Annotated in this window: 108 protein-coding genes, 11 tRNA genes, 1 other RNA gene and 1 pseudogene (1 of these 121 running past the window's edge); 73 read left to right on the top strand and 48 right to left on the bottom strand. The window is 64.3% G+C overall.

The features are described from left to right. The 6 genes from L284_RS40190 to mmsB form a co-directional block, all read left to right on the top strand. Positions 1-371: the 3' portion of a CoA-acylating methylmalonate-semialdehyde dehydrogenase gene (locus tag L284_RS40190; protein WP_021235038.1), read on the top strand. 1123 nt of this gene lie to the left of the window's left edge; the window shows 371 of its 1494 coding nt (coding positions 1124-1494); its start codon lies beyond the left edge, outside the window; it ends in the stop codon at positions 369-371. Between the two features lie 98 nt (positions 372-469). Continuing rightward, a complete protein-coding gene (locus L284_RS40185) occupies positions 470-949 on the top strand; it encodes a hypothetical protein (protein ID WP_021235037.1) in 480 nt (159 codons plus the stop codon). A gap of 30 nt (positions 950-979) precedes the next feature. Then, complete coding sequence (locus L284_RS40180) at positions 980-2137, top strand: acyl-CoA dehydrogenase family protein (protein WP_021235036.1); 1158 nt, start codon at positions 980-982, stop codon at positions 2135-2137. Positions 2138-2178: 41 nt separating this feature from the next. After that, positions 2179-3243: an enoyl-CoA hydratase/isomerase family protein gene (locus L284_RS40175; RefSeq protein ID WP_031342694.1), complete on the top strand. Its 1065-nt coding sequence runs from the start codon at positions 2179-2181 to the stop codon at positions 3241-3243. Next, positions 3240-4022: an enoyl-CoA hydratase-related protein gene (locus tag L284_RS40170; RefSeq protein WP_031342693.1), complete on the top strand. Its 783-nt coding sequence runs from the start codon at positions 3240-3242 to the stop codon at positions 4020-4022. The genes L284_RS40175 and L284_RS40170 overlap by 4 nt, the downstream gene beginning before the upstream one ends. 117 nt (positions 4023-4139) lie before the next feature. Continuing rightward, positions 4140-5009 carry a 3-hydroxyisobutyrate dehydrogenase gene (mmsB, locus tag L284_RS40165; protein ID WP_021235033.1) on the top strand — a complete coding sequence of 290 codons (870 nt, stop codon included), beginning with the start codon at positions 4140-4142 and terminating at the stop codon, positions 5007-5009. A gap of 153 nt (positions 5010-5162) precedes the next feature. On the opposite strand, the gene L284_RS40160 is transcribed toward mmsB, so the two are convergent. From L284_RS40160 to L284_RS40140, 5 genes are read right to left on the bottom strand one after another with little or no spacing between them, the layout of a single operon-like run. Further along, on the bottom strand, positions 5163-5384 hold the full coding sequence (locus L284_RS40160) for a hypothetical protein (protein ID WP_021235032.1): 222 nt from the start codon (positions 5382-5384) through the stop codon (positions 5163-5165). 1 nt (position 5385) lies between these two features. Then, positions 5386-5940, bottom strand: coding sequence for an NUDIX hydrolase (locus tag L284_RS40155; protein WP_021235031.1), 555 nt, complete (start codon positions 5938-5940; stop codon positions 5386-5388). Next, a complete protein-coding gene (locus L284_RS40150) occupies positions 5937-6620 on the bottom strand; it encodes a TPM domain-containing protein (RefSeq protein WP_021235030.1) in 684 nt (227 codons plus the stop codon). Before L284_RS40150 ends, L284_RS40155 begins: the two co-directional genes overlap by 4 nt. Before the next feature lie 11 nt (positions 6621-6631). After that, positions 6632-7447 (bottom strand): TPM domain-containing protein, encoded by an 816-nt coding sequence (locus L284_RS40145; RefSeq protein ID WP_021235029.1) that lies wholly within the window; start codon positions 7445-7447, stop codon positions 6632-6634. A gap of 4 nt (positions 7448-7451) precedes the next feature. After that, positions 7452-8057, bottom strand: a complete 606-nt coding sequence (locus tag L284_RS40140; protein ID WP_021235028.1) for a LemA family protein — start codon at positions 8055-8057, stop codon at positions 7452-7454. Positions 8058-8243: 186 nt separating this feature from the next. Between L284_RS40140 and mscL the strand changes: the two genes are divergently transcribed. Next, complete coding sequence (gene mscL / locus L284_RS40135; RefSeq protein ID WP_021235027.1) at positions 8244-8669, top strand: large conductance mechanosensitive channel protein MscL; 426 nt, start codon at positions 8244-8246, stop codon at positions 8667-8669. A gap of 57 nt (positions 8670-8726) precedes the next feature. After that, positions 8727-9094, top strand: a transfer-messenger RNA (tmRNA) gene (ssrA, locus tag L284_RS47545). A gap of 126 nt (positions 9095-9220) precedes the next feature. Here ssrA and L284_RS40130 read toward each other — a convergent pair. Beyond that, positions 9221-9514 (bottom strand): hypothetical protein, encoded by a 294-nt coding sequence (locus L284_RS40130; RefSeq protein WP_040713755.1) that lies wholly within the window; start codon positions 9512-9514, stop codon positions 9221-9223. Between the two features lie 365 nt (positions 9515-9879). Between L284_RS40130 and L284_RS40125 the strand changes: the two genes are divergently transcribed. Together L284_RS40125 and L284_RS40120 are read left to right on the top strand one after the other, a co-directional pair. Then, on the top strand, positions 9880-12009 hold the full coding sequence (locus L284_RS40125; RefSeq protein ID WP_031342689.1) for a malate synthase G: 2130 nt from the start codon (positions 9880-9882) through the stop codon (positions 12007-12009). A 136-nt stretch (positions 12010-12145) separates the two neighbouring features. Then, complete coding sequence (locus L284_RS40120) at positions 12146-12493, top strand: hypothetical protein (protein ID WP_152524704.1); 348 nt, start codon at positions 12146-12148, stop codon at positions 12491-12493. Position 12494: 1 nt separating this feature from the next. On the opposite strand, the gene rsmA is transcribed toward L284_RS40120, so the two are convergent. The 4 genes from rsmA to L284_RS40100 form a co-directional block, all read right to left on the bottom strand. Further along, positions 12495-13334 carry a 16S rRNA (adenine(1518)-N(6)/adenine(1519)-N(6))-dimethyltransferase RsmA gene (gene rsmA / locus L284_RS40115; protein ID WP_031342688.1) on the bottom strand — a complete coding sequence of 280 codons (840 nt, stop codon included), beginning with the start codon at positions 13332-13334 and terminating at the stop codon, positions 12495-12497. Beyond that, on the bottom strand, positions 13331-14377 hold the full coding sequence (gene pdxA / locus L284_RS40110; RefSeq protein WP_021235022.1) for a 4-hydroxythreonine-4-phosphate dehydrogenase PdxA: 1047 nt from the start codon (positions 14375-14377) through the stop codon (positions 13331-13333). Before pdxA ends, rsmA begins: the two co-directional genes overlap by 4 nt. A gap of 20 nt (positions 14378-14397) precedes the next feature. Beyond that, positions 14398-15765 (bottom strand): peptidylprolyl isomerase, encoded by a 1368-nt coding sequence (locus L284_RS40105; protein ID WP_021235021.1) that lies wholly within the window; start codon positions 15763-15765, stop codon positions 14398-14400. A 192-nt stretch (positions 15766-15957) separates the two neighbouring features. Continuing rightward, on the bottom strand, positions 15958-18261 hold the full coding sequence (locus L284_RS40100; RefSeq protein WP_021235020.1) for an LPS-assembly protein LptD: 2304 nt from the start codon (positions 18259-18261) through the stop codon (positions 15958-15960). Between the two features lie 94 nt (positions 18262-18355). Here L284_RS40100 and L284_RS40095 point away from each other — a divergent pair, with 94 nt between their 5' ends. From L284_RS40095 to L284_RS40075, 5 genes are all read left to right on the top strand, one after another. After that, positions 18356-19819 carry a leucyl aminopeptidase gene (locus L284_RS40095; protein ID WP_021235019.1) on the top strand — a complete coding sequence of 488 codons (1464 nt, stop codon included), beginning with the start codon at positions 18356-18358 and terminating at the stop codon, positions 19817-19819. Positions 19820-19840: 21 nt separating this feature from the next. Then, positions 19841-20278, top strand: coding sequence for a DNA polymerase III subunit chi (locus L284_RS40090; protein WP_021235018.1), 438 nt, complete (start codon positions 19841-19843; stop codon positions 20276-20278). A 136-nt stretch (positions 20279-20414) separates the two neighbouring features. Next, on the top strand, positions 20415-20837 hold the full coding sequence (ndk, locus tag L284_RS40085; protein ID WP_021235017.1) for a nucleoside-diphosphate kinase: 423 nt from the start codon (positions 20415-20417) through the stop codon (positions 20835-20837). A 105-nt stretch (positions 20838-20942) separates the two neighbouring features. Continuing rightward, entirely contained in the window at positions 20943-21188 is a 246-nt protein-coding gene (locus tag L284_RS40080) for a hypothetical protein (RefSeq protein WP_021235016.1), read from the top strand. A gap of 87 nt (positions 21189-21275) precedes the next feature. Continuing rightward, on the top strand, positions 21276-21530 hold the full coding sequence (locus L284_RS40075; RefSeq protein WP_021235015.1) for a YdcH family protein: 255 nt from the start codon (positions 21276-21278) through the stop codon (positions 21528-21530). A 60-nt stretch (positions 21531-21590) separates the two neighbouring features. Here the strand turns inward: L284_RS40075 and purN are convergent, their stop codons facing one another. Together purN and purM are read right to left on the bottom strand one after the other, a co-directional pair. Next, positions 21591-22556: a phosphoribosylglycinamide formyltransferase gene (gene purN / locus L284_RS40070; protein ID WP_031342686.1), complete on the bottom strand. Its 966-nt coding sequence runs from the start codon at positions 22554-22556 to the stop codon at positions 21591-21593. Continuing rightward, the gene (gene purM / locus L284_RS40065) at positions 22549-23652 is read right to left on the bottom strand and encodes a phosphoribosylformylglycinamidine cyclo-ligase (RefSeq protein ID WP_021235013.1); all 1104 of its coding nucleotides are present in this window, start codon (positions 23650-23652) and stop codon (positions 22549-22551) included. The genes purN and purM overlap by 8 nt, the downstream gene beginning before the upstream one ends. 220 nt (positions 23653-23872) lie before the next feature. On the opposite strand from purM, the gene L284_RS40060 reads away from it, so the two are divergent. From L284_RS40060 to L284_RS40045, 4 genes are read left to right on the top strand one after another with little or no spacing between them, the layout of a single operon-like run. Next, the gene (locus tag L284_RS40060; RefSeq protein ID WP_031342685.1) at positions 23873-25162 is read left to right on the top strand and encodes a hypothetical protein; all 1290 of its coding nucleotides are present in this window, start codon (positions 23873-23875) and stop codon (positions 25160-25162) included. Positions 25163-25174: 12 nt separating this feature from the next. Continuing rightward, on the top strand, positions 25175-25855 hold the full coding sequence (locus tag L284_RS40055; protein WP_021235011.1) for an HdaA/DnaA family protein: 681 nt from the start codon (positions 25175-25177) through the stop codon (positions 25853-25855). Positions 25856-25899: 44 nt separating this feature from the next. Continuing rightward, complete coding sequence (gene epsC, locus L284_RS40050; RefSeq protein WP_021235010.1) at positions 25900-26601, top strand: serine O-acetyltransferase EpsC; 702 nt, start codon at positions 25900-25902, stop codon at positions 26599-26601. 7 nt (positions 26602-26608) lie between these two features. Next, positions 26609-26971, top strand: coding sequence for a DUF2794 domain-containing protein (locus L284_RS40045; protein WP_031342683.1), 363 nt, complete (start codon positions 26609-26611; stop codon positions 26969-26971). 25 nt (positions 26972-26996) lie between these two features. On the opposite strand, the gene L284_RS40040 is transcribed toward L284_RS40045, so the two are convergent. Continuing rightward, positions 26997-27908, bottom strand: a complete 912-nt coding sequence (locus tag L284_RS40040) for an SDR family NAD(P)-dependent oxidoreductase (protein ID WP_021235008.1) — start codon at positions 27906-27908, stop codon at positions 26997-26999. A gap of 257 nt (positions 27909-28165) precedes the next feature. On the opposite strand from L284_RS40040, the gene purS reads away from it, so the two are divergent. Further along, on the top strand, positions 28166-28399 hold the full coding sequence (gene purS / locus L284_RS40035; protein ID WP_021235007.1) for a phosphoribosylformylglycinamidine synthase subunit PurS: 234 nt from the start codon (positions 28166-28168) through the stop codon (positions 28397-28399). Then, positions 28399-29076: a phosphoribosylformylglycinamidine synthase subunit PurQ gene (gene purQ, locus L284_RS40030; RefSeq protein ID WP_021235006.1), complete on the top strand. Its 678-nt coding sequence runs from the start codon at positions 28399-28401 to the stop codon at positions 29074-29076. The genes purS and purQ overlap by 1 nt, the downstream gene beginning before the upstream one ends. 95 nt (positions 29077-29171) lie before the next feature. Here the strand turns inward: purQ and L284_RS40025 are convergent, their stop codons facing one another. Together L284_RS40025 and L284_RS40020 are read right to left on the bottom strand one after the other, a co-directional pair. Further along, entirely contained in the window at positions 29172-30116 is a 945-nt protein-coding gene (locus tag L284_RS40025; protein ID WP_021235005.1) for a cation diffusion facilitator family transporter, read from the bottom strand. Between the two features lie 221 nt (positions 30117-30337). After that, a complete protein-coding gene (locus tag L284_RS40020) occupies positions 30338-30781 on the bottom strand; it encodes a hypothetical protein (RefSeq protein ID WP_021235004.1) in 444 nt (147 codons plus the stop codon). Between the two features lie 106 nt (positions 30782-30887). Here L284_RS40020 and efp point away from each other — a divergent pair, with 106 nt between their 5' ends. The 8 genes from efp to prsR all read left to right on the top strand — a co-directional run bounded on the left by efp (position 30888) and on the right by prsR (position 39813). Then, the gene (gene efp / locus L284_RS40015; RefSeq protein WP_021235003.1) at positions 30888-31451 is read left to right on the top strand and encodes an elongation factor P; all 564 of its coding nucleotides are present in this window, start codon (positions 30888-30890) and stop codon (positions 31449-31451) included. Next, the gene (locus tag L284_RS40010; protein WP_021235002.1) at positions 31451-31912 is read left to right on the top strand and encodes a hypothetical protein; all 462 of its coding nucleotides are present in this window, start codon (positions 31451-31453) and stop codon (positions 31910-31912) included. The genes efp and L284_RS40010 overlap by 1 nt, the downstream gene beginning before the upstream one ends. A 43-nt stretch (positions 31913-31955) precedes the next feature. Beyond that, positions 31956-32771: an inositol monophosphatase family protein gene (locus L284_RS40005; protein ID WP_021235001.1), complete on the top strand. Its 816-nt coding sequence runs from the start codon at positions 31956-31958 to the stop codon at positions 32769-32771. 73 nt (positions 32772-32844) lie between these two features. Next, positions 32845-32928, top strand: a tRNA-Leu gene (locus L284_RS40000). Positions 32929-33400: 472 nt separating this feature from the next. Beyond that, positions 33401-34735, top strand: coding sequence for an amidohydrolase (locus tag L284_RS39995; protein ID WP_021235000.1), 1335 nt, complete (start codon positions 33401-33403; stop codon positions 34733-34735). A gap of 202 nt (positions 34736-34937) precedes the next feature. Next, the gene (locus L284_RS39990; protein WP_021234999.1) at positions 34938-36323 is read left to right on the top strand and encodes a TIGR03013 family XrtA/PEP-CTERM system glycosyltransferase; all 1386 of its coding nucleotides are present in this window, start codon (positions 34938-34940) and stop codon (positions 36321-36323) included. Further along, positions 36320-38446, top strand: coding sequence for an XrtA/PEP-CTERM system histidine kinase PrsK (gene prsK / locus L284_RS39985; RefSeq protein WP_021234998.1), 2127 nt, complete (start codon positions 36320-36322; stop codon positions 38444-38446). Before L284_RS39990 ends, prsK begins: the two co-directional genes overlap by 4 nt. Before the next feature lie 2 nt (positions 38447-38448). Next, a complete protein-coding gene (gene prsR, locus L284_RS39980) occupies positions 38449-39813 on the top strand; it encodes a PEP-CTERM-box response regulator transcription factor (protein WP_021234997.1) in 1365 nt (454 codons plus the stop codon). A 36-nt stretch (positions 39814-39849) separates the two neighbouring features. Here the strand turns inward: prsR and panB are convergent, their stop codons facing one another. After that, positions 39850-40719, bottom strand: a complete 870-nt coding sequence (panB, locus tag L284_RS39975) for a 3-methyl-2-oxobutanoate hydroxymethyltransferase (protein WP_021234996.1) — start codon at positions 40717-40719, stop codon at positions 39850-39852. Positions 40720-40883: 164 nt separating this feature from the next. On the opposite strand from panB, the gene L284_RS39970 reads away from it, so the two are divergent. The 3 genes from L284_RS39970 (at position 40884) to L284_RS39960 (ending at position 43581) form a co-directional block, all read left to right on the top strand. Beyond that, positions 40884-42401 carry an amino acid permease gene (locus L284_RS39970; protein WP_021234995.1) on the top strand — a complete coding sequence of 506 codons (1518 nt, stop codon included), beginning with the start codon at positions 40884-40886 and terminating at the stop codon, positions 42399-42401. 222 nt (positions 42402-42623) lie between these two features. After that, the gene (locus L284_RS39965; RefSeq protein WP_021234994.1) at positions 42624-42821 is read left to right on the top strand and encodes a hypothetical protein; all 198 of its coding nucleotides are present in this window, start codon (positions 42624-42626) and stop codon (positions 42819-42821) included. 40 nt (positions 42822-42861) lie between these two features. Continuing rightward, positions 42862-43581 carry an extensin-like domain-containing protein gene (locus tag L284_RS39960; protein ID WP_021234993.1) on the top strand — a complete coding sequence of 240 codons (720 nt, stop codon included), beginning with the start codon at positions 42862-42864 and terminating at the stop codon, positions 43579-43581. Positions 43582-43621: 40 nt separating this feature from the next. Here the strand turns inward: L284_RS39960 and L284_RS39955 are convergent. From L284_RS39955 to recJ, 7 genes are all read right to left on the bottom strand, one after another. Beyond that, positions 43622-43696 (bottom strand) — tRNA-Glu (locus tag L284_RS39955). 37 nt (positions 43697-43733) lie between these two features. Then, positions 43734-43808 (bottom strand) — tRNA-Glu (locus L284_RS39950). A gap of 50 nt (positions 43809-43858) precedes the next feature. Next, positions 43859-43933: transfer RNA gene (locus tag L284_RS39945), tRNA-Glu, on the bottom strand. Between the two features lie 50 nt (positions 43934-43983). Continuing rightward, positions 43984-44058: transfer RNA gene (locus L284_RS39940), tRNA-Glu, on the bottom strand. Between the two features lie 50 nt (positions 44059-44108). Then, positions 44109-44183, bottom strand: a tRNA-Glu gene (locus L284_RS39935). Positions 44184-44233: 50 nt separating this feature from the next. Beyond that, positions 44234-44308 (bottom strand) — tRNA-Glu (locus L284_RS39930). A gap of 138 nt (positions 44309-44446) precedes the next feature. Then, a complete protein-coding gene (gene recJ, locus L284_RS39925) occupies positions 44447-46249 on the bottom strand; it encodes a single-stranded-DNA-specific exonuclease RecJ (RefSeq protein ID WP_021234992.1) in 1803 nt (600 codons plus the stop codon). Between the two features lie 69 nt (positions 46250-46318). On the opposite strand from recJ, the gene L284_RS39920 reads away from it, so the two are divergent. The 3 genes and pseudogenes from L284_RS39920 to L284_RS48820 all read left to right on the top strand — a co-directional run. Continuing rightward, the gene (locus L284_RS39920) at positions 46319-46792 is read left to right on the top strand and encodes a flavodoxin family protein (protein WP_031342679.1); all 474 of its coding nucleotides are present in this window, start codon (positions 46319-46321) and stop codon (positions 46790-46792) included. A 175-nt stretch (positions 46793-46967) separates the two neighbouring features. Then, the gene (locus L284_RS39915; RefSeq protein WP_031342677.1) at positions 46968-47699 is read left to right on the top strand and encodes a hypothetical protein; all 732 of its coding nucleotides are present in this window, start codon (positions 46968-46970) and stop codon (positions 47697-47699) included. Between the two features lie 12 nt (positions 47700-47711). After that, positions 47712-48023: pseudogene (locus L284_RS48820) on the top strand (AHH domain-containing protein); the annotation flags it as partial. 254 nt (positions 48024-48277) lie between these two features. Here the strand turns inward: L284_RS48820 and L284_RS48510 are convergent. Then, positions 48278-49228: an NAD(P)H-dependent flavin oxidoreductase gene (locus tag L284_RS48510; protein ID WP_021234988.1), complete on the bottom strand. Its 951-nt coding sequence runs from the start codon at positions 49226-49228 to the stop codon at positions 48278-48280. A 401-nt stretch (positions 49229-49629) separates the two neighbouring features. On the opposite strand from L284_RS48510, the gene L284_RS39905 reads away from it, so the two are divergent. After that, the gene (locus tag L284_RS39905) at positions 49630-50127 is read left to right on the top strand and encodes an SH3 domain-containing protein (RefSeq protein ID WP_031342675.1); all 498 of its coding nucleotides are present in this window, start codon (positions 49630-49632) and stop codon (positions 50125-50127) included. An 80-nt stretch (positions 50128-50207) separates the two neighbouring features. On the opposite strand, the gene L284_RS39900 is transcribed toward L284_RS39905, so the two are convergent. Continuing rightward, positions 50208-51401, bottom strand: a complete 1194-nt coding sequence (locus tag L284_RS39900) for an acetyl-CoA C-acyltransferase (RefSeq protein ID WP_021234986.1) — start codon at positions 51399-51401, stop codon at positions 50208-50210. A gap of 446 nt (positions 51402-51847) precedes the next feature. Here L284_RS39900 and L284_RS39895 point away from each other — a divergent pair, with 446 nt between their 5' ends. Genes L284_RS39895 through L284_RS39800 form a run of 20 tightly spaced genes read left to right on the top strand, consistent with a single transcriptional unit; the run spans position 51848 to position 70465 of the window. Continuing rightward, positions 51848-52222: an NADH-quinone oxidoreductase subunit A gene (locus L284_RS39895; protein ID WP_021234985.1), complete on the top strand. Its 375-nt coding sequence runs from the start codon at positions 51848-51850 to the stop codon at positions 52220-52222. Beyond that, positions 52219-52797 (top strand): NuoB/complex I 20 kDa subunit family protein, encoded by a 579-nt coding sequence (locus L284_RS39890; protein ID WP_021234984.1) that lies wholly within the window; start codon positions 52219-52221, stop codon positions 52795-52797. Before L284_RS39895 ends, L284_RS39890 begins: the two co-directional genes overlap by 4 nt. A 7-nt stretch (positions 52798-52804) precedes the next feature. After that, the gene (locus L284_RS39885; RefSeq protein WP_021234983.1) at positions 52805-53698 is read left to right on the top strand and encodes an NADH-quinone oxidoreductase subunit C; all 894 of its coding nucleotides are present in this window, start codon (positions 52805-52807) and stop codon (positions 53696-53698) included. 2 nt (positions 53699-53700) lie between these two features. Then, positions 53701-54912: an NADH-quinone oxidoreductase subunit D gene (locus tag L284_RS39880; RefSeq protein WP_021234982.1), complete on the top strand. Its 1212-nt coding sequence runs from the start codon at positions 53701-53703 to the stop codon at positions 54910-54912. Continuing rightward, a complete protein-coding gene (locus tag L284_RS39875; RefSeq protein ID WP_021234981.1) occupies positions 54909-55259 on the top strand; it encodes a nuclear transport factor 2 family protein in 351 nt (116 codons plus the stop codon). Before L284_RS39880 ends, L284_RS39875 begins: the two co-directional genes overlap by 4 nt. A gap of 11 nt (positions 55260-55270) precedes the next feature. Continuing rightward, positions 55271-55471: a hypothetical protein gene (locus tag L284_RS39870; RefSeq protein WP_021234980.1), complete on the top strand. Its 201-nt coding sequence runs from the start codon at positions 55271-55273 to the stop codon at positions 55469-55471. Next, on the top strand, positions 55464-56132 hold the full coding sequence (locus L284_RS39865) for a complex I 24 kDa subunit family protein (RefSeq protein WP_021234979.1): 669 nt from the start codon (positions 55464-55466) through the stop codon (positions 56130-56132). Before L284_RS39870 ends, L284_RS39865 begins: the two co-directional genes overlap by 8 nt. After that, a complete protein-coding gene (gene nuoF, locus L284_RS39860; RefSeq protein WP_021234978.1) occupies positions 56132-57433 on the top strand; it encodes an NADH-quinone oxidoreductase subunit NuoF in 1302 nt (433 codons plus the stop codon). The genes L284_RS39865 and nuoF overlap by 1 nt, the downstream gene beginning before the upstream one ends. Beyond that, a complete protein-coding gene (gene nuoG / locus L284_RS39855) occupies positions 57433-59451 on the top strand; it encodes an NADH-quinone oxidoreductase subunit NuoG (RefSeq protein WP_021234977.1) in 2019 nt (672 codons plus the stop codon). The genes nuoF and nuoG overlap by 1 nt, the downstream gene beginning before the upstream one ends. Next, positions 59448-60494, top strand: a complete 1047-nt coding sequence (gene nuoH, locus L284_RS39850) for an NADH-quinone oxidoreductase subunit NuoH (RefSeq protein WP_021234976.1) — start codon at positions 59448-59450, stop codon at positions 60492-60494. Before nuoG ends, nuoH begins: the two co-directional genes overlap by 4 nt. Beyond that, complete coding sequence (gene nuoI / locus L284_RS39845; protein ID WP_021234975.1) at positions 60491-60976, top strand: NADH-quinone oxidoreductase subunit NuoI; 486 nt, start codon at positions 60491-60493, stop codon at positions 60974-60976. The genes nuoH and nuoI overlap by 4 nt, the downstream gene beginning before the upstream one ends. 12 nt (positions 60977-60988) lie before the next feature. Beyond that, complete coding sequence (locus L284_RS39840) at positions 60989-61606, top strand: NADH-quinone oxidoreductase subunit J (RefSeq protein WP_021234974.1); 618 nt, start codon at positions 60989-60991, stop codon at positions 61604-61606. Beyond that, positions 61603-61908 carry an NADH-quinone oxidoreductase subunit NuoK gene (nuoK, locus tag L284_RS39835; protein WP_021234973.1) on the top strand — a complete coding sequence of 102 codons (306 nt, stop codon included), beginning with the start codon at positions 61603-61605 and terminating at the stop codon, positions 61906-61908. Before L284_RS39840 ends, nuoK begins: the two co-directional genes overlap by 4 nt. Positions 61909-61912: 4 nt before the next feature. Beyond that, the gene (nuoL, locus tag L284_RS39830; RefSeq protein WP_021234972.1) at positions 61913-64039 is read left to right on the top strand and encodes an NADH-quinone oxidoreductase subunit L; all 2127 of its coding nucleotides are present in this window, start codon (positions 61913-61915) and stop codon (positions 64037-64039) included. A 4-nt stretch (positions 64040-64043) separates the two neighbouring features. Further along, positions 64044-65576 (top strand): NADH-quinone oxidoreductase subunit M, encoded by a 1533-nt coding sequence (locus L284_RS39825; RefSeq protein WP_031342669.1) that lies wholly within the window; start codon positions 64044-64046, stop codon positions 65574-65576. Then, positions 65576-67039 carry an NADH-quinone oxidoreductase subunit NuoN gene (nuoN, locus tag L284_RS39820; protein WP_021234970.1) on the top strand — a complete coding sequence of 488 codons (1464 nt, stop codon included), beginning with the start codon at positions 65576-65578 and terminating at the stop codon, positions 67037-67039. Before L284_RS39825 ends, nuoN begins: the two co-directional genes overlap by 1 nt. Further along, a complete protein-coding gene (locus L284_RS39815; RefSeq protein ID WP_021234969.1) occupies positions 67036-67752 on the top strand; it encodes a biotin--[acetyl-CoA-carboxylase] ligase in 717 nt (238 codons plus the stop codon). The genes nuoN and L284_RS39815 overlap by 4 nt, the downstream gene beginning before the upstream one ends. A 10-nt stretch (positions 67753-67762) precedes the next feature. Then, positions 67763-68542, top strand: coding sequence for a type III pantothenate kinase (locus tag L284_RS39810; protein ID WP_021234968.1), 780 nt, complete (start codon positions 67763-67765; stop codon positions 68540-68542). Beyond that, positions 68539-70164 carry a ribonuclease J gene (locus tag L284_RS39805; RefSeq protein ID WP_031342668.1) on the top strand — a complete coding sequence of 542 codons (1626 nt, stop codon included), beginning with the start codon at positions 68539-68541 and terminating at the stop codon, positions 70162-70164. Before L284_RS39810 ends, L284_RS39805 begins: the two co-directional genes overlap by 4 nt. A 10-nt stretch (positions 70165-70174) precedes the next feature. Continuing rightward, positions 70175-70465, top strand: coding sequence for a DUF1467 family protein (locus L284_RS39800; RefSeq protein WP_031342666.1), 291 nt, complete (start codon positions 70175-70177; stop codon positions 70463-70465). A 62-nt stretch (positions 70466-70527) separates the two neighbouring features. Here L284_RS39800 and L284_RS39795 read toward each other — a convergent pair whose 3' ends face one another. Beyond that, positions 70528-73149, bottom strand: coding sequence for a coiled-coil domain-containing protein (locus L284_RS39795; protein ID WP_235054443.1), 2622 nt, complete (start codon positions 73147-73149; stop codon positions 70528-70530). Between the two features lie 159 nt (positions 73150-73308). Between L284_RS39795 and L284_RS39790 the strand changes: the two genes are divergently transcribed. The 4 genes from L284_RS39790 (at position 73309) to L284_RS39775 (ending at position 77279) form a co-directional block, all read left to right on the top strand. Continuing rightward, on the top strand, positions 73309-73614 hold the full coding sequence (locus tag L284_RS39790; RefSeq protein WP_021234964.1) for a hypothetical protein: 306 nt from the start codon (positions 73309-73311) through the stop codon (positions 73612-73614). Positions 73615-73732: 118 nt separating this feature from the next. Next, a complete protein-coding gene (locus L284_RS39785; protein WP_021234963.1) occupies positions 73733-74914 on the top strand; it encodes a hypothetical protein in 1182 nt (393 codons plus the stop codon). Positions 74915-74949: 35 nt separating this feature from the next. Next, positions 74950-75903, top strand: coding sequence for a hypothetical protein (locus tag L284_RS39780; protein ID WP_021234962.1), 954 nt, complete (start codon positions 74950-74952; stop codon positions 75901-75903). Next, a complete protein-coding gene (locus L284_RS39775) occupies positions 75903-77279 on the top strand; it encodes a sensor histidine kinase (protein WP_021234961.1) in 1377 nt (458 codons plus the stop codon). The genes L284_RS39780 and L284_RS39775 overlap by 1 nt, the downstream gene beginning before the upstream one ends. Before the next feature lie 27 nt (positions 77280-77306). Here the strand turns inward: L284_RS39775 and L284_RS39770 are convergent, their stop codons facing one another. The 3 genes from L284_RS39770 to gltX form a co-directional block, all read right to left on the bottom strand. Beyond that, positions 77307-77525 carry a hypothetical protein gene (locus tag L284_RS39770; protein WP_021234960.1) on the bottom strand — a complete coding sequence of 73 codons (219 nt, stop codon included), beginning with the start codon at positions 77523-77525 and terminating at the stop codon, positions 77307-77309. Positions 77526-77742: 217 nt separating this feature from the next. Beyond that, positions 77743-79026, bottom strand: coding sequence for a citrate synthase (locus L284_RS39765; RefSeq protein ID WP_021234959.1), 1284 nt, complete (start codon positions 79024-79026; stop codon positions 77743-77745). Positions 79027-79039: 13 nt separating this feature from the next. Further along, the gene (gene gltX / locus L284_RS39760) at positions 79040-80494 is read right to left on the bottom strand and encodes a glutamate--tRNA ligase (protein WP_021234958.1); all 1455 of its coding nucleotides are present in this window, start codon (positions 80492-80494) and stop codon (positions 79040-79042) included. A gap of 29 nt (positions 80495-80523) precedes the next feature. Between gltX and L284_RS39755 the strand changes: the two genes are divergently transcribed. Next, positions 80524-82707 carry a ComEC/Rec2 family competence protein gene (locus L284_RS39755; protein ID WP_031342663.1) on the top strand — a complete coding sequence of 728 codons (2184 nt, stop codon included), beginning with the start codon at positions 80524-80526 and terminating at the stop codon, positions 82705-82707. A 76-nt stretch (positions 82708-82783) separates the two neighbouring features. Here L284_RS39755 and lexA read toward each other — a convergent pair whose 3' ends face one another. The 9 genes from lexA to L284_RS39710 form a co-directional block, all read right to left on the bottom strand. Next, entirely contained in the window at positions 82784-83476 is a 693-nt protein-coding gene (gene lexA, locus L284_RS39750; protein ID WP_021234956.1) for a transcriptional repressor LexA, read from the bottom strand. 131 nt (positions 83477-83607) lie between these two features. After that, positions 83608-84822 carry a molybdopterin molybdotransferase MoeA gene (locus L284_RS39745; RefSeq protein WP_021234955.1) on the bottom strand — a complete coding sequence of 405 codons (1215 nt, stop codon included), beginning with the start codon at positions 84820-84822 and terminating at the stop codon, positions 83608-83610. Next, positions 84819-85304, bottom strand: a complete 486-nt coding sequence (gene moaC, locus L284_RS39740; RefSeq protein WP_021234954.1) for a cyclic pyranopterin monophosphate synthase MoaC — start codon at positions 85302-85304, stop codon at positions 84819-84821. Before moaC ends, L284_RS39745 begins: the two co-directional genes overlap by 4 nt. A gap of 13 nt (positions 85305-85317) precedes the next feature. Beyond that, positions 85318-86109 (bottom strand): indole-3-glycerol phosphate synthase TrpC, encoded by a 792-nt coding sequence (gene trpC / locus L284_RS39735; RefSeq protein ID WP_021234953.1) that lies wholly within the window; start codon positions 86107-86109, stop codon positions 85318-85320. Between the two features lie 25 nt (positions 86110-86134). Then, entirely contained in the window at positions 86135-87139 is a 1005-nt protein-coding gene (gene trpD / locus L284_RS39730; protein WP_021234952.1) for an anthranilate phosphoribosyltransferase, read from the bottom strand. Further along, positions 87136-87732, bottom strand: a complete 597-nt coding sequence (locus L284_RS39725) for an anthranilate synthase component II (RefSeq protein ID WP_021234951.1) — start codon at positions 87730-87732, stop codon at positions 87136-87138. The genes trpD and L284_RS39725 overlap by 4 nt, the downstream gene beginning before the upstream one ends. Further along, positions 87729-88517: a phosphodiester glycosidase family protein gene (locus L284_RS39720; protein WP_040713744.1), complete on the bottom strand. Its 789-nt coding sequence runs from the start codon at positions 88515-88517 to the stop codon at positions 87729-87731. Before L284_RS39720 ends, L284_RS39725 begins: the two co-directional genes overlap by 4 nt. 55 nt (positions 88518-88572) lie before the next feature. Then, positions 88573-90084 carry an anthranilate synthase component I family protein gene (locus tag L284_RS39715; protein WP_021234949.1) on the bottom strand — a complete coding sequence of 504 codons (1512 nt, stop codon included), beginning with the start codon at positions 90082-90084 and terminating at the stop codon, positions 88573-88575. A gap of 25 nt (positions 90085-90109) precedes the next feature. Next, a complete protein-coding gene (locus L284_RS39710) occupies positions 90110-92080 on the bottom strand; it encodes a SurA N-terminal domain-containing protein (protein WP_021234948.1) in 1971 nt (656 codons plus the stop codon). Positions 92081-92382: 302 nt separating this feature from the next. Between L284_RS39710 and tpiA the strand changes: the two genes are divergently transcribed. The 3 genes from tpiA to L284_RS39695 all read left to right on the top strand — a co-directional run bounded on the left by tpiA (position 92383) and on the right by L284_RS39695 (position 95485). Further along, entirely contained in the window at positions 92383-93141 is a 759-nt protein-coding gene (gene tpiA, locus L284_RS39705) for a triose-phosphate isomerase (RefSeq protein WP_031342660.1), read from the top strand. Positions 93142-93293: 152 nt separating this feature from the next. Beyond that, positions 93294-93704 (top strand): preprotein translocase subunit SecG, encoded by a 411-nt coding sequence (secG, locus tag L284_RS39700; protein ID WP_021234946.1) that lies wholly within the window; start codon positions 93294-93296, stop codon positions 93702-93704. Positions 93705-93856: 152 nt separating this feature from the next. Further along, positions 93857-95485 (top strand): CTP synthase, encoded by a 1629-nt coding sequence (locus tag L284_RS39695; RefSeq protein WP_021234945.1) that lies wholly within the window; start codon positions 93857-93859, stop codon positions 95483-95485. 52 nt (positions 95486-95537) lie between these two features. On the opposite strand, the gene L284_RS39690 is transcribed toward L284_RS39695, so the two are convergent. Beyond that, entirely contained in the window at positions 95538-96479 is a 942-nt protein-coding gene (locus L284_RS39690) for an AEC family transporter (protein ID WP_021234944.1), read from the bottom strand. A gap of 180 nt (positions 96480-96659) precedes the next feature. Next, positions 96660-97130 carry an Hsp20 family protein gene (locus L284_RS39685; RefSeq protein ID WP_021234943.1) on the bottom strand — a complete coding sequence of 157 codons (471 nt, stop codon included), beginning with the start codon at positions 97128-97130 and terminating at the stop codon, positions 96660-96662. Positions 97131-97338: 208 nt separating this feature from the next. On the opposite strand from L284_RS39685, the gene grxC reads away from it, so the two are divergent. The 4 genes from grxC to L284_RS39670 all read left to right on the top strand — a co-directional run bounded on the left by grxC (position 97339) and on the right by L284_RS39670 (position 99113). Beyond that, positions 97339-97602 (top strand): glutaredoxin 3, encoded by a 264-nt coding sequence (grxC, locus tag L284_RS0124490; protein ID WP_031342657.1) that lies wholly within the window; start codon positions 97339-97341, stop codon positions 97600-97602. 5 nt (positions 97603-97607) lie between these two features. Further along, complete coding sequence (locus L284_RS39680) at positions 97608-98450, top strand: carbon-nitrogen hydrolase family protein (protein WP_021234941.1); 843 nt, start codon at positions 97608-97610, stop codon at positions 98448-98450. A gap of 6 nt (positions 98451-98456) precedes the next feature. Beyond that, entirely contained in the window at positions 98457-98978 is a 522-nt protein-coding gene (locus tag L284_RS39675; protein ID WP_021234940.1) for a DUF1178 family protein, read from the top strand. A 58-nt stretch (positions 98979-99036) separates the two neighbouring features. Continuing rightward, positions 99037-99113: transfer RNA gene (locus L284_RS39670), tRNA-Arg, on the top strand. Positions 99114-99211: 98 nt separating this feature from the next. Here L284_RS39670 and ribH read toward each other — a convergent pair. The 3 genes from ribH to L284_RS39655 are packed head-to-tail and all read right to left on the bottom strand — an operon-like array spanning position 99212 to position 101802. Then, the gene (gene ribH, locus L284_RS39665) at positions 99212-99631 is read right to left on the bottom strand and encodes a 6,7-dimethyl-8-ribityllumazine synthase (protein ID WP_021234939.1); all 420 of its coding nucleotides are present in this window, start codon (positions 99629-99631) and stop codon (positions 99212-99214) included. Positions 99632-99635: 4 nt separating this feature from the next. After that, positions 99636-100940 (bottom strand): 3,4-dihydroxy-2-butanone-4-phosphate synthase, encoded by a 1305-nt coding sequence (gene ribB, locus L284_RS39660; protein ID WP_021234938.1) that lies wholly within the window; start codon positions 100938-100940, stop codon positions 99636-99638. A 58-nt stretch (positions 100941-100998) separates the two neighbouring features. Then, positions 100999-101802, bottom strand: coding sequence for a crotonase/enoyl-CoA hydratase family protein (locus L284_RS39655; protein ID WP_021234937.1), 804 nt, complete (start codon positions 101800-101802; stop codon positions 100999-101001). Between the two features lie 137 nt (positions 101803-101939). Between L284_RS39655 and L284_RS39650 the strand changes: the two genes are divergently transcribed. Beyond that, positions 101940-102791, top strand: a complete 852-nt coding sequence (locus tag L284_RS39650) for a zeta toxin family protein (RefSeq protein ID WP_021234936.1) — start codon at positions 101940-101942, stop codon at positions 102789-102791. Here the strand turns inward: L284_RS39650 and L284_RS39645 are convergent. Further along, complete coding sequence (locus tag L284_RS39645) at positions 102782-103867, bottom strand: YihY/virulence factor BrkB family protein (protein ID WP_021234935.1); 1086 nt, start codon at positions 103865-103867, stop codon at positions 102782-102784. The two genes, L284_RS39650 and L284_RS39645, sit on opposite strands and share 10 nt — an antisense overlap. A gap of 106 nt (positions 103868-103973) precedes the next feature. Between L284_RS39645 and L284_RS39640 the strand changes: the two genes are divergently transcribed. From L284_RS39640 to L284_RS39625, 4 genes are all read left to right on the top strand, one after another. After that, positions 103974-106316, top strand: a complete 2343-nt coding sequence (locus L284_RS39640; RefSeq protein ID WP_021234934.1) for an autotransporter assembly complex protein TamA — start codon at positions 103974-103976, stop codon at positions 106314-106316. Next, positions 106316-110599 (top strand): translocation/assembly module TamB domain-containing protein, encoded by a 4284-nt coding sequence (locus L284_RS39635; protein ID WP_021234933.1) that lies wholly within the window; start codon positions 106316-106318, stop codon positions 110597-110599. Before L284_RS39640 ends, L284_RS39635 begins: the two co-directional genes overlap by 1 nt. Beyond that, positions 110599-110805, top strand: coding sequence for a hypothetical protein (locus tag L284_RS39630; protein ID WP_040713722.1), 207 nt, complete (start codon positions 110599-110601; stop codon positions 110803-110805). Before L284_RS39635 ends, L284_RS39630 begins: the two co-directional genes overlap by 1 nt. Positions 110806-110915: 110 nt before the next feature. After that, positions 110916-111236, top strand: coding sequence for a PilZ domain-containing protein (locus tag L284_RS39625; protein ID WP_152524703.1), 321 nt, complete (start codon positions 110916-110918; stop codon positions 111234-111236). A 59-nt stretch (positions 111237-111295) separates the two neighbouring features. Here L284_RS39625 and L284_RS39620 read toward each other — a convergent pair. From L284_RS39620 to rodA, 4 genes are all read right to left on the bottom strand, one after another. After that, positions 111296-111371: transfer RNA gene (locus L284_RS39620), tRNA-Lys, on the bottom strand. A gap of 28 nt (positions 111372-111399) precedes the next feature. Then, a tRNA-Lys gene (locus L284_RS39615) sits at positions 111400-111475 on the bottom strand. 25 nt (positions 111476-111500) lie between these two features. Next, positions 111501-111576, bottom strand: a tRNA-Lys gene (locus L284_RS39610). A gap of 112 nt (positions 111577-111688) precedes the next feature. Further along, positions 111689-112801, bottom strand: a complete 1113-nt coding sequence (rodA, locus tag L284_RS39605; RefSeq protein ID WP_031342650.1) for a rod shape-determining protein RodA — start codon at positions 112799-112801, stop codon at positions 111689-111691. Between the last annotated feature and the right edge of the window lie 73 nt (positions 112802-112874).

Here is a 112874-nt window from a genome sequence, read left to right as displayed (position 1 = left end):
AGATGCGCGCCTACAAGGAGGAGATCTTCGGCCCCGTGCTCCAGATCGTCCGCGCAAAGACCTTCGAGGAGGCGGTGGAGCTTCCCTCCCGGCACCAGTATGGCAACGGCGTCGCCATCTTCACCCGCAATGGCCATGCCGCGCGCGAATTCGTGCAGCGCGTGCAGGTGGGCATGGTCGGCGTGAACGTGCCGATTCCGGTGCCGGTCGCCTACCATAGCTTCGGCGGCTGGAAGCGCTCGGCCTTCAGCGATCACAACCAGTACGGCATGGAAGGCGTGCGCTTCTGGACCAAGGTGAAGACGGTCACCCAGCGCTGGCCGGACGGCGGCGCGGGAGACAGCGCCTTCATCATTCCGACCATGGGGTAACGTGAGGGGAGGAACGCGAAGGGCATTCGCAATGCGGGCGGAACAGGGTACGGATCGCGGGTGTTTGTTTCGAACGCTCGCAGAAAGGACGTCTTACGATGATGAAGATCGGGAAGGCCCTCGGATCCACCGTCGTTGTTTCGATATTCGCCCTTGCCCTGGCGGCCTGCTCGAAGGAGCCGGCCGGCCCCACCGCGCAGCCAACCGAGGAGGCTCTGCCCGAACCTGCAGCGTCGGTCGCCATCGAGCCAGCGGCCGTGCCAACGGCTATTCCGGCCGTTCTGCAGGGGCGCTGGGGGATCGTCGATGCCGATTGCACCAGCACGAGGGGGGACGCCAAGGGTCTGCTGACGATCGATGCCGATACGCTGAAATTCTACGAATCGGCTGCCACGCTCGGTGCGATCCAATCTGGATCCGCCAGCGCGCTCAAGGCGAGCTTCGCTTTCACGGGTGAAGGGCAAAGCTGGAATCTGGACGTCGCGCTGTCCTCTCCCGATGGCGGCAAGACATTGATCCGCAAGGATACCGGCCCGGATGCAGCGCCCGGGACGCTGACTTACAAGAAATGCCCCTGAGGCATCCCATCGTACCTGACAGGGACAGAGATGAGCCAAGAGTTACAAGCCGGGCAATTTGGCCTGACCGAGGACCAACTCGCGATCCAGGAGACCGCGCGCAAGTTCACCGCCGACCGCATAACGCCCTACGCCGCCGAGTGGGACGAGAAGCACCACTATCCCGTCGATGTCTGGAAGGCCGCCGGGGAACTCGGCTTCGGGGCGATCTACGTGTCCGAGGAAAACGGCGGCATCGGCCTCGGCCGTCTCGACGCGGCGCTGATCATGGAGGCCATGTCCTACGGCTGCCCGGCGACCAGCGCCTATATCTCGATCCACAACATGGTCGCCTGGATGATCGACCGGTTCGGTGACCAGCAGCTCAAGGATCGCTATCTTCCCGACCTCTGCTCGATGGAGAAGATCGGCTCCTACTGCCTGACGGAGCCGGGTTCCGGCTCGGACGCGGCGGCGCTCAAGACCTCGGCCCGGCTGGACGGCGACCATTACGTGCTGAACGGCACCAAGCAGTTCATCTCCGGCGGCGGCTACAACGACGTCTATGTCGTCATGGCCCGTACCGGCGAGCACAAGTCGCGCGGAATATCCTGCTTCGTGGTGGACAAGGACACGCCCGGCGTTTCCTTCGGTGCGCCCGAGAAGAAGCTCGGCTGGAACGCTTCGCCGACCGCGCAGGTGATCTTCGAGGGTGCCCGCATCCCGGCGGAGAACCGGGTCGGGGCCGAGGGAGACGGCTTCAAGTTCGCCATGGCCGGGCTGGACGGCGGACGCCTCAATATCGGCGCCTGCTCGCTGGGCGGCGCCCAGCGCTGCCTGGACGAGGCGATCCAGTACGTGAAGGATCGCAAGCAGTTCGACCAGCCGCTTGCCGATTTCCAGAACACGCAGTTCCGGCTCGCGGAAATGGCTGCAGAATTGGAGGCGGCCCGCGCTCTGCTCTATCTCGCCGCGGCCAAGGTCACTGCCGGTTCTTCCGACAAGACCCGCTTCGCTGCCATGGCCAAGATGATGGCCAGCGACACGGGCTCTTCCGTCGTCGACCGCGCGCTGCAACTTTTCGGCGGATACGGCTATCTTCGCGACTATCCCATCGAGCGCTTCTGGCGCGACTTGCGCGTCCATCGTATCCTCGAAGGCACCAACGAGGTCATGCGGATGATCATCGGCCGTGACCTCCTGAAGTAAACCGGCCTGAACTGAAAACCGCGCCGAGGCAAAGGCAGGACATGACCATGGATACCGACATTCTCGCCGCCGAAATTCTCACCCGCCGCGAGGGCGGGGCGGGCGTGATTTCGCTCAATCGTCCCAAGGCCATCCATGCCCTGACGCTGGGCATGTGCGAATCGATGAGCCTTTCTCTCGCCGGCTGGGCAGCCGACAGCGAAGTGAAGGCGGTGATCATCGAGCACAGCGAGGGGCGCGGCTTCTGTTCGGGCGGAGACATAAACCTGCTGCGCCGGTCCGCACTGGAAGATCAAGGCGCGGAAGGTCGCCGCTTTTTCCTGGCCGAGTATCAGCTCAACCATCAGCTTTTCACCTACCCCAAGCCCGTGGTCGCGTTCATGGACGGCGTCACCATGGGCGGGGGCGTCGGCATTTCACAGCCTGCGCAGTTCCGAGTGGCGACCGAGCATACGCGTTTCGCCATGCCCGAAACCGGGATCGGCCTGTTTCCTGACGTGGGCGGCGGCTGGTATCTTTCGCGCCTTGAGGGACGTCTCGGTCAGTTCCTCGCGCTCACCGGTGCGCGGCTGGACGGTAGCGAATGCCTTTGGGCGGGCCTTGCCACGCATTATCTGCCAAGCGAGGCTCTGGCGGAAGCCAAGCGCCGTATCGCTGCCGGGCATGAGATCGGCGGCGTGCTGGGGGCGCTGTCCGTCAAGCCGCCCGAGCCCAAGATCGCGGCTCACGAGGCCCAGATCCGCAAGCACTTCGCGGGCGACACGCTGGAGCAGGTGCTATCGTCCCTGGAAGCTGACGACAGCGAATGGGCGGTGCGTGAACTCGCTACCTTGCGCACCAAGAGTCCGCAGGCCTGCAAGGTCGCGCTGCGACAGCTTGCCACGTCGTCGAGGCTGGTCAGTTTCGAGCAGAACATGGCCATGGAATATCGCATCGCCAGCCGCGTGCTGGTGCTGCCGGACTTTGCCGAGGGCGTGCGCGCGGTAATCGTCGACAAGGACCAGGCGCCGCAGTGGAATCCGCCGACGCCGGAAGGCGTCACCGACGCGATGCTGGACGCGATCTTCGCGCCGCTCGCCCCAGAAGAGGAATGGAAGCCCCGATGAGCTACGAGACGATACTGGTCGAGAAAAAAGGCAATGTCACTCTTATCACGCTCAACCGGCCGCAGGCGCTCAATGCGCTGAACTCTAGGGTCCTCGAAGATCTGATCCAGGCGTTCGCAGCGTTCGAGGCAGACCGCACGCAGGGCTGCGCCGTGTTGACCGGCCTGGGAGAGAAGGCCTTCGCCGCTGGGGCCGACATCAAGGAGATGGTCGATAAAGCCGGTGCGGAATTTTACGCGCAGGACTTCTTCGCGGGTTGGACAAGCCAGATCGTCAAGACCACGCGCAAGCCGTGGATTGCCGCAGTAAACGGCTTTGCGCTCGGCGGCGGTTGCGAACTGGCGATGATGGCGGACTTCATCATCGCCTCCGAGAATGCCCGGTTCGGCCAGCCCGAGATCAAGCTGGGCGTCGCTCCCGGCATGGGCGGTTCGCAGCGCCTGGCGCGTGCGGTAGGCAAGGCCAAGGCCATGGACATGTGCCTCACCGGCCGAATGATGGATGCGGCCGAGGCCGAGCGCACCGGGCTCGTCAGCCGCGTTGTACCGCTGGATCAGCTTCTCGCCGAAGCGCTGGCGGCTGCCGAAGCGATCGCCGCAATGCCGCCCCTCGCCGCGATGATGAACAAGGAAATGGTCAACATGGCCTTCGAAACAACGCTCGACACCGGCCTGATCCTGGAACGCCGCATGTTCCAGGTGCTCGCGTCGACCGAGGACAAGGCTGAAGGCATGGCCGCGTTCGTCGAAAAGCGCCCCGGCACGTGGAAGGGCCAGTAAGCCGGCGCGAGACCTTGGCGGGCCAGGCGGTCATACGAGCAGCTTGATGTTGGGAAGTTCAGTCCCGGCTCAAGCCGGGGCAGCGGGCGTGTGCCCGGTAGATTGGGAGAGAACGTCATGAAAATCGCTTTCATCGGTCTTGGCAACATGGGTGGCGGCATGGCCGCGAACTTGGTCAAGGCGGGCCACGCGGTGAATGCTTTCGACCTCTCTGCCGAGGCCTCGGCCAAAGCCGCCGAACACGGCTGCGCCCCTTTCGGCACGGTGTCCGAAGCGGTCGAGGGCGTGGACGCGGTGGTGACGATGTTGCCCAACGGTGCGATCGTGCGCGCGGTCTATACAGGGGAGGTTTTCGCCAGGGCCCCCAAGGGTGCGCTCCTTCTCGACTGCTCGACCATCGACCTCGCCACTGCGCGCGAAGTGGTGGAACTGGCTCATGAGGCGGGGTACGAGATGGTCGACGCACCGGTGTCCGGAGGCATCGCGGCGGCCAATGGCGGAACGCTGACGTTCATGGTCGGTGGTAGCGAAGCGGCGTTCGAGCAGGCCAGGACTGTACTCGAACCGATGGCCAAGGCGGTGATCCACGCCGGGGAGACCGGTGCGGGGCAGGTCGCCAAGATGTGCAACAACATGCTCCTGGCGATCCACATGATCGGCACTTGCGAGGCCCTGGCCCTGGCCGAGAAGGCGGGCCTCGATCCGCAGACCTTCTACGACATCAGTTCCAAGGCCACCGGCTACTGCTGGTCCCTCAACGACTATACCCCGATGCCGGGCGTCGGCGCGAACAGCCCGGCAGACAACGGCTATGCCGGCGGCTTCGCCTCTGCGCTGATGCTGAAGGATTTGCGGTTGGCCATGGCGGGAGCCGAGGCATCCGGCGCCAAAGTGCCGATGGGCGAACACGCCACCCGGATCTACGAAGCCTTCGTGGAAGAGGGCAATGGCGGAAAGGATTTCGGAGCGATCTTCACGACGCTTTGAGGCAAGGCGGGCGCACCGAATGGTGCAGGGCGCAGCATCGACAGTATTGGCGAGGACAGGGGGCTAGAGCGGTTTCCGATCCGACTGCTTCGGATCAGCCACTCTGACTTTCTGGTTTGACGCATTTTTCGAGTTATCAGGTGGTCCATCCGATTAGAAAATCCTCTCAGCGCGCCTGTTTTCCTCTTCCATCACTCTTTCCAGAACGAACCGCGGGACCCGCATCCCCTTGGTCCGGCTCGTCAGGTGATATTGTCGACACAGTCCGCAGCGATAGGGCCGCAGCACGATTGTCGCTTTCGCCACCACCTCCAGCGCGTCCGCCTCGCTCACATAGCGCCGCTTGCGCCGGCAGACGCCGAAGCGGGTGCGCATGTCAGCCCAGCAACCGTGCGCCAAGGAGTATCAGCAGCTTGACGTCCATCGCATAGCCCTCCGCACGCCAGTGCGCGATGGACCGTTCGATGTCGGCAAGCGGTACGCGGCGGACGACGATGTCCTCGCTATCCACGCCGCCGCCTTCGCCCACCTTTACAAGATCATGGGCGCGAAACAGGGTGAAGCTTTCGCTGACCATGCCAGGCGAAGAATGAAATTCGCCGAGGTTTTCCATGCGACCGGCGTGATAGCCGGTTTCCTCTTCCAGCTCACGGGCGGCAGCGACGCTGGCGTCCTCGTCGGCAATGTCGTCATTGTCGCCGACGAGGCCCGCCGGAAGCTCGATGCAGCGCTTGCCGAGCGGCACCCGGTACTGGTCCACAAGAATGACGTGATCTTCTGCATCCACGGCGAGGATCACGGCGGCGCGAATGCCGCGCGCGCGGCCGACGTATTCCCAGCGTCCGCGTTTGCGGGCTGTGATGAACCTGCCCTGCCACATGACTTCTTCAGGCGCGTCGGCATCGGCGGGAAGGATATTGGTATCGCTCATATTTCGATCAGCCGGTCTGGAAGTTCGTTGACGTCGTCATGAGCGCGGGGGAAGTGTTCTGCAAGGATCGCCCCGACTTTGCCGACGGCGACGACCATGCCGTCGGCTATGCGCGCCTGCCCGACATGGGCGAGCATGGCCGACATCGCCTGGCCCCAGACGTCCGGGTCCACCTTCGCCGCTATGGCGCGGTCGGCGACGATCTCGGCGCGGTGTTCGCGCATGGAGAGGTAAATGAGGACGCCGGTGCGGCCGGTGGTGCGCTGCTCGGCGCCGATGCGAAAGGCCCTGACCGCATGGGCGTGAACGCGCATGGTCTTGATCCGAGGCGGGATCAGCCAGAACTTGAGCGGCTGCCACATCTGGAGCAGCAGCATCGCGCCGAACTTGACGGCGGCCACGCCTGCGGCAAGCCCGACGATCATGCGTGGGCTCCATTCGTGGCCCCAGTCCGCAAGCAGGCGCTCGTAGAGGTCCATGTAGAAGCCGGGCGCCATGACGAGCGCGGCGAGGGCAAGGAACGCCACGATAGCGGACCAGGCCAGCGCCACGTCGGTATATCCGTCCGAGCGGTCGGCCAGCACGGTGACGATTTCACCCGCGCTGTGCATTTCCGCTTCGCCCACGGCGGCGCTGATCCGTGCGTGATCCTCTTCCGAGAGGTAGACCGGTGATGGCATCGTCTGTTCCCCTACCAGCTGCCGCTCGCGCCGCCGCCGCCGAAGCTGCCGCCGCCGCCCGAGAAACCGCCGCCGCCTCCGAAGCCGCCGCCACCGCCCCAGCCACCACTGCCCCAGTGGTCGTCGTCGTCGTTCCCGAAGCCGCCCGGCATCCAGATGATCGGTCCACCGAAGCCGCCCCGGCGACGCCCGCCGCCGCGCGCCTCGTTGATCATCGGTAGCACGACGAAGAAAACGATGATGACAATGAAGACGATCGTGCCGATCGGGAAGCCCCCGCCGTTCCGCTTGCGCGAGGCATCGGCGTCCGCCGCGACCTTGCGGGCTTGATCCGGGGGCAGGGTAAGCTGTTTGACCAGCGCGTCTGTGCCGGCTGCGATGCCGCCGGGATAATCGTTGGCCTTGAAGCGGGGCAGGATATCGTTGTTGATGATGAGGAACGAGAGACCGTCGGTCACGATCGGTTCGAGGCCGTAGCCGACCTCGATCCGCACCTTGCGCTCGTTCGGCGCCACGATCAGTAGCGCGCCGGTGTTCTTGTCTTTCTCACCGATGCCCCAGGCGCGGCCAAGCTGGTATCCGTAATCCGAAATCTCGTAGCCTTGCAGGCTTGGAAGGGTGACGACCACCAGCTGCCGGCCCGAGTTCTTTTCCAGGGCGTCCAGCTTCTGGGTAAGCTGGGCAGCCTGTTCGGGTTTGAGCAGCCCGGCCTCGTCGACGACGCGGCCGGTGAGTTTCGGAAAAGTAGGCTCGGCAGCTGCCTGCTGGGCAAACAGCGCGCCGAGGGCCAGCAGGATGACCGCCAGGACGGCCTGGAGACGGATCACGTTATCAGATCTTGCCTTCGAGGTTCGGCGCGACGTCAGCACCCGGCGTGGCGGCCTGATAAGGAACCAGCGGGTCCGCACCGCGCAGCTTGGCGCCGATCATCGTCGGGAAAGTCCGGACTTCGGTGTTGTAGTCCTGCACGGAAGCATTGTAGTCGCGCACGGCGACGCGAATGCGGTTTTCCTGCCCTTCGATCTGGGTCTGCAGCATCTGGTAGTTCACGATCGACTTGAGGTCCGGATAGCGCTCGACGCTGACCAAGAGGCGCGAGAGGCTTTCACCGAACTGCGATTGCGCGGCCTGGAACTGCTGCATCTTGGCGGGATCGTTCAGGTCCTGAGCATTCACCTGGACGCTGGTCGCCTTGGCGCGCGCTTCGACGACGCCGGTGAGGATTTCCTTCTCCTGCGTCGCGGCCCCCTTCGCCACGGCGGCGAGGTTCGGCACGAGATTTGCGCGCTCCTGGAAGGCCGCCTGCACGTCAGCCCACTTGGCCTTGGCGGCTTCCTGCTTGGTCGGAACCGAGTTGAAGCCGCAGGCCGCCAGCGACAGCGCGGCCGCCAGGGCCAGCACGGCGCGGCTCTTGCGGGCCAGGTTGGAAAGGGACATGCGTGATCCTCCTGATCGGCAAGACCGTCAGGGTCCTGCCTCTTGCCAGATAGATAGCAGCCGTCCGGCCTGGTTCAAGAACCGTCTTACTGTGCACGTTCCACCGCTATCGATTGTTAGCTGACGTGCGATGTGGCAGTTTCCGCCGCCGGCCATGAACCGTCCAGGATCTAGGGGAAACCAGCCATGCTTCAGGAATTCAAGACTTTCATCGCGCGCGGGAATGTGCTCGACCTTGCCGTCGGCGTCATTATCGGCGCCGCGTTCGGCAAGATCGTCTCGTCGCTGACCGAAGACGTCATCATGCCGTTCATCGGTCTGATTACCGGCGGCATCGATTTCAGCAACATGTATATCGTGCTGGGCTCGATCCCGGCCGGCTATTCGGGACCGATGACGTACCTGGACCTGAAGAAGGCGGGCGTCGCGCTGTTCGGCTACGGTGCTTTCATCACCGCCGTGATCAATTTCCTGATCCTCGCCTTCGTGATCTTCCTGATCGTGCGTCAGGCCAATCGCCTGCTGCCGAAGAAGGAAGAGGCTGCAGCCCCGACCGGACCCACCGAGGTCGAACTGCTCGCCGAAATCCGCGACGCGCTGAAAAAGACCTGAGCCCACAGGCTTTGTTCCACAGGGACATTCCCTATCGAAGGGGCGGGCTGCATCCCGCCCCTTTTCATTTCCGCGCGGCGCCTTATATGAGGTCTCGCCGGTTTCGATCGGCTATGATGATAAACTGCGCCGTACAATAGGCACAGCGGACCCGGGGGCGGTACCCGGCGGCTCCACCATCACCCGTCCTGCCTTCGGGCCGGGCAACCCTGTTGTCGCAGGGGTGATGACGGGGCCGAACTAGGATCGACGTGTGTTGAAAAGCGGTGTTTTCATTCGGGCTGAGTAACCCGTTCAAGGCTCAAAACTCACAAGTGCCAACGACAACGAAGCACTCGCTCTCGCCGCGTAATTCTAGGGCCTAACGGCCTGACGTTACAAAGCTAAAGCGCGGTTGGACCCACCGGGCAACAGAAGGGATTCCAGGGGCCCGGGGTGAGCCTTGCAACAGAATCACCCCACCTTCCTTCAGCGTCGAACAATAAAGCGGCCTGCAATTTGGCGTCCAGGCGTCTTCCCGGACATCTGTTCCGCTGAGTGAAGCCGCCGAGTTAGGCGAGGTCGGGCTTTGTGCCGCTCGACCGATCGATTTCGGATCCATTTTCGTCGGCAAGTCGCGCTGAAGCCTGTTGCGCCTGCTCGAACTTGAGGCAGTCCAGGATCTTCGCACCCGCCATGAAGACAGCGCCGGTGCAGGCGAGGAACAGCAGCTTCCCGCCCCATCCAGGAAAGCGCGTGAGATAGGCGCTGCCACGCTCCACCGCCCCGAGGGCGAGAGCATAGATGATCATGAAGGCCTCCCAGCGCGTCTTGATCACGAACAGGCGGCTGATCTTTTGGAGCATTCCCATCCTTTCGGCCGTCTCAAGCCTGGTTTCCGGAGCCTTGAGCCTGAACCAAGCGGCACGGTTGCCGACCGCGGGTTCCTTGCTGGAACCGCCCGGCAGGTCGCCAGTTCCGCTTGTCAAGCGACCGGCGCAATCTTCTATGTAAGTGCTTCCGGCGCAAGAGTAAGCTGATCCGACACGGTACCACTTTGGGACTAAGCCGCTTCGGCTGCCGTACAGGTGTCGGCTGAGCCGTCGTTCGCATTTGCCATGTCCCTAAGGATGAGGCATATCGTGGCGATCCTCCCCAGGACAGTCTTGAACAGATGTCACGTCGCCGCGGGCCTATATGGCCGATGCGCGCGCATGGAATGCGAGGAAAGATGACGGAAAGAGTTGAACGATCGGGCCTGCGTGTCGACGCTGCACTTGCGCGATTCGTCGAGGATCAGGCCTTGCCGCCGATCGGGCGGGAGGCGGATCGGTTCTGGGCCGACTTCGCCTCGCTGGTGGCGGACCTGGCGCCGCGCAACCGGGCGCTGCTCGAACGGCGTGACGCCTTGCAGGTCGATATCGATGCGTGGCACCTGGAACGGGCGGGGAAACCGATAGACTCATCCGAATATCAGGCGTTCCTGCGAGAGATCGGCTATCTGGTGCCGGAACCGGACGATTTCACGATCGGCACGCAAGGGGTAGATCCGGAGATCGCGACCATGGCCGGTCCGCAACTCGTCGTCCCTGCGCTCAACGCCCGTTTTCTGCTTAATGCTGCCAATGCCCGCTGGGGCAGCCTCTACGATGCGCTCTATGGCACCGATGCGCTCGATGCCGCGCCGGCCAGCCGTGGCGGATATGATGCCGCCAGGGGCGCAGCCGTCGTCGCCGAGGGGCGACGCTTTCTCGACAAGGCTTTGCCGCTTGCTTCGGGAAACTGGGCGGATCTGGAAACCATCGACGCGATCCTGGCCCAGCCGAACCAGTATGTCGGCCGGACGCGACGTGGGCGGCTCTACCGGTCTAATGGCCTGGGAATCGAGATCGTGCTGGATCCCGCCAGCGAAGTTGGCCGATCCGACCGCCTCGGCATTGCCGACATCGTCCTCGAAGCCGCGCTCACCACGATCGTCGATCTCGAGGATTCGGTCGCGGCAGTCGATGCGCGGGACAAGCTCTCCGCTTACGCAAACTGGCTGGGCGTCATTCGCGGGGATCTGTCCGAGACTTTCGAGAAAGACGGGAAATCGCAGACACGTGCCTTGGCGAGCGACCGGGAAATCACCACGCCATCAGGAGAGCTGCTTCAACTTCCGGGACGCAGCCTGCTGTTCGTCCGCAATGTCGGTCATCTGATGACCAATCCCGCGATCCTGCTGCCGGGCGGGTCCGAAATACCCGAAGGCATCCTGGACGCAGTCGTCACCAGCGCGATCTCCGCACGGGATGTCCTCGGCCTGACCCGCTTCGGCAACAGCCGCACGAAGTCGATCTACATCGTCAAGCCGAAGATGCACGGGCCCGAGGAATGCGCCTTCACCAACGACCTGTTCGACCGGACGGAGGATCTGCTGGGATTGCCGCGCCATACCATCAAGGTTGGGGTGATGGATGAGGAGCGGCGCACTTCGGCCAACCTCTCGGCCTGCATCCATGCCGTGAAGGACCGCATCGTCTTCATCAATACCGGTTTCCTCGATCGCACCGGGGATGAGATCCATACCTCGATGCGGGCGGGGCCGATGATGCGCAAGAATGCGATCAAGGGCTCGGGCTGGATTGCCGCTTATGAAAAGCGCAATGTCGCGATCGGCCTCAAGCACGGGCTTTCGGGCGTTGCGCAGATCGGCAAGGGCATGTGGGCGGCACCCGACCGAATGCGCGAGATGCTGGAGCAGAAGATCGCGCATCCGCGGACCGGGGCGAACACCGCCTGGGTACCGTCTCCTACGGCTGCGACCCTTCACGCCATGCATTATCATGAGGTCGACGTGTTCGCCCTGCGCGAAGCGATGACGGACACCGACATTCCCGGACTCGATAGGCTTCTGGAGGCGCCCCTCGCCACGGGGGCGAACTGGTCCGAAGAGGAAGTTCGCGACGAACTCGACAACAATGCGCAGGGCCTGCTGGGCTACGTCGTGCGCTGGATTGACCAGGGCGTGGGCTGTTCGAAGGTTCACGACATCGAGGATGTCGGCCTGATGGAGGATCGCGCTACTCTACGCATTTCCAGCCAGCACATGGCGAACTGGCTGCTGCACGGCGTCTGTACGAAGGAGCAGGTGCTGGACTCGTTGCAGCGCATGGCGGCGAAGGTAGACGTGCAGAATGCCGGAGATCCGCTTTACCAGCCGATGGCCCGGCATTGGGAAAGCTCGTTTGCATTCCGAGCCGCCTGTGATCTCGTCTTCAACGGCGTCGAGCAGCCAAACGGCTATACCGAACCGCTGCTGCATGCCTGGCGTCGCAGGAAGAAGGATGCCGCGCAGCGGAGCCTTTTCGTAGAAGTCTGACTCTGCGATTAACTTTAATTTGATCTATCGCGCGTTAAGCACTATCCGGAGGATTGTTCGCTAGGGGGGCCCGGCGTTGAAGAGAAATCGAATCGAACGTGCCGCTGGGCACGCCATACCCGGCAACTCCAATAGCGTGCCGGACCAAGAATTTTCCGAAGCAGGTGACCACGCGAAAGTAGTGCGCCTGGAAGAGGCTCGCGCGGCGCGCGATGCTTCCGGTTCGGACAAGGGGGCGGATGACGGGGTCTTGCCGGTCGGGCTGGCGATCGAAGCGATGCGCTTTCGGCGGGAGCCCGGTTTCGCCGGTCTGCTGGCGTCCGACGGCCCTTGGGCGGGCCGCCTCGTTCAGTTCGCGATCATGGCGATCGGCGTCGCCGTCGCCATCTGGGCCGTATCGCAGATGGCCGAGCCTGGTCTGGGGGCCGGCGAGAAACTGGAACAGTCTCAGTCGATATCGGCCGGTAGCGTGCCCGGCCAATAACTCACTTCCGCGTCAGCGCCCGGCCCACGCTGACGAATTCTTCCACGGAGAGAGTTTCCGCACGGCGCTGCGGATCGATGCCCAGGCCCTCGAGCGCGTCGAGCGCGCCGGGCACACCTTTGAGGCTCTGCCGCAGCATCTTCCTCCGCTGACCGAACGCGGCTTCCGTGACACGCTCCAGCACACGCATGGATACGCCTTCCGGCGCTTCGCCGGGCTCGACGTGAACGATGGCGGACATGACTTTCGGCGGCGGCGTGAACGCGCTGCGGTGAACCTTCATCGCCAGCTTCGCCTTCGAGCGCCACTGCGCCAGCACCGCAAGCCTGCCGTAAGCCGAAGTATCGGGATCCGCGATGATGCGGCGAGCCACTTCCTCCTGGAACATCAGGGTCAGCGATGACCACTGCGGCGGCCAGGCTTCGCCCGAGAGCCAGCCGGTGAAGAGCGCCGTCCCCACATTGTAAGGCAGATTCGCGACGATGGCATAAGGGCCGTCGAACAAGTCGGCAGGCGAGATCTTCATGGCATCGCCCTCGATGACCTTGAGCTTGCCGGGGAAGGCGGCTTCCACTTCCGCCAGAGCGGGCAGGCAGCGGCGATCCATCTCGATGGCGGTCACCCGCGCTCCGGCGCGCAGCAGTGCGCGCGTAAGGCCGCCGGGGCCGGGGCCGACTTCGAGAACCTGCTTGCCCTCCAGGCTCCCGGGTATGGCGGCGATCCGGTCGAGCAACTGCTCGTCGAACAGGAAGTTCTGGCCCAGCGCCTTGGACGCCGAGAGGCCGTGCCTGGCAATGACCTCCCGCAGCGGCGGCAATTGGGACGACAAGGGGGATGTCATGCGGAAATCTCCGGCAGTAGCCTGCGCGCGGCGCATTCTCCGGCCATGCGGATGGCGGCGATGGTGGCGCCGGCGCTCGCGACGCCTTGTCCGGCGATGCTGAAGGCGGTGCCGTGATCCGGCGACGTTCGTATAATCGGCAGACCGAGGGTGACGTTCACGCCGGCATCGAAATCCAGCGTCTTGATCGGCACCAGGGCCTGATCGTGATACATGCAGAGGGCGACGTCGAAGCCGTCGCGCTCATGCGCCGCGAACAGCGCGTCGGCGGGGTGAGGGCCGGTAACCGCAAGCCCTTCCGCAGCGAGCGCGGCGATGGCGGGTGCGATCGTCTCGATCTCCTCGCGGCCCATGCGTCCATCTTCACCGGCATGCGGATTGAGGCCGGTGATGGCGATACGGGCCGGGGAAAGGGCAAAGTCGCGGCGAAGCGCCTGCGCGACGATACGGGCCTTTCGCTCGATCAATGCGCGGGTGATCAGTGCCGGAACCTGGGCCAAGGCGACGTGGACGGTCAGCGGCACGGTCCGCAAGTTGGGACCGGCGAGCATCATCACGGCATCGCCATGGGCGATGCCGCAGGCATCAGCCAGAAACTCGGTCTGGCCGGGCTGGGAGAAGCCGATCTCCGCCAGTTTCGACTTGGCGACAGGCCCGGTGACGATGGCGCCCGCCTTGCCCGAGAGCACGACCTCAACGGCGCGCGTCAGCGAGTGGAGTGCCAGCGCGGCCCCGGCAGGTTCCGGCCTGCCGAACGTCACGGCGGCATCTTCATCGCCGAGCACGGGAAAAGCCCGGGCGAACACCGCTTCCGCTTCTTCCGGTAAGGATATGCGAGCGACCGGCAGATCGATGCCGCGCGTGCGCGCGGCTGCCTTGAGGACTTCGGCGCCGCCTACCGCGAAGAACGGCGGCAGCCCGGCCTCATGCCGGCCTACCCAGGCCTGGGCGAACAACTCGGGGCCGACGCCTGCCGGATCGCCCAGGGAAATCGCCAGAGGCGGAACCGCGAGGGGCGGCGCGCCTTCCGTAGTGGCCGCCATCGTGCCGCCCCCCTCTATCGTCAGTTGTATTCGATGACCGCGTCGCGACGAAGGTCGCGCAAGTACATCTGCGCGCGCTTGTTGACGCGATCGTCTTCCAGCTGGGCCATGACCTGATCGAAGTTCGGACCGGAATCGACCTGCGGATCGTCGCGGCCGCAAAGCATCAGGATCCGCACGCCTTCCGTCAGCGAACCGAAGGGGGGCAAGGTCTCGCCCGGCGAGAGGTTGAGGATGGAAGCCTGGATCGGGCCGGGCAGGTCCCGCGCCTTGACCTGGTCGTTGGCGACCACTTGCGCGCCGATGGTGGCGGCGACCTTCTCGACATCGCCGCAGCCCTTGGCCGTCTTCATGGTCTTGGCGAAGTTTTCCGCGCGCGCGTTGGCCTGCGCCTCGCTAATTCCCTTCGGGAAGTCGAGCGAGATCTGCTTCAGCGCCAGCACGGCATCGCGCGGATCGGCGGTGAGGACCTGCCGCTTGTCGATCAGGTAGACGATGTCGAAACCGCCAGGGATCTCGATCGGTCCGGCAAGCTGGCCGGGCTGCATGTCGCGCACGGCAGCCGAAACTTCTCCGGGCAGCTGGCCGAGCCGGACCCAGCCGAGATCGCCACCGACCGACGCGGTGGAGGCCTGGGAATACTGGCGCGCATAGGCCACGAAGCTGCCGCCCTGACGAAGCTGTTGCATGATCTGGTTGGCGTTGGCGGCCACCTGCTGCTGCGATTCCGGGGTCGAGGCGAGATAGATCTCGCCCAGACGATATTCCTCGGTACCCTTCGACGCCTTGAGACGATCGATCACTTCGTTCACTTCATCGTCCGAGACGTTGATGAACGGCTGCACGTTCCGCTGCAGCAAGCGCTGCCAGGACAGTTCGCCGCGGATCTGGCGCTTCAACGAATCCGGCGAGGAGCCGACGCGCTTGAGATAGGCGTCCATCGCCTGCGTGTTCTGGTTGAAGTTCTGCGAGGCGACGCGGGCGTAGGACTGGTCCACTTCGGCATCGGCCACGGACACTTCCACGGCCTTGGCTTCTTGGATCTGCAGGGTTTCGTCGATCAGGTTGCGCAAGACCTGAAGGCGCAGGCGCTTCTGTTCTTCTTCGCTGATCTTGCCCTGGTTGGCGGCGAGGATCAGGGCCAGGCGCTGGTCGACATCGGTGCCGGTGATGACCGAGCCGTTCACCACGGCCGTGGCGCGGCGCATGTTGGGATTGTCGTCGCCGAAGATCTTCACGTCGTCGGGGATGACGATCTCGCCTTGCGGCGCGGACTGGGCGAAAGCGGCATTGGCCGCAAGCGTCGCCGCCCCGGTGCCGCAGGCGGCCAGGACGCCGCAGGCAAGAGCGGCGCGCTTGATGAACGTGTTGCGTTGGATTGCTTTCACCTTGACCTATATCCCGTATTCGACCCACTCGGCCGATGCCGCTGCGATGGAGAACTTCGCCGAGGGACGCATCCCGCCCCTATTGTCGGCTCGCGGCTTAACCGAAACTGAGCACGTCCGATAGCCGCTTTGGTGCGGTGTGCCAACGACGGCGGCTCCGCCCGTCGTCGCGGCCTTGCATCACGGAGAGCCTCACCACGCGCCGATGTTCTTGAGCGCGAAGCCGAGCTGGAACGAGTTGCCCTTGCGGGCGTCGCCGAAGGTCACGTAATCGCGGCGCCAGGTGAACGAGATCTGGAGGCAGTCGTCCTCGTAGGCCATGCCCAGGCGAGAGCGCAGGGGCTGGAACCCGTCCGAGCCATAAGTGGGATCTTCGGCGCGGTCGGTCAGGTTGACCACGGCGGAGCCGAACAAAGACCAGTAGTTCGCGAAAGCGACGCGGCCGGCGGCGCGAACTTCCTCGCGATCGCGCAAGTCCTCGATCCCCATGGCGATATCGCGATTGAGCTTGGTGTAGCCGAATTCCAGATAGGTCTGGTTGTTGCCGAGCGAGATGTCGAACTCGTTGCGGCGAACCGCCAGCGTGTCCTTGTCGACGCGGTATCGGTGGATGATGTTGAAGAAGTTGCGGTAGCGGACTTCCGTGCGGCCGACGATGTCCGACGTCTTGCTGGCAAGACCAGTGCCGTCGGGCAGTATCGACGGCTTGTTGCTGAGCCGGATCGACTGCCCGATGGTGGATTTGATGCGCCAGCGCGGCCGCTCGAACATCCAGTCGACGCCGTAGGTGAAGCGCACGCCGTCTTCGAAGCGGTCATAGCCGGGGAAGCGGTTGAGTGCGAAGAGGTTGGAGTCCTCAAGCTCGATCGCCCGCGAATCCTCGTTCGGGATCGCAAGGTTCTTGATCTTCGGCGCGGCGACCAGCTGGACGCGGGGCGTCAGCACCTGGCTGCCGCCGAAGACCTGTCCGACCAGAGGCCATTTCACGTCCACCGCGGCCAGCGCTATGCCGCGTCCTTCCCAGCCGGCCTGTCCGCGGTAGAGCGCGGTCGGCGTCAGGTCGTTCTCATCCGAATGGTAGACGTCGCCGCGCACCAGCCCGGTCAGGGTTACCTCCTGGCCCATGCCTGTGAGCTTGCGAAGAGACCACTGCGTCGCGGCGAACGCGCGCTGGGTGTCCTGCCCGTCAACGCGGGTGAGAGCCATCGTATTGACCTGAGTCTCGATCCTGCCGCCCAGCAGCGGCTCGTCGAACCGGTGACGATAGTCCAGCACCGGCAGCGCCACCGGGATCTGGCCCTGGTTGCGGCTCGATTGCAGGGTCTGCGTGGCATAGCCGGCGAAGGAGAAGTAGCTGTCCTGGCCGATCCGCTCCAGTTCCACCGACGAGCGCAGGCGATCGTCACGCGAGATGTCGTAGCGGCGCACGAAAGTGCGGTCGGTGGCGCGGCGGATCGAGGCGGTGACGCTCCAGTTCTCGTCGAGCTGGAACTTGCCGTTGGCGAAGACATAGCCGCGGAAGGCGCGTTCGCGGTTCGGGTCCGGGTTGTTGCTGTTGATCGGGATGCGGTTGCTCGAGGTCGCGTAACCGGTGATCTGATAGGCGCCGATATCGGTAAGCGCGCGGTACTGGAACGAGGCCATCGGCGCCGCCTTGGTATAGGCGTGAAGCGAGCCGGTGAGATCGCGGTTGTCAGCGATGCGCCAATAGTAGGACTGCGCTACTTCGATGCCGTTCGACGGGCTGGACCGCAAGTCCGGCACCAGGAAACCGGAAACCGCGCCGCCATTGGTGCTGACGGAGAGGCCGAACAAGGGAAGTTGCACCGCGCCGAACAGCTCCAGCCGGGCATCGCTGAAGCGGACGCGGTTCTGCGTCTCGCTGTAGACGACCGTCTTCGCCACCACCCGCCAGGTCGGCTTCTTCGGGCAACCCTCGTCATTTTCCACAGCGCAGCCGGTATAGGCGGCACGCTGGAGGACGACGTCGCCATTGGCGATCCGTTCGCCCTTGTTCGCGGCCAGGCGGCCGCCCTGGCGCATCACGAGAAGCAGGTTCTCCATCATGCCGGTCTTGAGTTCGTCGGTCAGCTCGACGCTTTCGGTATAGAGCTGGTTGCCGTCCTGATCGACCATGCGGACATTGCCGCTGCCCAGGATCTGCCCCGTTTTGCGGTTCCAGGTCACCTTGTCGGCGCGAACGGATTGTCGGTCCTTGCGCAGCACGACATTGCCCGTGGCAGTTACGAACTCGTCGTTCTGGTCATATTCGACGGTGTCCGCCTCGAAGGCGATCGGCACTTGCGTATCGGTCGAAGGGGGCGGGGCGGCAGGCGCGCCTTCGATCGGGCCGGTGTCCACGGGACGCGAAAGGTCCTGCGCGACCGCCGGCGAAGGCAGGCCGAACGCGGCGATTCCAAGGGCGATCGCGCTCAGCGATACGGGTCGCAAGCGGCGGATAGGGGCTTGCAGCAAGGTCGGCGCGGCAGGGAGCATCCCTTGCCTATCGCACCGCCTGTGCCTAACTGCAATCCGCTGTTGCGGCGAAGCGCACAACATCGGCGCTCGCCCACGTGATTCAGGAGATCTCATGAATATCCAGTTCCTTGACGCTGCTGCCGCCGCCTCGGCGCGTCTCGTTGCCCGCTTCGTGAACCAGGATTCGATTCCCGCCGATATCGAGCCGGTTCTCGTGGAAGGCGCCAAGGTCTCGCGCTTCACCGGCAAGGCCGGACAGATCTTCGAAGGCTTCGTCGAGCGTGACGGCAAGACCGTGCGCGTGGCGCTGGCCGGCATCGGCGCGGCCGACGCGGCGGATCGCAAGAGCGCGATCGAGCGCGCCGGCGCGGCCGTTGTCGGCAAGTACCTGACTTCGGGCGAGACGGCCGTCACGCTGGACCTGACCGGCGCAGGCCTCTCGGCTGACGAAGCGGCAGCTGCGCTGCTCGGCGCGGTGCTGCGCGCATGGCGCCTCGACACCTACCGCACGAAGCTGGCCGACGACGCGAAGCCCAGCCTTGGGGACATCGCCGTAGTCGGCGCGCCGGAAGGCACCGAGGCGGTCTGGGCGGTCGAGCAGGCGATCGTGGCCGGCGTCTCGTTCACCCGCGAACTCGTGACCGAGCCGGCCAACGTGATCTATCCCGAATCCTTCGTGGCCCGTGTCGAGGCGAAAGTGGCGGGCAGCGGCCTCAAGGTGCGCGTGCTCGACGACAAGGAAATGGCCGAACTCGGCATGGGCTCGCTGCTCGGCGTGGCGCAGGGATCGGTGCGTCCTGCCCGTCTGCTGGTCATGGAATGGCTCGGCGGCACGGCGGGCGAGGCCCCGGTCGCCTTCGTCGGCAAGGGCGTGACTTTCGACACCGGCGGCATCTCGATCAAGCCGGCGGCCGGCATGGAAGACATGAAGTGGGACATGGGCGGCGCCGGTGCGGTGGCTGGCACCATGCTCGCTCTGGCGCTGCGAAAGGCTAAGGCCAATGTGATCGGCGTCTGCGGACTTGTGGAAAACATGCCCGACGGCAATGCCCAGCGCCCCGGTGACGTCGTCACCTCGCTGTCCGGCCAGACCATCGAAGTGATCAACACCGATGCCGAAGGCCGTCTGGTGCTCTGCGACGCGCTGACTTGGGTGCAGCGCGAGTACAAGCCCGCCAAGGTCATCGACCTTGCGACGCTGACCGGCGCCATCCTCATTACCCTTGCGCACGAATACGCGGGCCTGTTCTCGAACAACGACGAGCTTGCCGCGCAGCTCACCGCCGCCGGCGACGCTTCGGGCGACCGCCTGTGGCGCATGCCCATGGGGCCGAACTACGACAAGATGATCGACAGCCCGATCGCCGACATCAAGAACGTCGGCCCGCGCTTCGGCGGCTCGATCACGGCAGCGCAGTTCCTGCTGCGCTTCATCGAGAACGACACCCCCTGGGCGCACCTCGACATTGCCGGAACCGTGTGGACCGACAAGCCGGGGGCGACCTGGGACAAGGGCGCTTCCGGCTTCGGCGTGCGCCTGCTCGATCGCTTCGTCCGCGACACTCTCGAAGCGTAAGCCGAACGGCAGGGCCGCGACATGCGCGTCGATTTCTATCAGCTCAGTCGCGACCCTGCCGAAAGCGCCCTGGCGCTGATCGCCGGAAAGGTTGCGGGGAATGGCGGGCGCCTGCTCGTCGTCTCCGCCGATCTCGGCCAGCGCCAGCGCATCTGCCAGGCCCTGTGGTCCGTGGGCCCGGAGAGCTTCCTGGCCAACGGCTTCGCAGGCGACGGCAACGAGGATCGCCAGCCGATCCTGCTGTCTGAAACGCCTGAACCCGCCAATGGCGCGAAGTTCCTGGCGATCGCCGACGGCCAGTGGCGGGAAGGCGAGACGCCGTTCGAGCGCACTTTCTTCCTGTTCGACGAAACCACGCTGCAGCACGCGCGAGACACCTGGCGCATGCTGCGCACCCGCGAAGGCGTGGAGCATCACTATTGGAAACAGGACGGCGGGCGCTGGGTCCAGGCTGCCTGATCCCGTCGGCCCGGATCGAGTCCGGGACGACGATGAAGCATCACGACCGCAAGTTAATCTCGCCCGCCTTGCGATCCGGCCCGTTCCCGGCTACTGGCGCGCGCAAGATTCCAACCCTTTTTTCAAGGAACCTACCATGGCGGTCACCCGCACCTTTTCGATCATCAAGCCCGACGCGACCCGCCGCAACCTGACCGGCGGCGTTACCAAGCTGCTTGAGGAAGCCGGCCTGCGCGTCGTCGCTTCGAAGCGCATCCAGCTCTCGCAGGAGCAGGCCGAGGGCTTCTACGCGGTCCACAAGGAGCGTCCTTTCTTCAACGACCTGGTTTCCTTCATGATCTCCGGCCCGGTAGTCGTGCAGGTTCTCGAAGGCGAAGATGCCGTGAAGCGCAACCGCGACGTAATGGGCGCCACGAACCCGGCCGACGCTGCCGAAGGTACCATCCGCAAGACCTTCGCCGAATCGATCGAAGCCAATTCGGTCCACGGTTCGGACTCGGACGAGAACGCGGCGATCGAGATCGCCTACTTCTTCAAGCCGGAAGAAATCGTCGGCTGAAGCTAAGGCGTCATTCGATCAGAAAAGGCCGTCCTCCGGGGCGGCCTTTTTGTTTTTGGCGAACACGCCTTTTGCGTTAGGCTTTGGAAAAACCGGAGAGCGACGATGCAGGGCCTGGGTACGTCTGACGAAGTCTGTCCGTTCGCCTTCAACTTTGACGAGAAGACCTTCAAAGTGGGAGACATGGTGAGTTACCGCGTGAACGGCGGTCTGGAAGGCCTGCCGTTCGTGGGAACGCTGGTCGAGGTGCACGACGATCATGTGGTGATCACCGCGGATCCGTCGGAACCTGAAAAGCGTTATCGCGGTACGCGAGAAAGCCGACCGCAAGTCGATTATTCCGAGATCTGAGGATTGATCCCGCGCAAGGCAGCGTCGGCAAGGGCAGACTATCCTGCGATCACGCCGTTGATGCGATTGGAGCGAAGAGGAGACCCGATGTCCCACAAAGCCCACGAACTCGCCGCCGAGTTTCCGGACGATCTCGAAGTCCTGAAGCACCTCAAGGCCACGCGCGGCCACTTCGCGGTGCTGGCCGACCGTTATGACGAGGTGAACGGCGCGATCTACCGGATCGAAACGGAACTGGATGCTGCGTCCGATACCAGGCTGGAGGATCTCAAGAAGGAACGGCTTTGCCTGCTCGACCAGCTCGGGCGGATGATCCGGGATGCAGGGGCAGTGGGGGCCTGATTGCGCATACCCGCCCCCTGCCTCAATCGGAACGACGATGGACGCGGCTAAAGCGCGTGCTCAGAACTGGTCGGCGGCATCCATGAGTGAAGTCAGCTTCTTCGGCGCGATCGCGCGCCAAGATCGAGTGAGCCATGCTCCGATCGCGTCCCAATCGTTCTCGCCAAGATCCAGACGGATCCCAATCCAGCCGTCTCCGAAGTAGGCGGGGCGGAAGTAACGACCTGCGTCCTGCTCGATCAGCATCGCCTGCTCGTCGGCTCCGCTGATCTTTACGAGCAGGGCGGTGCGGCCGTCGGCATGATGGTTCGAAGTGAAATAGGCGAACTTCTTCCCCTTGATCACGCCGAAGCAGGGCATGCCGTGGCTCTCGACCTCGTCGGCTTCCGGCAGTGCCATGGCGCGTTCGCGCACACGATCCAGCAGCCATTCCGGGCTCGATTCGCGCACGACCAGTTCCGCCAGGCACCGCGAGTAGAGTTGGTGCTCGGCCATCAGCACGCGCGCGGCGAGTGCCTCGGCCGTGTCTCCGGGAACGATGGCGACGGGGATCTGGCCGAGGATGGGGCCTTCATCCAGCTCGGGAATGACAAGGTGGACGCTGACGCCGCCATGGCTGTCGCCTGCGTCGATCGCGCGCTGGTGAGTGTGGAGGCCGGTATACTTCGGCAGGAGCGAAGGGTGGATGTTGACCATCCGGCCTTCCCAACCTCGCACGAAGCCTTCGGTCAGAATGCGCATATAGCCCGCGAGCGCGATCCACTGTGCACCGGATTCGCGGATCGCCGCGTCCATGGCCGCATCGTGCTCTTCGCGGGAAAAGCCCTTGTGGCTCAGCGCGAAAGTCGCCACGCCCTCGGCGGCGGCAAGGGCGAGGCCGCCCGCGTCCGGCCGGTTGCTGGCGACGAGGACGATCTCATAGGGACAATCCTCGAAGCGGCTGGCGTAGAGCAGGGCGGCCATGTTGGTGCCGCTGCCTGAGATCAGGACAGCGACTTTAGCCTTCCCTGAGGCCCTCTCATCCAAGGTGCACGGCTTCCCAGTCCTCGCGAGCGGACCAGACTTCGGCGCTGCCCTGCACGGTGCAGCCCTTTTGGCCTTCTTCGACGATGCCGATCACGAAGACGGTCTCTCCGGCCGCTTCCAGTTCGGACTTGAGCGCGGCCACGCCATCCGCCGGAACCGCAAGCACCATGCCGATGCCGCAATTGAAGGTGCGGGCCATCTCGCCGGGCTCGATGTTGCCCTGGGCCTGGAGGAAGGCCATCAGGCGCGGCTGCTCCCAGGCACCGGCGTCGATCCGGGCGTGGAGGCCCTTGGGCAGGACGCGGGGGATGTTCTCCAGCAGGCCGCCGCCGGTGATGTGGGCAAGGGCATTGATTCGGCCGGAGCGGATGAACGGCAGCAGGCTCTTCACGTAGATGCGCGTCGGCGCGATCAGCGCGTCGATCAGCAGCGTGTCCGAATCGAACAGGGCAGGGCGGTCCAGCTTCCAACCCTTGTCCTCGGCGAGGCGGCGAACCAGCGAATAGCCGTTCGAGTGGACGCCCGAGGAGGCGAGACCCAGCAGCACGTCGCCATCGGCAACCTTGTCGCCGGTCAGCTGCTCGCCGCGTTCCACGGCGCCGACGCAGAAGCCCGCGAGGTCGTAGTCGCCGACGGCATACATGCCCGGCATCTCGGCGGTCTCGCCGCCGATCAGGGCGCAGCCGGAAATGCGGCAGCCTTCGGCGATACCTGCGACGACACGCTCGGCGACGCCGTTCTCCAGCTTTCCGGTGGCGAAGTAGTCGAGGAAGAAGAGCGGCTCCGCGCCCTGGACGATAAGGTCGTTCACGCACATGGCGACGAGGTCGATGCCGATATGATCGTGGCGGTCATGGTCGATCGCCAACTTGACCTTGGTGCCGACGCCGTCGTTGGCGGCCACCAGCAGCGGGTCCTTGTAACCTGCCGCGCGCGGGTCGAAGAAACCGCCGAAGCCCCCCAGTTCCGCATCGGCGCCGGGGCGCGCGGTGGATTTCGCGAGCGGGGCGATGGCCTTCACCAGCGCGTTGCCGGCAGCGATGGAGACGCCGGCCTGCTCGTAGGAATAGCTCTTCGGGGTGTTATCGTCGGACATTGCGCGCGCATAGTGCGCAAACGCGGCGCTGTCACGCCCGAGCTTGGGTTTCGGCAGGGATATTTCCGGCAATCGGGGCGGAAAAATTTATCGCGGATCGGTCTCGCGCGGGCTGTTCCGCCGATTTCGGCTGTGCATGCTTCCCCTGTCGCTGCGGGAGGCGGCGTATTACGGCTTGGTTTTCCGAAAGGGTTTGGGCAAAAGGCCCCACGGTTTGATGATGGCGATGACATTTTCCCCCAAATTCCGGCGCGTGTCCGGGGCAGCCTCCGGCGAAAGCACGGTGCGCCGCATGGCGCTCGTAGCCGGCGGCGCGGCGATTCTCGCGCTCGGCGCCGTGGGCGGCTATCGCCTTGTGGCCCAAGTGGAGGGCGATCGCGGCATAGCTCCGCTCGCCAATTCCGAAGATATCCAGGTCAACGGCATCAAGGTCGACGTGACTGCCAAGACCGGCGCCGAAGCGCGCCTCGAAGGTTGGAAGCTGGCCCAGAAGGAAGCCTGGAAGAAGCTGGGCGGCCCCGATATGCCGGTGGAGGCGATCGACGCGATGGTCTCCTCCGTGGTGATCGGCCAGGAACAGGTCGGCCCGCGCCGCTACATCGCCACGCTGGGCGTCATCTTCAACAAGGCGCGCGCCGGGCAATATGTCGGCGCCGGCGGCGCAACGATCCGCTCGGCACCGATGCTGGTCCTGCCCGTGCTCTATTCGGGCGGCGTGCAGCAGGTCTTCGAAGTGCGCGGACCCTGGCAGCGCGCCTGGGCGGAGTTCCAGGCTTCGCAAAGTCCGATCGACTATGTGCGTCCCGTGGGCGCAGGCGGCGAATCGCTGATCCTGACGGCAGGCCAGGCCTCGCGCCGCAGCCGCCTGTGGTGGCGCAACGTGCTCAACCAGTTCGACGCCGCCTCCGTGCTGATTCCTTATGCCCGCCTGGAGCGGCAGTGGCCCGGCGGCCCGATCCACGGCACCTTCACAGCCCGCTACGGTCCGGACAACACGTTCCTCGGCACCTTCGAGATGGACGCGGGCAGCGAGCAGGAGCTCGCGGGCATGCTCGACAAGGCGGTGCAGCGCATGGACGGGCTCTATCGCGATGCGCTTGCCGCCGGCGAGTTGCGGCCCGACCCGACGCTGACCACCAGCGGCCAGGTGCTCGACCGCGCCTTCGCCGAACTGCGCACCAAGCTCATGCCCAAGGGCGGTGCGCCGATCGAAGCGCTGCCGCAGGAAATCGTCTTGCCCAGTTCGACGCCGTCGCCGGTGTCCACGGCCCCGGCCGAGACGGTCTCGGTCCAGTTCGCCTCGCCCGATGCGGCGGCCGTCGATGCGGCGCTCGCCGCCGTGCGCGGCGTACCGGGCGTGCGCGGCGCCGCCACCATGAGCCTTGCGGTCGGCGGGACATCGGTGATGCGCGTGACCGTCGAAGGCGGCAGCGAACGGCTTGCCTCGGCTCTGCGCGGACAGGGCTGGAAAGTGACGAGCGGCGGCGGTGCCCTGAGGATCACCCGCTAGGTCTTCCCGGTGATGAAGCAGATCCCACTCCCGCTGTCGGCCGCGAGCGACAGCCCGCCGCGCATTGTCGTGGGCAATGCCAATGCCCATGCGGTGGACGGGCTGCTGGAATCGCGTTCCTGGCCGTTCCACAGCGCGATCCTTTCCGGGCCGCCGCGCTCGGGCAAGTCGCTGCTGGCGCGCTGGTTCGTCGAATCGGGGCATGGCGACGCACTCGACGATGCCGATCGGATGGACGAGGATGCCGTATTCCATAGCTGGAACCGGGCGCAGGAAAGCCGCCGTCCGTTGCTGATCGTGTCGAGCTGCCGCCGCGCGGGGAACACGGAGGATGCCGAGGGGCTCTGGCAGGTCTCTCTCCCTGATCTGGGGTCGCGCCTGGGTGCCGCGCTCGAACTGGAAATCGGCGACCCTGACGAAGAGATGCTCGGCGAGCTTATCGACATTCACGCGCAGATGCGCGGCCTCTCGCTCGACCCTTCTGCAAGGGAATACCTTGTGCCGCGCTGCGAGCGTAGCCATCTGGGCGTCGAGAAGCTGCTCGCGGCGATCGATCGCCTCAGCCTGGAGCGCAAGCAGCCGCCGACCTTGGCGATCTGGCGCGAGGCGCTGGTGGAACTTTACGGTTCAGAGGGGCATTCCGCCGATGCAGCAGGCGATCAGGACGGCGATGGCGATCTTGGGGCCTCTTGACCTCATGGCTTGCCACGCAGGCCAATTGATGGGAGATTCGCGGGATGTTGGGTAATCTGGTTCGTTATCTGGATTCCGTCGTCGCGCGCGATCCGGCGCCGCGCTCGCGTTGGGAAGTTCTGCTCTATCCCGGCGTCTGGGCGCTGTTCTTCCACAAGATCGCGCATCGGCTGTTCCGGGCCGACCTGTTCTTCCTGGCCCGCGTGGTGAACCACGTCTCCCGTTTCCTGACCGCGATCGACATCCATCCCGGCGCGACGATCGGCCGCAACTTCTTCATCGACCACGGCTTCACCGTCATCGGAGAGACCGCGCATATCGGCGATAACGTCACGATCTACCAGTGCGTCACGCTCGGCGGGTCGAACCCGACCAACGGCAAGGGCGGCAAGCGCCATCCGACGCTGCTGGACAATGTGATCGTCGGTTCCGGCGCGCAGATCATCGGCCCGGTCACCGTGGGTAAACGCGCCCGCGTCGGCGCCAGTGCAGTGGTGACAGAGGACGTGCCAGAAGGCGCGACGATGATCGGCGTCAAGGCCCGCTCCACGCTGGTCAAGGCAGAGACCTACGCCAAGGAATTCATGCCTTACGGCACGCCCTGCAAGGAACCCTGCGAACCGGTCGGCAGCCAGCGTGTGGACGAACTGGAAGAACAGGTGGCGGCCCTGCGCGCCCAGGTCGATTCGCTGATGCGCAAACTTGAGGAAGAAAAGCGGGCCGAGCCGGTCGTAAAGGGCGTCTGACCGGCGGATGTCCGCAGGCAACACGCCTCTTTCCGGCACCGTCGTCGCCTTTCCGGGGCGAATGCCGCTTCAGGTCGGCTTCGATCGTCTGGAACTCCAGCGCATTCTCGACCTCTATGGCCGAATGGTCGCCGCCGGGATCTGGCGCGACTATGCGATGGACTTCGGCAAGGAGGCGGCCAACTTCTCCGCCTTTCGCCGTGCCGCCGAGCGTCCCCAGGCCCGCGTGGAAAAGCGCCCCTCGCTGCGCGCCAAACAGGGCATGTGGACCCTGTTCGGAGAATCCGGGCAAGTCCTCAAGCGCGGTCACGAACTGGCCGGTGTGCTGAGCCCGCTGGAGCGCAAATTGCTGAAAGTGGTTGAGGACTGATCGGCGGCGGCGCTGCTTCCGGTGTTCAGTCTGGCCCCTTCAAGACCTTGGACAGGGCATGGTGTGCCTGTTCCATGCCGGTTTCCAGCACGAAGTCTCCCGCCCGGTCGCGGATATGGGGCCAGGCTGCGGCGAAGCCCTCGACGGTCAGAGTCTCGCCAGTGAGCAGCACGCCGTCGTTCATCGTGATGAAGGCGCTTTGGCACACGCCGCCCCCGGCACCGACGACGGCGTCATTCGGGGCGTCTTTCGAGACGAGGAACAGGGCGGCGGGAACCACGGCCTCGGGACGGAAGGCATTGTAGGCTTCGTCCGGGAAGATATCGGCGGTCATGCGGGTGCCCGCCGTGGGCGCGAGCGAATTAACCCGGATCCCGTACTTGGCGCCTTCCATGCGCAAGGTGCGGGCAAGGCCGAGCACGCCGAGTTTCGCCGCGCCGTAGTTGGCCTGGCCGAAGTTGCCGCCGAGACCGCTGGAACTGGTGGTCATCAGCACGCGCCCGTAGGTCTGCTCGCGCATGGTCTCCCACACGGCCTTCGTCGCATAGGCGCTGCCCAGCAGGTTGACGCGCACGACGCGTTCGAAATCGGCCATGTCCATTTTTGCGAAAGTGCGGTCGCGCAGGATCCCGGCATTGTTGATAAGGACATGGATGCCGCCCCAGGCTTCACGGGTGCGCGCGGCCATCGCTTCCATCTGCGCGAAGTCGGAAACGTCGCCGCCGTCCGCCATGGCCTCGCCGCCGGCGGCGCGAATTTCCTCCACGACCGCGAGCGCGGCCTCGGAGTGACCGGATCCATCGCGAGCGGCGCCGATATCGTTGACCACGACTTTCGCGCCGCGAAGACCGAGTTCCAGCGCATAAGCGCGGCCGAGGCCCTGGCCGGCACCCGTGACCACGGCGACTTGTCCGGCGAACGAGATTTCAGTGTGCATGGGGAGGGAAATGGCAGGTTGCCTCGCGCGCTTCAATCGGGAGTTGCTCGGCCGGTTTGCGCCTCCATTGAGGGACGAGCACTCTCAAACCTTGCCCCCGCGCTTGTCCGAGGCCATAGGCGCTGAAACGAATCTGCCCCGTCAGAGCATTTTCACGTCAGGTGGATCACCTGACGACTTGGAAAATGCGGCTAACAAACGAAAACAGCGCATGACCCGCTCAGCGAGCGGATCGTGCTCGAGCGAAAGGCCCTGTGATGAAAGTCCGCGTCCACGTCAGCCTCAAGCCTGGTGTCCTCGACCCGCAGGGCCGGGCGATCCACCACTCGCTCGAAGGCCTGGGCTTCTCCGGCGTCAACGATGTGCGCGCCGGCCGTCTCTTCGAGCTGGACGTGGCGGACTCGGTCAGCGACGAAGCGCTCGACGACATGTGCCGCAAGCTGCTCGCCAACATGGTGATCGAGAACTACCGCATCGAGAAGGTCGCCTGATGGCTTTCCGCTCCGCTGTCGTCACGTTCCCGGGCTCCAACTGCGACCGCGATCTGGCGGTGGCGCTGGAGAAGATCTCGGGCACCGAAACCATCCGCGTCTGGCACGGCGATGCCGAACTGCCGGACAATCTCGATTTCATCGGCTTGCCTGGCGGCTTCTCCTATGGCGACTATCTGCGCTGCGGTGCGATTGCCTCGCGCTCGCCGGTCATGCAGGCGGTCGTCGCCGCTGCGGCGCGCGGCGTCCCGGTGTTCGGCGTCTGCAACGGCTTCCAGGTGCTGACCGAAAGCGGGCTGCTGCCGGGCGCGCTGCTGCGCAATTCAGGCATCCGCTTCGTCTGCCGTGAGGTCTCGCTGAAGGTGGAGAACGCACAGTCGCTGTTCACCTCGGGCTACGAGGCCGGCCAGCACATCCGCATTCCCGTGGCGCACCATGACGGCAACTATCACGCCGACGAGGACACGCTGAACCGTCTCGAAGGCGAGGGCCGGGTAGCCTTCCGCTATGCCGAGGACGTCAACGGTTCTGCCCGGCAGATCGCCGGCGTGCTGAATGCGGCGGGCAACGTGCTGGGCATGATGCCGCACCCGGAGCGCGCCATCGAGAACACCCATGGCGGTACCGACGGCCGTGCGCTTTTCGAAAGCGCCATTCGCGGGCTGGTCGGCGCCTGAGAATTCCGGGACGGCGGGGCCTTGGTGCTCCGCCGTTCTCGCTAAGAAGCGTCAGGCTTTCGCTCCGACGCCGCTGCTCCGCCTCCTGCTTCCGCTTACCAGACCACGGCGTCCCCACGCTTTTCCGGCCGGATGTAGATCGAGGTGATCCAGGGCGACAGCGCCTTCATCCGGCGCTCGAGATCTTCGATCAGCGTCTCGGCATCGCCCATGCGCAAGTCGTCCGCAAAGTCGGCGCTCACGGCTACGAAGATGGCCTGAGGGCTCGTGTGGATGGTCCGAATGTGATTGACCGCCTCGATCTGCGCATGGCCTTCCAGCACGCCGCGAAGCCTGGCGATGAGAACGGGATCGGCGGCTTCCCCGATCAGCAGTTCCTTGGCCTCGCGAGCGAGCAGCCCGGCCACGCCGGCCAGCACACCGCCGATCAGCACCGAAGCGACGCCGTCCAGCCGGGGGTCGGCGAAGGTGGTCGAAGCCCACACGCCCAGAGCCGCGATCATGAGCCCGATCAGCGCGGCGCTGTCTTCGAACAGGACGATGAAGCCCGGCGGATCCTTGCTGCGGTGGATGGCCTGCCACCAGGTCTGTTCGCCGCGCCCGCGATCGAATTCGCGCACCGCAATGAACCAGGATGCCCCTTCCATCACGAAAGCGATGCCGAGCACGATGTAGTTCAGCGCCGGATCCTCGATCGCGTGCGGTTGCGCGATATGGACGAAGCCCTCGTAGATCGAGACTCCAGCCCCGACGGCGAAGATGAGGATGGCGACCACGAAAGCCCAGAAGTAGAGTTCCCGCCCATAACCGAAAGGGTGGGTGGGATCGGGTTTACGGTCCGCGCGCTTCTGGCCATAGAGCAGGAGCACCTGGTTTCCGCTGTCGACGAGCGAATGGATGCCCTCGGTCAGCATCGAGGACGAACCGCTGATCCCCGCTGCCACGAATTTTGCGACCGCGATGCCGAGATTGGCCGCCAGCGCGCCGTAAAGCACGATGTTGGCCTTGAAATGCGCGGCAAGGCTGCCTGTCTCGCTCATGGTGGCGGTTCCTCGGGGATTGCGAGGAGTTTCAACCGCTCATGGCCGGGCTTGGTTGCTTGCGAGGCCGGATTTTCGGCCGAGCGATCGGTTGCGCGCGCCCGTGCCGGAGGTTGCCGTGCCGGAGGTTGCGAGAGCCCCAGGTTTTCCGCTTTTGCCAGACGTGGCGGAGCAGCCGCTGGAACAGGCGCATTCGCGAAGGCGGCAGACCGCCGAGGAAATCAGTTGTCGGGCTCGTTCACGCCCTCGGCAGCGTCGAGCGGGCCAGGCCCGCCGCGAGTCAGCACGCAGCGAATGTCGCTGTCCGCGCCGTCGGTGCCGACATGCCGCAGGAAGCCCTTGGACGTGCGGTGCATCTTCATGCCCTTGAGCGCGCCGCCGGTCATGGCGATGCGGTCGCCGGTCATCAGATAGCTGCCCCGCGCGCCATCGGGAGTCTTGTAGTTGGAGCCGGTGACGACGCGGAAGTCGTACTGCGGCAGGCGAATGCCGACCGGGCCGCCGGCCGTGCCGTCCCGTTCGCAGTGGTATTGGCCCAAGTCCATGGTGCCGATCGGCCCGCCGGGGACCGGCGGAGGGGTGGGTCGCGCGTTGAGCGGAACCGCGCCCAAGCCAAGGGCGACAACAAGAGCGACGGAAGGGGCGTTACGGAAGGCGCGCATCATAACGAACCGCTAGCATCCGCGCGAAGCAATTGCCACAGGCAGTCTCCTCGGCTAAGGGCGCATGCTTTCGGTAATACCGGCTCTTTCCCATCTTAAGGTTCATCCCATGAAGATCAGCGGCGTCGACATTCGTCCCGGCAACATTCTCGAATACGAAAAGGGCATCTGGAAAGTTGCCAAGACGCAGCACACCCAGCCGGGCAAGGGCGGCGCCTTCATGCAGGTCGAGATGAAGAACCTCATCGACGGCCGCAAGACCAACGTCCGCTTCCGCAGCGCCGACACCGTCGAGAAGGTCCGTCTCGACACCAAGGACTTCCAGTTCCTCTATGTCGAGGGCGACCAGTTGGTGTTCATGGACATCGAAACCTACGAGCAGATCCAGCTCCCCGCCGACCTTCTGGGCGATGCGGCGGCCTTCCTTCAGGACGGCATGCAGGTTCTTCTCGAACTCTGGGAAGAGCGTCCAATCTCGGTGCAGTTGCCCGAGCAGGTCGAAGCGACCATCGTCGAAGCCGATGCCGTGGTGAAGGGGCAGACCGCTTCGTCCAGCTACAAGCCCGCCGTGCTCGACAACGGCGTGCGCGTGATGGTCCCGCCGCACATCGAAAGCGGTACGCGCATCGTCGTGGACGTCTACGAAAAGACCTACGTGAAGAAGGCCGACTGATGCGCGCGCTGGCGTCGTTCATCGCTGGGGCTGCCCTGGTGGCAGGGCTGGCCGTTCCGGTTCAGGCCGCGCCGAAGAAGGCGCCTGCGCAATCCGGGGGCAAAGCCGCTCCTGCAAAGGCCGGGGCAGCGGCGCCGGCTGCCGGTGGGCACGCGCCTTCTCCGGAGGTGGAGCGTGCGATGCTCTATCTGAAGGTGCTGATCAGCGGCTTGCAGTCCGAGAAGGTGGAAGGCCCGATCAAGGGCGCGCTGGTCGGCTGCATCTACAACAATTCGCTCGAGAAGATCAGCGAATCGATGGACAAGGTGATCGCCGAGAATCCCGGCAAGATCCATCGCGACAATCCCACCGAACTGCTGAGCGCCATGGTGGCGATCTGCGGCTACAAGCCCACGGCAGCCGCTGCCGGCGCTACCGGCGCTTCCGCCACTCCGCAACACCCCGCGCCGCAGGGCCGATAATCAGACCGGCTGCGGCCGGTACTCGAAGGACAAGGTAAGTTTTATGGCCATCTCCGGTCTCATTCGCGTCATGGAAAAGGCGGCCCGCAAGGCGGGCAGCCGCCTGCGTCGCGACTTCGGCGAAATCGAGCACCTCCAGGTCTCGCGCAAGGGACCGGCGGATTTCGTCTCCAAGGCCGACCAGGCCTCGGAACGGACCATCTGGGACGAGCTGCGCGCCGCCCGGCCCGAATGGGGCTACCTCTTCGAGGAAGCGGGCGAGATCGAGGGCGATCCCGACAAGCCGCGCTTCATCGTCGATCCGCTCGACGGCACCACCAACTTCCTGCACGGCATCCCGCACTTCGCGATCTCGATCGCGGTGCAGGAGCCGCGTCTTGATGGAAAGGGCTGGGGCGAAGTCACTGCCGGCCTGATCTACAACCCGATCACCGACGAAAGCTACTGGGCCGAAAAGAGCCGCGGCGCCTGGCTTCAGGACAAGCGCCTGCGCGTTTCCTCGCGTCGTCACCTGGACGAGAGCGTGATCGCTACCGGCATTCCTTTCGCGGGCCATGGCGACGCGGGCGAGTGGACCAGGATCTACCATGCCCTGGCACCGCAAGTCGCGGGGATCCGCCGCTTCGGTTCGGCGGCGCTCGACCTCGCATGGGTCGCTGCCGGCCGCTACGAAGGGTACTGGGAAGCCGACCTCAAGCCCTGGGACACGGCGGCGGGCTGCCTGCTCGTGCGCGAGGCGGGCGGTTTCGTGTCCGACTGGAAGGGCCGTTCGCTGCCGTTTCATGACGAGCAGATCCTTGCAGGCAACGACGCGCTGCACTCCCGTCTCCACAAGTTGTTGGCAAACGCGCTCAAGTGACTTGAGCCGAAGCCAAGGCGCGGCTAAAGCCAGCCGCGCCGATGCCGATCCTTGAGGTTGGCAGCACGTAAGTGCCCCTGTGGCGGAATGGTAGACGCGAACGACTCAAAATCGTTTGTCGCAAGGCGTGCCCGTTCGAGTCGGGCCAGGGGCACCACACGAAAAGCCGCGAACCCGCGCCGGGTCTCGCGGCTTTTTCGCGTCAGGAGTAGGCGATCATGCTCCGGCACGTCGTTCGGCGGGGTTCAATAGTGAACACAATCGGCCAAGCTGCTGAACGATATGAGCTATCTGCCTAAAAAAAGGCAATTTAAGGGGTAGAAGACCCGGATCGCCGCAAGACTTTCCTACATTGTCAGTAACCTTGAAAACCCGCCGTTCACGAGCGGCGGCATGTCTTTCGTTTCTCAAGGGTGCGATCGACGCGAGGTCTGCTGGAAGCTCGTTCCGAGCCGAGGAAACGAGATTCCGGGACACTGGCGGCAACGATCGCCGGCGCGCTTCCAGCAGTACCCCGCTGGTCAGCTTGCGAAGCGAACGGCCCCCGGCTCTCTGGCTCCCGGCGTCCCGCCGAAGCTGGTTGCGCATGCCGCTTGCCTGAAAGGCTGCGCTTTCCTAGTCATGTCGGAATGACATCTTCCCGCATCGCCGCTATGCTGGGCCTTGCCGCCCTGGGCTTCACCCCATCGGGAACGGCCCTTGCGGCGGGGCCCGTTCCCGAGACCATCTCGCGCGATATGGCGGGACTGATGGCGATCTATCGCGATCTGCATGCCCATCCCGAACTCAGCTACCAGGAAGTCCGCAGTGCCGGGATCATGGCCAAGGCGGCACGGGAGGCGGGCTTCACGGTAACCGAAAAGGTCGGGAAGACCGGCATCGTCGCCGTGATGAAGAACGGCGAAGGCCCGACGGTTCTGATTCGCGCGGATATGGATGGCCTGCCCGTGACCGAACAGACCGGCCTCGCCTTCGCGTCGAAGCAGCGCGGCGTCTCCACGGCGGGGGTCGAAAGCGGCATCATGCATGCCTGCGGTCACGACACGCACATGACCGCCTGGATCGAAACGGCCCGGCTCATGGCCAAGCGCAAGGCGGAGTGGTCCGGCACGCTGGTCATGATCGGCCAGCCGGCGGAGGAAGTCGGCACCGGCGCGGTCGGCATGCTGGAGGACGGGCTCTACAAGCGTTTTCCCAAGCCGGACTATGTCCTGGCGTTCCACGATTCCGCCGACCTTCCGGCGGGTCAGGTCGGCGCGGCCGTCGGTTGGGCGCTTGCCAATGTGGACAGTGTCGATGTCGTGGTGAAAGGCGTCGGCGGCCATGGGGCCTATCCCCAGGCGACCAAGGACCCGATCGTGCTGGCGAGTGCGATCGTGATGAAGCTGCAAACTCTCGTCAGCCGCGAAACCAGCCCTCTGGACCCCGCCGTCGTGACCGTCGGCTCGTTTCACGCAGGGGCCAAGCACAACATCATTTCCGATCAGGCGAAGCTGGAACTCACAGTCCGCAGCTACTCCGACGAGACCCGTGCCCATCTGCTGGATGGTATCCGCCGTATCGCAAGAGGCGAGGCGATCGCCTCCGGGCTGCCGGACGCTCTCCTGCCGGAAGTTTCCGTGAAGGAGCCTTACACACGCGCAACGTGGAATTCGCCCGAGTTCACGCAAGAGGCCGTCGCCGATCTCAAGACCAAAATGGGTGAGAGCGATGTCGTGATTACGCCCTCGGTCATGGGCGGCGAGGATTTCGGTGAATTCCGGCGCGCGGACGAGGATCATATCAAATCGGTGATATTCTGGGTCGGAGGCGCCGATCCGCAGAAACTGGCGGCGGCAAAAGCAGGCGGTTCGCCGATGCCCTCGCTCCACAGCCCGTTCTGGGCACCGCAGGCCGACAAAGTCATCGCCTCGGGAAGCGAGGCACTGACATTGACGGCCTTGCGGCTCATGCCGGCCAAGTGATTCGCACCTGAAGCGATCAGTGCGCTTTGCTGCTGCCCGTGTGTAAGGCCGTTCGACAGGGAAGGGCGGTGAAACCGCGCGGGCGCTCTGCGCGGCATCGTTGCGGTTTGCGCGGGGCTGTCAAATTCACCGAGGGTTTACGCCTTTCGGATAGGCATGGCGTCCCTGCCGGTTTCGGCCTGGAGAATGGCGCCACGCGACGATGATTCGCCTTTTCAAACATTACATTCCCCATGCCGTGGTCCTGCTATGGCTCGTGGACGTCCTCCTGCTGACGGCGACGAACGAGGTTTCCTGGCGGTTGCGGGCGGGGCAGATCGGGATGGCGCTGGGGGACCTGGGCGATCGCCTGGGTATCCATGCCGGCTTCGCGCTCGTGCTCTCGCTGTCGATGGTGGCCGTGGGGGTCTACGGCGCCGAAGCCCTGCGTTCGATGCGCTTTGCCGCAGCGCGGCTGCTCGTGGCGATCTCGCTCGGCGTGATCGTCCTGGCCCTTCTCGACTTCCTGTTCGCGGCGGAAAACTTCTGGCGCTCGACCCTGGCCTATTCCATGGGCCTCGCGATCGTTCTGCTCGTGGCGAACCGGCTGATCCTGGGCGCTTTCCTTGGCACCGCCGCCTTTCGCCGCCGCGTTCTGGTGCTCGGTGCCGGGCATCGGGCCCAGCGGCTGCGCGATCTGGCGGAACGGCCCGAGAGCGGCTTCACCATCGTCGGCTATGTCGCCATGAGCGACGGCGAGCCGGTGGTGGAGGAGGCCATCGCGCGCGGCGCGATCGCCAATCTGACGCGCTTCGTGGACAATCTGGGGGTCACCGAGGTGGTCCTCGCACTGGAAGAGCGCCGCAATGCACTACCTCTCAAGGACCTGCTGCGGATCAAGACCACCGGTGTCCACGTCAACGAATTCTCCAGCTTCCTGGAACGCGAGACCGGCCGCGTCGATCTCGACACCGTCAATCCCAGCTGGCTGATCTTCTCCGACGGCTTCTCTTCGGGCCGTATGGTGTCCAGCGCGGCCAAGCGGCTGTTCGATATCGTCGCGAGCGCGCTGGCGCTTTGCGTTACGGCGCCGATCATCCTGCTTTTCGCGCTGCTGGTGAAGATCGACAGCCGGGGCCCCGCCTTCTACCGGCAGGAGCGAGTCGGTCTGTTCGGCCAGAGTTTCGACGTTATCAAGCTGCGCTCCATGCGCACCGACGCGGAAGCCGCAGGCGCGCAGTGGGCTGCCGAGGACGATCCCCGCGTCACGCGGATCGGCCGTTTCATCCGCAAGGTCCGCATCGACGAACTTCCGCAGGCGTGGACCGTGCTGAAGGGCGAGATGAGCTTCGTCGGGCCGCGTCCCGAACGCCCGCAATTCGTAGCCGAACTCGAAGAGGAACTGCGCTATTATGCCGAGCGGCACATGGTCAAACCCGGCATCACCGGATGGGCGCAGATCAACTACCCCTACGGCGCATCGATAGACGATTCCCGCAACAAGCTGGAATACGACCTCTACTACGCCAAGAACTACACGCCGTTCCTGGACCTGCTCATCATTCTGCAAACGCTGCGCGTGGTGCTTTGGAGCGAAGGCGCACGATGAGCGCCGGCGCGGAACCGGGTGTCTGGGCAACGGCCGGGGTAGCGTTCGACCTGACCGGCGCGATCGCTACGGCCAGTCTGGCGCTCTGGCTCTGGCCCCGGCGGCAGCGCCTGGCGGGCGCGGGGGCACCCGTCGTGGTGGCGCTCGTCGTGACGGCGACCTGGTGCCTGGCCGCGGCGGCCGCGCTGACTCCCGAGATGGCGGTGGCCTGCTCTTTCGCGGAGAGCCTGCGCAATCTTGCCTGGCTGGTTGCCATTTACCGTCTCTTTGCCAGTGACGGGCGGCATTCCAGCCTGGCGCCGATCCGGCCGGTGATCTTCGCGCTGGCCTTCGTGGAACTGCTGCACGTCAGCGTGACGCTGGCGCTCTCCTACCTCTCGATACCCGGCGGACTGGCAGTTGTCGGCTTCGAGGTCGAGATCATGCTGCGCCTGCTCGTCACGGTGGGCGGACTGGTGCTGGTGCACAACCTTTACGCCGGGGCGCCGCGCGAAGTACGCCCGGCGCTGCGCTGGCCGGCGATCGGACTGGCCGTGCTGTGGACTTTCGACCTCAACCTCTACACGGTCGCCTATCTGGCACGCAGTTGGCCGGGCGAGATCGCGGCGCTGCGCGGGTTGGCGGCGCTCGTGCTGGCGGGGTGCTTCGCGATCGCGGCCTCGCGCAAGCGGGACGAACTGCGCCTGAGGCCTTCGCGTGCGGTGACCTTCCAGACCTTCTCGCTACTGGTCATCGGCGTCTATCTCGTCGCCATGGTGGCCGTGGCGCAGTGGCTGTCCTATGCAGGCGGCGATTTTGCGCGGCTGATAGAGATGGGCTTCCTCACATTCGCCAGCGCCGCCGCTCTGGTGGTGCTGCCGTCGCGGCGCGTGCGGGCCTGGCTCAAGGTCATCCTGACCAAGCACTTCTTCCAGCACCGCTATGATTACCGGGAAGAGTGGCTGCGCTTCACCCGCACGATCGGCAGGACCGGCGACGGGTCTTCGCCGCTGGGGGAGCGCGTGATCCAGTCGGTCGGGGACATCACCGATAGCCCGGCCGGGCTGCTGCTGACCCCGGACGAGCAGGGCGACCTCGTTCTGGCCGCGCGGTGGAACTGGCCGGAAGCGCAAGTGCCGCCGCTCGCCTATCGTGCAGGCACGCTGGGCCTGTTCGAGCAGTCCAGCTATATCGCAGATCTCGACGAGATCCGCGAGGGCATAGCGGCAGGCGGTTTCGAGATGCAGGCGCCGGACTGGCTCCTGGCTGAGCGCCGCGCCTGGGCACTCGTCCCCCTGGTCCACTATGAGCGCCTGGTCGGACTGGTCGTGCTGGCCCGGCCCGCCATGGCGCGCAAGTTCGATTGGGAAGACTTCGACCTGCTGCGCGTCATCGGCCAGCAACTCGCCAGCTATCTGGCGGAGAACGCCAGCCAGGAAGCCCTGGCGGAGGCCAGCCGGTTCGATGATTTCCACCGCCGCATGGCCTTCGTGATGCACGACATCAAGAACCTGGCCAGCCAGTTCAGCCTCCTGGCCCGCAATGCCGAGCTTCACGCCGACAACCCCGCGTTTCGCGCCGATATGCTGGTGACGCTGCGTAATTCGTCGGACAAGTTGAACGCCTTGCTGGCGCGGCTCTCCCGATACGGAGGGGGAACTGTCGACCGCCTCGAACGTGTTGCTGCGCAGGATGTGGCCCGCGCCGTCATGACGCGTTTCCAGCCCACGGGACGGCTCGAGCTTGCCGAAACGCGGGAAATCGGCGTAACCGCCAGTGCCCATTCCCTCGAGCAGGTCCTGGTTCACCTGGTGCAGAACGCCCTCGATGCCAGCGCTCCGGAAAGCGCGGTCTCGCTCTCCCTGAGCGGCGACGATCTCCACGCCGTGTTCGAAGTCGTCGATACCGGAACCGGGATGTCGCCGGAGTTCGTGCGTAACCGGCTTTTCAAGCCCTTCGTCTCCACCAAGAGCGGAGGCTTCGGGATCGGTGCCTTCGAGGCGCGGGAATTGGTGAAAGCCATGAAAGGGCGGCTCGACGTGGAGTCGCGGGAAGGGGTGGGATCGCGCTTCACTGTGCGTCTCCCCTTGGCGCCGTGCGTCGGTACCGAGGCCGACGCTTCCAAGGATCAGAAGGTAGCCTGAGGATGACCGAGACCAGACCCAAGCTCCTCGTCGTCGAGGACGATGCCGGTCTTCAAGCACAGCTCAAGTGGGCTTACGAGGACTTCGACGTGGTCGTTGCCGGCGATCGGAATTCGGCATTGACGCTGCTTCGATCGGAGATGCCCAGCGTGGTGACTCTCGATCTCGGATTGCCGCCGGATCCCGACGGCACGACCGAAGGATTTGCGATCCTGGACGCGATCATGGCGCTGAAGCCCGACACCAAGGTGATCGTCGCCTCGGGGCACGGTGCACGGGAGTCCGCGCTCCAGGCGATCGCGCGCGGCGCTTACGACTTCTACCAGAAGCCGATCGACATCGATGCGCTGGGACTCATCGTTCGCCGTGCGCTCCAGCTTCACAGGCTGGAGGAGGAGAACCGCCGCCTGGCCGCGCGGGTGGAAAAAGACGAGAAAGTGCTCGGACGGCTGCTCACGGCGGCACCGGAAATGATCCGTGTCGGGCGGACGATCGAACGCGTGGCGAATACGAATGTCTCCGTCATGCTGCTGGGTGCGAGCGGCACCGGCAAGGAACTGCTGGCGCGCGGCCTGCACGAGGCCAGCGCCCGCGCCAAGCGCGCGTTCGTGGCGATCAACTGCGCCGCGATTCCCGAGAACCTGCTCGAAAGCGAACTGTTCGGCCACGAGAAGGGGGCTTTCACCGGCGCGGTCAAGACGACGCCCGGCAAGATCGAGCAGGCTGCTGGCGGCACGCTCTTCCTCGACGAAGTGGGAGACATACCGCTTCAACTCCAGGTCAAGCTGCTGCGCTTTCTGCAGGAGCGCGTGATCGAGCGGGTCGGCTCTCGGGAATCGATCCCGGTGGACACCCGCATCGTCTGTGCCACGCACCAGGATCTCGAAGCCATGATCGCGGAAGGACGCTTCCGCGAGGATCTGTTCTATCGCCTCGCTGAAATCGTCGTGCGCATACCCGGCCTTGCCGAGCGACCCGGGGATGCCACCCTGCTGGCGAAGGCGTTCCTCCATCGCTACGCCCGGGAAATGAACCCCGCCGTTCGCGGCTTCGCTACCGACGCCCTGGCGGCGATCGATGCCTGGCACTGGCCGGGCAATGTGCGCGAACTGGAAAACCGGGTGAAACGGGCCGTGATCATGGCCGACGAGAAACTGGTCGGCGCCGCCGATCTCGACCTGGCCCAGCCCGACGAACAAGTCATCAACGCCCTCAACCTCAAGGCAGCGCGGGAGCAGGCGGATCGCAAGGTGATCCGCCATGCCCTGGCACGCAGCGAAGGGAATATCTCGAGCACGGCCAAGATGCTGGGAATCAGCCGTCCCACGCTCTACGATCTGCTCAAGCAGTACGACTTGCAGAACTGAAGGGCGCCGCCGCGTGCCGCCCTATGGCGTTTTCCCTTACTTGGGCTGGTACGTCTGTTCCGCCGTGGGGAACGTGCGGGCGCGAACATCTTCGGCATATCTCGCGGCAGCCTCCGACACGAGCCCGGCCATGTCGGCATAGCGCTTCACGAACCGGGGAACGCGATCGAACATGCCGAGCATATCCTCCGCCACGAGCACCTGGCCATCGCATTGCGCAGAAGCGCCGATGCCGATGACGGGGATGTCGAGGCTCTGGGTGAGCGAGATCGCAATCGGCTCCAGAACGCCTTCCACCACGACGGAGAAGGCACCCGCCCCGGCCACCGCCTTGCCGTCCGAGATGATCTTGGCGTGCTCTTCCTGGCTGCGACCGCGCGCGCCGTAGCCGCCCAAAGCATTCACGGCCTGGGGCGTGAGGCCGATATGCGCCATGACCGGAATGCCCCGCTGCGTGAGAAAGGCGATGGTCTCGGCCATGGCGACGCCGCCCTCCAGCTTGACCGCCGCGCAGCCGGTCTCGGCCATCAGCCGGGCGGCGGAAGCGAAGGCCTGCTGCGGGCTTTCCTCGTAGGACCCGAAAGGCATGTCCACCACGACGAGCGCGTGATAGCTGCCGCGCACGACCGCCGCGCCATGCGCGATCATCATGTCGAGCGTGACCGGCAGCGTGGAAGGCAGGCCATAGATCACCTGAGCCAGCGAATCGCCAACCAGCAGGATATCGCAATGCGCGTCGAGCAGCTGGGCCTGCCGGGCCGTATAGGCGGTTAGCATGACGAGCGGCTCCTGCGTCCTGCCCTCCACCTTGCGGCGCTGAATGGCAGGGACGGTCAGGCGCTTCATCGGCGCAGGGGTGGGATTTGCGCGACTGGTCGCGGTGTCGAGCTGGAAGGTCGTGGACATGGAAGCGCTTCTAGCGCGGGGCCTTCCGATGCGCAAAATCCCATTTATCCTGCAGCGCCTCGGGACGGAACTTGGCAAACCTGGGGAGCCGGATGCGTTAGGACTTGCCATGCCGCAAGAGGCCGCTAGCGTCGGTCCATACAAGAATTCAGGGGTCCTTCCGCATGTTCGGACGCGTAAAGCCGCTCGACGCCATTCTGGCGACAGCGGAAAAGAAATCTCTTCATAGATCGCTGGGTGCATTCCAGCTGACGATGCTCGGCATCGGTGCCGTGATCGGCACGGGCATATTCGTTCTCACTGCGGAGGCCGCGCAGAAAGCCGGTCCCGGCATGATGTTCTCCTTCGTCATCGCCGGCTTCGTGTGCGGCGTGGCGGCGCTCTGCTATGCCGAAATGGCCGCCATGGTGCCGGTCTCCGGCTCCGCCTATACCTACAGCTATGCCGTCATGGGCGAATTGGTCGCCTGGATGGTCGGCTGGGCGCTGATCCTGGAATATGCGATTGCCGCTGGCGCGGTCTCAGTGGGCTGGTCCGGCTACTTTATCGGCTGGCTCAACAGCAGTTTCGGCATGAACGTGCCGCTGGAATTCGTGCGAGGGCCTTTCGACGGCGGAATGATCAACATGCCCGCCATGCTGATCGCCGCGGCCGTCACGGCCTTGCTCATCAAGGGCACCAAGGAAAGCGCCACGGTCAACGCCGTGCTCGTGGGTATCAAGATCCTCGCGCTGGCGCTGTTCGTGGTGCTGACGATCCCCGTGATCCAGTCGGGCAAGTTCACGCCCTTCGCGCCGCTCGGCTTCGCCGGCATTTCCAGCGCCGCGGCTTCGATCTTCTTCGCCTATGTCGGCTTCGACGCGGTCTCCACCGCTGCCGAAGAAACCAAGAATCCGCAGCGCAACATGCCGATCGGCCTGATCGGCAGCCTGGCGATCTGCACCATCTTCTACATGCTGGTCGCCTCGGGCGTGATCGGCACCGTGGGCGCACAGCCGGTCATGGGCGCCGATGGCGCCGCCCTCTCTCCCGGGACGCCGCAATTGTCCCAGGCCTGCGCCGCGATCCATGAGAACGCAGTGGTCTGTTCGAAGGAAGCCCTGGCCTGGACCTTGCGCCAGGTGGGTTACCCCTTCGTGGGCTGGCTGGTCGGGGCAGCCGCCATCATCGCGCTTCCCTCGGTGATCCTGATGATGATGTTCGGCCAGACCCGCATCTTCTTCGTCATGAGCCGCGACGGGCTGCTTCCGGAGTTCTTCTCGAAAGTCCATCCGCGCTTTCACACGCCGCACGTCATCACGCTGCTCACCGGTCTGTTCGTGACGCTGTTCGCGGCCTTCTTCCCGGTCGGACTGCTCGCGGACGTTTCGAACTCCGGCACGCTTTTCGCATTCGCCGCCGTCTCGATTGCCGTCATGGTGCTGCGCAGGACGGACCCGACCCGCAAGCGTCCGTTCCGCACACCCGCCATCATGCTGACGGCGCCGCTGGCCATCGTCGGCTGCGTCTATCTGTTCTTCAGCCTTTCGCTGCAGACGATCGCGCTGTTCGTCGCCTGGGCGGTTCTCGGCCTCTTCGTCTACTATGCCTACAGCCGGTCGCGGAGCCATGTGGGCCGTGGTCTGATCGAAACTCATGAAGCGGATCCGGACGCGCCGCCGCAACCCGTGCCGCCGCTCTGATCGGCAGCCATATCCATGAACCAGGGGAGGGGAGCCATGTGCTCCCCTTTTCTTTGCGCCGATCATGGTCTCCCGTTGTGCCCAACCTATCGACGACAAGTCCACGCTCTGTCCGCAGGCTTATCCCATACTTGTCCACAGGCCCTCAGGCGGTGCGCTAAAGGAAAGTTTACCAGTCCCCGCCAGAACGATGGCAGGCAAAAACCGGGAACCAACGTCACCATGTCTGCCATCAAGGCGCTGATCCCAGGCTTCCTGCTCACCTGGATCGTATCGGGCCTCATCGGCTCCCAAGGCTCCCGCGGCGGGCTCCTGGCGATCACGCATACCTATTACCAAGGGCACATGTTCTATTGGTCCTGGCCGCTGTTCTGCGGCGCCACGGCATTGGCCTGGCTGATCTTTTCCCTTCTGGACTGAGACCTGCGGAGCCGACGCTAGTGCCGCGCGTTGGGCGAGGATGTCCTTTCCGTTCGACCGTATCGTCGTGGCCTTGCTCCTGCTTGCCTGTCTGCTGCTTGCCGGGAAAGGCTGGCTGCTCGAGCATCCCGGCCACAACCCTTGGGCCGCGCTGACGCTGGACGAGCAACCGGGCTGGGCCACGCCGCGTAAACTCTCAGCCCTCAGCGCCGACCGCGAAGCCTGCCGCGCTTTCCTGGATCGCAGCGGGATCGACAAGACCGCGCTGGAACCGACAGGAAGCGGCATGTGCCGTCGGGAAGACCGCAAACGAGTGGCCGCGCCTCTGGCCGCCGAAGTCTCTCTGGTGCCGTCCGGCGCCGAAGCGACCTGCGCCGTCGATGCCGCGATGGCGTGGTGGCTGCGGCACGGCGTTCAGCCCCAGGCCGAGGCAATATTCGGCAGCCGGGTGGTACGCATAGAACAGCTCGGCACCTACAATTGCCGACGGATCGGCAATGGCGCGGCGGGCAACTGGAGTGAGCACGCCACCGGCAATGCCATCGACATCTCGGCTTTCGTGCTGGCCGATGGCCGACGGATTTCCGTGCGGAAAGACTGGGCGGGATCAGTGAATGCGGCCGCCTTCCTTCACGCGGTCCGCGATTCTGCCTGCACCGCGTTTTCGACGGTTCTCTCGCCCGACTACAATGCCGCTCATGCCGACCATCTGCATCTGGATCAGGCAAGCCGATCGGCAGGCTGGCGCGCTTGTCGGTAAAATGGATCTATGAGGAAGGGCGAACTTTGCCGCTCTATTCTGGTGACCCCTACGGGAATCGAACCCGTGTTTCAGCCGTGAGAGGGCCGCGTCCTAACCGCTAGACGAAGGGGCCAATGAGCCAGAATCTGTCGCGCGAGCGCGATTGTAAATGGTGACCCCTACGGGAATCGAACCCGTGTTTCAGCCGTGAAAGGGCCGCGTCCTAACCGCTAGACGAAGGGGCCATTGAGCCATTTATCTGCCACCTGCATTCCGATATGCTACACCATCGAAATGGTGACCCCTACGGGAATCGAACCCGTGTTTCAGCCGTGAAAGGGCCGCGTCCTAACCGCTAGACGAAGGGGCCATTGAGCCATTTATCTGCCACCTGCATTCCGATATGCTACACCATCGAAATGGTGACCCCTACGGGAATCGAACCCGTGTTTCAGCCGTGAAAGGGCCGCGTCCTAACCGCTAGACGAAGGGGCCATTGAGCCATTTATCTGCCACCTGCATTCCGATATGCTACACCATCGAAATGGTGACCCCTACGGGAATCGAACCCGTGTTTCAGCCGTGAAAGGGCCGCGTCCTAACCGCTAGACGAAGGGGCCATTGAGCCATTTATCTGCCACCTGCATTCCGATATGCTACACCATCGAAATGGTGACCCCTACGGGAATCGAACCCGTGTTTCAGCCGTGAAAGGGCCGCGTCCTAACCGCTAGACGAAGGGGCCATGCCGGGTTGCGCCGGAGGCAGGACCGGCCCTCTAGCGGGGGTCCGTATGGGGGTCAACCCCTCATGGCGAATATTTTGAACTCTCTGTGACATACCGCCTGGCGAGCTCTGAAAAGGCCATCGGAAACGATGCATTTCAGGCGGTGAAGGCGGCATCGTCGATGTGCAGTTCCGCCTGCGGGCGGCTGCCCCAGTCGTCGATCTTCGCCCGGCCGGCGAGCCAGAGGCGGCGGCCTTGCGATCCGTGGAGGAGGGCCTGGCCCATTTCCGTTTCCGCCGAGCGGAATGCCATCGCCTTGAACCGCCCGCCGTCCTGACCCCCCACGATCAGGCGAACGTGGTCGGCGCCGACCGTGTCCGCCTTGATCACATGAACCGGCCCCACGGCCACGCGAGGTCCGGGCCAGCCCATGCCGAACGGACCTGCGCTTTCGAGCTTCTCGACCAGTTCGGGTGTCAGCCCGCGCGGTGCGAGCGCAAGGTCAAGTTGCATGGACTGGCTGGCCACCGCTCTCGAAACGTCTGCCGCCAGCAGATCGTCGAGCCAATCGGAAAGCGCGTCGAGCTTGTCGGGGGCCACGGTGAGGCCGGCCGCCATGGCATGGCCGCCGCCGGCCACGAGCAACCCTGCCTGCCGCGCCGCGATGATCGCCGCGCCCAAGTCAACGCCGGGGATGGAGCGGCCGGAGCCCTTGCCGTTGCCCGCCTCGTCCGCGTCCATGGCGATGACGAGCGTGGGTTTTCCGGTCTTCTCCTTGATGCGTCCGGCGACGATCCCGATCACGCCCGGATGCCATCCCGCACCGGAGAGTACCATGACCGAGCGATTGTGCTGCCGATCGAGCTGTGCCTCGGCCGCTTCCTGAACGACTTGCTCGATACCCCGCCGCTCGTCGTTGAGGCGGGAAAGCTGCGCGGCGATCGCCTGCGCTTCATCGGGATCCGCGGTGGTCAGCAGGCGCACGCCCAAAGTCGCCTCGCCGACGCGGCCGCCTGCGTTGATGCGCGGCCCCAGCGCGAAGCCGAGATCCGAGCATGTCGGCGCGCGGCTGAGGCGGCTTGCGTCGATCAACGCGGCCATGCCGATGTTCTCGCGGCGCGCCATGACCTTCAGGCCCTGGGCGACCAGAGCGCGGTTGAGGCCATGAAGAGCCGCGACGTCGGCCACGGTGCCGAGGGCGACGAGATCGAGCAGGGCGAACAGGTCCGGCTCACGGCGGCCCTCGAAGAAGCCGCGGCGCCGGAGCGTTCGCACGGTCGCCACCGCCAGCAGAAAAGCGACTCCCACGGCGGCAAGATGACCATGTCCTGCGGCGAGTTCGCTTTCATCCAATCTGTTCGGATTGACCAGCGCTGCCGCGCGGGGAAGCTCGGGGGCGCACTTGTGGTGATCCACCACGATGACGTCGACTCCGGCCCCATGCGCCATTTCGAGGGCCTCATGAGCCATGGCGCCGCAATCGACGGTCACGATGAGGCTGGATCCCTCCCCGGCAATGCGGACAAGGGCCTCGCCGCTGGGGCCGTAGCCCTCCAGCAGACGATCGGGGATGTAGTACCGGGCGTCGAGGCCCAGATCCCGCAGCAAAAGGATCAGCAGGGCGGCGCTGGTGGCGCCGTCCACGTCGTAGTCGCCGTAGATCGTCATCGTCTCCCCCGTGAGCACGGCTTGGGCCAGTCGCTCCGCAGCGGCATCCATGTCGCGGAATGCCGAAGGGTCCGGAAGGAAGGCGCGAAGGGAGGGGGTGCGGTGCCGCTCGAGATCATCGCGCGGGACGCCGCGCGACAGCAGGATCTGGGTGACGATATCGTCTTCCAGGCTTCCGCCGAAGCCCGGCGAATCACCGGAGATGTCCATGTTGCCGCCCCGCCAGCGCCACGATTTGCCGGTAAGGGAACGATCTATGCCGAATACGGAAGTAACAGGTCGCGAAGCCATGGCGATCCGATTAGACTATGCCGGGGGCCGGGAAAAGTCCGGGCGCGGATCGGCGGAGGAGAGTTGGCGATGCTGGCGATAATCTGGCACAGTCGTACCGGCGCATCGCGAGCGATGGCGGCGGCCGTGGCGCAGGGCGCCGGGCAGGATGCCGTGCTGCTTGCCGCGGCGGAAGCCATGCCGGCGATCCTGCTCGGCGCCCGAGGCTACGTCTTCGTCTGCCCGGAAAACCTCGGGAGCATGTCCGGCCAGATGAAGGAAATGTTCGACCGTTGCTATTATCCCCTGCTCGGCCGCATCGAAGGACGGCCCTACGCGACGGCGATCTCGGCCGGATCCGACGGGGCGGGGGCACAGGCACAGATGGACCGCATCGTGACGGGCTGGCGGCTCAAGCGCGTGGCGGAGCCTCTGATCGTCAATCTGGGAGCACAGACTCCGGAGCAAATTCGCGCGGAAAAGTCCGTTTCGGAAGCTGATCTCGGTCGCTGCCGCGATCTAGGTTCAGCCTTCGCGGAAGGGTTGGGACTCGGGATCTTCTAAGATAAAACCACTTCGGTTGCATCAGTTAGCAAACAGACTCGACGAAAGGCGCGAGTGCTGCCTTACTGTCGGAGTGAAAACGAACGAACCCGATACTCTGGAGCCGGATCAAGCCCCAGGAGAGACCTCCCTGGTCGGCGATCCGCGATCCGATCAGCCTGCCAGAGATGGCGAAGTGCCCGGCAACGGCGTGTCGCTCTACTTCTCGCCGGGACAACGGCCTTCTGCGGAGACGATCGCAGCTTTGCTGGAACAATCCAGCGGCGCGATCATGGCGCGGATCTCGCATCGTCCTCCTGATCGCGATGGCTGGCTTGAACTGCTTGCAAGTGGACTGACGTTCGATCTTCTCGGCCTGGCGCCCGCGCTTCCTTCGCTGTCCCCGATCTCGGTGCAGACCCACGGCTTCGATCAGGCACCGCGAATGGAGGGACTTGAAGGGATCGACCTGCTGCCGGGCGGGCACATTGCGGGCGGCGCCGGACTCGCGCCGATCATCCGCACCCAGGCCGGACTGGCCGCAAGCCTCGCATTGAAGCTGCCGGTAGCGGCTGTGGGATGGCAATCCGCGCGGACGCTCATGGAGCCACGCTATTTCGCGCAAATCGTGGTGAATTGGCTGGCCGGCGGAACATTCCCCGCGCTGGGGCTCACGGCCTTGCTGCGGGGGCAAGACGGCAGCATTGCCACGCGCGGCCTGGCGCGCTTCGTCGGCAGCGAAATGCAGCTCGAAGGCTCTGTCGAGGAAACGCCTGCCGACACTCTGAAGCTGGCCATCCGCGTTGTGGACTACCTGGTTCGCCAAGGTCCATTGACCGAGACGCGAGAGATCGAGTCCCCGCGTGGACGGTTGCTTCTGGAGGCTTCACAGGCCCGGCGGCAGCTTTGGGTGTGGCGCCAGCGTTAAAACCTGTCAGGTTTGTCGAGGCCGCATCTCGCTTTTCGCGCCGTCAACCGTCGGGGCCTGCCAGACCATGACGCAGGGCTGCAGAGACATCATCTACTTCCTCTGCAAATCGGCCGCAGACCCGAGTTCGACGCGTTCTTCAATTCCCTGGGGGGACTTCGGGCCTGTTTCGAGGATTTTCGGCGTAACGGACTGCTCCTGCCCTGCAACGAGGCGGCCGGCATCCGCCTGGGTTTGCCGCTGCATCGCGGACCTCACCGCCGCTACAACGAACTCGTCTGTGAGCGTCTCGGCCAGATCGAGATCCGCTGGTCACGCGAGTGTCGGAAAGATAGTCTCCGTGCCGTGGAAGCGGCTGCCTGGCAGATAGCTCTGTTGCAACGGGCCCTGAGAAGGCTGCTGCTAGGCGCATCAAAGAGAGGGCCGGTGCTCAACCGCCATGATCCGCTGAGGCAAGCGGCAGATTTCGTCGAAATCGACAGCCTGGCCGAGACACTTTGGAAAGGCACGGGCGACCTCCGGGACGACGCCGGTCGATCCGGCACGGACCCGGTCTCGTTCCCTTCTGCCGCTTTCGTTCAGATCATGCCGATTCGTTCGCGAAGCTCGCGGCCAGCAGCGTGGTACTGCGCTTCGAACTCGGACACCCGTGTCGCGACCGGCACCAGGGAGGAGATCGCGCCGATGCCCTGTCCCGAGCCCCAGATGTCCTTCCAGGCTTTCGCTGCGGTGTTCCCGCCCGAGCCGAAATCCATCTGGCTCTTGTCGCCTTCCGCAAGGTCGTCGGGATCGAGCCCGGCCGCTACGATCGAAGCGCGGAGATAATTCCCATGAACGCCGGTGAACAGGCTGGAATAGACGATATCGGCAGCGCTGCCGTCGACGATCGCCTGCTTGTACCCCGCTGCCGCATGGGCTTCGTCAGTGGCGATGAAGGGCGTGCCGATATAGGCGAGATCGGCGCCCATGGCCTGCGCTGCGAGTATCGAGCGTCCACAAGCGATAGCACCGGACAGGACGAGCAGCCCTTCGAACCAGGCGCGGATTTCCTGCATCAGTGCGAAGGGCGATTGCGGTCCGGCATGGCCGCCAGCGCCGGCAGCAACCGCGATCAGGCCATCAGCGCCTTTCTCGACGGCCTTGCGGGCGAAACGATCGTTGATCACGTCATGAAGAACGAGACCGCCCCACCCATGGACGGCGGCATTGACTTCCGGGCTGGCGCCAAGGGAGGTGATTACGAGAGGAACCTTGTGCCGTTCCAGGATCGCGAGATCCTGCTCTAGCCGATTGTTGCTCTTGTGAACGATGAGATTGACCGCGAAGGGTGCAGAACAACCCGTTGTTTGTTCGGCGATTTGCGAGAGCCATTCGTCGAGTTGCCTGACCGGACGAGCATTCAGCGCCGGAAAGCTGCCGACTATCCCCGATCGCACTTGCGCCACGACGAGGTCGGGTGTCGACACGATGAACATCGGGGCTGCAATCACGGGAAGGCGCAAGTTCGCAAAGAGCGCAGGCAAGGTCATGTTCGGTCCGTTTAAGTGATCGATTAAATCGGAATAGATTGTGCCTTGCGCGCTGTCGAGAGGTGGCGGGACATACCGTCGACTGCAAGGCGGCAGAACGAGCGATGTCGGTATCGGGCGAGGCGGGGGATCAAGCGGATGGGAGATTGCGCGTCAGCGCTAGGTGTCTCGACGCAGTGGCCAAATCGTCTCCTGTCAGAGGGTCTCCTCGCCGTTCGGCGTTTTCAAACTTCCCCAGGGTGACAGGATTTTCCAGCATAGCACTGACATATCGTTGTAAAGATGCGGCGTATTGCGCATCTGCGTCTCGAAGTGATCAAGGCTGGGTCATAGAAGAATCTCCTCGAGAGCGGAGTCGACAGGCCTTGAAGAAGGCGCGCGCACGAGAGTATGAAATAGCCATGTTTCGCCTAAAGACCCGGCAGTCTATCCTGACGGCCTGCCTCCTCGCAATTTCCGTGACATCCGGCACTGCAAGGGCATCGGAAGACGACAAGGTGCCTTATTGGGCATCGGTCGATACCGATCGTGCCAATCTGCGGGTGGGGCCTGGGGAATCCTACAAGATCGACTGGGTCTATCGAAGGCTGCATCTGCCGGTGAAAGTGCTGCGTCGAGAAGGACCTTGGCGCCTCGTGGAGGATCCAGACGGTACCAAAGGCTGGATGCGGGATCTGCTGCTGTCTCGTCAGCGCTCCGCTCTTGTCAGGGGGGCGGGCGGCAAGGCGCTCGTCAAGATGCATGCCGCCGCCAGTTCCGCTTCGCCCATGCTCTGGCGCATAGAACCGGGTGCGGTCGGCATTCTGGGAGACTGCAAGGAAGGCTGGTGCCCGCTCGATGTCGAGGGCCACAAGGGATATGTCGAGCAGGAAATGCTCTGGGGTGCGGGCGCACCCTGAATATCTCGACCAATCGTCGGTTTAAAAGGAAAACCCCCGCCGCAAGGGACGGGGGCATCTTCTTGAGAGCCGCCTAAGAATCAGGCCAGTTCGACCGCGATGGCCGTGGCTTCGCCGCCGCCGATACAGAGGGAGGCGACGCCTCTTTTCAGGCCCTGTTCCTTGAGAGCATTGATGAGAGTCACGATGATGCGGGTACCCGAAGCGCCGATCGGGTGGCCGAGTGCCGTAGCGCCGCCATGGATATTCACCTTCTCGTGCGGAATGCCGAGGTCATGCATGGCGAACATCGCGACGCAGGCGAAAGCCTCGTTTACCTCGAACAGATCGACGTCCGAGAGCTTCCAACCCACTTTATCGAGCAGCTTCGTGATTGCGCCCACCGGTGCGGTCGTGAACTTGGCAGGCTCATGCGCATGAGCTGCAACCCCCACGACGGTCGCTACAGGCGCGAGGCCCTTTTCGGCAGCGACGCTGGCGCGCGTCATCACCACGGCCGCGGCGCCGTCCGAGATCGAGCTGGAGCTTGCGGCAGTGATCGTGCCGTCCTTGGCGAAAGCAGCGCGCAAAGTGCGGATCTTCTCCGGGTTGCCCTTGGGCGGCTGCTCGTCGCTGTCGATCACGACTTCGCCCTTGCGCGTCTTGACCGTGACGGGAACGACTTCGTTCTTGAACGAACCGTTGTTGATCGCCTCCTGAGCCCGGCGGAGCGACTCGATGGAATAGTCATCCTGATTTTCGCGCGTCAGCTGGTACTCGTCGGCCGTCACCTGAGCGAAGGATCCCATGGAGCCGCCTTCGTAGGCGTCTTCCAGGCCGTCGAGGAACATGTGATCGTAGAGCGTGTCATGGCCCGCTCGTGCGCCGGACCGGTGCTTCTTCGACAGGTAAGGCGCATTGGTCATCGATTCCATGCCGCCCGCGATCAGCAGGTCGAGCGAGCCCGATGCGAGCGCCTCGGCACCCATGATCACCGTCTGCATGCCCGAGCCGCAGACTTTGTTGACTGTCGTGGCCTGGACCGACTTCGGCAGGCCGGCCTTGAGCGCGGCCTGGCGGGCCGGGGCCTGGCCGAGCCCGGCCGGGAGGACGCAGCCCATGTAGATGCGCTCGATATCATCGCCGGATACGCCTGCGCGCTCTACGGCGGCCCTGACGGCGGTCGCACCCAGTTCGGTAGCGGAAACCTCGGCGAGCGCGCCCTGAAGGCCTCCCATCGGTGTGCGGGCGTAGGAAAGAATGACAATCGGGTCCGAAGCCGAGATCTGGGCCATTATTATGATGCCTTTCACGCGTTGAAAATCAGGTATCCTTGGCAGGAGCCTAGTGCTGCACTGCACCAATTGCAATTGGCGACTCCTGTCCTGCCTCATCCTGCCTCAACTGAAGATGGTCCGTGAGGGTGGCTTTTGGAGGGCGCTTCAAGCGGCCATTTTCGCAAGCCTCATTCGAAATCCTGCATCTGCTCGGGCGGAGCGATTGTGAACGACGGAATCGGCCGAACTACCGGCGCTCAAGGGTTGCGTCTTGATGCGCCCTTGTAACGAATTATGTCGTGTGCAGCCGTTATTGCGAACGTGTCGCAACACCGCAGAGTTCCGCCATTTATTCCCTTTCGACACCTTGCGGAGGGGGAGGGGCTGGCCTAAGAGCGCCCCCAACGACCGGGCCCCGTCTTTGGCTGAGTCCGGCTGCCGTATCCGGTATGAGGCCAGAACCATTGACTGATCTGTCACAATACCTGCCGATCCTGATCTTTCTCGCGGTCGCGCTCGCGCTTTCGTCGGTGATCGTGCTGCTGCCGCTGGGCGTTTCGCGTCTGACCGGCACTCACAACCCCAGCGCCGACAAGAACAGCGAATACGAGTGCGGCTTCCCCGCATTCGAAGATCCGCGCAGCCAGTTCGACGTGCGTTTTTATCTCGTGGCGATCCTCTTCATCGTCTTCGATCTCGAAGCCGCGTTCCTGTTCCCCTGGGCCGTTTCGCTCAAGCTGACCGGTTGGGCCGGCTGGCTGACGATGATGGTGTTTCTGGGCGAACTGGCGATCGGCCTCGCTTATGCTTGGAAAAAGGGAGCTCTGGACTGGGAATGAGCACGCTCGTCAATTCCGCCGGCCAGCCCCTGGCCGCTGCCGCCCATCCTGGAACCGCTCACGGCGCGATCACCGCGCCGGATCAGGCGTTCTTCAAGGATCTCAATCAGGAAGTTTCCGACAAGGGCTTCCTCGTCACCTCGACCGAAGAGCTGTTCCAGTGGGCCCGTACCGGTTCGCTCTGGTGGATGACCTTCGGCCTTGCCTGCTGCGCGGTCGAGATGATCCACGTCAACATGCCCCGCTACGACATGGAGCGCTTCGGTGCCGCGCCGCGCGCTTCCCCGCGCCAGTCGGACGTGATGATCGTGGCCGGCACGCTCTGCAACAAGATGGCGCCTGCGCTCCGCAAGGTCTACGACCAGATGTCGGATCCGAAGTACGTCATCTCGATGGGCTCGTGCGCCAACGGCGGCGGCTATTATCACTATAGCTACAGCGTCGTGCGCGGCTGCGATCGCATCGTTCCGGTCGACATCTACGTGCCGGGCTGCCCTCCGACCGCCGAGGCGCTGCTCTATGGCGTGATGCAGTTGCAGCGCAAGATCCGCCGCGCCGGCACGCTCGAGAGGTAAGGGCACGATGACCGTTTTGCATTCCGCCCCGAAATTCGCGTCGAACGAAGGCGTGATCGAGAGCCTGTCCGGTGTGCTGGGATCGATGCTGGTTTCCGCCAAGGAAGAACACGGCGAAGTCGTGTTCACTGTCGCGCGCGACCAGATCGAGAACGTTCTGCGCCTGCTGCGTGACAATCACGAATATCAGCAGCTGATGGAAATCGCCGGCGTCGACTATCCCTCGCGGCCTGAGCGTTTCGAAGTAGTCTACATGCTGCTTTCGGTGACGAAGAACCATCGTTTGATGGTCAAGGTCTCCGCCGCGGAGAATACCCCGGTCCCGACTGTCACGACTCTCTGGCCCAATGCGGGCTGGCTCGAACGCGAAGTGTTCGATATGTACGGCGTGATCTTCGCCGGCAACCCGGACTTGCGCCGCATTCTGACCGACTACGGTTTCGAAGGTCATCCGTTCCGCAAGGACTTCCCGCTCACCGGCTACACCGAACTGCGCTATTCCGAAGAAGACAAGCGCGTGGTCTACGAGCCGGTCAAGCTCGCGCAGGACCTGCGTCAGTTCGACTTCATGAGCCCCTGGGAAGGTGCTGACTACGTTCTTCCGGGCGACGAGAAGGTCGCGCAGCAGCCGGCTCCGCCACCAGTCGCGGAACCCAAGACGACCGAGAAGAAGGGCGACAGCGGCGCCGGTGGAAAGACCGACGCCAAGGCCGACGACAAGGTTGCTCCCGGCGGCAAGGACGGCACCATCGCCGGTCAGGGGCAGGGCAATCCCGCTCCGGTTACCACCGACAAGAAGGAGCCCGGCGCTCCGGATCCCACCGGTGACCGTCCCGACCGCGGGGCGACGGGTGGCGCGAGCGCCGACGAGGGCAACGGCCCGGCTCCGGAGGGAAGCTGAACATGAGCATCCAACTCGAGCAGTCGCCGACTACCGGCGATGACGTCATCACCAACTACACGATCAACTTCGGTCCGCAGCACCCTGCGGCGCACGGCGTTCTGCGCATGGTCATGGAACTCGATGGCGAGATCATCGAGCGCATCGATCCGCACGTCGGTCTGCTGCATCGCGGCACCGAAAAGCTGATCGAGCACAAGACCTACCTCCAGGCGCTGCCGTACTTCGACCGCCTGGACTATTGCTCGCCTCTGGCCATGGAGCATTCCTATGTCCTGGCGATCGAGAAGATGCTTAATCTGGAAGTGCCGATCCGCGCGCAATATCTGCGCGTGCTGTTCGCCGAGCTGACCCGCATCTGCAACCACATGCTCAACATCGGTTCGCACGTCATGGACGTGGGTGCGATGACGCCGAACTTGTGGCTGTTCGAAATCCGCGAGGACTGCCTCAACTTCTTCGAGCGCGCATCGGGTGCGCGCATGCACTCGGCCTGGTTCCGTCCCGGCGGTGTGCACCAGGACGTGCCGCTCAAGCTGCTGACCGACATAGCCGACTGGCTCGACACGCGCCTGCCGACGCTGTTCGAAGACGCGATGAGCCTGGTGGTCGACAACCGCATCTTCAAGCAGCGCAATGTCGACATCGCCCTGGTGAGCAAGGAAGACGCACTCGCCTGGGGCTTCTCGGGCCCGATGATCCGCGGCGCGGGCATTCCCTGGGATCTGCGCAAGTCGCAGCCTTACGACGTCTACGACCGGATGGACTTCGAGATCCCCGTCGGCACCAACTCGGACTGCTACGATCGTTTCATGGTCCGCGTCGAGGAAGTGCGCCAGTCGGCCCGTATCATGAAGCAGTGCCTGGCCGAGATGCCGGAAGGCCCGATCGCCTCCAGCGATCGCAAGATCGTTCCGCCGAAGCGCGGTGAGATGAAGCAGTCGATGGAATCGCTGATCCATCACTTCAAGCTCTACACCGAAGGCTTCCACGTGCCCGAGGGCGAAGTCTACGTCGCCACCGAGAGCCCGAAGGGTGAATTCGGTGTCTATCTGGTGTCGGACGGCTCGAACAAGCCGTACCGCTGCAAGATCCGTCCGACCGCCTTTTCGCACCTCCAGGCGATGGACTTCATGTCGAAGGGCCACATGCTACCCGACGCGACCGCCATTCTCGGCGCCATCGACGTCGTGTTCGGGGAGTGCGACCGTTGAGCAAGCTCGCCATCGCAGAAGCCATGATCGCCGCCTACAATGCGCAGGACGCCGATCTCTACGTCACCTACATGACCGAAGAGGCGAGCGAAGCGAACTATCGCGGCGCCGTGGTTCGTGAAGGCAAGGAAGGCACGCGCTCGGGTCTCAAGGCGGCTTTCGCCCGGTGGCCCGAGAACAGGGCCGAGATCGTCTCGCGCGAAGAGACCGACAACTACGTGGTCCTGCGCGAGCATGTCACGCGCGGCCCGGCCACGGACGGTTCCGATCTCGTCGCGCCTTTCGACGTGCTCGCTGTCTACAGCTTCGAGGGCGACAAGTGCTCTCGCGTCGAGTTCATCCGGTGAGGGGGCGTCCGATGAAGTTCAACACGCTCGAACTGACCCGTATCTGGGCTGCCGTTACCGGCGTCGCTCTGGCGGTTTGGTATCTCGCCGCCGTCTATCTCGGTCTCCAGCCCACGGCTCTGCTGCCGATGCTGGTCACTGCGATCGGTGGTTTCGAATTGTTTCTTTTCGGCCAGGACCAGTGGCTGAAGCGCAGGGGTAAGCATGGCTGACCGCTATATCGAACCCGACTCGCCCGAGCTTCGGGCCCGTTGGGGCAATTTCGCCTGGACCGCCGAGAACGCCGAGAAGGCGAAGGACATCGTGTCCCGCTATCCGGCCGGCCGCCAACGCTCTGCGGTGATGCCGCTGCTCGACCTTGCCCAGCGCCAGGTCGGTGCCGAGCTGAACACGCAGGGCTGGCTGCCGATCCCGGTGATGGAATATATCGCCGCCTATCTTGACATGCCGGTTATCCGCGTGGTCGAGGTCGCGTCGTTCTACACCATGTACAACATCGCGCCGATCGGCCGGTTCCACGTTCAGGTCTGCGGCACCACGCCCTGCATGCTGCGCGGTTCGGACGACCTGCTGGAAACCTGCAAGTCGCGCGGCATGAAGAAGGGCCACATCTCGGAAGACGGTCTCTGGTCGTTCACCGAGGTGGAGTGCATGGGCAACTGCGCCTCGGCCCCGATGGTCCAGATCAACGACGACAACTACGAAGACCTCACGTCGGACCGCCTGAACGCGGTGCTCGACGCGCTGGCGCGTGGTGAAACGCCCAAGGCCGGCACCCAGGATCCCGCCCGTCACACCGTCGAGCCGGTGGGCGAGCCGACCAACCTGGTCGCGATGATCACCGAAAACCATGACTATCGGAGTGAGTGGTAATGGCTCTCCTCGATAAGGATCGCATCTTCACCAACCTCTACGGGTATCAGCCGTGGAACCTCAAGGAAGCGCAGGCGCGCGGCGCCTGGGACAACACCAAGGCGCTGATCGAGCGCGGCCGTGATGCCATCATCGACGAGATGAAGGCTTCAGGCCTGCGCGGTCGCGGTGGTGCGGGCTTCCCCACCGGCATGAAGTGGTCCTTCATGCCCAAGCAGCCGCCGCTCGACCAGGCGGGCAACCCGAAGCCCAGCTTCCTCGTGATCAATGCCGACGAATCCGAACCGGGTTCGTGCAAGGATCGCGAGATCATGCGGCACGATCCGCACCTCCTGTTCGAGGGCGCGCTGGTCGCGGGCTTCGCCATGGGTGCGCGCGCGGCCTACATCTACATCCGCGGCGAATACATCCGCGAAGCCGAAACGCTGTTCGCAGCCCGTGAAGAGGCCTACGCGGCCGGTCTTCTCGGCAAGAACGCCTGCGGTTCGGGCTACGACTTCGACGTCTTCGTCCACCGCGGTGCCGGCGCCTACATCTGCGGCGAAGAAACCGCGATGATCGAGAGCCTCGAAGGCAAGAAGGGCCAGCCCCGCCTGAAGCCGCCGTTCCCGGCCGGTGCGGGCCTCTACGGCTGCCCGACCACGGTCAACAACGTGGAATCCATCGCCGTCGCCCCGACCATCCTGCGTCGCGGCGCCGCGTGGTTCTCCAGCTTCGGCCGCGAGAACAACAAGGGCACCAAGCTCTTCCAGATCAGCGGGCACGTGAACCGTCCCTGCGTGGTCGAGGAAGAGATGTCGATCCCGTTCAGCGAGCTGATCGAGCGTCACTGTGGCGGCATTCGCGGCGGCAAGGACAACCTGCTGGCGGTGATCCCCGGCGGTTCGTCGGTTCCGCTGGTTCCGGCTGCCGACATGTGGGATGCGCCGATGGACTTCGACGGTCTGAAGGCGGTCGGCTCGGGCCTCGGCACCGCCGCCGTCATCGTCATGGACAAGTCCACCGACATCGTTCGCGCCATCAGCCGCATCTCGTACTTCTACAAGCACGAATCCTGCGGCCAGTGCACGCCCTGCCGCGAAGGCACGGGCTGGATGTGGCGCGTGATGGAGCGCCTGCGCACCGGCAACGCGGAAGTCGAGGAGATCGACATGCTGCAGCAGGTGACCAAGCAGGTCGAAGGTCACACCATCTGCGCTCTGGGCGATGCGGCCGCCTGGCCGATCCAGGGCCTGATCAAGCACTTCCGTCCGGAGCTTGAGCGCCGGATCGCCGATAACGTCCGCGAGGCTGCCGAGTAATGCCCAAGGTCAAAGTCGACGGCGTCGAGATCGACGTCCCCAACGGCGCAACCGTGCTGCAGGCCTGCGAGCTTGCCGGCAAGGAAATCCCGCGCTTCTGTTATCACGAACGACTGAGCATCGCCGGCAACTGCCGGATGTGCCTGGTCGAAGTGAAGCCCGGACCGCCGAAGCCCCAGGCTTCGTGCGCTCTGCCGGCCACCGAAGGCCAGGAGATCCGCACGGATTCCGAAATGGTCAAGAAGGCGCGGGAAGGGGTGATGGAGTTTCTCCTCATCAACCACCCGCTGGACTGCCCGATCTGCGATCAGGGCGGGGAGTGCGACCTTCAGGACCAGTCGGTCGCCTATGGTCGCGGCGCCTCGCGTTATGATGAGAACAAGCGCGCGGTCACCGAAAAGTACATGGGCCCGCTCATCAAGACCCAGATGACGCGCTGCATCCACTGCACCCGCTGCGTGCGTTTCTCGGAAGAGATCGCCGGCGTGGACGAGATCGGCGCGCTTTATCGCGGCGAGAACATGCAGATCACGACCTATCTCGAACATGCTGCCAAGCACGAGATGTCGGCCAACGTGATCGACTTGTGCCCGGTCGGTGCGCTCACCTCTCGTCCCTACGCCTTCGAAGCCCGTCCATGGGAACTCAAGAAGACGCTGGGCATCGACGTGTCGGACGCTACCGGGGCCAACATCCGCATCGATGCGCGCGGCCGCGAAGTGCTGCGCGTGCTTCCTCGTAACAACGACGACGTCAACGAGGAATGGATCAGCGACAAGGCGCGCTACATGGTCGACGGGCTTACCAAGCGCCGTCTCGACAAGCCGTTCCTGCGCCGGGACGGCAAGCTCGTCGCAGCCAGCTGGAACGAGGCGTTCGCGGCTATCGCCACGCTGAACCCCGGTAGTTCGATCGGCGTGATCGCCGGTGACATGGTCGATTGCGAAACGATGTTCGCCGCCAAGAAGCTGGTCGGCGCGCTCGGCTCGACGCTCATCGAAGGCCGCCAGACCGGGATGGATTATGCGACGGACAGCCTCGCGGCGGTCAACTTCAACACGACCTTCTCGGGTATCGAGACCGCCGACGCGATCCTGATCGCCGGCAGCAACGTGCGCTGGGAAGCCCCGCTGCTCAACGTCCGCCTGCGCAAGGCGGTGAAGCGCGGCGCCAAGGTGTTCCTCGTCGGTCCCGAGTGGGAAACCACCTTCGGCGGCGAATTCCTGGGCGAGGATCTCTCGGTTCTCGGCAATCTTCCGCAGGCGGTCGTTGATGCCCTGTCGAACGCCAAGCGTCCGGCGGTGATCCTCGGCGGCGCGGCGCTCGGTCGTGGCGGTCTGGAAGCGGGCCTTGCGCTCGCAGGCCAGTTCAACCTCGTTCGCGATCTCGAAGACGGTACCAAGTGGAACGGTTTCAATGTCCTCCACATGGCGGCTTCGCGCATGGGCGGCCTGATGCTCGGCTACGCGCAGAAGGGCGGCATCGCCGACCTCGTCGCTGCCAAGCCCAAGGTGCTGATCGCGCTCGGCGCCGATGAGGTGGACTATACCAGGTTCGCAGGCTCGATGATCGTCTATATCGGCCATCACGGCGACAAGGGCGCTCACGCGGCCGACGTGATCCTGCCGGCTGCGGCCTATACCGAAAAGGCAGGCACTTACGTCAACACCGAAGGCCGCGTGCAGTGGTCCGACAAAGCCGTCTTCGCTCCGGGTGATGCCCGTGAAGACTGGACGATCCTGCGCGCGCTCGCCGACGCCTTCGGCGTGACGGTGGGCTTCGACAGCTTCGATCAACTGCGCGACGCAATGATCGCGGAAGTTCCCGCGCTCGGCAGCGAAGGTCTTGCCGATTACGGGAGCGTTCTGCCCAGCGGCGGCGGTTCCGCAGCCGGCCAGATCGCCTATCCGATCAAGGACTTCTACATGACCAACCCGATCGCCCGCGCGAGCGCCGTCATGCAGCGTTGCTCGGCCGAACTGCTACACGGTGAAGACCTGGCGGAGGCTGCGGAATGACCGGCTTCTTCCAAAATCTCGGGATGAGCTACGAGTGGGCATGGTTCGTGTCCACGATCTGTGGCATCCTGCTCATCGCGCTGCCGCTGATGCTGGCGGTGGCGATGATCATCTATGTCGACCGCAAGATCTGGGCCTCGATGGCACTGCGCCGGGGTCCCAACGTTGTCGGCCCGTTCGGCCTGCTGCAGTCCTTCGCGGATGGCCTGAAGGTCTTCCTTCAGGAAACCATCGTTCCCTCGGCCGCGAACAAGGGCCTGTTCCTGATTGCCCCGATCGTGACCTTCACGCTCGCGCTGCTGTCCTGGGCAGTGATCCCATTCAACTCGGGCGCGATACTGGCCGACATCAACATCGGCCTGCTGTATATCCTCGCGATCAGTTCGCTGGGCGTCTACGGCACGATCATGGCGGGCTGGGCTTCGAACTCGAAGTATCCGTTCTTCTCGGCGATGCGCGCCTCGGCGCAGATGATCTCGTATGAAGTCTCGATCGGCTTCATCCTGATCTGCGTCGTTCTCTGGGCGGGCACGTTCAACATCAACGACATCGTCTGGGCGCAGAAGGGCCACGTCTTCGGAATCATCAACGGTTTCGTCGCGAACCCGCTGCTCTTCCCGATGTGGGTGATGTTCCTGATCTCGAGCCTTGCGGAAACGCAGCGCGCGCCGTTCGACCTCACCGAAGCCGAATCGGAACTCGTCGCCGGTTACCAGACCGAATATTCGTCGATGGCCTTCGCCGCCTACTGGCTGGGCGAATATGCCAACGTGCTCCTGATGTGCGCGCTCAACGCGACGCTGTTCTGGGGTGGCTGGCTGCCGCCGCTCGACATTCCCGTTCTCTACCTCGTGCCGGGCTTCGTATGGTTCCTGCTCAAGGTCTTCTTCTTCTTCTTCGTGTTCAGCTGGATCAAGGCCACCGTTCCGCGGTATCGCTATGATCAGTTGATGCGCCTGGGCTGGAAGGTCTTCCTGCCCGTATCGCTGCTGTTCGTCGTAATCGTCAGCGGCTACCTCATGGCTACCGGACACTTCCAATGACCGTCGGACAACTCATAAAGAGCTTCACGCTCTGGGAGTTCGTGAAGGCGCACTGGCTGACCTTGAAGTATTTCTTCAAGCCCAAGGCGACGATCAACTACCCCTTCGAGAAGAACCCGCTTTCGCCGCGCTTCCGTGGTGAGCACGCCCTGCGCCGTTATCCCAACGGCGAGGAACGCTGCATCGCCTGCAAGCTCTGCGAGGCGATCTGCCCGGCGCAGGCCATCACGATCGAAGCCGCACCACGTGACGACGGTTCGCGCCGTACCACGCGTTACGACATCGACATGACGAAGTGCATCTACTGCGGTTTCTGCCAGGAAGCCTGCCCGGTCGATGCCATCGTCGAAGGGCCGAACCTCGAATACGCGACCGAAACGCGCGAAGAGCTGCTCTATGACAAGGCCAAGCTGCTGGCGAACGGGGACAAGTGGGAGCGTGCGATTGCCGCGAACCTTGAAGCCGACGCACCGTACCGATAGGGGGCCGCGGGTATGATCCAGACTATCGCCTTCTATCTCTTCGCGGTGCTGACCATCGCGTCTGCCGCTGCGACGATCCTCTCGCGCAATCCGGTTCACTCGGTGCTGTTCCTGATCCTGGCGTTCTTCAACGCCGCGGGCCTCATGGTTCTCACCGGTGCCGAATTCATCGCCATGTTGCTCGTCATCGTCTACGTCGGCGCTGTGGCAGTGCTGTTCCTCTTCGTGGTCATGATGCTCGACATCGACTTCGCGGAACTTCGCGCGGGCTTCGTGAAGAACTTCCCGCTCGGCATGTTGGTCGCGGTGGTGCTTCTCGCCGAAATGGTGCTCGGCATCGGGGCCTACAAGGCCGGAGCCCTGGACCTCGGCACGCCCGATGGCACAGCGGCCACGCCCGCCGGGGCTTCGAACGTCGAGGCGATCGGCGGACTTATGTACAGCCGCTATCTGTTCCTGTTCGAAGCGGCCGGTCTGATCCTGCTCGTCGCCATGGTTGGCGCCATCGTCCTGACCCATCGTCAGCGCAGCGGCACGCGCGGCCAGAAGATCAGCAAGCAGAACGCTCGCCGTCCCGACGAGGCGACCGTCAACGTCAAGCCCGAAGTGGGTAAGGGGGTTTCGCTGTGATCGGCGTCGAACATTACGTGGTCGTGAGCTCGATTCTCTTCGTGCTCGGCGTCCTCGGCATCTTCCTCAACCGCAAGAACGTCATCGTTCTGCTCATGGCGATCGAACTGATCCTGCTTGCGGTCAACATCAACCTCGTCGCGTTCAGCGCGTTCCTGCACGACCTCACGGGCCAGATCTTCGCGATGTTCGTGCTGACGGTCGCTGCCGGCGAGGCCGCAGTGGGGCTCGCAATCCTCGTGATCTATTTCCGCAGACGCGGCAGCATCGCTGTCGACGACGTCAACCGGATGAAGGGATAAGGCCTTGCACCCGATCCTTTTCATCGTCTTCCTGCCGTTACTGGCAGCGATCATCGCCGGGCTGGGCAACAAGCAGCTGGGCAACGTTCCGGCAAAGGTTCTGACGACTGGCGCGCTGTTTGTCGCCTGCGCGCTGAGCTGGCCGATCTTCATCGGCTTCCTCACCGGGAACGCCGAAGCCAGCGTCGTGCCGGTCCTGAAGTGGGTCCAGTCCGGCGCCATGACCTGGGACTGGTCGCTGCGGGTGGACTCGCTCACCGCTGTCATGCTGGTGGTCATCACTTCGGTCTCCGCGCTCGTGCACCTCTATTCCTGGGGCTACATGAGCGAGGAGCCGGATCAGCCGCGCTTCTTCGCGTATCTGTCGCTGTTCACTTTCGCCATGCTCATGCTGGTGACGGCGGACAACCTGGTGCAGATGTTCTTCGGTTGGGAAGGCGTGGGCCTGGCCTCATACCTCCTGATCGGCTTCTGGTTCCGCAAGCCTTCGGCCGGTGCCGCCGCGATCAAGGCCTTCGTGGTCAACCGCGTCGGTGACCTTGGCTTCATGCTCGGCATCTTCGGCTGCTTCCTGGTGTTCGGCACCGTCTCGATTCCCGAGATCCTGGCCGCCGCACCCAGCATGGCCGGATCGACGATCGGCTTCCTCGGTGCACGCTTCGACACCATGACGGTGATCTGCATCCTCCTGTTCATCGGTGCGATGGGCAAGTCGGCGCAGCTCGGCCTCCACACTTGGCTTCCGGACGCGATGGAAGGCCCGACCCCGGTTTCGGCGCTGATCCACGCGGCCACCATGGTGACCGCGGGCGTCTTCATGGTCTGCCGTCTGTCGCCGCTGTTCGAAACCAGCGAGACGGCGATGCACTTCATCGCCGTCATCGGCGCCTGCACCTGCTTCTTCGCTGCCACCGTCGGCTGCACGCAGTGGGACATCAAGCGCGTCATCGCCTATTCGACCTGCTCGCAGCTCGGCTACATGTTCTTCGCCACCGGCGTCGGCGCCTATGGCGCGGCCATGTTCCACCTGTTCACGCACGCGTTCTTCAAGGCGCTGCTGTTCCTGGGTGCCGGCTCGGTCATCCACGCGATGCATCACGAGCAGGACATGCGTTTCTACGGCGCACTGCGTAAGCACATTCCGATAACCTTCTGGACGATGACGGCGGGTACGCTGGCCATCACCGGCGTCGGCATCGCAGGCTTCATCGGCTTCGCTGGCTTCTACTCGAAGGACGCGATCCTCGAAGCGGCCTTCGGCTCGGGTACGGCAGTCGGTGGTTTCGCCTTCTGGATGGGTATCGCCGCTGCGCTGATGACCAGCTTCTACTCCTGGCGTCTGGTCTTCCTGACCTTCTTCGGCAAGCCGCGCTGGATCCAGTCGGAGCACATCCAGCACGCCGTTCATGATGCCCATGGCCATGACGATCATGCTCACGACACGCACGGCCACGGCGCTCCGGCCGAGGAAGATGCGGGCGAGAGCACCGATCATCACGATGCACATGCTCACGGCGGACCCGAACTCGGATCGCGCGGTCCTGACTACACGGTCCACGGAGACGGTACGGGTGGTTACCACCCGCACGAAAGCCCGCTGGTCATGCTGCTGCCGCTGCTGATCCTCTCGATCGGTGCCGTCGCCGCCGGTTACGTGTTCAACCACGCCTTCGTCTCGGAAGGGACCGGCGAGTTCTGGAAGGGCGCTCTGGTCTTCCACGAACACCTCATCCATGCGATGCACGGCGTCCCGACCTGGGTGAAGTGGGCACCGTTCACCGTGATGGCGCTGGGCCTGCTGACCGCATGGTACGGCTACATCAAGAACCTCTCGTTCCCCAAGGCAGTCGCCGAACAGCTCGGGCCGGTCTACACCTTCGTGTACCGCAAGTGGATGTTCGACGAACTCTACCACAACATCTTCGTTCGTCCGGCTTTCTGGTTCGGCCGGGTGTTCTGGAAGATCCTGGATATCGGCGTGATCGACAAGTTCGGTCCCGACGGTGCGGCCTGGGTCGTCGCCAGGGGTTCGACTTACGCGCAGAAGGTCCAGTCGGGCTATCTGTACAGCTACGCTCTTGTCATGCTGCTGGGCCTTGTCGGCGCCATCAGCTGGGTGATCGCGGGATAAGATGATGAGTGGTTTTCCGATCCTCAGTCTGATGTTGCTGGTGCCGCTCGCGGCGGCACTGGCGTGTCTCTACCTTGATGCCAAATCGGCCCGCACGGTGGCGCTTCTCGCCACCCTTGCGAACCTTGCCCTTGGCGTCGTCCTCTGGCTGAACTTCGATGTCGGCGGTGCGCAGTGGCAGTTCCAGGAACGGCATGAGCTGTTCTCCGGCTTCTCCTACGCGCTCGGCATCGACGGTATCGCGCTGCTCCTGATCGAGCTTTCCGTATTCCTCATGCCGATCTGCATCGGCGCGAGCTGGAACTCGATCGAGAAGCGCGTGGGCGAATACATGGCGGCCTTCCTGCTCGTCGAAACGCTGATGATCGGCGTCTTCGCGGCCCAGGATATCTTCCTGTTCTACATGTTCTTCGAAGCCGGCCTCATTCCGATGTACCTGATCATCGGCATCTGGGGCGGCGCGGATCGCATCTACGCCTCGTACAAGTTCTTCCTCTACACGCTGCTCGGCTCGGTGCTGATGCTCGTGGCGATGCTGTGGATGGTCCACACCGCGGGCACGACATACGTTCCCACGCTGATGGCCTACGATTTCGACCCGCAGGTTCAGACCTGGCTGTGGCTCGCCTTCTTCGCCAGCTTCGCGGTGAAGATGCCGATGTGGCCGGTCCACACCTGGCTTCCGGCGGCCCACGTTCAGGCACCGACTGCAGGCTCGGTAATCCTGGCGGGCGTGCTGCTGAAGATGGGTGGCTATGGCTTCATCCGCTTCTCGCTGCCGATGTTCCCCGAAGCCTCGGCCTATTTCGCGCCGCTGGTCTGGGGCCTTTCGATGGCTGCGGTCGTCATCACCTCGCTGATCGCGCTGGTGCAGGACGACATGAAGAAGCTGATCGCCTATTCGTCGGTCGCGCATATGGCGATCGTGACCATCGGCCTGTTCGCCTTCAACGTGCAGGGCCTCGAAGGCTCGATGCTGGTCATGCTCAGCCACGGCCTCGTCTCGGGCGCGCTGTTCCTCTGCGTCGGCATCATCTATGACCGCCTGCACACCCGTGAGATCGCCCGTTACGGCGGCCTCGCCATCAACATGCCGCGTTACGCGCTGTTCTTCCTGCTCTTCACGATGGCCTCGATCGGCCTTCCGGGCACCAGCGGTTTCGTCGGCGAGTTCCTGAGCCTTGGCGGCATCTATCAGGTCTCGAGCTGGGCGGCGCTGATCTGCACCACCGGCATCATCCTGGGCGCTGCCTACATGCTCTACCTCTATCGCCGTGTCGTCTTTGGCGACCAGAAGAATGCCGATGCCGCCGCCATGGCCGACCTCGACCTGCGTGAATACCTGATGGTGATCCCGCTCGGCCTCGCGGTGCTGTGGATGGGTGTCTATCCTGAGAGCTTCATCGCTCCAATGCGCGCCGACATCGCCGCGCTCGACGCCCGGCTCGCTCGCGCAAAGCCGCAAGGAGACCCCAAGTTGGTCATGGGCAAGGAAAAGCCTGCGCACGAAGAAGCCGCGCATGAGGGGGCACACTGATGGACTGGTCACAGTCGCTGCGCCTGATCGCGCCGGAAGAAACACTGAGCGTCGCAAGCCTCGTCTTGCTCCTTGTTGCCGCCTGGGGCGGTGACAAGGCCGCCAGGTTGATCTCCATCCTCGCCGTGGCGGCGCTCGTCGCTGCCGGCGTTCTGGTCGCCCCCGCGCTTTGCGGCGGTGCCATGGGTGCCGAAACCTCGGCCTTCTTCGGCCAGTTCCGTGCCGACGCCTTCGCGTCCTACGCCAAGATCCTGATCTACCTTTCGGCTGCCGTGTCGCTGGTGATCGCGCCCGCCTTCTTCGACCGCTTCAAGGCGATGCGCGCGGAGTATCCGGTCCTCGTGCTGCTTGCGGCACTCGGCACGGGCATGATGGTTTCGGCCACGGACCTGCTGACGCTCTACATCGGCCTCGAAATGAACTCGCTGGCCGCTTACGTCCTCGCCGCGTTCCTGCGGACCGACGGTCGTTCGGCCGAAGCGGGCCTCAAGTACTTCGTGCTGGGCGCACTGGCTTCGGGCATCCTGCTGTTCGGCATGAGCCTGACCTACGGCTTCGCGGGCGCGACGTCCTTCGCCGGCATCAGCGCCTCGATGACGCAGGGCCTTTCTAACGGCGCTCTGTTCGGCATCGTCTTCGTCTTCGCCGGTCTTGCCTTCAAGATCAGCGCAGCACCGTTCCACATGTGGACGCCAGACGTGTACGAAGGCGCCCCGACCCCGGTGACGACGCTCTTCGCAACGGCCGCCAAGGTCGGTGCATTGGGCCTGACCATGCGCGTCGCTTTCGAGGCATTCGGCGATCAGTCGGCCGCCTGGCAGCAGATCGTCGTCTTCGCCGCGCTCGCTTCGATCGTGATCGGTGCGCTCGGTGCGATCCGGCAGGACAATATCAAGCGCCTGATGGCCTATTCGTCGATCAATAATGTCGGCTTCATCCTGATCGGGCTGGCTGTGGCCAACCCTGAGGGCGCTGCGGCGATGCTGTACTACATGGCGATCTATGTCGCGATGACTGTGGGCGGCTTCGTGGCGATCCTCATGCTCAAGGACGAAAACGGCGAGCCGGTCGAGGAAATCTCGCGCATGGCAGGCCTGTCGCGCACTCGTCCGGGTCTTGCCCTGGCACTGGCGATGATCATGTTCAGCCTTGCCGGCATTCCGCCGCTGTTCGGTTTCTGGGGCAAGTTCCTGGTCTTCAAGGCAGCCGTGGACGGCGGCATGGTCGCGCTGGCCGCCATCGGGTTCGCCGCTTCGGTGATCGGGGCCTTCTATTATCTCAAGGTCGTCAAGGTCATCTACTTCGACGAAGCGGCCGACGTGGTGAAGGGTGAAAGCGATTTCTGGCACAAGCTGATCCTGGTGCTCTCCTGCGTGTTCATCTCGCCGCTGGGCTACCTGCTCACCCCCTGGTTCGACGGTCTCACCAGGACCGCCGCAGCCGCGCTGTTCTCCGGCCTTTGATCGAGGTCGTCGAAGAGACCGCATCGACCAACGCGGACCTTTCCCGGCGTCTCGGCGCCGGGGAGGGGCTCGCCGAGGGATACTGGCTGCGTGCGGTGCGACAGAGCGCCGGACGCGGCCGCCGCGGTCGCCCATGGTCCTCTCCGGAGGGCAACCTCTACGCCAGCACCGTCGTCGCGCTGGGGGCGAATGACCCTTCGGTCCACACCCTGGCCTTCGTCGCAGCTTTGGCCGTTCACGACCTGATGCTGTGGCAACTGCCGCCCGGGTCACACTGCCAGCTCAAGTGGCCGAACGACGTTCTCGTGGGAGGGGCCAAGATCTGCGGCATTCTGCTGGAACGTGCGCGCGATCATGTCATCATCGGCATCGGCGTGAACGTCGTTAGCGCGCCTGATCTACCCGACCGGGCAACTACGTCCATCCGGGCCGAAAATCCCGATAATGCCGAAGATGCGCAGGCTGTTCTGGAGCGGCTCGCGGCATATTTGGCCGAGCGGCTCACCCAGTGGCGCAGCGAAGGTCTGTCATCGACGCTGGCCGATTGGGCCCGCTACGCGCATCCGCCGGGTACGCCCCTGCTGGTGACGCTGGACGAGGAAGGCCTGCTGCCGGGCGCCTTCGCCGGGCTTGACCCGGATGGAGCATTGCGCTTGCGTCTGGCAGACGGATCCCTACGTGTCGTCCACGCTGGTGACGTTTCGCTCGCCTGAAGGAAATTCCATGCTGCTTGCCATAGACGCCGGCAACACCAATGTCGTCTTCGCGCTATTCGAAGGCCGCACCTTGCGCGGCCGCTGGCGCATCGCCACCGATCCGCGCCGCACGGGCGATGAATACGCAGTCTGGCTGATGCAGCTTCTCTCGATCCGGGGCGTGGCGGCCGATGAGATCAAGAGCATCATCATCTCGACCGTAGTGCCGCGCGCGCTGCACAACCTAGAGATTCTCTGCCGCCATTACTTCGACGTGGAGCCCCTGGTGGCAGGCGCCGGCAAGGCGGAATACGCGATCGACATCGACGTCGATCAGCCCAAGTCGCTAGGTGCCGACCGGGCCGTCAACGCCATCGCGGCGCACGAGCGCCATGGGGGCGACCTGATCGTCGTCGATTTCGGCACCGCGACGACTTTCGACGTGGTAGACTACCATGGCGCCTACAAGGGCGGCATCATCGCGCCCGGCATCAATCTCTCGCTGGACGCGCTGGTGGGCAATACCGCCAAGCTGCCGCGCATTGCCATTGCCGTTCCCCCGAGCAAGAGCGTGATCGGCCGCAATACCGAAGACCAGATGCTGATCGGCGTGTTCTGGGGTTATGTGGCGATGATGGAGGGCCTGATCGCGCGCATGCGTGCCGAAATCGGGCGCCCCGCCAAGGTCATCGCGACCGGCGGGCTGGCTGTACTGTTCGACGAGGCTTCCGATATTTTCGACGCGGTCGATCCCGACCTGACGCTCGAAGGCCTCGCCATTCTTGCCGAAAGGGCATCGAAGACGTGATTCCAGGTAACGAACTGCTGTTTTGTGCGCTCGGGGGCTCCGGCGAGATTGGCATGAATGTCAATCTCTATGGCTGCCAGGGCAAATGGCTGATGGTCGACCTGGGCATGACCTTCGGCATGAACGAGTATCCCGGCGTGGATCTGGTGTTCGCCGACCTGGACTTCATCGAGGGTGAGCGCGAGAACCTGCTGGGCATCGTGCTGACACATGCCCATGAAGATCACATCGGCGCGGTTCCCTATTTCGCTCAGGAACTGAACGTACCGATCTACGCCACGCCGTTCACCGCGCGACTGGTCGCGGCGAAGCTGGAAGAGGCGGGCATTCTGGGTGACGTGGAACTCATTGTCATCGACCATCTCGATCCGTTCCAGATCGGCCCGTTCGGGATCCGCTATGTGCCGCTGGCGCATTCGATCGCCGAAGGTAACGCGCTGCTGATCGACACGCCGTTCGGCCGTATCTTCCACACCGGCGACTGGAAGCTGGATGACGAGCCGCAAGTGGGCACGCCCGCGACTCAGGCCGAATTGACGGAAATCGGCAAGGGCGGCGTCCTGGCTCTGGTCTGCGATTCCACCAACGTGTTCAATCCCGAGGCATCCGGTTCCGAGGGTGAAGTCTACCGCGGTCTGTTGGAAGAGGTGAAGAAACACCGCGGCCGGCGCGTTCTCGTCACGACGTTCGCGTCCAATGTGGCTCGGTTGCAGACCTTGGGCGAGATCGCCCGGAAGACCAATCGAAAGCTCTGCGTTGCGGGGCGCTCGCTGGACCGGATCATCGAGACCGGACAGGCGAGCGGCTATCTCAAGAAGTTGCCCGAACTGGTCGATATCGAAACGGCAATGGATCTCCCGCGCGGCGAAGTCCTCATCGTGGCGACGGGAGGGCAGGGCGAGTCTCGCGCGGCGCTCTCGCGTATTTCGGAAGGCAATCACCCTATCAAGCTCGAGAAGGGCGATGTGGTGCTGTTCTCCAGTCGCCAGATTCCCGGCAACGAGATCCCGATCGGTCGCATTCAGAACCGCCTGTCGGATGCCGGGATCGTGATCGTCACCGATCGCCAGAGCATGATCCACGTCTCGGGTCATCCGGGGCGTCCCGAATTGGTGGCGCTTTATGGCTGGCTCAAGCCGGAGATATTGCTGCCGGTCCACGGCGAGATCCGGCATATGCGCGAGCAGGCGCGCCTGGGCCTGGAAAGCGGCATTCCGCATGCGGTGTTCCAGAAGAACGGCGATCTGGTCCGGCTAGCGCCGGGCCGTCCCGGAAAATTCGGCGAAGTGCATTCCGGGCGCCTGATCCTGGACGGAGACATCATTGCTCCTGCAGATGGTGAGTCGATGGTCATGCGTCGGCGGATCGCCCTGAACGGCGTGGTCTCGGTAGCGGCCGACCGCCGCGGCCATGTGCAGGTTGCCGCCATCGGCTTGCCACTGGACGAGGACTATCCCAAGTTCGTGGAGGAAGCGCAGCGTGACGTTGCGGATGCGCTGGGCCGGGCGAAGAAGTCTGATCGGGAAGTCCGCGTCGAAGCGGCGCGGCTTGCGGCGCGGCGCGCGGCCACGCGCTGGTCGGGCAAGAAGCCGCAAGTACAGGTGATGCTGCTGGAGGATTGAGCCGATGGCGATGCAATGGACCTCGATGGTGGCGATCTACGGCCTGTTCTGGGTCCTGAGCGCCTTCCTCGTCATGCCTGTCGGATTGCGGACGCCTGGCGACGTCAAAGGCCATACCGTCGCAAAAGGTCATGCGGACAGTGCCCCGGTCAATTTCCGGCCGCGTGTGATCGCCGCGCGGGCGACGGTTCTCGCCTTGGCGCTGTTCGGGCTCTACTACGCCAACTATGCGGAGCAGTGGATTACCGTGGAGGATCTGAACGTCTTCGGGAGACCGCCGGTCCAGGACCTCGGCTACTGACGAACAAAAAAGCCCGCTTCACCTGAAGCGGGCTTTTTCGTTGTTGGAGGACTAAGTTCGGATCAGCTTCGCAGACGCTCGATGCCCTGAGCCAGGGCTACGTAGAGCTTGCCCATGTCCGAAGAGAGCAGGGTTACGCCCAGCGCATTGCCGTCCCGCGTCGACAGGATCTGTCTCAGGATCGACTCGAAATCGTGTATGTAGCGGCTGACATGCTCTCGGAAGGCTTCGTCTCGCTCGTAAAGCTGCTGGATAGACTTGATCTCGCCCGCATCCAGCAGAGACACGGCGCGACGCGTGAAGATGCCCCGGTCGCCGCGAAGATAAGAGGCCCAGGCCGTATCGGAGACTTCGCTGGACAGGGCCGAGGCAATATCGATCGAATTGGAATTGAGCGACTCCGTGATCAGTGCGGCGCGACGCGCGAAGTCGTTGTCCACCTGTTCCTCCGCCTTGGCGCGCGCCTGCGCGACGCGGTTTTCCAGATTGCCGACCAGTTCCTCGACTTTCGCGAGCTGATCCCGAAGCTGGATGGTCGCCTCGCGAGAGGCGCCAGAGGCGTGAGCGACGGCCTGGTCCAGCTGACCGGTAACTTCGGCGACCCGCGTACGCATGGACCGGTCGATGGCCTGGGCGCTTTCAGTGCCAAGGCTTTCCGCGACTCGTGAGATACGCGCGGCGCTGTCCGTCTCTATCGCGGCGATGCTCTGGTCGATGGTCGTGCCCAGAACTGCGATCGCTTCACGCAATTCGCCCTTGGCACGATCGGCGGCCGTCTGCGTTGCCTCGTCGATATCGGTGAGCGAGCTGTGCAGGACCTGGAGGAGCTTTGCATGGGCGGCGCCATGTTCGGAGAGTTCCGAATGCATTGCCGAAAGTTCGTCGGCGAAGTCCTTGAGGTTGGTTCCCGACTGCTCGACACCGCCCGCCAGTTCTTCGCCGCTGAGTGCTGCTTGGCGCAGCGCTTCGAGGACACCGGCGACGCCGGCATGAAGACGGTCGAGCCGATTTTCCGAGACTGCCAGCGCTTCCGGAAGATCGTTCTGGGCGTAGCGCGCGCTGCCCTGGATCAGTTCCAGCAGGCGCACGCTGGTCTCGGTCAGCTTGTCGGCTTCGCTGTCGGTTGCGGACAGCGTGGCCCGGGCAGCGGTCAAGTGTTCGGTCAGCGCGGAAAGGCTGCCGCGCAAGCGCGTTTCCAGCGCCTCGCCGCTTTCGACGATGGCTGCCAAACGCGTTTCGTACTCGCCAAGCTCACCGGTGATCGCGCGAGCGCGCTCGCCAAGGGTGGCGGCCTGGAGCCGGTGGGCCTCCAGGCGCTCTGCCATAGCGTTGTCGAGATCGCCGACCATCTGTTCGATACGGGCGATCGCATGACGTTCCTGTTCAGCCTGACGGGCCAGACGTTCGCCGGCTTCTTCGGCGAGCTTTTCGCGCCGGACAGCGATCTGGCGATCGAGCGCTTCGGCGTCGTCTCCGATGACGGCCAGGCTGTCGCGAAGCGCGGATATCGATGCTTCCTGCGTGCGCGCAATGCTCCGCCCGACTTCTGCCTGCTCCTCGTGCAGGTCGTCGAGCGCCTGGCGCCAGGCTTCGGCGGCTCGTCCTTCGCCATCGCGGAGCGCGCGTGAAACGACATCGCTTTCTTCGCGCAAGGCAACCAGGCGTGCGCGCAGCGATGTCAGACTTTCTTCCTCGTGACGATCGAGTTGACCGCGCGTGTGGACGATTTCGGCTTCGAGGGCGGCAGAGCGCGCGCGAATGGCCGCCAGTGCGGCAGTCTCATGGCCGTCCAGTTCACTGCGCAGGGCCTCTCCGCGTTCGGCGAGGGAGGCGAAGCGTTCGTCGGCAAAACGGCCGATCTGTTCGCTGCGGCCATGGATCTGCGCCAGCGCGGCTTCCACGGCTTCGCGCAATTGAGCGACCTGCCGCTCGCTTGCGGATCCGAACTCGTTGAGACGGTTGAAGCCGTTGATCATGTCTTCGAGCTGGACATGGGCCGCCCGCCCGGCATTGCCGATGTTGTTGGTCACGTCCTTTGCCGAGCTGGCGATCACGGGAAGCTGGCTGCGCAGCTTCTCCATATTGTCGAGGGCGACCTGGCTGACGCCGCTGATCGTATCGACCCGCGCGCCGTTATCGCGGATCAGCTCCTGCAAGTGCGCCGCGTTGCCGGACAGTCGTTCGGCGGCGATCCGTCCCAGGGATTCGAGATCGCGGGACTGGGCGGCGATGAACTCGCGGGCGAGGCTCAGCTCGCGGTTGACCGTGATCAGACGCGTTTCCAGCTGGGCGGACTCGTTCGACAAAGCCCGGGCGACGTGGCCGAACCGCCGCGTTTCCCGGGTGCTGTGACGCAGCGCCAGAAGCCACAAGGTGCCGATCAGAAGCAGGGGAACCGTCCATTGCACGATAAGTGCCGGAACGGCCGCCAGGCCCGAAGTGCCTTCTCCGCGCCCGCCGGGATGGAGCAAGCGGACGTAGATGAGGAAGCCGGTCCAGGCCAGGGCGGAACCGCCTGCGAGCACCGGCGCGAGCCAGTCACGCGCGCCGTTGCCCGCAGGCCCGTCCGCCGCGACCCAGGCGTTGCGCCAGGCGTCGTCCGAGATCTCCTCGCGGTCCTGCGCCAGGGCCGGCGTGCCGGCTGCGGTGGCCGAAGCAGCGGCCGAAGCCGAAAATTCGTTCATGCGGTTTTCCGGTTTGCTGTCTGAAGCGCGGTCCGAACTGTCTTCGCTGCCGTTCGCGTCGAATGCGATGATCGTGTTTTCCCCAGCCATGCGCCCAGGATACCACGGCAGGGGCTGGGATAAAGCCCGCTTTAACCCTTCGGGCATTAAGCTGGGGAAATGGCATATGAAGCAGGCGCCCTCGAAGAGACCCTGGCCGCGGCAGCGGGCGGAGATCCCACGCTTTTTGCGGAACTGCGCGCTTCCTATGTGGAGGGCGTGGCGCGGCAGGTCGATCTGCTTTCGCGGGCCCGCTGCGACGGCAATTGGCAGGTCGCGGCGATGCGGCTCAAGGGGCTGGCGGCAAGCTTTCATTCCTCGGCCCTGCTGGAATTGGCGGACCGTGCGCTGGATAGCGCTCCGGGTGAGCCAACGGTGATCCGGCATCTGCGCACTTATGTCGCCGAGTTTTCCGCCGCCGGATGAGCGTGTCGAGCTTGGCATCGAGCAGCCCTTTGCATAAGTGGTTCAGGAGCCAAGACGTCGGGGCTTAACGGCTCGGGGCTCGCCGGAGGTTGATACACTGCGTATAGCGTTGCTCGCCATGATGGAGCCTGCGGTCGCGGGGCAGACGGTGCCGCGCGCATTCCTGCGGGTGGGCGGTGCCACGCTTGCGCAGCACCAGCTCGGCCTGGCCTTGGCGCTCGACTGCCAGCGGGTGATCTGCGTCGCACGCGGGTCATCGCCGGAGATGATCGCCTTTCAGCACAAGGCCGAAGATGCCGGCCTGCAATTCCACATCGCCACCGGTGCGAGACCGCTCGCCGGCCTGGTGACGGCGAATGACGAATTGGTGGTGATTGACGAGGCGCTTTTCGTCGATCCCGTCGGTGTCGTTCCCCTTTTCGAGGGAAGAACGTCAGCCGTTCTCGTTCAGCCCGTGGAAGGCGGATTGGCGGCCGGCTTTGAACGAATCGACATCAACCGCGCCAGTGCAGGCGTGATGCGGATACCGGGCCAACTCGTCGAAAGCCTCCAGCAGCTGCCCGAGGATTGCGACGTTTCCTCGGCGTTGACGCGGATCGCCTTGCAGTCCGGCGTGGCGATGCGCGAAGTTCCGGCTGCCTTGCGCACCGGGATCAACTGGCGGCTGATCCGCGACGAGGCGGACGCGCATGCGGTTGAAATCGACTGGCTAAGAGAGCGTTTCGCCAATGGGGAAACGGCCGCGCCCGGTCGCGCCGTGGCCCGCTACGGCGTGCTCACGTTTGGCTCGTCCCTGCTCCATGCCGGCAATGCCTCCAATATCATGAGCCTGGCGGTCCTGACGGTTCTGGCGCTTGCCGGTGGCTTCGCCTGGTTCGGACTGGTGGTCGCGGCCTTCCTTTCTCTCACCGCCGCATCGCTTCTGGTCGAAGCCTGCCGGTTCCTGCGCATCGCCGAGCGGCATGCTCTGGGGCAGCTGCCGCCCGCGATCCCGCGTACGGACGTGCTGCGCTGGCTGGTCGATACGGCCTTCGGACTGTCGCTTCTCGCCGGAATTCCTCGCCTCGGCGGCGAATCGCTGATCTCCTGGCTGTTCCCGGCGACCATGTTGATGCTGCTGCTGGCGATGATTCCCCGCTTCGTGACCGGAGCCGTCGCTTCGCTGGTCGCGGACCGTGCCACATTGGGACTGGCGCTAGCTTTTGCCGCAGGATTCGGGCAAGTTGAGGGCCTGGTGGAAGTTCTGGCTGTCACGCTCGTTGTGGTCGGGATGGTTCTTCCGCTACGTCGCAAGGACTAACCGGGACTTAACCAAGTACAGGGTAAACGGGACGGATGATCGACAACGCTGTTCATCCGGCCGACGACCAGACTGCCGAAGCCTTGCTCCGTGCGGATCTGGCGCGCGGCGATGCCATGGCCGACAGTGTGCTGCCCATCCTGCAGTACTTGCTTGCCGCCGAGGATAGCGCGCTGTTCAGCGACGAGATCCTGGCCCGGGTACGGGGCATGATCGCCGACATGGCGCGCCAGATCGTCAGTCCACTCCATCTCGGCGAGGATCACGCCCAGCCGTTTGCCGAAGACGCCGAAGATCTTGCTCGCGCGCTCATGGCCGACGCGCTTCTTCTGTCGCACGTCCATGCCCTGGCTTTGGAATGGCAGATGACGGAGCGGTTGCAGGTGCGTCTGGGGCTGGATCCGGTGGTGCCGCCGCTCGTCCAGGCGATGTTGGCCTCGGCCGAGGGAACCGTCCATGGCAATGCCGTAAGCTGGCTGGCCGCCCAGGCCCGTTGGTGTCAGGCGCAGCGCCGCATGAGCCTGCCTCTGGAGGAACTGCCGGGCGATCTTCTCCACCGTGTCCTGCTGGCTGCACGCCAGGCCGTGACCGGCCGTGCGCCGGAGAGCGAAAGGCTGATGTCGGTAGAGGGGGACTTGCGGCGCCGGTACGACGAAGGCGCCACGCGCCTGGCACTCGCCGGGCGGCTGTTGACCGGCCTTGGCGGCGCGTACCACGTCGCTCTTTCGGTCGCCCATGCGGGTACTGCGCTGTTCCTGACCGCGCTGTCGGTCGGGGCGGGACTGCGGCGGGAGGCGGCGGTCCTTGCCACGCATGAAGCGCAGCTGGCGCGACTGGCACTGGCTTTGCGTGCTGCCGGGCTCAAGCCTGCCGACATCGAAAGACAGTTTCTCGCGATCCACCCCGAAGCCATGCTGCCCGAAGGCTTCGAAAGGCTCGGCACCGACATGGCCGCCTCGATCCTGGCGAGCGGTCGGCTCGGCCGCTGATGCTGATGGAAGGTAGCATTATTGCTCGTGCAGCCAGCGATGCGCAGGACCGGCTGCTTGAAGCCGACGAGCCGCTTGCCGGACTGCAGGAGCGCTGCGGAGGCCAGCTTCCCGGCACGATCGCCGTGCCCGAACTGCTCGAACTGGTGCGCAAGGCCCGGCGTTACGGTTTCCGGCTCGCCCGCGCCGTAACAGCGCACGACGGCGGCGAGGTCGTTACCGCCTGGGTCGAAGTGGAGCCGCAGGAGCTTGGCGACGGTTGCCAGATCGTCGTGCGGAACTGGCAGACGGCGCCGGCGCCGGTCGAGGACACGGCTTCGGCGGAACGGCGGCGAACGATGATCGACCGGCACGTAGCAGAACTGAGCGCCCAGCTCGATCCCGAGCAGCGTGTTCTGTCCGTCACGTCCGAGGGGGCGGAGCTTGTCGCCGTTACAGAGGCGATGCAGACCGGCTTCGGACGCCATTGGACCGAATTCCTGGCACCTGAAAAGATGACGCAACAGCAGCCTCTGCACTGGCGGTTGCTCGATGGGGCGCGGGTCATCGTTCCGGGGTCGCGCCGGTCTTGGAAAGTCGCTCTCATCCCGCATATGCGGCCAGGGTTCGATCCTGCCGGTTTCGAGCTTCTCCTGGTTTCGGATACGCCGTCCACCGGCACTGTGCTGGCGCACGAACCCATCGAGCCCCTGCTCCGCCGCAGCCTCGTGGGTCACGACCTTGCGCCCGTGCTGCGTCAGCCGCTCTCGCGGATCATCGCCAATGCCGAAACGATCCGCACCCGGCTCGCCGGGCCGCTGCCCGATGCTTATGCCGAATACGCCGGAGAGATCGCCGGAGCAGGCAAGCTGCTGCTGGGTCTTCTTGAGGATCTTGCGGATCTCGAGGTCGTGGAGACGGAAGGGTTCAGCACGGCGCCCGATCGCGTGGACCTTTCGGAACTGGCCAGGCAGGCCGCCGGTATCCTCAACGTGAGAGCCCAGGAAAAGGGCATCGTCATAGAAGCGCCGCATCCTGCCGAAGCCTTGCCGGCGGTGGCGGAATATCGCCGGGTCATGCAGATTCTGCTGAACCTCATCGGCAACGCGATCCGCTATTCGCCGGAGAACTCGCAGATATGGCTACGTTTGGAAGCCTTGGGCGACCGGGCGCGGATCATCGTCGCGGATCAGGGGCCGGGCCTGTCGCTCGAGGAGCAGGGCAAGATTTTCGACAAGTTCGAGCGTCTGGGGCGCAGCGGCGATGGTGGCTCCGGTCTGGGCCTCTACATCTCGCGGAGCCTGGCGCGTGCCATGGGCGGGGATCTGGCGGTGGAGAGCGCGCCGGGGCAGGGCGCTCGCTTCATTCTGGACCTTCCGGCTGACGCCGAGTCCTGACGAAAAGAGCCGATCAGGGGCCGCTGATCAAAGGCGGTTGTCGCCGGCATTGCCGCGCCGCGCGAGCCAGAGCAGGATGGCACCGACCGCTGTCATCACCGCGCCGCGCACGGCCCAGGTGCGGTCGCCCAGCATCACGCTGCCCGGCGGCCAATCGACGATACCGGTTCCCTGTCCGACCCAGAACAGCCCGAAGGCGATTGCAACCAGCCCCGCTACGAAAGCGAGAATTCTGAGGAACGACATGACTATTCCTCCCATCAGTGCTCCCGAAAATGCGAGCAGATGGCTTTGACATCAAGGGAATTCTTTCATCGAGGCTGACGCGCCTCCGTGCGATTCAAAGGGCGGCGGCCTGACGAACGATTCCGTCGAACGGCACGCCGCAAAGGAAAAGGCCCCCGCTTGCGCGAGAGCCTTTCCTGTTTCGCAATTGGCCGTGTCAGCTCTTGCGAGCGAAAACTCAGCGCTGGCCGATCGCCACGTAGTCGCGCTGCGTCGGGCCGGTGTAGAGCTGACGCGGACGACCGATCTTCTGGCCGGGATCCGAGATCATTTCGTTCCACTGCGCGACCCAGCCCACGGTGCGGGCCAGCGCGAAGAGCGCGGTGAACATCGTGGTGGGGAAGCCGATGGCCGAGAGGATGATGCCCGAGTAGAAGTCGACGTTCGGGAACAGCTTTTTCTCGGCGAAGTACGGATCGCTGAGAGCGATTTCTTCCAGGCGCAGGGCGGTCTCGAACAGCGGGTCGGTGACCTTGAGCGCGTCGAACACCTCGCGGACGGTCTTCTGCATGACCGTGGCGCGCGGATCGTAGTTCTTGTAGACGCGATGACCGAAGCCCATGAGGCGGAACGGATCGTTCTTGTCCTTTGCCCGGTCGATGTAGTGCTGGATCTTGTCCGGCGTACCGATTTCCTTGAGCATGTTGAGCGCGGCTTCGTTCGCGCCGCCGTGGGCAGGGCCCCAGAGGCAGGCGATGCCGGCTGCGATGCACGCGAACGGGTTGGCGCCCGACGAACCGGCCAGACGCACGGTCGAGGTCGAGGCGTTCTGCTCGTGGTCGGCGTGGAGGATGAAGATGCGGTCCATCGCCTTCTCGACCGCCGGGATCACCTCGTACTCTTCCGCGGGCACGCCGAAGGTCATGCGCAGGAAGTTGCCGGTGTAGCTCAGCTTGTTGTCCGGATAGACGAAAGGCTGGCCGACCGAGTACTTGTAGGCCGCAGCGGCGATCGTCGGCATCTTGGCGATCAGGCGATGCGAGCTGATCTTGCGGTGCTCGGGATCGGAGATGTCGGTCGAGTCGTGGTAGAATGCCGAAAGCGCGCCGACCACGCCGCACATGATCGCCATCGGGTGGGCGTCACGGCGGAAACCGCGGTAGAAGTTCGCCAGCTGCTCGTGGAGCATGGTGTGGCGCGTGATGGTGTTCTCGAAAGTCGCCAGTTCGGCTGCGTTCGGCAGTTCGCCGTTCAGCAGCAGGTAGCTGGTTTCCATGAACGACGAGTTTTCGGCCAATTGGCCGATCGGGTAGCCGCGATGGAGCAGCACGCCTTCGTCGCCGTCGATGTAGGTCAGCGCACTTTCGCAGCTGGCCGTCGAGGTGAAGCCGGGATCGTACGTGAACTTGCCCGTCTGGGCATAGAGCTTGCGGATATCGATGACATCCGGGCCGACACTGCCCTTGAGCACGGGATAGTCGTATTCCGTGCCAGCAGCATTCAGTTTGACCTGATCACCCACCAGTTCTTACTCCTTATATGTGCGACCCGGTCGCGGCGTCCGCCTGCGCGCCGATGCGAGCAAGGCTTTCGTCCCGGCCGAGCAGAACCAATACGTCGAAAATACCCGGAGAGGTCGTCTGACCAGTCAGGGCCGCCCGCAAGGGTTGCGCGAGCTTGCCGAGGCCCAATCCCAAGTCCTCGGCCATTGCCTTCAGGCTGGCTTCCAGTGCCTCCAGCGCCCAGTCGGATACGCTGAAAAGACGCTCGTGAATGGCGGCCAGGCGCCCCCGCGCCTCGTCCGTCAGAAGCGCCTGCGCCTTCTCGCTGAACGCGAGCGGACGCTTGGCAAACAGGAAGGCGGCGCCTTCTGCAAGTTCGTTGAGGTCCTTAGCACGGACCTTCAGCACCGGCATCGCCCGCGTGAGCAGAGCGAGGTCGGGATTTTCATAACCGGCCTGAACCAGGCGCGGCAGGACCAGTTCCGCCAGGCGGGCGTCTTCCGCCTCGCGCAGGTAATGGCCGTTCAGATTTTGCAGCTTGGCGATATCGAAGCGCGAGGGCGACTTGCCGACATCGGCCATGTCGAACCACTCGACCGCTTTTTCGCGGCTGATGAATTCCTCGTCGCCATGGCCCCAGCCAAGACGAAGCAGATAGTTGAAGAGCGCTTCGGGCAAGACGCCCATGTCGTCGCGATAGGCATCGACGCCCAGGGCACCGTGGCGCTTGGAGAGCTTGGCGCCGTCGGATCCGTGGATCAGCGGAACGTGGCCGTAAGTCGGCACGTCCCAGCCCATGCCCTGGATGATCACCAATTGGCGGAAAGCGTTGTTCAGGTGGTCGTCGCCGCGCAGGACATGGGTTACGCCCATGTCGTTGTCGTCCACCACGACGGCGAGCATATATGTAGGGGTGCCGTCAGAGCGCAGGATGACGAAGTCGTCGATTTCCTCGTTCCGGACAGTGACCTCCCCCTGGACGAGATCGCTGATCGTGGTCTCGCCGTCGCGGGGAGCCTTGACGCGAACGACGTAGGACTTGTCCGCGGGCCAGGTCGAGGGATCGGCATCGCGCCATTCGCTGTCGATGCGGAAAGGACGGCGCGCTTCCTGCGCCTTCTGCCGGCGCTCTGCGAGTTCTTCCTGAGTCAGGTAGCAGCGATAGGCGTGGCCGCTGGCAAGCAGCGCGGCGGCCACTTCGGCGTGGCGATCCGAGCGCGCGAACTGGAACGTGGCCGGCTCGTCCCCATCGAGACCCAGCCAGGTCAGGCCGTCGAAGATCGCGTCGATCGCCGGCTCGGTGGAGCGGGCGCGATCGGTGTCCTCGATGCGAAGCAGGTACTTGCCGCCGTGGTGGCGCGCGAACAGCCAGTTGAAGAGAGCGGTACGAGCGCCTCCGATATGGAGATAACCCGTGGGCGAGGGGGCAAAGCGCGTGACGACGGTCTTGCCGGTCGTCGATCCGCTCGATGCACTGCCGCTTGCCATTGTTATAACCTTCCTGTCCTATGCTCGCCATGGCCAGCGAAGCCGCCACGACAGATGATCCTCTGCTTCCGGTTCCTGCCGGAGGCGCTGCATTGCAGCATCGCCCATGGATCAGCCAGAGCCACATGTCGAGCAGTTTGCCCAGTGTCGAGCGTTTTCTTTCGAACTCCGGTTTCGACAGAGTGCCATGGCTCGCAGTGGCGTTCGGAACTGGCGCAATTGCGTGGTTTTCGATGCCCAGGGCCGAGGACTGGGTCGTCCTTTGCGTAGTGTGCGTCTCAATTGCATTATTCGCATCCTGGTGGAACGCCGGCCGGCTCCGTTTTCCTTATACGCGGCAGGCGTTAGTTTCGGTCTCCCTGTTCGTTCTGGCAGGGTGTCTTTCCGTTTGGACACGCTCCGAGATCGTGGGCCAGTCCCCCATCGCGCATCCGGTTTCCGGGATATTGACGGCGCGCGTCCTTGCACTGGATGAGCAGCCGGCATTGCAGCGCGACCGGCTCACTCTGGCCCTGCGCGATCCGCAGAGCGGCCGTGCCATCAAGGCGCGGGTCAATCTGCCGGTCGGTCTGCGCAGCCATGCGCCGGAAGTGGGGGCAGTGATCCGGTTCCGCGGACGTCTGGTGCCGCCTGCCTCTCCTATGTTTCCAGGAGGATATGATTTCGCGCGGACCGCATGGTTTGCAGGTCTGTCGGCGACGGGGTCGGTGACGTCCGATTTCGAAGTGCTGTCTGCGGGGGCTGGCGGTGATTGGCTGGCGCAGCAGCGCCTGGCCCTGTCGCGGCACATCACCTCCCGTCTGGCCGGCTCGGCAGGAGGCATCGCCGCGGCGCTGATCACGGGAGACATGGGCGCGATTTCGCAAGACGACGCCCAGGACATGCGCGATGCCGGTCTCGCCCATCTTCTGTCGATCAGCGGCCTGCATGTCAGTGCCGTGATCGGCTGCGTCTATTTCGTCGTGCTTCGCCTCCTGGCGCTTTCGCCGGCCCTGGCTCTTCGGGTCCGCCTGCCCGTGCTGGCGGCGGCTGCGGGAGCCGCGGCGGGTCTGGCCTATACTTTGCTCAGCGGCTCGCAAGTGCCCACCGTGCGATCCTGCCTCGCGGGCTTGCTCGTCCTTGCGGCCGTGGCCTTGGGAAGAGAAGCCCTTTCAATGAGGCTGCTCGCGGTGGCAGCCATCCTGGTGCTCCTCATGTGGCCGGAAGCCGTAGTCGGCCCCAGCTTTCAGATGAGCTTCGCGGCCGTCATCGTTCTTATCGCGCTGGGGAACGCGGCCTGGGCCAAGCGGTTGCTGGCGCCGCGCGAGGAGGCACCGCCGCTGAAGGCGCTGCGCTACCTTGCGATGATGCTCGTGACCGGTGTCGTGATCGAGCTGGCTTTGATGCCGATCGGCCTGTTCCACTTCCATCGTGCCGGCGTGTACGGCTCGCTTGCCAATGTTGCGGCCATTCCCCTGACGACGGTGATCATCATGCCCTTGGTGGCGACGGCGCTGCTGCTCGATCTTGTCGGGCTCGGCATTCCCGTCTGGTGGGCGGCGGACCGCGGGATCGATGTATTGTTGAGCATCGCGCATTTTACCGCGACGAGACCGGCCGCCGTAAGCGCGCTGCCCGCCATGGGCGCCTGGCATTTCGCATCTTTTGTTGCCGGCGGGCTATGGCTGGCACTCTGGACGAGCAGAATTCGTCTACTAGGCCTGCTGCCCATCTCGGCCGGATTTATCGGCTTGCTGATGATCCCGACGCCAGATGTCCTCATTTCGGGAGATGGCCGCCATGTCGCCTGGCTCGATCCGATGACGCAGCGGCTCGTGACCTTACGTAAAAATACCAGCGACTATGCTTTGGACAATATGATGGAAGCTGTTGGAACACACGAACTGCCAGGCGGCACGGCACTTCCGGGCACTCGGTGCAACCGCGACTTCTGTCATGTCGCCCTGCGAGAGCGAGGCGAGAAACTCCACCTTCTGATTGCCCGAAGCAGAGCGCTCGTACCCGAGATGCAATTGGAGCGGGCTTGCAGACACACCGACATCGTGATTGCCGATCGCTGGCTACCTGGCAATTGCCGTCCGAAATGGCTGAAACTGGACCGTCAGATGCTGGACCGCACCGGCGGCGTGACGATCCACCTCGCGAGCCGAAGCTTGAGAACCGTCAGCGAAACGCAAGGTGATCACGGTTGGTGGCCCCACGGCAAGCGCTGAAATTCGACAAACGGCTACGGAATCAGGACGTGATAAACAAATTGTGCAAGGCCGCGCCTGTACCTCGCTGTCAGACTTAGTGATAGCGGCGCAAAAGGCCTGCCAGCTTGCCCTGCACTTCGACTTCGTCGGGACCGTAGATCTGCGGCTCGTAAGCGCCATTTGCCGGATCAAGGCGCACCATGCTGCCTTCCCGGCGCAGATACTTCAACGTCGCCTCTTCGCCGCGGATCAGCGCGACAACGATCTCGCCGTCACGCGCGGTGCTGGTCCGCTTCACGAGCGCAAAGTCTCCATCGAGAATGCCGGCTTCGACCATGGAGTCGCCGGATACCTCCAGCGCATAATGGTCACCGGAGCCGAGCAAGGCGGCAGGCACCGGAAGCGAAGATTGCCCTTCAAGCGCCTCGATCGGAACACCCGCAGCGATGCGGCCGTGGAGCGGGATCTCGATGACGTCATTTGCCGGCTTGGCGAGCGGAGCGGTTCGGGCCGGCGCAGCGACCATGCCCACGGCGCCGGAGGTCGGCGCTTTCGCCGGCTTCGTGTTCGCATCCTCGGGCTGACGAAGAACTTCGAGGGCGCGCGCGCGATTGGGAAGGCGGCGAATGAAACCGCGTTCCTCCAGCGCCGAGATCAGCCGATGAACGCCGGACTTCGATTTGAGATCGAGTGCTTCCTTCATCTCCTCGAAACTCGGAGAGATGCCGCTTTCTTCCAGTCGGACCTGGATGAACCGGAGCAATTCATGCTGCTTGCGCGTCAACATCTGCTTAGCCTCATATGTTCTGCGGCGCTTGGCCCTTGGTCGCCCGACGAACAGTTCTCCCCGACATGGCTGCCATTAGAGAACATTCATGCGAACAATGAGAGAACAATTATGCAACGAATGGGGTATCGTCAAGCATAACCGCCATTTTGGAGCAAGAACACCTGAACGCTTTCTCCCGCGACCAGCGCAGGAGCATGGGCAGGGCGGTCGATCAGGACGTTGCTGGCCGCAAGGGAGGACAGCGCGCCGCTGTCCTGAAGGGTAAGCGGGCGAACGGCCTCTCCATCCCAGACGCCCCTCAGGAACTCGCGCCTCGCGCCGGTGGGTTCCAGCGGCTCGGCGAGACGTGTCGTGATCGCTCGCGGCAGAGGGTGGGACGCCCCCAGGAATGCGCGGAGAACCGGGAGCATGAAGAGGTAAGCCGTCACCAAACTTGATACGGGGTTGCCAGGAAGGCCGATCACAAGCTGTTTTCGCGATCCGTGATCGCGGCTTGCGATCAGAAGCGGCTTGCCCGGTTTGATGGCAACGCGCCAGAACTCGATCTTCGCGCCCCATGCTTCAAGGGCCGGTCGAAGGAGATCGTGGTCCCCCACCGAGGCACCGCCGCTCGTTACGATAACGTCGGCGTCCGCTGCTGCGTCGAAGGCAGTCATGAGCGCATCGAGGTCGTCAGGAATAGGTCCGTTTTGCTCTACATCAATGGGAACAGAGCGCGCGAGGGCGGCGAGCATGGCGCCGTTACTGGCGGGGATCTGATGCGGCGCGCAGGGCTGTGAAACCGGCGACAGTTCGTCGCCGCTGTCGATCACGGCAAGTCGAGGGCGGCGACGGACGGGGAGATACTTGTGGCCCGCAGAAATGGCGAGCGCGGCCTGGGCCGGTCCGATCAGCGTACCTGCCGGAAGGACCGAGGCTCCTTCCACGAAGTCCATGCCGCGCGGCCGAACATGCCTGTTCTCTGGTCGCGGTGCCTCACCCGTCATGACCAGATGGTCGCGGTCGCGCGCGACATCTTCCTGAACGATGACCGCCTTCGATCCCGCCGGGAGCAGGGCACCCGTTGAGATCCGCACGGCCTCTCCCGCTTCAAGGCTCCCCGAGAAGGGATGACCAGCGGCGCTCTCGCCGATGATCCGCCATGGCCCGGACACATCGCCGGCACTCACGGCATAGCCGTCCATGGCGGATACATCGGCGGCAGGCTGGTGGCGCAGGGCAAACAGCGGCTCAGCCAGATAGCGCCCAAGGGCGCCGCCGATGTCGACATGCTCGACCTCCAACGGCTCGACCAGTGCGAGCAGGCGGGTCTGGGCCTCTTCAAGAAGCATGGGCGTGGTCATGAGTCGTCCGGCGCTGCCTTCCAGTGTCCGGATTTCCCCCCGATCTTCTCGATCAGACGGATGCTCTCGATGACCATCCCCTTGTCGAGGGCCTTGGCCATGTCGTAGATTGTCAGCAATGCAACGGAAGTCGCTGTCAACGCTTCCATTTCCACGCCGGTCTTGCCCGTCAGGGAAGCCGTGGCCGTGACCACCACGGCATCGCTTACGAAGGCGAAGTCGAGGTTCACCGCATCAAGCGTCAGCGGATGGCACATGGGGATGAGATCGCCGGTCTTCTTGGCGGCCATGATCCCGGCAATGCGTGCGGTTCCCAGAACGTCACCCTTGGGTGCGTCACCTGTGCGAATCGCCTCCAGCGCGTAGTCCGTCATGACGATCCGGCCGGACGCCACGGCGATTCGCCGCGTGTCGGTCTTGCCGCCGACATCGACCATCCTGGCGGTGCCTTCGGCATCTATGTGGGTGAGCGCGTTGCCCATGGCTACCAACCCGTCAGTGACCGAGGAGCAGGCGGCGGGTCGCCGCCTCAACGTCCGCTTCGCGCATCAGGCTTTCGCCGACCAGGAAGGTGCGGGCGCCGCAAGCCGACAGGCGCACCAGGTCTTCGTGCGCGTTGATGCCGCTTTCGCTGACCAGAAGCGTTCCTTCCGGCGCCAGCGAGGCGAGCCGTTCCGTAGTGGCGATGTCGGTGACGAAGCGTTTGAGATCACGGTTGTTGACGCCGATGAGGCGCGACCTGAGGCGACTTGCCCGCTCCATTTCCTGCTCGTTGTGAACTTCGACGAGGCAATCCATGCCGCGCTCCAAAGCAGCCGCTTCGATTTCCGACATCATGCCGTCTTCGAGAGCCGCAACGATGATCAGAATGGCATCCGCGCCGATCGCCCGGGCCTCGGCCACTTGCCAGGGATCGACCATGAAGTCCTTGCGGATTACCGGAAGCGAGCAGGCTGCGCGCGCATCCACCAGGTAATCCTCGTGACCTTGAAAATACGGCGCATCCGTCAGCACCGAAAGGCATGCGGCGCCTCCTCGCTCATAGGCGAAAGCATGCTCAGCCGGCCGAAAATCGGGACGGATCAGCCCCTTGGAAGGCGACGCTTTCTTGATTTCCGCGATCAGTGCAAAGCCCGTTTCCGCCTTGCGGCGCAGCGCGGCTTCGAAGCCGCGCGGCGCGCTCTGCTCGCGCGCCCGTGCGTCGAGATCGCCGATCGTTGCAAAGCCTTGGCGGCTTTGCACTTCGAGGCGCTTGGTATCGCAGATTTCGGTCAGCTTGTCGGACATCGGTACCTCGAAAACACGTCGGGGCTCAGGCCCGGAGTGCGGAAATCCAGCAGTTGAGCAAGGCGTTGGCGAGGCCTTTGTCAATCGCCTCGGCCGCTTCCTCGACACCGTCACGCCAGGTTTCCACCTCGCCAGCGACGATCAGGGCACCGGCGGCGTTGAGCAGGACGGCATCGCGATAAGGTCCGTGCTCGCCCAGCAGCAGTCGGCGCAAGGCGTCGGCGTTGTACGCGGCATCTCCGCCCCGGATCGCGGTGACCGGCGCGATGGCTAGTCCGGCATCTTCGGGAGAGACGCGGCGCATCGCCAGTTCGCCGCCTTTGATCTCGGCCACTTCGTTGCCGCCTGCGAGGCTCAATTCGTCGAGGCCCTCGTCCCCGGAAATCACGAAAGAGTGCTCGCTGCCGAGGTGCATCAGGGCTTCGGCATAGATGGGCACATAGGCCGGTCGGGCGATGCCGACCAACTGGCGCGTCACTTTGGCCGGATTGGCGAGCGGTCCCATGAGGTTGAAGATCGTGCGCCGTCCGATTGCCTTGCGGATCGGCATGATCCGTCCCATCGCCGGGTGATGGCGGGCGGCAAAAAGGAAGCAGATACCCAGGTCGCTCAGGGTTTCTTCGGCCGTTTCCGCTGCTCGGTCCAGATCGAGGCCCAAGGCTTCCAGAGTATCGGCTGCACCGGCCTTGGAACTGGCTGCGCGATTGCCGTGCTTCGCAACGGGAACGCCGCAGGCCGCAACGACCAGTGAAACTGCGGTGGAGACGTTGAGCGTGTGGTGTCCGTCTCCGCCTGTGCCGCAGACGTCGATGGCATTGGCGGGCGCGTTTATCGGGATCATCCGAGCACGCATGGCGCGGGCCGCACCCGTGATCTCGCTGGCGGTTTCACCGCGTTCCGTCAGCGCGATGAGGAACCGGACAATGGCGTCATCGTCGAGCTTTCCATCGAGGATCAGTCCGAAGGCATGTTCGGCTTCGGCCTCCGCGATGGGGTGGAGCGGATCGGGAAGCATGATGGCGGCGGTCATGCTGCGATCCGCGCCGGCAACTTCGCGTCGATTCCGCAGAGTTTAAGGAAGCTCGCCAGCATGGCATGACCATGCTGCGTGGCGATGCTCTCCGGATGGAACTGCACGCCATGGATCGGCAGGTCGATGTGACGAAAACCCATCACATGTCCATCGTCCGAGCGCGCGTTGACCTGCAGTGACGCCGGAATATCCTCGACGACGAGCGAGTGGTAGCGGGTTGCGGTGAAAGGCGAGGGGATGCCGGCGAACACGCCGCTGTCGTCATGCGTCACGGGCGAGGTCTTCCCGTGCATCAGACCCCCGCGAACGACCTTGCCGCCGAAATACTGCCCGATCGACTGATGGCCGAGGCAAACGCCGAGCAGGGGCTTGCCGCAGTCCGCCGCGGCGCCCACGAGATCCAGGCTGATGCCCGCCTCATTGGGCGTGCAGGGGCCGGGAGACAGCAGAAAGCCTTGCGCCCCGCTATCGATCGCCTGGGCGGCGGTAAGGGCGTCGTTGCGGACGACTTTCACTTCGGCCCCCAGTTCCATGACGTAATGGACCAGGTTCCAGGTGAAGCTGTCGTAGTTGTCGATGACGAGGATCATTTCCTACCTTTCGTCGCTTTCTCGACTACGATCAAGGGGCCCAGGGGAGGTCCGCCGTCGACGCGCCCATGCTCGGGATCCCAGAGAGAAGATACGCTGCCGTCGAGGAACAGCGCATTGGGGCAATCCAGCCTATCCCGGAAGTATCGGGCCAGCTTGCCGAACGACACCGGCTCGTCCGAGATCACGAAATGCGCTCGGCCCTTGCGATCGACGCCGACGCCGTTCCGCAGCTTTTTCGAGTCGCCGTCCGCATCGATGCTGGGGTGAAGCTTGCCGGCAATGACCAGCATCGGGCCCGACTGGGTTCCGAAATCGGGACGCTTCGCAACGGTGGCGGCAAAATCTTCCGTAGTGCGCACGGCCCATCCGCCTTTGGCGTCACCATAGAACACGCCGTTGGGTTTCAGATGGAAATTACCCCACCCCGGGTTCGTGTTCAGCTTGTGCAGTCGCTCGCCTTCGGAGACGTAATAGCCGATCGGCTGGCCCTTGTCGTCGAACATGCCCCCGTTCATCGCGAAGGCGACGGCGTGTCCGCCTGGAGCGCCGCTGGCGGCAAGTTCGGAGAGGCTTCGATAGGGAGCGCCACCCTTCGGGCCGAGCACCATGTGGATGCGGTGCCTTGCCGGGTCGGCGGTGCAATGGGTGAAGGACGCGCCTTCGAAAGTCGCACCCTCGCAGGAGGGCGGCGGCGGGGAAGCCTTGCGCTCGGGTGCGGCGTCGGAGGAGCAGGCGGCGACGAGAAGCGCGAAGGCGGCGATGCTGCCGACGCGCGTCACCATCGGTAGGCCGGCGCCCGGATCGACCACCAGGATAGGCTCGAGGCGGAGATATCGATCACTGGCCGAAACCCGGCTCCCTGGCGACGCGAACGGCCTCGCGGGCGGCTGCGAACAGCGCTCCGGACTTGGCCTCGCATTCGCGCTGCTCCGAGGCAGGATCGCTATCGGCAACGATGCCTGCGCCGGCCTGGACGTGAAGGATGCCGTCCTTGAGCACGCCGGTCCGCAGCACGATGCACGAGTCGACCGACCCGTCGGGTGCGAAATAGCCGACGCCGCCAGCATAGGCGCCCCGTGTCTCCGGTTCCAGCTCGCCGATGATCTGGCAGGCGCGGACTTTCGGGGCGCCGGAAACGGTGCCTGCCGGAAAGCCGGCGAAAACGGCGTCGATCGCATCGTGCCTGGCCGTATCGAGCCGGCCGACCACGTTCGAGACGATGTGCATGACGTGGCTGTAGCGTTCGATGGTGTAGCTGTCGGTGACCTCGACGGTCCCGGCAGCGGCGACACGTCCGACATCGTTGCGGCCGAGATCGAGCAGCATCAGGTGCTCGGCGCGCTCCTTGGGGTCGGCTAGCAGGCTCACTTCGTTTGCCTTGTCTTCCGCGACGTTCCGCCCGCGCGGGCGGGTACCGGCTATGGGCCGGATCGTCACTTCGCCGTCGCGCACCCGAACGAGGATTTCAGGGCTCGATCCGATCAGCGCAAAGCCGGGCATGTCGAGGAAGTAGAGGAACGGCGAAGGGTTCACCCGGCGCAGCGAGCGATAGAGCGCCAGCGGCGGCAAAGCAAACTCGCAAGTGAACCGCTGGGCGAGGACGACCTGGAAGATGTCGCCTGCCTCGATGTAGTCCTTGGCCTTGAGCACCATCGACCGATAGTCGGACGCGGACATCACCGGCGTCTGCACCGGATCGGGCAGATCGCCAGCCGCTTCCGCCGCCGGGATGGGCGCGGCAAGCCTGCGCAGGGCTTCGTCGATGCGCTCGCCCGCGAGATCGACGAGGCGCTCGGGCGCGCCGGCTTCCGGCCAGAGCGGCGCCACGCAGAACAGCTCGTCGCTCAGGCGATCGAACACCAGGATCAGCGACGGCCGGACGAACAGCATGTCTGGCAGGTCCAGCGCACTCTGCGCCGCCCGAGGCAGCTTTTCGACCAGGCCGATCGTCTCGTAGCCGAAATAGCCGACGAGGCAGGCGAGGGCGGGCGGAAGCTCCGGCGGTACGTCGAAACGGCAGCTTTCAACCAGGCTGCGCAGTTCGGCCAGGGTATCGCCCGGCAGTCGCGCGAAGGCGGTACGGTCGTTCTGCCAGGCGCGATTTATCTCGCAGGACTCGCCCTGCGCGCGGAACACGAGATCGGGGTCCAGGCCGATCAGGCTGTAGCGCGCCCGCGTCTCGCCGCCTTCGACGGACTCGAGGAGAAAATCTCCGCGACCTTCCTCGAACAGCTTCAGCGCGGCGGCGACCGGCGTCTCGGTATCGGCGACCAGCTTGCGCCAGAGCAGCGCCGGCTTTCCATCCGCAAGCTGAGCCATCGCCGCAAGGCGATCCGATTCGCGTTCCATTACCCCAGTCACCATCTCACTTGCCTTATTCGGCGCTGCCGGCACCGGCGAGCTGGTCGCGCACCGCTGCGATGGCCTTGTCGTGGCGCTTCACGCCGACTTCCTTGCGGATCGCCTTGCCCAGGGCATCGGTATAGGCCTGGCCGAGCTGGCCGCCGAGTTCGCGCTGGGTGCCTTCCACGAGCTGCGCCGATTCCACCTTGCCGGGGACGACCTCCTTGAGGGCGACCACGAACCAGCCACGATCGCGACCGGCCGACTGCACTTTAACGGTGCCCTTGGCCATGTGGAACATCAGCGAGACCGGCGGCGGCACCTGACGTCCCGAGCGCAGGGCAGCGGTCAGCGTGGCGCGCGACATCGAGACCTGCTGGACCGGCGGCAGCGTCTTGCCGATGGCGGCGATGGCCTGTTCGAGGGTCTTGCCGCGGCGCACCTGGGTCTGGACCTGGAGCGCTGCGGCCTTTGCCGCGACGTCACCCTTGTCGATGGCCCAAGCGGCCTTCACGTCGTTGACGATCTCCTTGAACGGCGCCGGAGCGGACGGGGTGATGTCGGTGACGTCGTAGACGATGAAGCCGTTCTGGCCTGCAGGCGCAGCTTCGTCCTTGGTGACCTGAGCGGTCTGCGGCTTTTCCTGATCCATGGCGAAGGCGGTCTTCAGCACGGTTTGGAGTACGGCCGGAGCCGTCTCGCCGGGCTTGCCGTAGACCTGGCCGTTGGCGGTGATCGGTGCGGTGGTCTGGACCGTCGCGCCGAGCGACTTGGCCACTTCGACGAGGCTGGCGCCGTTGCTGAACTCGTCCTCGAGCTTGGCGAGAAGATCGGTGAGGGCGCTGCGCTTCTTTTCCTCGGTCAGCTTGGCGACGATTTCGTCCTTCACCGCGGCGAGGGGGCGTTCCGGCTTCTTCTGCTCTTCCTCGACCCGGATCAGATGCCAGCCCAGCGCGCTCTTCTGCGGAGCGGCGAGCTTGCCCACCGGCGCCGCGAAAACGGCGTCGGCCACGGCAGGGGAAAACTGGCTCGAAAGCTGGGCCTTGCTGAAGAACTCGAGCTTGGCGGCCGAAAGCCCCTTTTCCTGCGCAGCGGCTTCGAGCGTCTTGCCCTTGGCGACTTCGCCGGCGATGGCCTTGGCGGCGGCTTCGGTCGGGACGATCAGCTGGGTGATCTTCCGGTTGTCCTGCGCCGCATAGAGCGCGGCGTCGGCCTGGTAGCGTTTCGCCACATCGGCATCGTCCGGTGCCGCGACGTCCTTCACCGCGCTCTCGCCGAACGCGGCGAAACGGATCACGCGGCGTTCGGGGCGGATGAAGGCATTGGTGTGGCTCTTGTAGAAGGCCTGGAGCTCGGCATCGCTCGGTGCATTCGTCGGAGCGAAAAGCTCGGAGGGGAGGGCGACGACCGTGCCGGCCCGATTCTCGTCGAGCAGGGCGGCGTAGCGCTTGGCGGCGAAGCTCGACATCGTCGTGCCGAACTGCGCGGGCAGCATCAGCTGCTGCGCGATGAGGCCCTGAGCGATATCCTCACGTAGAGATTTTTCCGAAAGACCCTGCTGGGCAAGAAGCTGGCGGAACGTCGCCTGATCGAACTTGCCGTCGACGCCCTGGAACGCCGGAATCCTGGCGATCTCGCTATCGATCAGCCGATCGCCAGCGACGACGCCGATCTTCTTACCGAAAAACGCCGTGGCAGTGCGGTCGATCAGTTCGTCCAGCACTTGTTCGAGGCCGCCCTGTGCGATGAGCACTTTCATGGTCATCGTGGGATCCTGCGCCTGGACGCGCGAGAGCGCCGACTTGGCCGCAAGCGCCAGTTCGTTCTCGTCAACCTCGTCCTTGCCGACGGTGGCTACTGCCTTGCCGGCGCTGATGCCGCCGGAATCGCTCATCCCGGTGAGATCGCCGCCGACAAACGCCAGCGTGATGAGCACCAGCACCGCCAGGGCTATGCCGGCGCCGATCTTGGAGTTCAGGACGTTTCGGAAAAATGAGATCATGTACCGTGCCGATCAGCGTGAAATTCGGGTTCAATCGGAGCGCCATGGGCAAGCCTTAGCGCGAACCGGGGCAGGCTTTAGGGGGGCTTGTATCATCCTGCAATGGCGACGTGCGATGAGAGACCTGCGACTCGCGAGATCGACCAGGTCGCTCCTGGTGGAAGCGACACCGGGAAAGCACGGATTTTGACAAGAGCGCCCTCGGTGCACTAGCAGCGCCTCGAAAGCACGGCGCATGATTCCCGCTCCCTTGGGGGGATCTGAGCGGTCCGCGCGCCCTGAAATCAAGGTTTCTCAATAACATGGCTGGTCTGCCTTACATCGTCGGTAACTGGAAAATGAACGGCACGCGTGCGATGCTCAACGAGGCGCGCGCGATCGACCGGGCTGCCGCACGCTTTCCGAAGGTGCAGGTGGCGGTCGCGCCGCCCGCGACGCTGCTTTACCGCATTCGCGATGCGGTGGAACTGATCGGCGTCGGCGGCCAGGATTGCCGGGCGGAAGACAGCGGCGCCTTCACGGGCGACATCTCCGCTCCCATGCTCAAGGATGCCGGCGCGGACTTCACCATTGTCGGGCATTCGGAGCGCCGGACGCTTCACGGCGAAACCGATGCCGATGTGAAGGCCAAAGCCGAGGCCGCGCTGTCGGCAGGCCTCGCGGTGATTCTCTGCGTCGGTGAAACCGAGGCACAGCGCGATGCAGGCGATGCCGAATCCGTGGTCGCCGCGCAGATAGAGGGATCCTGCCCCGCTATCGACGGTGTGCCGGAGAAGCTGTCGCTCGCTTACGAGCCGGTCTGGGCGATCGGCACCGGCCGAGTGCCTTCGGTCGAGGATGTGGCGGCGATGCATGCCGCTATCCGGGCGAAGCTCGTCGCCATCTACGGCGAGGGCGGAGCGGATGTCCGCATCCTCTACGGCGGTTCGGTCAAGGCCGACAACGCCGGCGAACTGCTCTCCGTGCCGGATGTGGGCGGAGCGCTTGTCGGCGGCGCGAGCCTGAGCGCCGAAAGTTTCCTCGCGATCGTCGGTGCAGCAGCTTCGCTGGGCAACGACTGAGGCACGCGGATTGGCCGGATGCCCGCTTTATCGAAGGGGTCCGGCTGATGACTTGCGCGGAGCGCGCCTAGCGCCTATCTGCGCGACTTGAGATGCGGGTCCTTGATCGCCTATTGGATCAAGACCCCCAAGATGACTGAGAAAAACGCACGATGCTGTTCACCTTCCTGACCGTTGTCCAGGCGATTGTCGCTCTCCTGCTCGTCGGCATCATTCTGATGCAGAAGTCGGAAGGTGGCGGTCTCGGTGTCGGTGGCGGCAGCCCTTCGGGTATCATGTCGGCGCGCGGAGCGGCCAACTTCATGACCCGCGCAACGGGTATTCTCGCTGCGATCTTCGTGATTCTCTCGATCGTTCTGGCTGCTCTGGCGGTGAACACCACCAGCGGCCGCGACATCGATACCTCGCTTCAGCGTGAGACGGCACCGGCCGCTCCCGCGCAGCCGGTCGATCCGCTTGCCGGTGCAGCCGCACCGGCCGGTGCACCGGTAGAAGGCGCGAGCCCGGCACCGGCCGGTGCCGCTCCCGCCAATGATCCGCTTTCGGGTGCTGCCGGTCAGTAAATCGGCGTACTCCGGCAGGGCACGGCCCGGCGCATCGAAGTAACAGAAATGCCGTCTGGCTTTGGCAGGCGGCATTTCATTCGTTTTGACCTGTGGATTGAGGCACAGCGCTCTTGCGCTCGTGCCCCCATGCAATTTAAGGGCCGACTCCCATGGCGCGGCATATTTTTATCACCGGCGGCGTGGTTTCCTCGCTCGGCAAAGGTCTCATGGCGGCGAGCCTCGCGGCTCTTCTGCAGGCACGCGGCTATCGCGTCCGCATCCGCAAGTTCGATCCTTATCTGAACGTCGATCCGGGCACGATGAGCCCGTATCAGCACGGCGAAGTCTACGTCACCGACGACGGCGCCGAGACGGACCTCGATCTGGGGCATTACGAGCGCTACACCGGCGTTTCGGCACGCCAGGCCGACAACATCACCTCGGGCCGCATCTACCAGGACATCATCGCCAAGGAGCGCCGCGGCGACTACCTCGGCGCCACGGTCCAGGTGATTCCGCACGTGACCGACGCGATCAAGGACTTCGCGATGGCGGAGACCGAGGATCTCGACTTCGTCCTCTGCGAAATCGGCGGTACGGTCGGTGATATCGAAGGGCTGCCCTTCGTCGAGGCGCTGCGCCAGCTGCGCAACGAACTCGGCCGCGAGCAGACCTGCTTCGTTCACGTCACCCTGGTGCCCTACATCGCGGCCGCCGGCGAACTGAAGACCAAGCCGACGCAGCACTCCGTACGCGAACTGACCGGCCTGGGTATCCAGCCGGACATCCTCCTGTGCCGCTGCGACCGCGAACTTCCCGAGAGCGAGCGCCGCAAGATTGCGTTGTTCTGCAACGTGCGTCCGCAAGCGGTCATCCCGGCGCTCGATGCGCCGAACATCTATGCCGTGCCGCTTCAGTACCATCACGAGGGGCTGGACGCCGAAGTGCTCCACCACTTCGGCATGGCCTCGGAAGCGCCCGACCTCTCGCGCTGGAACGACATCACCGATCGTTTCGAACACCCCGAAGGCGAAGTGACCATCGGCGTCGTCGGTAAGTACACCGGCCTCCAGGACGCCTACAAGTCGCTCAACGAAGCCCTCGTTCACGGCGGCATGGCCAATCGGGTCAAGGTCAACGTCAACTGGATCGATGCCGAGATCTTCGAGAAGGAAGATTCGGAGATCGCCGCTGCGCTCGAGCCGATGCACGGCATCCTGGTTCCTGGCGGGTTCGGCGAGCGCGGAACCGAAGGCAAGATCGCCTCGGTTCGTTTCGCCCGCGAGCGTGAAGTGCCGTTCTTCGGCATTTGCCTCGGCATGCAGATGGCCTGCATCGAAGGTGCCCGTTCGGCCGGGATCGAAAAGGCCAATTCAACCGAATTCGGCCCCACCGAAGAGCCGGTCGTCGGCATCATCACCGAGTGGATGGGCAAGGACGGCCTCGAGAAGCGCGCCGAGGGCGGCGATCTGGGCGGCACCATGCGGCTCGGCGCCTACAAGGCCGAGCTTTCGCCCAACAGCCACATCGCCTCGCTCTACAACGCGACCGAAATTTCGGAACGCCATCGCCATCGTTACGAGGTCAACGCTTCCTACCGTGACGTTCTGGAGGGCAACGGCCTGATCTTCTCCGGCATGTCGCCTGACGGCCTGTTGCCTGAAATCGTCGAACGCCCGGATCATCCGTTCTTCGTGGGCGTGCAGTTCCATCCCGAGTACAAGTCGCGTCCGTTCGAACCGCATCCGCTGTTCGCCGGGTTCGTCGCGGCGGCGCTGCGGCAGGCACGCCTGGTCTGATAGGGCGCTGGATCGAAAGAAAGCGGGGCGGGGCCGGAAGGTTCCGCCCTTTTTATGATCGTCCGAGCACTGCCAGCAACAGGGTGATCGTTCCGACGGAAAGCACGGTCGAGATCAGGATGACCCTGGCGGTCAGCGCGCCCTCGCAGCGGTGGAACTCCGCGAGCATGAATGGACCCGTCCCGGTGGGCAGTGCCGCCAGCAGAACGGCAGCATCTCGCACGGGCTTCGCGAGCGGGAAAACCCATAGCGCGAGCACCAGCGTCAAGGCCGGATAGACGAACAGCTTGAGCGCGACGAGCATGGCGGTCTTTCCGGCCTCGGCCTGTTCCGAAGCGCGCGGTTCGGCCAGAAACATGCCCAGGCATACGAGCGCGCAGGGGCTGGCGGCCGAACCCAGGAGCTTGAGGAACGCATCGAGTGGAGCTGCGATCCCCGCGCCGCTGGCCATGACGAGGGCGCCGCAGAGAGGCGCCAGGACCAGCGGATTTCTCAGCAGCGCCTGAGACACATGCAAGGCGATCGTGAGCGGGTGCCCTCCGGCTTGATTGCCGAACTCGATAAGCACGATGGCGAAGGCGAAAAGCACGCAGACGGTATTGATCGTCGCGATCAGGGTGAAAGTCTGGGATGCGGGCCCAAGGGCGGCGATGAGCAGCGGAAAGCCGAGGAACGCTGCGTTCGAATAGGCGCCGTTCAAACCGTGGATCGCGGCACTCCCGATGTCCGCCCCGCTCAGGCGGCTGATCGCCACCGTGATAATGAAGAAGAAGAAGGTGCTGAACCCGAAGACCGCGATGAATTCCGGTTGCCAGAGCTGAGCGGGTTCGGCCTTGGCGACGATGTCGAACAGAAGTGCCGGAAGCGCCAGGTAGACAACGAAGCGGTTCAGTTCACGCGTCGATTGCGGACCGAAGATGCCGGCTCGCCTTGAGAGCCAGCCGACGAATGTCAGCGCGAAGATCGGCAGGACAACCGACAGGATCGAGATCATGATGAAACCGCAGCTCGCTTATGGCTCAGTCTGCGGCTTAATCGCGAGCTGCGTCCGCGCCAACTCTCCATTCTCCCGTGCATGCGGGTCGTGCAGGACCGCGACTACCGGCAAAGAGCGAACAAAAGGGCGGCCCGGACATCTCCGGACCGCCCCGATTTCCTCCAGCCGTCCTATCCGTCAGGCAGCGGCGGAATCGCCTTCGATGCTGCCATCCACCACGGTCAGGCTATTGCCACCGATGGCGATCTTCTTGGGCTTCATCGCCTCGGGCACCTCGCGCACGAGATCGATCACCAGAAGACCGTCGGCAAGGTCGGCACCGTCTACACGGACGTAGTCCGCCAGTTCGAAGCGACGCTCGAAGCCGCGCTGGGCGATGCCGACATGCAGCATCTCCCCATCCACGGACTCTTCGGGTTTCTGACCCTTCACCACCAGCAGGTTCGCCTGCGCGGTTATGTCGATGTCAGCCGGCTTGAAGCCCGCGACGGCCAAGGTGATGCGATAGGCATCGGGGCCGCGGCGTTCGATGTTGAACGGGGGGTACTTTTCGCCGGGGTTTGCACGACCCTGGTTTTCGATCATGTCGAAAAGCCGGTCGAAGCCGACCATGGTGCGGCGGTAGGGCGAGAAATCGATACGGTTCATGACAAAAATCCTCCAATGAGCAATCTTCGTGATTTCGAAGCCCGGACCTCCCGGCGCTTCGTTTTCGAGCCATCCCCTTGGCGGGCCATGACTCGAATCCCTAGATATGATAGCCGCCCCCGCTTTCAAGGCCCTCTTCGCAGAGGGTGCGAGCGAGAGCAGAGGCCTCTGCAAAGACCCGGCCGCCAAGATGGAAGGATATGTTTCGATGAGCCAGCCGAAGGTGGAAATCTATACCAAATGGGGCTGCCCTTATTGCGTGATGGCCAAGTCGTTGCTCGACGACAAGGGCGTGCCTTATGAGGAATATGACATCACGATGGGCGGTCCCAAGCGGCAGGAAATGCTCGAGCGGGTGCCTGGCGCGCGCACCGTTCCGCAAGTGCTGGTTGACGGCACGCCTTATGGCGGCTTCGACGATATCGACGCACTGAACCGCGCAGGCAAGCTCGACCCCGTTCTCGGGCTCTGACCGACATGGCACGCGCCGCCTTGTTGCAGATGACCTCCGGGATCGATCCCGAGGCGAATGCGTCCGCCATCGTCGCCGCTATTCGCGAGGCGGGTGCGGGCGGCGCGCAGATGCTATTTACCCCGGAAATGTCAGGGCTCATCGATCGCAAGCGGGAGCGGGCGGCTGCCAAGATTGTTTCCGAAGCCGAGGACCGCGTTCTGGCCGCAGCGCGTGAGGCAGCGTCGCGAGAAGGGATCTGGGTTCATCTGGGCTCGCTGGCCGTGCGGCCCTGTGAAGCCGCCGATGCCGAAGCCCGTTCAGGCGGACGCTATGCCAATCGTGCATTCGTGATCGATGCGACCGGCGATATCCGCGCACGATACGACAAGATCCATATGTTTGATGTCGATCTGGCGGGAGGAGAATCCTGGCGCGAATCCAACGCCTATGCGCCCGGTGAGCGCACAGTCACGGTCGAAACGCCGCTGGGCCTGCTTGGTCTCGCGATTTGCTATGATGTGCGGTTCCCGGCGCTGTTCGAAGCGCTTGGACGCGCCAGGTGCGACGTCATCGCCATACCGGCAGCGTTCACGGTTCCGACCGGAAAGGCGCACTGGCATCTCCTGCAACGCGCTCGCGCGGTCGAAGCCAGTGCGTTCGTGCTGAGCGCGGCGCAAGTCGGGACACACGAGGACGGCCGCGAGACTTACGGCCATTCGCTCGCGGTGGATCCCTGGGGCGATGTGCTTCTGGATCTGGGCGGGGAGCGGGCCGGCCTTGGCTTCGTCGATCTCGATCATGCCCGTATCGCGGAAGTGCGGGCTCAGTTGCCCAGCCTTGCCAACCGGCGCGCAATCGCCAAATAGGCAGAGATGCCCATCGTATTTGATCTCGAATGCCGTTCCGCGCAGCACCGGTTCGAAGGCTGGTTCAAGTCTTCCGATGATTTTGCACGCCAGCAGGAGCGCGGCCTTGTCGAGTGTCCGCATTGTGGTTCGGCGGAGGTAGGCAAGGCCGTTCAGGCACCGCGCCTCGGTCGGAAGGGCAATCAGCGCATGGAGGCGGTTTCGGCCCCGGTTCCTGCGAAAGTCGCCGCCGAAGTGCCGGCTGCGTCAGTTCCGCCTGTTGCCGCTCCCGGGCCGCCACGGGAACTCTCGCCGCAAGCGGTAGAAGCGCTGAGAACCCTCGCCGCGATGCAGGCGAACGCCTTGAAGTCGAGCCGGTTCGTAGGCGAGAGCTTCGTCGAAGATGCCCGCGCGATGCATTACGGCGAGCGGGACAGCGAATCGATCCATGGCCACGCCACGGTGGAACAGGCCAAGGAATTGCTCGAAGAGGGCATCGCCGTTGCAGCCTTGCCGTTTCCGGTGCTTCCGCCCGGACAGGCCAATTGAAGCCTGTCCATTCAACAGATTGCCAAGGCCTGCCGCGCAAGCTAGGACGCGCTCGAGTGCGCCCGTAGCTCAGCCGGATAGAGCACCAGATTCCTAATCTGGGGGCCATGGGTTCGAATCCCGTCGGGCGCACCATCCTTCCGAAGGATCGCAAGCTCGTCGGACCGGCCCGGTTCCGGATATGAAAATGCCCGCGAATGCGGGCATTTTCATCAGTCCAACGGTCTGGGATATCAGCCGAACTTTTCCTTGAGCTCGTAGAGAGCGATAGCGGCCTTGGCTGCTTCGCCGCCCTTGTCCTTCTGGTCCGGCTCTGCGCGAACGAGCGCCTGTTCCTCGTTTTCCACGGTCAGGATGCCGTTGCCGATGGGAATGCCGTCCATCGTCAGGGCCATGATGCCGCGCGCGGATTCGCCTGCGACGATTTCGAAGTGGTAGGTTTCGCCGCGGATGACCACGCCGATGGCGACATAGCCGTCATAGTCGCCGGTCGAATCGGCCATCGAGATCGCGGCCGGGATCTCCAGCGCGCCCGGCACGGTGATGACTTCCCCCTCGTGACCGGCCGCTTTCAGCGCGGCCTTGGCACCGGCGATCAGCTTGTCGTTCAGGTGGTCGTAGAAACGGGCTTCGACGATGAGAAAACGGGCCATGTCATTACGCTCCTTCGGGGGCGGTGATGGGGCGCTCGCCAGCGATGTTGAGGCCGTAGCCTTCCAGCGCGACGAGCGAATGATGGGTGTTGGTGAGCAGGATCATGTCGTGGATGCCGAGCTCCGCGAGGATCTGGGCGCCGACGCCGTAGTCGCGCAGTTCCTCGAGATCGGGATTTTCGCCGGCGCGAACCTGGTGCTTGATGTCCATGACGCGCGAGATGGCACCCGTCATCTGACGGTTGATGACGACGATCACGCCCGCGCCTTCCTCCGCGATCATCTCCATCGAATGATGCAGCAGATCGCTGCGATCGCTGGATTCCTCGCCGAAAACGTCAGTGAACATCGACAGGGTATGCATGCGCACTAGCGTCGGCTTGGCCGGATCGATCCTGCCCTTGATCAGGGCCATGGTCTCTTCGCCCGTCGCCTTGTTGAAATAGCTGCGGGCCAGCCACTGGCCGCCGTAGCGGCTCTGGAAGGTGATCTCGTTCTTCTTTTCGACCATCCGGTCATGACGGCGACGATAGGCGATGAGATCGCGGATCGTACCGATCTTGAGATCGTGGATGCGGGCGAAGGCGATCAGGTCGTCCATGCGCGCCATGGTGCCGTCGTCCTTCATGATCTCGCAGATCACGCCCGACGGGTTGAGGCCGGCCAGGCGCGAGATGTCGACGGCGGCTTCGGTATGCCCGGTGCGGACCAATACGCCGCCGTCACGGGCGCGGAGCGGGAAGACGTGGCCGGGGGTGACGATATCGGCCTTGGTCTTGCTGCCGTCGATCGCCACGGAGATGGTGCGGGCGCGATCTCCGGCCGAAATGCCGGTGGTGACGCCTTCGCGGGCTTCGATCGAGATCGTGAAGGCGGTTTCGTGGCGCGTACCGTTATGCTGGCTCATCAGGTCGAGGCCGAGTTCCTCGACGCGCTGGCTGGTGAGCGTCAGGCAGATCAGTCCGCGGCCGTGCGTCGCCATGAAGTTGATCGCCTGCGGCGTTGCCATCTGTGCCGGGATGACGAGGTCGCCTTCGTTCTCGCGGTCCTCGTCGTCGACCAGGATGAACATGCGGCCATTGCGAGCTTCGTCGATGATTTCCTCGATGGGCACGAGCACAGGGCGATCGTCGTTCGAGAGCAGGAAGCGTTCCAGCTTGGTCAAGGTGTCGGCCGTCGGATTCCAGTCCTGCTCGGTGCAGTCTCGCAGGGTATTGGCATGAAGCCCGGCAGCGCGGGCGAGGCCGGCCTTGCTCATGCCGCCTTCATTGACGAGCTTGCGGACCTGTTCGATCACGTTACCAGCCATTGCAATCATCCACTTCACATTTCGATGTGATCGCCATATGAACCGATCACATCGAAATTCAAGCCCCTTTGAAGTTGGGCGGCCGTTTTTGCAGGAATGCCGCGACCGCTTCGGCATGATCCTGCGTCCCGTGCGCCGCCGCTTGCATCGCGGCCGCAATCTCCAGCACCGTCGCAAGATCGCCACGGTGGCTTTCCCATAGCAGGCGCTTGGTCATGCGCACCGCATGGGACGGGTTGGCGGCGATGCGGCGGGCCAGGGCGCGGGCCGAGTCCATCAGTTCATGATCCGGTACGACTTTCGAGACGAGACCGCAGGCCAGTGCCTCCGCCGCATCGATCATGTCCCCGGTCAGAGCCATTTCCGCAGCTTTCGACCAGCCGACGATACGCGGCAGCAGCCACGATCCGCCGTCTCCCGCTATCAGGCCGATCTTCACGAAATTCTCCGCGAAGCGAGCGCTTTCCCCGGCGATCCGCAAGTCGCACATGCAGGTGAGGTCGCACCCCGCGCCCACCGCCGCGCCGTTGACGGCGGCGATCACCGGCACTTCCAGCGCCGCGAAGGCGAGCGGGAGGCGCTGGATTCCGCGTTTGTAGTTGATACGCGTGCGAATGGGCGTTCCGCCATTGACGTTGCCGCCCGGCTTCATCTCGTTGATATTGCCGCCGGACGAAAATCCTTTTCCGGCCCCGGTCAGGATGGCCACTCGGGCCGCGCCATCGTTCTCCAGCCGGTCAAGTGCGCCAAGCAGGCCCTCGATGACTGCGGGATCGGAAATCGGATTGCGCATGTCGGGCCGGTTGAGCGTCAGGGTGACGATGCCTTCGTCATCGATGTCGTAGAGTACGGCTTTGTCCATGCGTGCTTGTTCCTTCTCCCTCGCGTGCGCGTGCTTTAGCAGCTTGGCGCAAGGGGACCAGGGGGCAGGGGCAGGGGGAGGAGCAGGGGGCGACGCATGCTCTTGCAAGCCCCGCGCCCCTCGCCCAAACGGGAAGGATGCGACGCGACGATCACGACGAGAGCAAGACAAAGGCGGATCCGAAGCTCGTGGAGGCGGTGTTCGGCCAGATCCGCTCGGCGCTGGAAAGGCATCGGCATCGGCCTGTCGTGATCGGGATCTGCGGAGCGCAGGGCGCGGGGAAATCGACGCTAGCGGCGGCGGCGGCGCAGGCCTGCACGCGGCAGGGATTGAACGCGGCCGTGCTGTCGCTCGACGATCTCTACCTTACGCGGGACGAGCGGCAGGTGCTGGGGCGAAGCGCGCACCCTTTGCTCGCCACGCGCGGGGTGCCGGGAACCCATGACGTCGCGCTCGGCCTCGAAACCCTCGACAGCCTGGAAGGTGGCATGCCGACGGCGCTGCCCCGGTTCGACAAAGCCACCGACGACCGGGTGCCGGAGCGGGACTGGCCCATCGTCGCCCCCGGCTGCGACGTCCTCCTTTTCGAAGGGTGGTGTGTGGGCGCGTTCCCGCAGCCGGCGAACGAACTGGCAAGACCTGTAAACGCGCTGGAAGCGGAGGAGGACGGAGATGGGCACTGGCGCCGCGCCGTCAACGACGCCTTGGGCGATTGCTACCAGCGCCTCTTCGCGCGGCTCGACCGCTTGATCCTCCTGGCGGCACCCGGCTTCGAGGTGGTCCATGGCTGGAGGCTGGAGCAGGAGCGCGGGCTTGCCGCAGCGCCGGGACGGAAAAGCGTGGCGCCGATGGATGAAGCTGAAATCGCTCGCTTCATCGCCCATTACGAGCGCCTGACGCGCTGGATCCTGACCGAAATGCCCCGGCGCGCCGATCTGCTCGTTCGCCTCGGCGCCCAGCGGCAGGTCCTCGATATCCGTCAGGGCTGATCGGTCTGGCGGCGGACCTGTTCGGCCCGGCGGCGCTTGTGGCGCTCCAGCTCGGATGCCTTGGGTACGCGGTTGTCGATCAGATCGGCCAGGACGGCGCCGCGTTCTCCGGCAGGCAGCGCCGGACCGATGGTCGTATCGCAGAAGGTCTGCCGCTCGATCTCGGCATTGACGAGGGCGCCCAGCAGGACTCCGTAGGCCGAGAGGTACAGCCACATGAGGAATACGACGATCGCGGACAGAGAGCCATAGGTCGCGTTGTAGTCGCTGATGTAGGCGACGTAGAGCGAGAATCCAAAGGACACCGCGATCCACAGGATCGTCGCCAGCAGCGAGCCGGGCGCCAGCCAGCGCCATTTCGCAGGGCTGCGGTCAGGTCCATAGCGCATGATCAGCGCGAATCCTGCGCTGCCCAGCGCGATCGCCGCGATCCAGGTAAGCCATTGGAAGAGGACGGCCGTAGCGTCTCCGAGGAACACGCTGGTCTGCGTTTGCAGCCAGGCGAACACGCCGCCCGAAAGCACGCCGGTCAAGGCGATCAGCACTGCGGAAACCGTCAGGCCCACGGCGCGAAGCGTCAGGGAAATGGTGCCGCGCGTTTCCCGTTCCTCGTTGATGATATTGAGCGCGCTGATCATGCCGTTGGCGGCGCGCATGCCGCCGAAGATGGCGAAGAACAACGCGATGAGCAGGGCGAAGCCGGTGACGCCTCTGCTGGTCGTGACGATCTGCACCAGCTGCTGCTCCAGCATGGAGGCGACTTCGGGCGGAACGACCTCGACGATACTCTGCATCTGCGCATGGACGGTCCCGACGTCGCCGATCAGACCGTAGATCATCACCGTCGCGCCGATCAGCGGCGTGAGCGCAAGGAAGCAGTAGAACGCCAGTCCCGCAGAAAGCAGGCCCAGCTCGTGGAAGCCGCTCATGACGTAGACGCGCTTGACGATTTTCCACCAGGCTCGCCCAGGGATCTGCCAGGGCGCATTGGCATCGGTGCCGAGTTTACCGGATTCCGATCGAGCCGACGTCTGGGTCTTTGCGGCCGCTGCGGCTATGCCTTCTTCAGATTTCATCGCTTACCCACTTGCGGCAGGGAACTTTCGCTGTTGCAATGCGATAGGGTATTCCACGAGGTGGCCTGTTGCCCATTCTCGACAGGGGGTTTACATCGCGCTGCTCATGCCTTGGCTAATCGATCAAAAGCCGGCTTGTTCCCTTTCGCTGCGCGACGGTGCGGGACTGGCCACGATTTCCCTGCTGCTCGCGTTGTCGGCGGTGCCGGCACACGCGCAGAACCAGCAGGGGGCGCAATCTCCCGGGACGGATCAAGCCGTCCAAACGGTTCAGTCCGCCAGCCCGGGCACGCAAGCCGGTGTGCCGGACGACGATCGGGTCCAGGCCGGCAAGTTGGCAGTCCCGCCGGTGCCTGCCGATGTCGCTCTGCCCGAGGTGAAGCCGGTCATCCCTGACGACGAATTCAACAATGCCATTCCCGCGCTCGGCAGCCAGGACGATCCCGAGCTCGGCAAGCCTCTCGAATCGATCGAGGCTTTCGAGCGGCGGATGGCGGCCGATCAGGCGGACACGAAGCCGCAGGACGGCCAGGCGGCGCCGCTCGGCGATCCGGCTCTGGCCGACGGAGATGCTGCGGAAGAGATCGGCGATGCGCCGGTTCGCGACACCGAGTTGAATGCGGCGCTGCCGCCGATCGATCAGTTCGAAGTGACGCCGGTTCAGTTCGCCGAAAAGGCGGAAGATACGAAGGACGTCGAAGTCGCATACCAGACCCGGATCGAGGGTCTGGATAATCCCGATGACGAGACGGAAACCGATCTGAAGAGCGAGTTCCGCTCTCATTCGGCCTTGAAGAAGGGGGATGGCAAGGCCGCGAACCTCGCCATGGTGAATGCCCGCCTGAACGAGGACGCCACGCTGATGCAGACGGTGCTGGCCTCGGAAGGCTGGTACTCGCCGATCGTCACCACCCGCGTCGATCGAACACCGGACGGTGCGGAAGGTCCGCCGCTGGTCGCGGTGATCAAGGTGGTGCCGGGCAAACGCTATTCCTTCTCGGATATTGTCGTGAAGGCCGATCCCACGGTGCCGTCTGATCTCATCGCTAAGAACCTGGCGCTCAAGGTCGGAGAGCCGATCATCGCCGAGCGGGTGCAGGGTGCCGAGGCGCAAGTCGCGCTCGCGCTGCCCGAGAACGGCTATGCCTTCGCCAAAGTGGGCGACCGGGACATTCTGCTCGACCAGGATACCGCCGAGGGCGTCTATACCCTGCCGGTCGAGGTCGGACCGCGCGGCCGTTTCGGTGGCTTCACCACGGACGGCGACCTGGCGTTCGACGCCAAGCACATCGATGTGCTGGCCCGCTTCAAGCGCGGCGAACTCTACGACAGCCGCAAGGTCGACGACTTGCGCAAGGCCCTGGTCGCGACGAGCCTGTTCTCCACTGTCTCGGTGGAGCCGCGCAAGACCGGTGAGACGGCGCCCGAAGGCACGGAGTACGTGGATCTGCATGTCCAGCAGGACGCCGGGCCGCCGCGAACGATCGCCGGTTCGCTAGGGTACGCTGCAGGCGAGGGTATTACCGCGCAGGCTACCTGGACTCATCGCAACATGTTCCCGCCGGAAGGGGCTCTGATCGCGCGAGCCATCGCCGGTACGCGGCAACAGGGTGCGGGCGTCACCTTCCGCCGCTCCAACGCCGGCAAGCGGGATCGCACGCTGGAAGTCGTGGCCGAGGCGTTCCACAACGACTACGACGCCTACAGCGCCTATACCGGTCGCCTGGCCGCCCGTGTCGCGCGCGATTCCACGCCGATCTGGCAAAAGAAATATACCTACGCCTTTGGTGTCGAACTGCTGGCGACGGCGGAAACCGACTACAACCGCAACACCGGCCAACGCGACCGCAAGCTGTACTATGTCGCCGGCGTCAATGGGCAGGTCGGCTTCGACCAGACCGACAGCCTGCTCGATCCCACCAAGGGCTTCCGCCTGACGACGCTGGTTCAGCCAGAAGCGACGGTCCGCAAGGGTTTCGATCCCTATGTCCGGGCGCGGATCGACGCATCGGCCTACTATCCCGTCATGGACAGCCTGGTCCTCGCCGGCCGCCTGCGTTTCGGCACGATTCAGGGAGCGGGTCTGTTCGATATCGCCCCTTCGCGGCGGCTCTATGCCGGCGGCGGCGGCTCGGTGCGCGGCTATGCCTATCAGGCGCTGGGCGAACAGGCGGCGGACGGCACGCCGGTTGGCGGCCGCAGTCTCAACGAGGCCTCGGTCGAGGCTCGCTATCGCTTCGGCAACTATGGCATCGTCGCTTTCGTCGATGCGGGGCAGGCTTATCGCGAGACGATGCCGCAGTTCAACAACTTGCGCTACGGCGTGGGCATCGGCGGCCGTTTCTACACCAACTTCGGCCCGGTTCGTCTGGATATCGCGACTCCGGTCAACCGGCAGCCGGGTGAATCCCGCTTCAATCTCTACGTTTCGATCGGGCAGGCATTCTGATGTCGGACAATGACACCATGATCCCGGCCGACGAGCCCCAGAACGACGCCGGAGTGGGGCAAGCCGCCCCCCCCGCCGAGGCGGCAAGGCGGAAGCCGTCGCTCTGGCATCGCGTGCGGATCCGCGCGCTCAAGACCGTCGTCGGGCTCGTTCTCGGCGTGGTCGTGCTGGTCGCCGCCGTCATTTTCGGCATCGATACCGGACCCGGTCACCGCTTCGTCGCCGAGCAGATCGCCGGTTTGCAGTTCGAAAACGGCATGCGGATCAAAGTAGGCCGGATCGAAGGTTCGCTCTATAAGCGGATGACGCTTCGCAACCTCTCCGTCAGCGATCCCAAGGGCGAGTTCCTGTTCTCGCCGGAAATCGACGTGGACTGGCGTCCTTTCGCCTATCTCAGCAATCATGTCGACGTGCGCAGCGCCGCAGCGCAGAGAGTGATCCTGCGCCGCGTTCCTCAGTTCAAGCCGACTCCGCCCAGCGATGCGCCGCTATTGCCGGACATCGATATCGACGTGGGCAGGTTGCGGATCGATCGCTTCATCGCCGAGCCGCCGGTGTCCGGCGATCGGCGCATCGTCACCATCGACGGCAAGGCGCACATCTCGGATGGCCGGGCGCAAGTCACGGCAAAGGGCGGCACGATCGCCATCGAGGGCAAGGAAGGCGGAGATCGCTTCAACCTGCTGGTGGATGCGGTGCCTTCGAGGAACCGGCTGGCCCTCGACGTTGACCTCGACGCGCCCGCGAACGGCGTCATCGCCGCCTTGGGCGGTCTCAAGCAACCGCTGCGGCTGAAGCTCGGCGGCAAGGGCGATTGGAAAGCCTGGAACGGGAATCTGGACGCCCGCCTGGGTGATGGCGAACTTGCCAAGTTGAGCCTTGCCGCGCGTGACGGAACCTTCATGATCAAGGGGCCGACCCGTGTTGCCAGCCTGGTGACGGGGCCTACAGCCAACCTGCTTGGGCCGATCACCAATCTGGACATCACCGCAGCGCTGGATCAGCGCCGCGCCACGGTGACCGGGCGCATCTGGAGCGACGCATTCACTCTGACGCCCAACGGAATCGTCGACCTTTCCGCCAACAGCTTCGAAGACCTGAAACTCGATTTCGCGCTGCTGAAGCCGGCGGCGATCGCGCCGAACCTCAGCGGCGCCGGCCTCACCGCATCGCTGGCGCTGGACGGCGCTTTCACGACACCTAAGGTCGCCTATCGCATCAATGCTGCCCGGATCGTCATGAACGACATGGGCCTCGAACGCCTGACCGCCAGCGGCGCGGCACGAGTGGACGCTGACAAGATCCTGATCCCCGTCGCCGCGCAGGTTCAGCGGATAACCGGGCTGGATACCGTGGCCGGTGGCTCGCTGGCGAATGTCAGGCTGAACGGCGATCTGGCGATAGACGGCACGCGGGTCCTGTCGGACAACATGCGCCTGCGTTCCGATCGCATCGATGCCGGGCTGATCCTCGTCGCAGACGTCAGCAAGGGGTTCTACACGGGAGCGATCGACGGCAGGATCGACAACTACCGGCTCGACAGCGTCGGCATCTTCAACATCAACACCAACATGGACCTCAAGAGCGAGGGCAACGGCTTCGCTTTGGAGGGTACCGTCCGCGCGCGTTCGACCAGGTTGCTCAACGACACGCTCAAGACGTATCTGGGCGGCAATTTCGCCGCGTCGACGCGCGTCCGTTATGGACCGGACGGTGTCGTGCGGTTTTCGTCGCTGCAATTGAATGCGCCGGAACTCAAGGTGCGCGGCGGGCAGGGCAGCTGGTCTCCCAATGGCCGCATCTCGCTGGCTGCGAAGGGCAGTTCCACCCGTTATGGCAACATCGGCGTGCGGGTGACCGGCACGATCGCCAATCCTGACGCCCATGTCACCGCCGAGCGCCCCGGTCTGGGCATCGGCCTTGCGAACCTCGACGCGCGGATCACGGGAATTCGCGGCGGCTACCGCTTGGACATGACGAGCGACACCGACTACGGGCCGCTCAAGGCTGACGTTTCGCTCGGGCTCGGCTCGCAGGTGTCTGTGGACATCAACAGCGCAAACCTGGCCGGCGTCGACTTCGCGGGCCGCATGGTCCAGACCAAGGCCGGCCCGTTCGCGGGGCAATTGACGGCCAATGGCAACGGTGTCGGCGGGGCTCTGCGCCTGGACGCCGAAGGCAAGTACCAGGCCGTCGATTTCAACTTGCGCGCGAAGGACGCCGTGTTCCCGGGACCGGCGAACCTCGCCATCGGTTCCGCGATCATCGATGGACGCGCCGTCCTCTATGACAAGCCCGCCGTGGTCGCCGATGCGCAACTGGCCGGCACCTCCTTTGGTGCGGTCGAGATCGCCGCCGCACGCGTGCTCGTGGATTACCGCGACGCGCGCGGCAAGGCCAAGGGCCTGATCGAAGGCGTGAGCGGAGTGCCGTTCCGCGTGGGCCTCAATGCCGATCTCACGCCGGAAGTCTGGCGTGTTGCCTTGCAGGGCCGCGTGCGCGGTCTGGCGCTGCAAACCCAGTCTCCGGCGCGGATCGTTCCAAAGGACGGTGGCTACGAACTTCTGCCGACGACCATCGGTTTTGGTTCGGGAACCGCGAAAATCGCAGGCACTTACGGCGAGGGCATGAAGATCCAGAGCCGCCTGGAGAACGTCGATGTCGCGCTCGTGAACGCCTTTGTTCCGGGCTACGGCCTGGGCGGCAAGGCCAGCGGCAGCTTCGATTTCGAACAGAGCAGCTCCACCGCGTTCCCGCGCGCCGACGCCCGGATGAGCCTGGTGAATTTCACGCGCACCAGTTCCAGCACGGTAAGCCAGCCCGTGAACATCAACTTCGTCGGCAAGCTGCTCCCCGATGGGGGGGAAGCCCGCGCGGTGTTCCGCAAGCAGGGCAGCGTCATCGGCAGGCTGGTCGCCAGCCTTCGTCCGCTGCCGCCGGGCGAGGGCGCCTGGACCACGCGCCTGCTGCAGGCGCCGCTTGGCGGCGGCATCCGCTACAACGGGCCTGCAGACACGTTGTTCTCCTTCGCCGGACAGCCGGGCCAGACCCTGACCGGATCAGTCGGCCTGGCGGCGGACTTCTCCTGCCGCGTGTCCGACCCCTGCATTACCGGCCTCGTGAAGGGCAAGGATCTGACCTACGAGTACCAGGCTTACGGTACGCGGCTTTCCAACATGACCCTGGATGGCAAGTTCAGCGGCAATTCCTTCGAACTGACCTCTTTGAACGCCAATGCGGGCAGCGGCACCGTCAGCGCCAATGGCCGTCTGAGCCTGGCCGCGGACGCGGGCTACCCGATGGATCTCAATGTCAAGTTGGACCGGGCAAGGCTTGCGCGCAGCAACTCGCTTTCGGCAAGCGCCACCGGATCCCTCAACCTGACCAAGCGGGCCGGGGAAACGGCCTTGCTGTCCGGCGACTTGCGCTTGCCGGAAACCCGATATGAGATCGTGCGGCAGGGCGCCGTCGATATCCCGCAGCTGACAGGTGTTCGTTTCAAGCCGAAGGCGGGACCGACCCGCGTGACGGGCGACGAACCCGCCCCGCAGATCTCCAGCGCGTTCTCTTCCGTGCGCCTCGACCTGCACTTGCGCGCGCCGGAAAAGCTCTACGTGTCGGGCATGGGTCTCGAATCGGAGTGGAGCGCCGACTTCCGACTGAGCGGCACCAGTTCGGCCCCGAGCATGGCCGGCGAGGTCAAGCTGGTGCGCGGTACGCTGGGCTTCGCAGGCCGGTCGTTCGAGCTTTCGGACGGCTTGATCTCGTTCAACGGCGGCCAGACCATCGATCCGACGGTGGCGATCACGGCGACCGAATCGATCGACGATGTGGACGTCACCGTCGCCGTCACCGGCCGGGCGTTCAATCCGCAGATCGAGTTCAGCTCCGTGCCGAGCCTGCCACAGGACGAAGTCCTGTCGCGGATCCTGTTCGGCAGTTCGATCGAGAACCTTTCGGCGATCCAGGCCGTCCAGCTCGCGTCCTCGCTCAATTCGCTGCGGGCGACGGGCGGCGGCATCAATCCACTGGGCAAGCTGCGCTCGGCGGCGGGTATCGATCGCCTGCGCATCCTCGGTCCCGACGAGGCGAGCGGACGCGGAACGGCGCTGGCGGCCGGCCAGTACCTGACGGATGATATCTACGTCGAACTGATCACCGACGCGCGGGGCTTCACCGCCACGCAGCTCGAAGTCAGCGTGACCAAGTGGCTGTCGGTGCTCAGCCAGGCCGGCGGATCGGGAGTCAACAGCCTCAACCTGCGCATCAAGAAGGATTACTGATGCGGCGAGGTCTCATGGCCGTGGCAGGCCTGGTTGCCCTTGCCGCCTGCCGGCAGGAGCCGACATTCGAAGAGCGCTACGACAAGGCCAGCGAAACGATCCGCCAGCGGGCCAAGAGCATCGATGCGCAGATCTCGGCCACCGGAGCGCCCGCTTCAAGCGCTCCGGCGGTCAAGGTCGAACTGGATGACGGCGGCGCGCTTTAGCGATTTCCGGAAGCGCAACCTCGGGTTTACCACTCGGCGCTAGGATCTCTTCGAAGCAGCGCGGGCGCCCGGCGGGCGACCATCTGCAGATCAAGAGGAAGGACGTTTCGGTGCGCGACGATTGCGGCAGGTTGCATCCCCGGCATGAGGTTCTGCTGGAAGCGAGGTGCCGCAAGTCGAAATGGCATGTCTTCGCGGTGGAGCTTGCCGATATTTCCGAGGGCGGCTGCTGCTTCGCCGGCGCTGCGGAAGACTTCGTTCCGGCCCAGCGCGTGGCCCTGCGCATGGCGCATCTCAAGGCGATCGAGGCGGAAGTGCGCTGGATAAGTGGCGGCCGGGTTGGGGTGGTCTTCCTGACACCACTGAGCCGCGAGGCGATCGATGACCTGGCGCGGCACTACGGCATCCCGTCCGAGCGGCAATGGCGCTAATAGCTTCGGCTTTGCACGAGCGGAGTGCAGTGTTCTTCGATGGAATGGGAAGGGGGCGGTGGTGGACGCACTTGGGCTCGAACCAAGGACCCGCTGATTAAGAGTCAGCTGCTCTACCAACTGAGCTATGCGTCCACACGCGTTGCCGCGTAAGGTACGGAAATGGTGGACGCACTTGGGCTCGAACCAAGGACCCGCTGATTAAGAGTCAGCTGCTCTACCAACTGAGCTATGCGTCCACACGTTTCCGCGCAAGGACAGGAATGGTGGACGCACTTGGGCTCGAACCAAGGACCCGCTGATTAAGAGTCAGCTGCTCTACCAACTGAGCTATGCGTCCACATTGCCCTGACCTGGGCTGCCATACTGGAAAGTCTTGGTGGACCTACCCGGCGGCGGAGAGGCTCCTATAGCGTCTGTTTTCAGGATGGGAAGCGGAAAAATCGACTTTTTTAAGAGAATGATCCGGGGCGGCGATTCCACCGGTTCACGGCCATGAGCGTGCCGAGGCAGATCATGTTGGTCAGCATCGAGGTGCCGCCATGGCTCATGAAGGGAAGCGGGATACCGACCACCGGGGCAAGGCCCATGACCATCATGAGGTTGATAGCCACATAGAAGAAGATCGTCGCGGCCATCCCGGCGGCCAGAAGGTTGGAAAAACGGTCCGGCGCGCGCCGCGCCACGCGCAGACCCCAGGAGAGCACGACCGCGAAGACGAACAGGACGAACAATCCGCCCAGCATGCCCCATTCCTCCGCCATGGTCGCGAAGACGAAGTCGGTGTGCGATTCGGGGAGGTACTGGAGGTGGCTCTGAGAGCCGTTGCCGAAGCCCTTGCCCAGGAACCCGCCCGAGCCGATGGCGATCTTGGACTGGGTGATGTGGTAGCCGGTACCCAGCGGATCGCTTTCGGGATCCAGGAACACCAGCACACGGTTGCGCTGATAATCGTGGAGCAGGGTGAAAAAGGCGATCGGGGCGGCAATGCCGGCAGTCAAGCCCGCGCCCACGAACCAGGACACCGGCAGCCCGGCAAGGAACATCGTCACGACTCCGCCGAAGCAGATCGCCAGGGCGGTACCGAGGTCCGGCTGAATCATGACGAAAAGGGCCGGAATGCCGATCAGCACGCCTGCCGGCACCAGTCCGCGCCAGCTTGCGGTCATGGCATGCGGTAACGTCTCGTAGAAGCGGGCTAGCACCAGCACGATGGCCGGTTTCATCAGTTCCGAGGGCTGGAGCGTCATGAAGCCGAGATTGAGCCAGCGCTGGCTACCGCCGCCGACGGCGCCGATCGCCTCGACCAGCACCAGCAGAACGACGACGGTGCCGTAGACCGGGTAGGCCGCCATGCGGAAGAAATCACGGCTGAACCGCGAGATGACGATCGCCATGCAGAGGAAAATGACGAACCGCATCGCATGACTTAGGGCGTAAGGCTGGAGGCTGCCGCCCGCCGCCGAGTAGAGCACCGCCGCGCCCAGAGTAACGAGGCCCGTCAACGGGATCAGCATGTGCCACGGCTGCCGTGCGATGGCGTCGGGAACGATCGACCGGGTGATCATTGCGCAGGGCCTTCGCTGCTGCCGGGGGTGGGCGGGGAAGAGGGACGCGCCGTGGGTGCGGCGGCGGGGG

This window comes from Novosphingobium lindaniclasticum LE124, assembly GCF_000445125.1.
In the GTDB taxonomy this organism is placed as follows: Bacteria; Pseudomonadota; Alphaproteobacteria; order Sphingomonadales; family Sphingomonadaceae; genus Novosphingobium; species Novosphingobium lindaniclasticum.
This window is presented reverse-complemented; position numbering and strand designations above follow the sequence as displayed.

Bases quoted from the DNA above. Each gene is read 5' to 3' on its own strand.
- L284_RS39775 (WP_021234961.1), top strand. From the start codon at position 75,903: ATGCTGATGGAAGGTAGCATTATTGCTCGTGCAGCCAGCGATGCGCAG.
- L284_RS40180 (WP_021235036.1), top strand. From the start codon at position 980: ATGAGCCAAGAGTTACAAGCCGGGCAATTTGGCCTGACCGAGGACCAA.
- L284_RS39890 (WP_021234984.1), top strand. From the start codon at position 52,219: ATGAGCACGCTCGTCAATTCCGCCGGCCAGCCCCTGGCCGCTGCCGCC.
- efp (WP_021235003.1), top strand. From the start codon at position 30,888: ATGAAGATCAGCGGCGTCGACATTCGTCCCGGCAACATTCTCGAATAC.
- L284_RS39640 (WP_021234934.1), top strand. From the start codon at position 103,974: ATGCCTTGGCTAATCGATCAAAAGCCGGCTTGTTCCCTTTCGCTGCGC.
- gltX (WP_021234958.1), bottom strand. From the start codon at position 80,494: ATGGCAAGCGGCAGTGCATCGAGCGGATCGACGACCGGCAAGACCGTC.
- L284_RS40095 (WP_021235019.1), top strand. From the start codon at position 18,356: ATGAATATCCAGTTCCTTGACGCTGCTGCCGCCGCCTCGGCGCGTCTC.
- L284_RS39710 (WP_021234948.1), bottom strand. From the start codon at position 92,080: ATGATCTCATTTTTCCGAAACGTCCTGAACTCCAAGATCGGCGCCGGC.
- moaC (WP_021234954.1), bottom strand. From the start codon at position 85,304: ATGGGCAACGCGCTCACCCACATAGATGCCGAAGGCACCGCCAGGATG.
- L284_RS39795 (WP_235054443.1), bottom strand. From the start codon at position 73,149: ATGAACGAATTTTCGGCTTCGGCCGCTGCTTCGGCCACCGCAGCCGGC.
- mmsB (WP_021235033.1), top strand. From the start codon at position 4,140: ATGAAAATCGCTTTCATCGGTCTTGGCAACATGGGTGGCGGCATGGCC.
- nuoG (WP_021234977.1), top strand. From the start codon at position 57,433: ATGCCCAAGGTCAAAGTCGACGGCGTCGAGATCGACGTCCCCAACGGC.
- L284_RS40080 (WP_021235016.1), top strand. From the start codon at position 20,943: ATGCAGGGCCTGGGTACGTCTGACGAAGTCTGTCCGTTCGCCTTCAAC.
- L284_RS40100 (WP_021235020.1), bottom strand. From the start codon at position 18,261: ATGCTCCCTGCCGCGCCGACCTTGCTGCAAGCCCCTATCCGCCGCTTG.
- L284_RS39900 (WP_021234986.1), bottom strand. From the start codon at position 51,401: ATGGCCCAGATCTCGGCTTCGGACCCGATTGTCATTCTTTCCTACGCC.
- L284_RS48510 (WP_021234988.1), bottom strand. From the start codon at position 49,228: ATGACCTTGCCTGCGCTCTTTGCGAACTTGCGCCTTCCCGTGATTGCA.
- ndk (WP_021235017.1), top strand. From the start codon at position 20,415: ATGGCGGTCACCCGCACCTTTTCGATCATCAAGCCCGACGCGACCCGC.
- L284_RS40130 (WP_040713755.1), bottom strand. From the start codon at position 9,514: ATGCTCCAAAAGATCAGCCGCCTGTTCGTGATCAAGACGCGCTGGGAG.
- L284_RS39720 (WP_040713744.1), bottom strand. From the start codon at position 88,517: ATGGTGACGCGCGTCGGCAGCATCGCCGCCTTCGCGCTTCTCGTCGCC.
- L284_RS39885 (WP_021234983.1), top strand. From the start codon at position 52,805: ATGACCGTTTTGCATTCCGCCCCGAAATTCGCGTCGAACGAAGGCGTG.
- L284_RS40060 (WP_031342685.1), top strand. From the start codon at position 23,873: ATGGCGATGACATTTTCCCCCAAATTCCGGCGCGTGTCCGGGGCAGCC.
- prsK (WP_021234998.1), top strand. From the start codon at position 36,320: ATGAGCGCCGGCGCGGAACCGGGTGTCTGGGCAACGGCCGGGGTAGCG.
- rsmA (WP_031342688.1), bottom strand. From the start codon at position 13,334: ATGACATCCCCCTTGTCGTCCCAATTGCCGCCGCTGCGGGAGGTCATT.
- L284_RS39920 (WP_031342679.1), top strand. From the start codon at position 46,319: ATGCTGGCGATAATCTGGCACAGTCGTACCGGCGCATCGCGAGCGATG.
- nuoN (WP_021234970.1), top strand. From the start codon at position 65,576: ATGGACTGGTCACAGTCGCTGCGCCTGATCGCGCCGGAAGAAACACTG.
- L284_RS39990 (WP_021234999.1), top strand. From the start codon at position 34,938: ATGATTCGCCTTTTCAAACATTACATTCCCCATGCCGTGGTCCTGCTA.
- purQ (WP_021235006.1), top strand. From the start codon at position 28,399: ATGGCTTTCCGCTCCGCTGTCGTCACGTTCCCGGGCTCCAACTGCGAC.
- L284_RS40140 (WP_021235028.1), bottom strand. From the start codon at position 8,057: ATGTCCCTTTCCAACCTGGCCCGCAAGAGCCGCGCCGTGCTGGCCCTG.
- L284_RS40175 (WP_031342694.1), top strand. From the start codon at position 2,179: ATGACCATGGATACCGACATTCTCGCCGCCGAAATTCTCACCCGCCGC.
- L284_RS39745 (WP_021234955.1), bottom strand. From the start codon at position 84,822: ATGACCACGCCCATGCTTCTTGAAGAGGCCCAGACCCGCCTGCTCGCA.
- secG (WP_021234946.1), top strand. From the start codon at position 93,294: ATGCTGTTCACCTTCCTGACCGTTGTCCAGGCGATTGTCGCTCTCCTG.
- L284_RS40170 (WP_031342693.1), top strand. From the start codon at position 3,240: ATGAGCTACGAGACGATACTGGTCGAGAAAAAAGGCAATGTCACTCTT.
- L284_RS39825 (WP_031342669.1), top strand. From the start codon at position 64,044: ATGAGTGGTTTTCCGATCCTCAGTCTGATGTTGCTGGTGCCGCTCGCG.
- L284_RS40150 (WP_021235030.1), bottom strand. From the start codon at position 6,620: ATGCCATCACCGGTCTACCTCTCGGAAGAGGATCACGCACGGATCAGC.
- prsR (WP_021234997.1), top strand. From the start codon at position 38,449: ATGACCGAGACCAGACCCAAGCTCCTCGTCGTCGAGGACGATGCCGGT.
- panB (WP_021234996.1), bottom strand. From the start codon at position 40,719: ATGTCCACGACCTTCCAGCTCGACACCGCGACCAGTCGCGCAAATCCC.
- L284_RS39635 (WP_021234933.1), top strand. From the start codon at position 106,316: ATGTCGGACAATGACACCATGATCCCGGCCGACGAGCCCCAGAACGAC.
- L284_RS40005 (WP_021235001.1), top strand. From the start codon at position 31,956: ATGGCCATCTCCGGTCTCATTCGCGTCATGGAAAAGGCGGCCCGCAAG.
- L284_RS39645 (WP_021234935.1), bottom strand. From the start codon at position 103,867: ATGAAATCTGAAGAAGGCATAGCCGCAGCGGCCGCAAAGACCCAGACG.
- L284_RS40090 (WP_021235018.1), top strand. From the start codon at position 19,841: ATGCGCGTCGATTTCTATCAGCTCAGTCGCGACCCTGCCGAAAGCGCC.
- trpC (WP_021234953.1), bottom strand. From the start codon at position 86,109: ATGTCCGACAAGCTGACCGAAATCTGCGATACCAAGCGCCTCGAAGTG.
- L284_RS39675 (WP_021234940.1), top strand. From the start codon at position 98,457: ATGCCCATCGTATTTGATCTCGAATGCCGTTCCGCGCAGCACCGGTTC.
- L284_RS39685 (WP_021234943.1), bottom strand. From the start codon at position 97,130: ATGAACCGTATCGATTTCTCGCCCTACCGCCGCACCATGGTCGGCTTC.
- L284_RS39840 (WP_021234974.1), top strand. From the start codon at position 60,989: ATGATCCAGACTATCGCCTTCTATCTCTTCGCGGTGCTGACCATCGCG.
- L284_RS39725 (WP_021234951.1), bottom strand. From the start codon at position 87,732: ATGATCCTCGTCATCGACAACTACGACAGCTTCACCTGGAACCTGGTC.
- L284_RS40025 (WP_021235005.1), bottom strand. From the start codon at position 30,116: ATGAGCGAGACAGGCAGCCTTGCCGCGCATTTCAAGGCCAACATCGTG.
- purS (WP_021235007.1), top strand. From the start codon at position 28,166: ATGAAAGTCCGCGTCCACGTCAGCCTCAAGCCTGGTGTCCTCGACCCG.
- L284_RS39780 (WP_021234962.1), top strand. From the start codon at position 74,950: ATGATCGACAACGCTGTTCATCCGGCCGACGACCAGACTGCCGAAGCC.
- L284_RS39800 (WP_031342666.1), top strand. From the start codon at position 70,175: ATGCAATGGACCTCGATGGTGGCGATCTACGGCCTGTTCTGGGTCCTG.
- nuoH (WP_021234976.1), top strand. From the start codon at position 59,448: ATGACCGGCTTCTTCCAAAATCTCGGGATGAGCTACGAGTGGGCATGG.
- L284_RS40155 (WP_021235031.1), bottom strand. From the start codon at position 5,940: ATGAGCGATACCAATATCCTTCCCGCCGATGCCGACGCGCCTGAAGAA.
- L284_RS40010 (WP_021235002.1), top strand. From the start codon at position 31,451: ATGCGCGCGCTGGCGTCGTTCATCGCTGGGGCTGCCCTGGTGGCAGGG.
- L284_RS39810 (WP_021234968.1), top strand. From the start codon at position 67,763: ATGCTGCTTGCCATAGACGCCGGCAACACCAATGTCGTCTTCGCGCTA.
- L284_RS39715 (WP_021234949.1), bottom strand. From the start codon at position 90,084: ATGGAACGCGAATCGGATCGCCTTGCGGCGATGGCTCAGCTTGCGGAT.
- L284_RS39865 (WP_021234979.1), top strand. From the start codon at position 55,464: ATGGCTGACCGCTATATCGAACCCGACTCGCCCGAGCTTCGGGCCCGT.
- nuoF (WP_021234978.1), top strand. From the start codon at position 56,132: ATGGCTCTCCTCGATAAGGATCGCATCTTCACCAACCTCTACGGGTAT.
- L284_RS40045 (WP_031342683.1), top strand. From the start codon at position 26,609: ATGTCCGCAGGCAACACGCCTCTTTCCGGCACCGTCGTCGCCTTTCCG.
- L284_RS39690 (WP_021234944.1), bottom strand. From the start codon at position 96,479: ATGATCTCGATCCTGTCGGTTGTCCTGCCGATCTTCGCGCTGACATTC.
- recJ (WP_021234992.1), bottom strand. From the start codon at position 46,249: ATGGCTTCGCGACCTGTTACTTCCGTATTCGGCATAGATCGTTCCCTT.
- L284_RS39630 (WP_040713722.1), top strand. From the start codon at position 110,599: ATGCGGCGAGGTCTCATGGCCGTGGCAGGCCTGGTTGCCCTTGCCGCC.
- L284_RS39785 (WP_021234963.1), top strand. From the start codon at position 73,733: ATGATGGAGCCTGCGGTCGCGGGGCAGACGGTGCCGCGCGCATTCCTG.
- L284_RS40160 (WP_021235032.1), bottom strand. From the start codon at position 5,384: ATGCGCACCCGCTTCGGCGTCTGCCGGCGCAAGCGGCGCTATGTGAGC.
- L284_RS40055 (WP_021235011.1), top strand. From the start codon at position 25,175: ATGAAGCAGATCCCACTCCCGCTGTCGGCCGCGAGCGACAGCCCGCCG.
- mscL (WP_021235027.1), top strand. From the start codon at position 8,244: ATGCTTCAGGAATTCAAGACTTTCATCGCGCGCGGGAATGTGCTCGAC.
- L284_RS39970 (WP_021234995.1), top strand. From the start codon at position 40,884: ATGTTCGGACGCGTAAAGCCGCTCGACGCCATTCTGGCGACAGCGGAA.
- lexA (WP_021234956.1), bottom strand. From the start codon at position 83,476: ATGTTGACGCGCAAGCAGCATGAATTGCTCCGGTTCATCCAGGTCCGA.
- L284_RS39755 (WP_031342663.1), top strand. From the start codon at position 80,524: ATGGCCAGCGAAGCCGCCACGACAGATGATCCTCTGCTTCCGGTTCCT.
- L284_RS39790 (WP_021234964.1), top strand. From the start codon at position 73,309: ATGGCATATGAAGCAGGCGCCCTCGAAGAGACCCTGGCCGCGGCAGCG.
- L284_RS40075 (WP_021235015.1), top strand. From the start codon at position 21,276: ATGTCCCACAAAGCCCACGAACTCGCCGCCGAGTTTCCGGACGATCTC.
- tpiA (WP_031342660.1), top strand. From the start codon at position 92,383: ATGGCTGGTCTGCCTTACATCGTCGGTAACTGGAAAATGAACGGCACG.
- L284_RS39695 (WP_021234945.1), top strand. From the start codon at position 93,857: ATGGCGCGGCATATTTTTATCACCGGCGGCGTGGTTTCCTCGCTCGGC.
- ribH (WP_021234939.1), bottom strand. From the start codon at position 99,631: ATGGCCCGTTTTCTCATCGTCGAAGCCCGTTTCTACGACCACCTGAAC.
- nuoI (WP_021234975.1), top strand. From the start codon at position 60,491: ATGACCGTCGGACAACTCATAAAGAGCTTCACGCTCTGGGAGTTCGTG.
- L284_RS39905 (WP_031342675.1), top strand. From the start codon at position 49,630: ATGTTTCGCCTAAAGACCCGGCAGTCTATCCTGACGGCCTGCCTCCTC.
- L284_RS39650 (WP_021234936.1), top strand. From the start codon at position 101,940: ATGCGACGCGACGATCACGACGAGAGCAAGACAAAGGCGGATCCGAAG.
- L284_RS40040 (WP_021235008.1), bottom strand. From the start codon at position 27,908: ATGCACACTGAAATCTCGTTCGCCGGACAAGTCGCCGTGGTCACGGGT.
- L284_RS39965 (WP_021234994.1), top strand. From the start codon at position 42,624: ATGTCTGCCATCAAGGCGCTGATCCCAGGCTTCCTGCTCACCTGGATC.
- ribB (WP_021234938.1), bottom strand. From the start codon at position 100,940: ATGGCTGGTAACGTGATCGAACAGGTCCGCAAGCTCGTCAATGAAGGC.
- L284_RS39870 (WP_021234980.1), top strand. From the start codon at position 55,271: ATGAAGTTCAACACGCTCGAACTGACCCGTATCTGGGCTGCCGTTACC.
- L284_RS39995 (WP_021235000.1), top strand. From the start codon at position 33,401: ATGACATCTTCCCGCATCGCCGCTATGCTGGGCCTTGCCGCCCTGGGC.
- L284_RS39770 (WP_021234960.1), bottom strand. From the start codon at position 77,525: ATGTCGTTCCTCAGAATTCTCGCTTTCGTAGCGGGGCTGGTTGCAATC.
- L284_RS40185 (WP_021235037.1), top strand. From the start codon at position 470: ATGATGAAGATCGGGAAGGCCCTCGGATCCACCGTCGTTGTTTCGATA.
- L284_RS39880 (WP_021234982.1), top strand. From the start codon at position 53,701: ATGAGCATCCAACTCGAGCAGTCGCCGACTACCGGCGATGACGTCATC.
- L284_RS39960 (WP_021234993.1), top strand. From the start codon at position 42,862: ATGTCCTTTCCGTTCGACCGTATCGTCGTGGCCTTGCTCCTGCTTGCC.
- grxC (WP_031342657.1), top strand. From the start codon at position 97,339: ATGAGCCAGCCGAAGGTGGAAATCTATACCAAATGGGGCTGCCCTTAT.
- L284_RS39655 (WP_021234937.1), bottom strand. From the start codon at position 101,802: ATGGACAAAGCCGTACTCTACGACATCGATGACGAAGGCATCGTCACC.
- epsC (WP_021235010.1), top strand. From the start codon at position 25,900: ATGTTGGGTAATCTGGTTCGTTATCTGGATTCCGTCGTCGCGCGCGAT.
- L284_RS40125 (WP_031342689.1), top strand. From the start codon at position 9,880: ATGACGGAAAGAGTTGAACGATCGGGCCTGCGTGTCGACGCTGCACTT.
- trpD (WP_021234952.1), bottom strand. From the start codon at position 87,139: ATGACCGCCGCCATCATGCTTCCCGATCCGCTCCACCCCATCGCGGAG.
- L284_RS40020 (WP_021235004.1), bottom strand. From the start codon at position 30,781: ATGATGCGCGCCTTCCGTAACGCCCCTTCCGTCGCTCTTGTTGTCGCC.
- purM (WP_021235013.1), bottom strand. From the start codon at position 23,652: ATGTCCGACGATAACACCCCGAAGAGCTATTCCTACGAGCAGGCCGGC.
- pdxA (WP_021235022.1), bottom strand. From the start codon at position 14,377: ATGGCGGCCACTACGGAAGGCGCGCCGCCCCTCGCGGTTCCGCCTCTG.
- L284_RS39680 (WP_021234941.1), top strand. From the start codon at position 97,608: ATGGCACGCGCCGCCTTGTTGCAGATGACCTCCGGGATCGATCCCGAG.